Annotated in this window: 97 protein-coding genes, 3 tRNA genes and 1 pseudogene (3 of these 101 running past the window's edge); 53 read left to right on the top strand and 48 right to left on the bottom strand. The window is 55.3% G+C overall.

Annotated elements, in window-relative coordinates; all coding sequences use genetic code 11:
• A protein-coding gene (gene menD / locus J8E65_RS10645) for a 2-succinyl-5-enolpyruvyl-6-hydroxy-3-cyclohexene-1-carboxylic-acid synthase (RefSeq protein ID WP_210375749.1) crosses the window boundary here: on the top strand, nucleotides 1–16 show its final stretch. The gene continues 1742 nt to the left of window position 1, outside the view; 16 of the gene's 1758 nt are visible here — the last part of the coding sequence; the start codon falls outside the window, past its left edge; the stop codon is at nucleotides 14–16.
• Here the strand turns inward: menD and J8E65_RS10640 are convergent.
• Nucleotides 1–891, bottom strand: the 5' portion of a protein-coding gene (locus tag J8E65_RS10640) for an MBL fold metallo-hydrolase (protein ID WP_210375747.1). Its footprint begins 6 nt before the window's first position; the window shows 891 of its 897 coding nt (coding positions 1–891); it begins with the start codon at nucleotides 889–891; its stop codon lies beyond the left edge, outside the window. The genes menD and J8E65_RS10640 overlap by 22 nt on opposite strands.
• A 166-nt stretch (nucleotides 892–1057) precedes the next feature.
• Between J8E65_RS10640 and J8E65_RS10635 the strand changes: the two genes are divergently transcribed.
• Entirely contained in the window at nucleotides 1058–1534 is a 477-nt protein-coding gene (locus J8E65_RS10635) for a (2Fe-2S)-binding protein (RefSeq protein WP_210375746.1), read from the top strand.
• Entirely contained in the window at nucleotides 1531–3738 is a 2208-nt protein-coding gene (locus J8E65_RS10630; RefSeq protein WP_210375744.1) for a xanthine dehydrogenase family protein molybdopterin-binding subunit, read from the top strand. Before J8E65_RS10635 ends, J8E65_RS10630 begins: the two co-directional genes overlap by 4 nt.
• Here the strand turns inward: J8E65_RS10630 and J8E65_RS10625 are convergent.
• Nucleotides 3735–4325 carry a protoglobin domain-containing protein gene (locus tag J8E65_RS10625; RefSeq protein WP_210375743.1) on the bottom strand — a complete coding sequence of 197 codons (591 nt, stop codon included), beginning with the start codon at nucleotides 4323–4325 and terminating at the stop codon, nucleotides 3735–3737. The genes J8E65_RS10630 and J8E65_RS10625 overlap by 4 nt on opposite strands.
• 99 nt (nucleotides 4326–4424) lie before the next feature.
• Here J8E65_RS10625 and cynR point away from each other — a divergent pair, with 99 nt between their 5' ends.
• From cynR to menE, 4 genes are read left to right on the top strand one after another with little or no spacing between them, the layout of a single operon-like run.
• Nucleotides 4425–5336: a transcriptional regulator CynR gene (gene cynR / locus J8E65_RS10620; protein ID WP_210375741.1), complete on the top strand. Its 912-nt coding sequence runs from the start codon at nucleotides 4425–4427 to the stop codon at nucleotides 5334–5336.
• A gap of 33 nt (nucleotides 5337–5369) precedes the next feature.
• Nucleotides 5370–6281, top strand: a complete 912-nt coding sequence (locus tag J8E65_RS10615; RefSeq protein WP_210375739.1) for a 1,4-dihydroxy-2-naphthoate polyprenyltransferase — start codon at nucleotides 5370–5372, stop codon at nucleotides 6279–6281.
• Nucleotides 6266–7345, top strand: a complete 1080-nt coding sequence (menC, locus tag J8E65_RS10610; protein ID WP_210375738.1) for an o-succinylbenzoate synthase — start codon at nucleotides 6266–6268, stop codon at nucleotides 7343–7345. Before J8E65_RS10615 ends, menC begins: the two co-directional genes overlap by 16 nt.
• Nucleotides 7329–8768, top strand: coding sequence for an o-succinylbenzoate--CoA ligase (menE, locus tag J8E65_RS10605; RefSeq protein WP_210375736.1), 1440 nt, complete (start codon nucleotides 7329–7331; stop codon nucleotides 8766–8768). Before menC ends, menE begins: the two co-directional genes overlap by 17 nt.
• Here menE and J8E65_RS10600 read toward each other — a convergent pair.
• Genes J8E65_RS10600 through J8E65_RS10590 form a run of 3 tightly spaced genes read right to left on the bottom strand, consistent with a single transcriptional unit; the run spans nucleotide 8765 to nucleotide 10701 of the window.
• A complete protein-coding gene (locus tag J8E65_RS10600; protein ID WP_210375734.1) occupies nucleotides 8765–9880 on the bottom strand; it encodes a PP2C family protein-serine/threonine phosphatase in 1116 nt (371 codons plus the stop codon). The genes menE and J8E65_RS10600 overlap by 4 nt on opposite strands.
• Nucleotides 9859–10302 (bottom strand): ATP-binding protein, encoded by a 444-nt coding sequence (locus J8E65_RS10595; RefSeq protein ID WP_210375733.1) that lies wholly within the window; start codon nucleotides 10300–10302, stop codon nucleotides 9859–9861. The genes J8E65_RS10600 and J8E65_RS10595 overlap by 22 nt, the downstream gene beginning before the upstream one ends.
• Before the next feature lie 36 nt (nucleotides 10303–10338).
• The gene (locus tag J8E65_RS10590; protein ID WP_237181911.1) at nucleotides 10339–10701 is read right to left on the bottom strand and encodes an STAS domain-containing protein; all 363 of its coding nucleotides are present in this window, start codon (nucleotides 10699–10701) and stop codon (nucleotides 10339–10341) included.
• Nucleotides 10702–10861: 160 nt separating this feature from the next.
• On the opposite strand from J8E65_RS10590, the gene J8E65_RS10585 reads away from it, so the two are divergent.
• Genes J8E65_RS10585 through lptB form a run of 4 tightly spaced genes read left to right on the top strand, consistent with a single transcriptional unit; the run spans nucleotide 10862 to nucleotide 14347 of the window.
• Nucleotides 10862–11560 (top strand): phenylalanine--tRNA ligase beta subunit-related protein, encoded by a 699-nt coding sequence (locus J8E65_RS10585; protein ID WP_210375731.1) that lies wholly within the window; start codon nucleotides 10862–10864, stop codon nucleotides 11558–11560.
• Nucleotides 11557–12114 carry an LPS export ABC transporter periplasmic protein LptC gene (gene lptC, locus J8E65_RS10580; RefSeq protein ID WP_210375730.1) on the top strand — a complete coding sequence of 186 codons (558 nt, stop codon included), beginning with the start codon at nucleotides 11557–11559 and terminating at the stop codon, nucleotides 12112–12114. Before J8E65_RS10585 ends, lptC begins: the two co-directional genes overlap by 4 nt.
• On the top strand, nucleotides 12114–13598 hold the full coding sequence (locus J8E65_RS10575) for an OstA-like protein (RefSeq protein WP_237181909.1): 1485 nt from the start codon (nucleotides 12114–12116) through the stop codon (nucleotides 13596–13598). The genes lptC and J8E65_RS10575 overlap by 1 nt, the downstream gene beginning before the upstream one ends.
• The gene (lptB, locus tag J8E65_RS10570) at nucleotides 13595–14347 is read left to right on the top strand and encodes an LPS export ABC transporter ATP-binding protein (protein WP_210375728.1); all 753 of its coding nucleotides are present in this window, start codon (nucleotides 13595–13597) and stop codon (nucleotides 14345–14347) included. The genes J8E65_RS10575 and lptB overlap by 4 nt, the downstream gene beginning before the upstream one ends.
• A 34-nt stretch (nucleotides 14348–14381) precedes the next feature.
• Here the strand turns inward: lptB and thiI are convergent, their stop codons facing one another.
• Complete coding sequence (gene thiI, locus J8E65_RS10565) at nucleotides 14382–15869, bottom strand: tRNA uracil 4-sulfurtransferase ThiI (protein WP_210375726.1); 1488 nt, start codon at nucleotides 15867–15869, stop codon at nucleotides 14382–14384.
• Nucleotides 15870–16052: 183 nt separating this feature from the next.
• On the opposite strand from thiI, the gene aroF reads away from it, so the two are divergent.
• The 8 genes and pseudogenes from aroF (at nucleotide 16053) to J8E65_RS10525 (ending at nucleotide 24693) form a co-directional block, all read left to right on the top strand.
• Nucleotides 16053–17090, top strand: a complete 1038-nt coding sequence (aroF, locus tag J8E65_RS10560) for a 3-deoxy-7-phosphoheptulonate synthase (RefSeq protein ID WP_210375725.1) — start codon at nucleotides 16053–16055, stop codon at nucleotides 17088–17090.
• 105 nt (nucleotides 17091–17195) lie between these two features.
• Nucleotides 17196–19031, top strand: a complete 1836-nt coding sequence (gene glmS / locus J8E65_RS10555) for a glutamine--fructose-6-phosphate transaminase (isomerizing) (protein WP_210375723.1) — start codon at nucleotides 17196–17198, stop codon at nucleotides 19029–19031.
• A gap of 58 nt (nucleotides 19032–19089) precedes the next feature.
• Nucleotides 19090–20172 (top strand): peptide chain release factor 1, encoded by a 1083-nt coding sequence (prfA, locus tag J8E65_RS10550; RefSeq protein WP_210375722.1) that lies wholly within the window; start codon nucleotides 19090–19092, stop codon nucleotides 20170–20172.
• 123 nt (nucleotides 20173–20295) lie between these two features.
• Complete coding sequence (rpsF, locus tag J8E65_RS10545) at nucleotides 20296–20712, top strand: 30S ribosomal protein S6 (RefSeq protein WP_210375720.1); 417 nt, start codon at nucleotides 20296–20298, stop codon at nucleotides 20710–20712.
• Between the two features lie 22 nt (nucleotides 20713–20734).
• Nucleotides 20735–20926: pseudogene (rpsR, locus tag J8E65_RS10540) on the top strand (30S ribosomal protein S18); the annotation flags it as partial.
• Between the two features lie 27 nt (nucleotides 20927–20953).
• Complete coding sequence (gene rplI, locus J8E65_RS10535; RefSeq protein WP_210375717.1) at nucleotides 20954–21409, top strand: 50S ribosomal protein L9; 456 nt, start codon at nucleotides 20954–20956, stop codon at nucleotides 21407–21409.
• A gap of 85 nt (nucleotides 21410–21494) precedes the next feature.
• Nucleotides 21495–23519 carry a protein-disulfide reductase DsbD family protein gene (locus J8E65_RS10530; RefSeq protein ID WP_237181907.1) on the top strand — a complete coding sequence of 675 codons (2025 nt, stop codon included), beginning with the start codon at nucleotides 21495–21497 and terminating at the stop codon, nucleotides 23517–23519.
• Entirely contained in the window at nucleotides 23512–24693 is a 1182-nt protein-coding gene (locus tag J8E65_RS10525; RefSeq protein ID WP_210375714.1) for an MFS transporter, read from the top strand. The genes J8E65_RS10530 and J8E65_RS10525 overlap by 8 nt, the downstream gene beginning before the upstream one ends.
• Here the strand turns inward: J8E65_RS10525 and J8E65_RS10520 are convergent.
• Nucleotides 24678–25685 (bottom strand): FecCD family ABC transporter permease, encoded by a 1008-nt coding sequence (locus J8E65_RS10520; RefSeq protein ID WP_210375712.1) that lies wholly within the window; start codon nucleotides 25683–25685, stop codon nucleotides 24678–24680. The genes J8E65_RS10525 and J8E65_RS10520 overlap by 16 nt on opposite strands.
• Entirely contained in the window at nucleotides 25682–26593 is a 912-nt protein-coding gene (locus tag J8E65_RS10515; RefSeq protein WP_210375710.1) for an ABC transporter substrate-binding protein, read from the bottom strand. Before J8E65_RS10515 ends, J8E65_RS10520 begins: the two co-directional genes overlap by 4 nt.
• Nucleotides 26594–26887: 294 nt before the next feature.
• On the opposite strand from J8E65_RS10515, the gene J8E65_RS10510 reads away from it, so the two are divergent.
• The 6 genes from J8E65_RS10510 (at nucleotide 26888) to J8E65_RS10485 (ending at nucleotide 32728) form a co-directional block, all read left to right on the top strand.
• A complete protein-coding gene (locus J8E65_RS10510; protein ID WP_210375709.1) occupies nucleotides 26888–28276 on the top strand; it encodes a sigma-54-dependent transcriptional regulator in 1389 nt (462 codons plus the stop codon).
• Nucleotides 28277–28335: 59 nt separating this feature from the next.
• Nucleotides 28336–29280: a calcium/sodium antiporter gene (locus J8E65_RS10505; RefSeq protein ID WP_210375707.1), complete on the top strand. Its 945-nt coding sequence runs from the start codon at nucleotides 28336–28338 to the stop codon at nucleotides 29278–29280.
• A gap of 178 nt (nucleotides 29281–29458) precedes the next feature.
• The gene (locus J8E65_RS10500) at nucleotides 29459–30064 is read left to right on the top strand and encodes a DUF4398 domain-containing protein (RefSeq protein ID WP_210375705.1); all 606 of its coding nucleotides are present in this window, start codon (nucleotides 29459–29461) and stop codon (nucleotides 30062–30064) included.
• A gap of 154 nt (nucleotides 30065–30218) precedes the next feature.
• Nucleotides 30219–31304, top strand: coding sequence for a L,D-transpeptidase family protein (locus J8E65_RS10495; RefSeq protein ID WP_237181905.1), 1086 nt, complete (start codon nucleotides 30219–30221; stop codon nucleotides 31302–31304).
• Nucleotides 31294–31962, top strand: coding sequence for a L,D-transpeptidase (locus J8E65_RS10490; protein WP_237181904.1), 669 nt, complete (start codon nucleotides 31294–31296; stop codon nucleotides 31960–31962). The genes J8E65_RS10495 and J8E65_RS10490 overlap by 11 nt, the downstream gene beginning before the upstream one ends.
• Before the next feature lie 61 nt (nucleotides 31963–32023).
• The gene (locus J8E65_RS10485; RefSeq protein ID WP_237181902.1) at nucleotides 32024–32728 is read left to right on the top strand and encodes a hypothetical protein; all 705 of its coding nucleotides are present in this window, start codon (nucleotides 32024–32026) and stop codon (nucleotides 32726–32728) included.
• On the opposite strand, the gene J8E65_RS10480 is transcribed toward J8E65_RS10485, so the two are convergent.
• From J8E65_RS10480 to J8E65_RS10425, 12 genes are all read right to left on the bottom strand, one after another.
• On the bottom strand, nucleotides 32725–33573 hold the full coding sequence (locus J8E65_RS10480; protein ID WP_237181900.1) for a hypothetical protein: 849 nt from the start codon (nucleotides 33571–33573) through the stop codon (nucleotides 32725–32727). The genes J8E65_RS10485 and J8E65_RS10480 overlap by 4 nt on opposite strands.
• A gap of 125 nt (nucleotides 33574–33698) precedes the next feature.
• Nucleotides 33699–34496, bottom strand: a complete 798-nt coding sequence (locus J8E65_RS10475) for a winged helix-turn-helix transcriptional regulator (protein ID WP_210375700.1) — start codon at nucleotides 34494–34496, stop codon at nucleotides 33699–33701.
• Nucleotides 34486–36174: a ribonuclease Y gene (rny, locus tag J8E65_RS10470; RefSeq protein WP_210375698.1), complete on the bottom strand. Its 1689-nt coding sequence runs from the start codon at nucleotides 36172–36174 to the stop codon at nucleotides 34486–34488. Before rny ends, J8E65_RS10475 begins: the two co-directional genes overlap by 11 nt.
• A gap of 297 nt (nucleotides 36175–36471) precedes the next feature.
• Nucleotides 36472–36813, bottom strand: a complete 342-nt coding sequence (locus J8E65_RS10465) for a cell division protein ZapA (protein WP_237181899.1) — start codon at nucleotides 36811–36813, stop codon at nucleotides 36472–36474.
• A 6-nt stretch (nucleotides 36814–36819) separates the two neighbouring features.
• Nucleotides 36820–37158: a hypothetical protein gene (locus tag J8E65_RS10460; RefSeq protein WP_210375697.1), complete on the bottom strand. Its 339-nt coding sequence runs from the start codon at nucleotides 37156–37158 to the stop codon at nucleotides 36820–36822.
• A gap of 33 nt (nucleotides 37159–37191) precedes the next feature.
• A complete protein-coding gene (gene pheT, locus J8E65_RS10455) occupies nucleotides 37192–39657 on the bottom strand; it encodes a phenylalanine--tRNA ligase subunit beta (RefSeq protein WP_210375695.1) in 2466 nt (821 codons plus the stop codon).
• A 6-nt stretch (nucleotides 39658–39663) separates the two neighbouring features.
• Nucleotides 39664–40674 carry a phenylalanine--tRNA ligase subunit alpha gene (pheS, locus tag J8E65_RS10450; RefSeq protein WP_462933170.1) on the bottom strand — a complete coding sequence of 337 codons (1011 nt, stop codon included), beginning with the start codon at nucleotides 40672–40674 and terminating at the stop codon, nucleotides 39664–39666.
• A gap of 142 nt (nucleotides 40675–40816) precedes the next feature.
• Nucleotides 40817–41167: a 50S ribosomal protein L20 gene (gene rplT, locus J8E65_RS10445; protein ID WP_210375692.1), complete on the bottom strand. Its 351-nt coding sequence runs from the start codon at nucleotides 41165–41167 to the stop codon at nucleotides 40817–40819.
• A gap of 18 nt (nucleotides 41168–41185) precedes the next feature.
• Nucleotides 41186–41392, bottom strand: a complete 207-nt coding sequence (gene rpmI, locus J8E65_RS10440; protein WP_210375690.1) for a 50S ribosomal protein L35 — start codon at nucleotides 41390–41392, stop codon at nucleotides 41186–41188.
• A 110-nt stretch (nucleotides 41393–41502) separates the two neighbouring features.
• Nucleotides 41503–42021: a translation initiation factor IF-3 gene (gene infC, locus J8E65_RS10435; protein WP_210375953.1), complete on the bottom strand. Its 519-nt coding sequence runs from the start codon at nucleotides 42019–42021 to the stop codon at nucleotides 41503–41505.
• Nucleotides 42022–42105: 84 nt separating this feature from the next.
• Complete coding sequence (gene thrS, locus J8E65_RS10430) at nucleotides 42106–44103, bottom strand: threonine--tRNA ligase (protein ID WP_210375688.1); 1998 nt, start codon at nucleotides 44101–44103, stop codon at nucleotides 42106–42108.
• A gap of 77 nt (nucleotides 44104–44180) precedes the next feature.
• Nucleotides 44181–44900, bottom strand: a complete 720-nt coding sequence (locus J8E65_RS10425) for a gamma-glutamyl-gamma-aminobutyrate hydrolase family protein (RefSeq protein WP_210375686.1) — start codon at nucleotides 44898–44900, stop codon at nucleotides 44181–44183.
• A 245-nt stretch (nucleotides 44901–45145) separates the two neighbouring features.
• Here J8E65_RS10425 and J8E65_RS10420 point away from each other — a divergent pair, with 245 nt between their 5' ends.
• A complete protein-coding gene (locus J8E65_RS10420) occupies nucleotides 45146–47638 on the top strand; it encodes a DUF5916 domain-containing protein (RefSeq protein WP_210375685.1) in 2493 nt (830 codons plus the stop codon).
• 5 nt (nucleotides 47639–47643) lie between these two features.
• On the opposite strand, the gene J8E65_RS10415 is transcribed toward J8E65_RS10420, so the two are convergent.
• Nucleotides 47644–47717 (bottom strand) — tRNA-Val (locus tag J8E65_RS10415).
• A gap of 100 nt (nucleotides 47718–47817) precedes the next feature.
• Between J8E65_RS10415 and nfi the strand changes: the two genes are divergently transcribed.
• Entirely contained in the window at nucleotides 47818–48477 is a 660-nt protein-coding gene (gene nfi / locus J8E65_RS10410) for a deoxyribonuclease V (protein WP_210375683.1), read from the top strand.
• Here nfi and J8E65_RS10405 read toward each other — a convergent pair.
• Together J8E65_RS10405 and proS are read right to left on the bottom strand one after the other, a co-directional pair.
• A complete protein-coding gene (locus tag J8E65_RS10405; protein WP_210375682.1) occupies nucleotides 48474–50924 on the bottom strand; it encodes a TonB-dependent receptor in 2451 nt (816 codons plus the stop codon). The two genes, nfi and J8E65_RS10405, sit on opposite strands and share 4 nt — an antisense overlap.
• Nucleotides 50925–51060: 136 nt before the next feature.
• On the bottom strand, nucleotides 51061–52551 hold the full coding sequence (proS, locus tag J8E65_RS10400) for a proline--tRNA ligase (protein ID WP_210375681.1): 1491 nt from the start codon (nucleotides 52549–52551) through the stop codon (nucleotides 51061–51063).
• 225 nt (nucleotides 52552–52776) lie between these two features.
• Here proS and J8E65_RS10395 point away from each other — a divergent pair, with 225 nt between their 5' ends.
• Together J8E65_RS10395 and J8E65_RS10390 are read left to right on the top strand one after the other, a co-directional pair.
• Nucleotides 52777–54018, top strand: coding sequence for a hypothetical protein (locus J8E65_RS10395; RefSeq protein ID WP_210375680.1), 1242 nt, complete (start codon nucleotides 52777–52779; stop codon nucleotides 54016–54018).
• An 83-nt stretch (nucleotides 54019–54101) separates the two neighbouring features.
• Complete coding sequence (locus tag J8E65_RS10390) at nucleotides 54102–55682, top strand: OmpP1/FadL family transporter (RefSeq protein ID WP_210375679.1); 1581 nt, start codon at nucleotides 54102–54104, stop codon at nucleotides 55680–55682.
• Here the strand turns inward: J8E65_RS10390 and mltG are convergent.
• From mltG to tsaD, 3 genes are read right to left on the bottom strand one after another with little or no spacing between them, the layout of a single operon-like run.
• Nucleotides 55657–56691, bottom strand: a complete 1035-nt coding sequence (mltG, locus tag J8E65_RS10385; RefSeq protein WP_210375678.1) for an endolytic transglycosylase MltG — start codon at nucleotides 56689–56691, stop codon at nucleotides 55657–55659. The genes J8E65_RS10390 and mltG overlap by 26 nt on opposite strands.
• Nucleotides 56691–57053 (bottom strand): chorismate mutase, encoded by a 363-nt coding sequence (gene pheA, locus J8E65_RS10380; RefSeq protein ID WP_210375677.1) that lies wholly within the window; start codon nucleotides 57051–57053, stop codon nucleotides 56691–56693. The genes mltG and pheA overlap by 1 nt, the downstream gene beginning before the upstream one ends.
• Nucleotides 57054–57064: 11 nt before the next feature.
• Entirely contained in the window at nucleotides 57065–58075 is a 1011-nt protein-coding gene (gene tsaD, locus J8E65_RS10375) for a tRNA (adenosine(37)-N6)-threonylcarbamoyltransferase complex transferase subunit TsaD (protein WP_210375676.1), read from the bottom strand.
• A gap of 163 nt (nucleotides 58076–58238) precedes the next feature.
• On the opposite strand from tsaD, the gene J8E65_RS10370 reads away from it, so the two are divergent.
• From J8E65_RS10370 to J8E65_RS10350, 5 genes are all read left to right on the top strand, one after another.
• Complete coding sequence (locus tag J8E65_RS10370; protein WP_210375675.1) at nucleotides 58239–58742, top strand: hypothetical protein; 504 nt, start codon at nucleotides 58239–58241, stop codon at nucleotides 58740–58742.
• 74 nt (nucleotides 58743–58816) lie between these two features.
• A complete protein-coding gene (locus J8E65_RS10365) occupies nucleotides 58817–59272 on the top strand; it encodes a LytR C-terminal domain-containing protein (protein WP_210375674.1) in 456 nt (151 codons plus the stop codon).
• Between the two features lie 17 nt (nucleotides 59273–59289).
• Nucleotides 59290–59736 carry a ribosome silencing factor gene (rsfS, locus tag J8E65_RS10360; RefSeq protein ID WP_210375673.1) on the top strand — a complete coding sequence of 149 codons (447 nt, stop codon included), beginning with the start codon at nucleotides 59290–59292 and terminating at the stop codon, nucleotides 59734–59736.
• 7 nt (nucleotides 59737–59743) lie between these two features.
• Nucleotides 59744–60244, top strand: a complete 501-nt coding sequence (locus tag J8E65_RS10355; protein ID WP_279308412.1) for a hypothetical protein — start codon at nucleotides 59744–59746, stop codon at nucleotides 60242–60244.
• A 50-nt stretch (nucleotides 60245–60294) separates the two neighbouring features.
• Nucleotides 60295–60675, top strand: a complete 381-nt coding sequence (locus tag J8E65_RS10350) for a DUF423 domain-containing protein (RefSeq protein ID WP_210375672.1) — start codon at nucleotides 60295–60297, stop codon at nucleotides 60673–60675.
• Here the strand turns inward: J8E65_RS10350 and J8E65_RS10345 are convergent.
• From J8E65_RS10345 to tsaB, 5 genes are all read right to left on the bottom strand, one after another.
• On the bottom strand, nucleotides 60668–61021 hold the full coding sequence (locus J8E65_RS10345) for a hypothetical protein (protein WP_210375671.1): 354 nt from the start codon (nucleotides 61019–61021) through the stop codon (nucleotides 60668–60670). The genes J8E65_RS10350 and J8E65_RS10345 overlap by 8 nt on opposite strands.
• Nucleotides 61022–61053: 32 nt before the next feature.
• Nucleotides 61054–61821, bottom strand: a complete 768-nt coding sequence (lipB, locus tag J8E65_RS10340; protein ID WP_210375670.1) for a lipoyl(octanoyl) transferase LipB — start codon at nucleotides 61819–61821, stop codon at nucleotides 61054–61056.
• 54 nt (nucleotides 61822–61875) lie between these two features.
• Complete coding sequence (gene sov, locus J8E65_RS10335) at nucleotides 61876–69498, bottom strand: T9SS outer membrane translocon Sov/SprA (protein WP_210375669.1); 7623 nt, start codon at nucleotides 69496–69498, stop codon at nucleotides 61876–61878.
• Nucleotides 69499–69634: 136 nt separating this feature from the next.
• Complete coding sequence (gene accD / locus J8E65_RS10330) at nucleotides 69635–70519, bottom strand: acetyl-CoA carboxylase, carboxyltransferase subunit beta (protein ID WP_210375668.1); 885 nt, start codon at nucleotides 70517–70519, stop codon at nucleotides 69635–69637.
• 18 nt (nucleotides 70520–70537) lie between these two features.
• Entirely contained in the window at nucleotides 70538–71263 is a 726-nt protein-coding gene (gene tsaB, locus J8E65_RS10325) for a tRNA (adenosine(37)-N6)-threonylcarbamoyltransferase complex dimerization subunit type 1 TsaB (protein ID WP_210375667.1), read from the bottom strand.
• Between the two features lie 146 nt (nucleotides 71264–71409).
• On the opposite strand from tsaB, the gene J8E65_RS10320 reads away from it, so the two are divergent.
• The gene (locus J8E65_RS10320; RefSeq protein ID WP_210375666.1) at nucleotides 71410–73530 is read left to right on the top strand and encodes an elongation factor G; all 2121 of its coding nucleotides are present in this window, start codon (nucleotides 71410–71412) and stop codon (nucleotides 73528–73530) included.
• Between the two features lie 45 nt (nucleotides 73531–73575).
• Here J8E65_RS10320 and J8E65_RS10315 read toward each other — a convergent pair.
• Nucleotides 73576–73649, bottom strand: a tRNA-Met gene (locus J8E65_RS10315).
• Nucleotides 73650–73774: 125 nt separating this feature from the next.
• Between J8E65_RS10315 and holB the strand changes: the two genes are divergently transcribed.
• The 6 genes from holB (at nucleotide 73775) to J8E65_RS10285 (ending at nucleotide 80170) form a co-directional block, all read left to right on the top strand.
• Complete coding sequence (gene holB, locus J8E65_RS10310) at nucleotides 73775–74950, top strand: DNA polymerase III subunit delta' (protein ID WP_210375665.1); 1176 nt, start codon at nucleotides 73775–73777, stop codon at nucleotides 74948–74950.
• 64 nt (nucleotides 74951–75014) lie between these two features.
• Nucleotides 75015–75950 (top strand): PSP1 domain-containing protein, encoded by a 936-nt coding sequence (locus tag J8E65_RS10305; RefSeq protein ID WP_210375664.1) that lies wholly within the window; start codon nucleotides 75015–75017, stop codon nucleotides 75948–75950.
• Nucleotide 75951: 1 nt separating this feature from the next.
• On the top strand, nucleotides 75952–76725 hold the full coding sequence (locus tag J8E65_RS10300) for a tetratricopeptide repeat protein (protein WP_210375663.1): 774 nt from the start codon (nucleotides 75952–75954) through the stop codon (nucleotides 76723–76725).
• Nucleotides 76726–76784: 59 nt separating this feature from the next.
• Complete coding sequence (locus tag J8E65_RS10295; RefSeq protein ID WP_210375662.1) at nucleotides 76785–77648, top strand: vWA domain-containing protein; 864 nt, start codon at nucleotides 76785–76787, stop codon at nucleotides 77646–77648.
• Between the two features lie 6 nt (nucleotides 77649–77654).
• Nucleotides 77655–78347, top strand: coding sequence for a protein phosphatase 2C domain-containing protein (locus J8E65_RS10290; protein ID WP_210375661.1), 693 nt, complete (start codon nucleotides 77655–77657; stop codon nucleotides 78345–78347).
• 17 nt (nucleotides 78348–78364) lie between these two features.
• Entirely contained in the window at nucleotides 78365–80170 is a 1806-nt protein-coding gene (locus tag J8E65_RS10285; RefSeq protein WP_210375660.1) for a protein kinase family protein, read from the top strand.
• Here J8E65_RS10285 and J8E65_RS10280 read toward each other — a convergent pair.
• Nucleotides 80167–80598 carry a co-chaperone GroES gene (locus tag J8E65_RS10280; protein WP_210375659.1) on the bottom strand — a complete coding sequence of 144 codons (432 nt, stop codon included), beginning with the start codon at nucleotides 80596–80598 and terminating at the stop codon, nucleotides 80167–80169. The genes J8E65_RS10285 and J8E65_RS10280 overlap by 4 nt on opposite strands.
• Before the next feature lie 63 nt (nucleotides 80599–80661).
• Complete coding sequence (locus tag J8E65_RS10275) at nucleotides 80662–82455, bottom strand: sodium:solute symporter family protein (protein WP_210375658.1); 1794 nt, start codon at nucleotides 82453–82455, stop codon at nucleotides 80662–80664.
• Nucleotides 82456–82618: 163 nt separating this feature from the next.
• Between J8E65_RS10275 and J8E65_RS10270 the strand changes: the two genes are divergently transcribed.
• The gene (locus J8E65_RS10270) at nucleotides 82619–84826 is read left to right on the top strand and encodes a methyl-accepting chemotaxis protein (RefSeq protein ID WP_210375657.1); all 2208 of its coding nucleotides are present in this window, start codon (nucleotides 82619–82621) and stop codon (nucleotides 84824–84826) included.
• A 2-nt stretch (nucleotides 84827–84828) separates the two neighbouring features.
• On the opposite strand, the gene J8E65_RS10265 is transcribed toward J8E65_RS10270, so the two are convergent.
• From J8E65_RS10265 to J8E65_RS10210, 12 genes are read right to left on the bottom strand one after another with little or no spacing between them, the layout of a single operon-like run.
• Nucleotides 84829–85236: a response regulator gene (locus J8E65_RS10265; RefSeq protein WP_210375656.1), complete on the bottom strand. Its 408-nt coding sequence runs from the start codon at nucleotides 85234–85236 to the stop codon at nucleotides 84829–84831.
• Complete coding sequence (locus J8E65_RS10260) at nucleotides 85233–86165, bottom strand: HDOD domain-containing protein (RefSeq protein WP_210375655.1); 933 nt, start codon at nucleotides 86163–86165, stop codon at nucleotides 85233–85235. Before J8E65_RS10260 ends, J8E65_RS10265 begins: the two co-directional genes overlap by 4 nt.
• 14 nt (nucleotides 86166–86179) lie before the next feature.
• Nucleotides 86180–86998, bottom strand: coding sequence for a tetratricopeptide repeat protein (locus J8E65_RS10255; RefSeq protein WP_237181897.1), 819 nt, complete (start codon nucleotides 86996–86998; stop codon nucleotides 86180–86182).
• The gene (flgL, locus tag J8E65_RS10250; RefSeq protein ID WP_210375654.1) at nucleotides 86998–87930 is read right to left on the bottom strand and encodes a flagellar hook-associated protein FlgL; all 933 of its coding nucleotides are present in this window, start codon (nucleotides 87928–87930) and stop codon (nucleotides 86998–87000) included. The genes J8E65_RS10255 and flgL overlap by 1 nt, the downstream gene beginning before the upstream one ends.
• Before the next feature lie 10 nt (nucleotides 87931–87940).
• Nucleotides 87941–89335 (bottom strand): flagellar hook-associated protein FlgK, encoded by a 1395-nt coding sequence (gene flgK, locus J8E65_RS10245; protein ID WP_210375653.1) that lies wholly within the window; start codon nucleotides 89333–89335, stop codon nucleotides 87941–87943.
• A gap of 7 nt (nucleotides 89336–89342) precedes the next feature.
• Nucleotides 89343–89885 (bottom strand): flagellar export chaperone FlgN, encoded by a 543-nt coding sequence (flgN, locus tag J8E65_RS10240; RefSeq protein WP_210375652.1) that lies wholly within the window; start codon nucleotides 89883–89885, stop codon nucleotides 89343–89345.
• A complete protein-coding gene (locus J8E65_RS10235; protein ID WP_210375651.1) occupies nucleotides 89882–90232 on the bottom strand; it encodes a peptidoglycan hydrolase in 351 nt (116 codons plus the stop codon). Before J8E65_RS10235 ends, flgN begins: the two co-directional genes overlap by 4 nt.
• A gap of 13 nt (nucleotides 90233–90245) precedes the next feature.
• Nucleotides 90246–91361 carry a flagellar basal body P-ring protein FlgI gene (locus J8E65_RS10230; RefSeq protein ID WP_210375650.1) on the bottom strand — a complete coding sequence of 372 codons (1116 nt, stop codon included), beginning with the start codon at nucleotides 91359–91361 and terminating at the stop codon, nucleotides 90246–90248.
• A 13-nt stretch (nucleotides 91362–91374) separates the two neighbouring features.
• Nucleotides 91375–91959, bottom strand: coding sequence for a flagellar basal body L-ring protein FlgH (locus J8E65_RS10225; protein WP_210375649.1), 585 nt, complete (start codon nucleotides 91957–91959; stop codon nucleotides 91375–91377).
• A 7-nt stretch (nucleotides 91960–91966) separates the two neighbouring features.
• Entirely contained in the window at nucleotides 91967–92689 is a 723-nt protein-coding gene (gene flgA, locus J8E65_RS10220; protein WP_210375648.1) for a flagellar basal body P-ring formation chaperone FlgA, read from the bottom strand.
• A complete protein-coding gene (gene flgG / locus J8E65_RS10215; protein ID WP_210375647.1) occupies nucleotides 92689–93477 on the bottom strand; it encodes a flagellar basal-body rod protein FlgG in 789 nt (262 codons plus the stop codon). The genes flgA and flgG overlap by 1 nt, the downstream gene beginning before the upstream one ends.
• Before the next feature lie 18 nt (nucleotides 93478–93495).
• Nucleotides 93496–94224 carry a flagellar hook-basal body protein gene (locus J8E65_RS10210; protein ID WP_210375646.1) on the bottom strand — a complete coding sequence of 243 codons (729 nt, stop codon included), beginning with the start codon at nucleotides 94222–94224 and terminating at the stop codon, nucleotides 93496–93498.
• A gap of 173 nt (nucleotides 94225–94397) precedes the next feature.
• Between J8E65_RS10210 and J8E65_RS10205 the strand changes: the two genes are divergently transcribed.
• From J8E65_RS10205 to J8E65_RS10180, 6 genes are all read left to right on the top strand, one after another.
• Nucleotides 94398–95270: a zinc-dependent peptidase gene (locus J8E65_RS10205; protein WP_210375645.1), complete on the top strand. Its 873-nt coding sequence runs from the start codon at nucleotides 94398–94400 to the stop codon at nucleotides 95268–95270.
• A gap of 61 nt (nucleotides 95271–95331) precedes the next feature.
• Nucleotides 95332–96534: a tetratricopeptide repeat protein gene (locus tag J8E65_RS10200; RefSeq protein WP_210375644.1), complete on the top strand. Its 1203-nt coding sequence runs from the start codon at nucleotides 95332–95334 to the stop codon at nucleotides 96532–96534.
• Between the two features lie 13 nt (nucleotides 96535–96547).
• Nucleotides 96548–99937 carry a glycosyltransferase gene (locus tag J8E65_RS10195; RefSeq protein WP_210375643.1) on the top strand — a complete coding sequence of 1130 codons (3390 nt, stop codon included), beginning with the start codon at nucleotides 96548–96550 and terminating at the stop codon, nucleotides 99935–99937.
• Nucleotides 99938–100015: 78 nt separating this feature from the next.
• Entirely contained in the window at nucleotides 100016–100195 is a 180-nt protein-coding gene (locus J8E65_RS10190; protein WP_210375642.1) for a hypothetical protein, read from the top strand.
• 205 nt (nucleotides 100196–100400) lie between these two features.
• Nucleotides 100401–102362 carry a PAS domain S-box protein gene (locus tag J8E65_RS10185; RefSeq protein ID WP_210375641.1) on the top strand — a complete coding sequence of 654 codons (1962 nt, stop codon included), beginning with the start codon at nucleotides 100401–100403 and terminating at the stop codon, nucleotides 102360–102362.
• Between the two features lie 3 nt (nucleotides 102363–102365).
• Complete coding sequence (locus J8E65_RS10180; RefSeq protein WP_210375640.1) at nucleotides 102366–103022, top strand: response regulator transcription factor; 657 nt, start codon at nucleotides 102366–102368, stop codon at nucleotides 103020–103022.
• Nucleotides 103023–103052: 30 nt separating this feature from the next.
• Here the strand turns inward: J8E65_RS10180 and J8E65_RS10175 are convergent, their stop codons facing one another.
• Complete coding sequence (locus J8E65_RS10175) at nucleotides 103053–104390, bottom strand: HD domain-containing protein (RefSeq protein ID WP_210375639.1); 1338 nt, start codon at nucleotides 104388–104390, stop codon at nucleotides 103053–103055.
• A 226-nt stretch (nucleotides 104391–104616) separates the two neighbouring features.
• On the opposite strand from J8E65_RS10175, the gene J8E65_RS10170 reads away from it, so the two are divergent.
• The 5 genes from J8E65_RS10170 to J8E65_RS10150 all read left to right on the top strand — a co-directional run bounded on the left by J8E65_RS10170 (nucleotide 104617) and on the right by J8E65_RS10150 (nucleotide 114671).
• Nucleotides 104617–104704 (top strand) — tRNA-Ser (locus J8E65_RS10170).
• Between the two features lie 338 nt (nucleotides 104705–105042).
• Complete coding sequence (locus J8E65_RS10165; RefSeq protein ID WP_210375638.1) at nucleotides 105043–105972, top strand: TerC family protein; 930 nt, start codon at nucleotides 105043–105045, stop codon at nucleotides 105970–105972.
• A 91-nt stretch (nucleotides 105973–106063) separates the two neighbouring features.
• A complete protein-coding gene (locus tag J8E65_RS10160; protein WP_210375637.1) occupies nucleotides 106064–109045 on the top strand; it encodes a UvrD-helicase domain-containing protein in 2982 nt (993 codons plus the stop codon).
• Nucleotides 109033–111819, top strand: coding sequence for a PD-(D/E)XK nuclease family protein (locus J8E65_RS10155; RefSeq protein WP_210375636.1), 2787 nt, complete (start codon nucleotides 109033–109035; stop codon nucleotides 111817–111819). The genes J8E65_RS10160 and J8E65_RS10155 overlap by 13 nt, the downstream gene beginning before the upstream one ends.
• A 2-nt stretch (nucleotides 111820–111821) precedes the next feature.
• Nucleotides 111822–114671, top strand: a complete 2850-nt coding sequence (locus J8E65_RS10150) for a TolB-like translocation protein (protein ID WP_210375635.1) — start codon at nucleotides 111822–111824, stop codon at nucleotides 114669–114671.
• A gap of 2 nt (nucleotides 114672–114673) precedes the next feature.
• Here J8E65_RS10150 and J8E65_RS10145 read toward each other — a convergent pair whose 3' ends face one another.
• A protein-coding gene (locus tag J8E65_RS10145) for an SCO family protein (protein WP_210375634.1) crosses the window boundary here: on the bottom strand, nucleotides 114674–115343 show its 3' portion. The gene runs 167 nt beyond the window's last position; 670 of the gene's 837 nt are visible here — the last part of the coding sequence; the start codon falls outside the window, past its right edge — the gene reads right to left on this strand; its stop codon occupies nucleotides 114674–114676.

Raw genomic sequence — 115343 nt, 5'->3', positions numbered from 1 at the left:
CCCGCCAAGCTCCTGATAAACCGCCTGAATGGCCATCGGAAGAGCTTGAGGCCAGCTGTCTAGGTAATGCTCTGGAAACCCCGGGATCCGATCGGTAGCCGCCAGGGCTTCAACTGACTTGCCGGCACGAATGCCTTCAGCTACGTAGCGCCGCAGCCCTTCCAAAAAGTCGCGCATCACCAGCAGATCGGCACGGCCGCCCGTCACGCCGTACTTCGGATTGCCATGTCCGAAAATGAACAACGTCTCGTCCGTATAGGTCTGGTACAGGCGCTCAAGCGCAGCCATCCAGCCTTCGGTCGTCGCTCCTCCAGGCAGGTCAATGAAGCCAGGCATACGGTTAAAAACCAAATCGCCTACGTGTACAACGTTGGCGTTTTCAAAGTGAATGATCGCATCCCCACCGGTATGGGCTGGACCGTAGTAGACGACGTGCACGCGCTCGTCGCCAGCTTCAAGCGTGAGTGAGGTGTCAAACGTGCGGTCAGCGTATACTTGGGCTTCAAGGGTGCCCTGGCGCTGAGCTGCTTCCCGCTGCAGTTCAGGAACGTTATGGTGTGCAATAATTTGCCGGGTATGGGGTTTAAAGGCCGCATTACCAGCCGTGTGATCTCTGTGGTGATGCGTGTTGATCAAGGCGTCGATGGTGCGTCCGGTGCGCTCGTGCAGTCCTTCCCAGCATTGCGTGGCCGTGTCAGGAAACTGGGCATCGACGACAATCAGCGCATCCGCGGTCGCCAACCAGCCAATCGTACCGCCACGCCCTGTAAAAAGGCCTACATTACGTCGCAATAGGCGAAACGGATTTTCTTGCCAGCTTAAGTGCTTGGGCGAAAGGAGGGGCAACAGCGCTGCGGCCAGGGTCTGCTGGAGAAAAGAGCGGCGGTTCATTGCAGTTCATTACAAGTAGGTGTAGGTTAGAACATTTTGATCGCTACAAGGCTTGCGCAGCAAGGCCCTTTTTTGTAAAAATGTACAAAGAAAAACGAGAAATCGCACTTGACCCCACGGAAAAAATCAAGCGATACTCCCCAAATGGGAAAACCTCAGGGAGATCATGGCGCGCTTTGAGCTCATTGTCAACCATACGCGGCACACGGTCGATGTACCGCCCGATATGCCGCTGCTTTGGGTGCTGCGCGATGTGCTAGGGCTTACGGGCACAAAATACGGATGTGGCAAGGCGCTTTGTGGGGCGTGTACCGTGCATTTGAGCGGCACCCCAGTGCGTTCGTGCGTGTTGCCTGTTTCGGCAGTGGTTGGCCAACCGGTTACGACCATTGAGGGGCTGGACCCGCAAGGAAATCATCCCTTGCAACAGGCCTGGCGCGAGCTGAACGTGCCCCAGTGTGGCTATTGTCAGGCTGGGCAGCTGATGACGGCGGCCGCGTTGCTCCGCCAGAACCCAAACCCCACCGATGAAGAGATTATCGCTGCAATGGGCGGCAATTTGTGCCGTTGCGGTACGTATCACCGCATCCGACAGGCCATTCATCGCGCCGCGGCTCTAATGCGGCAGGAGGGTGCACCATGAGCGGCCATGATCTGCAACCCTTGAAGCTCAGCCGTCGGGACTTTTTAAAGGTTGGGGTGGCGGCTACGGGAGGCTTGCTCATTAGCGGCCTATGGCCTCACCTAGGAGAAGCAGGAAGCGAAGCCGCCGCGGAGCTTAATCCTTATGTGCAGATTGACCCCGACAGCACGGTACGGATCTTCATCCCAATGTCTGAAATGGGCCAGGGAGTGCGCACCTCGCTGGCCATGTTGGTAGCTGAAGAACTCGACATCGACTGGCAGCAGATCCGTGTCGAGCAAGCACCCCTTGATGCACGCTACGGCGTGCAGATTACGGGGGGCAGCTCGAGCGTGCGTACCCGTTGGCGGGTGATGCGCGAAGCAGGCGCAATGGCGCGGGCGCTGCTGGTTGAAGCAGCTGCTCGGCGCTGGGGGGTAGATCCGGCACGTTGTCGTACCGAGCACGGGCAGGTTTATCATCCTAACGGCACCGATGTGCTCCCTTATGGTGCCCTTGCGGCCGAGGCAGCTTCTCTGGAACCGCCCCAGTCGGTGCGCCTCAAAGATCCAGCTAGCTTTCGGCTCATTGGCCGTTCCCAGCCTGGCGTGGATGTGCCCGATATCGTCACCGGACGGGCTACCTACGGGATCGATGTGCGCCTTCCCGGAATGCTTGTGGCCAGCATCGAACACTGCCCCTACATTAACGGAAGACTGCTGCGCTACGACGACACGGCTGCCCGCCAGGTGCCTGGCGTGCGGACAGTCGTGGAAGTGCCAGCTGTGGGGAGTGGGGTGCACCGCGTGCGACCCGGTGTGGCCGTAATCGCCGAGAACACCTGGGCTGCCTTGCGAGGCCGACAGGCGCTGCGCATCGAGTGGGAAGCAGGGGAAACCGCGCAGCACAGCTCGGCAACTTACCAAGAGCACATGTTGGCCCTGGTTGCCGAGCCCGGACGGGTTGTCGGGGAACGGGGATCGGTGGAAGCGGCACTGGCACAAGGGGCGCAGCGGCTAGAGGCGACCTATGTGCTGCCGTTTCTGGCCCATGCCCCTATGGAACCCATAAATGCAACGGCACATGTTGAAGGCGACCGGTGCACAGTATGGGCACCAGTACAGACACCAGGCTGGGCAGCTAACGGAATCGCTCAGGTACTGGGCATTCCAGAGCGCAACGTGCGCGTCCTAGTCACGCTCCTGGGGGGCGGCTTTGGCCGACGGCTCATGGTCGATTATGCGGTGGAAGCCGCGCTGCTCTCGAAGGCTGCAGGCGCACCCGTACAGGTGGTTTGGACACGCGAAGACGACCTGCAGTTCGATTTTTACCGACCTATGGCCGTGCATCGCATTCAAGCTGCACTCGATGCCCAAGGTAAACCGCTTGCCTGGCATCACCGCCTGGTGTCTACCTCAATTCAAGCCTCGCTCGAGGGTCCCGATACGCCCAACCCGCATCGCTCGGAAGTTGGTGGCGCAGATCTGTTGCCATATCGCGTACCCAACTGGCGACTCGAATATCGTCCCTTCCATAGCCCGCTACCGCGTGGTTGGTGGCGGTCGGTCGAACATACACATACAGCCTTTGCTGTCGAAAGCTTTATCGACGAGCTGGCAGCAGCTGCCAAACGCGACCCTCTGGCGTATCGGCTAGAGCTGTTCGATATGGAAGCCCGTAGTCACGAAGGCGGGTGGGCACCCCCTTATGAGCCAGCGCGGCTACGTCGCGTGCTAGAACTGGCTGCCGAAAAGGCTGGCTGGGGACGTTCCCTGCCTGAGGGCCATGGCCTTGGCATCGCCTGCCACTGGGCCTTTGCAAGCTACGCCGCTGAAGTGATCGAAGCTTCAGTAGAAAGCAATGGACAGGTACGCGTACACCGCGTCGTGGCCGTGCTCGACTGCGGTCGCGTGGTCAATCCCAGCGGCGCTGAAGCCCAGGTGGTCAGCGGAGTTCTCGACGGCCTGTGGACAGCCCTGAAAGCCGAAGTTTTGCTGGAAGGCGGCCGGATCGTGTCGTCGAACTTCGATACCTATCCGCTGCTGCGCCAAAGCGAGGTTCCGCCGCAAATTGAGGTCCACTTTGTGGAAAGTGACCGCGATCCAACCGGACTAGGCGAACCGCCTGTACCCCCTGTGGCTCCAGCACTGGCCAACGCCCTGTATGCCGCCACTGGCCGCCGCATCCGGCAGCTTCCCATACGTCCTGAGCAGCTACAAGGCTAAAAATCACCCTCCCGAGCATAAGGATAGCTCCAAAGTACAACCTGGAGCGTAATGGACTTAAACCACGCCTGATGCATCTTTTCAACGTCTTCAGGCGCATGGCCCTTACGGGCTAAAAAATCCCGAATCGTCAATGTAATGGGTACGATAAAGGCAATCATGTAACGTAGCGGAATATGCGGTGGGGCCAAAACGCTATCGGTCTGGTTTTTTTTCGTTCGATGATGACGCAAACCAATCTCCATCTGATAGTTGAGCCAATCCTGATCGTAAGGCCGTTGACAAGTGTCCAAAATCCATTGACCAAAACGGCTGCGTACGCGGGCAAGGTACTCCTGAAGAGGCTGACCCTCTGGCCCCTGAAAGTAATAGATCAGATGGGGATGGCTGCCTACAAAGCCATACCAAAGGTCTAACACATCGTCAATCTGGTCTTTAAGCACCTCACCAGCCATCCGAAGGTAGCGCATATCCTCGTCAGTGAAAAGCACTGTCTGTTTGAGCTGCTCAAATTCCTTTAAAGAAAGCGGCGTGCGCGCTACGCTTGGGGCACCATAAGTATAGCCGGGAATCCCTCGGGTCATCATGGCAACACCTCAATGGTTAAGGATTGACAAAAGCAAGTTAATGCCCGTAGCTTGTATAAGTAAAATTTTTTGTTTTTCTAAATGAGATAAGAAAAAGTTATGGATCTGCGCGCATTACGCTATTTTCTGGCGGTGGCTGAGGAAGGGCATTTTACGAAGGCAGCTGAGCGGTGCTTTGTATCGCAGCCGGCCTTGTCGCAGCAAATCCGTAAGCTGGAGGAGGCTTTGGGAGAGGTGCTGGTGGACCGATCGACAACGCCAGTGCGGCTTACGGCAGCGGGTGAAGTGGTCGCTGCGCATGCCCGGCGTATGCTGGCCGAGCTGGAGGCTATGCGTGTGGCTTTAGATGAGTTGCAGGGCTTGCAGCGCGGAAACCTGGTGATCGGTGCGGTGCAAACCGTGCAAGCCTACCTGATACCCCAAGTGGTCACTTTGTTTGTCCGGCAATACCCGGGCGTGCGGCTGCAAGTGATGGCGTTGCCCGCTGATGAGGTAGAAGCGGGCGTGCTTGAAGGACGCTTTCAGCTTGGGCTGGGTTTTGTGCCGCCAACCCGTGAAGGGCTGGAGGCAAGCCCTCTTTTTGAGGAGGAGTTGGTGCTGATTACACCGCCAACGCATCCCTTGGCTGCGTGCCATAGGGCTTCCTTGCTCGAACTGAAAGCCGTTGAGCTGGTACTGTTGCCCACCACGTACTGCACGCGAAGGCTTTGGGATCGCTGGGCGCGGGCTGCAGGGCTGGAGCCCAAAGTGGCGCTAGAGGTGAATACGATCGAGGGGCTGCTTTACCTGGTGCGGACGTTAGGGTTGGCCACTGTGCTGCCCGAGTGGACGCTGCGCATCGATGCTGCCCAGGGCCTTAAGGCTGTGCGTCTACCTATGCCGCCGCCGCACCGAACGGTGGGTATGCTGCATCGCCAGGGAGCCTATCGTTGCCGGGCTACGCAGGCTTTTGAGGAAATGCTGGCCCTCTGGCTGGCTGCGGCGCGGAACGGGCATGCTGTTCGGGCGTGAAGGCGCCTTGCTGCAACGAGCTTTTTTAGAAGCATGCGTACGCTTAGGGAATCTGCCACTTCACTACCGCGCTGGCGCGTTTGGATACTGGCTGCACGGCCCAAAACGCTAGCGGCTTCTGTCGCACCTGTGCTCATGGGTTCGACCATGGCCTGGACCGATGGAGGATTTCACTTGCCTTCGGCACTGCTGGCGCTGGTTGGAGCCTTGCTGATTCAGATTGGGACAAACTTTGCCAACGACTATGCCGACTTTCTGAAAGGTGCCGACACAGCCATGCGGAAAGGTCCGCTGCGCGTTACCGCTGCAGGATGGGTAACGCCCGAAGCCATGCGGCGTGCTACGGCGCTGACGTTCGCATTAGCTGTGGTGGCTGGCCTTTACCTGATTTGGCGCGGAGGTTGGCCCGTGCTTGCCATCGGTTTACTTTCGATACTGTTCGGCATCCTGTACACCAGTGGCCGCTATGCGTTGGCTTATATAGGACTGGGGGAGCTTTTTGTATTGATTTTTTTTGGGCCTGTAGCCGTTGGCGGTACCTACTATGTGCAGACGCTCTCAATCACCAAGGAGGTGCTGGTTATGGGACTGGCGCCGGGACTGATAGCAACGGGCATTTTGCTGGTGAACAACGTACGAGATCTCGAAGAGGATCGGCATGCTGGAAAGCGCACACCAGTAGTCCGCTTTGGTCGAGCGTTTGGCGTTGGGCTGTATGCTTGTTGTCTTCTCGGAGCACTGGCATTGCCTGTTTTGTGGTTTTGGGCAACGTGGCGACATGGGGGTGCTATGGCTGTGCTCGCGCTGCTGCCTGCCACGGTGCGCGCTGTGCGCACGTTAGCTGAGCACACAGAGGCTGCGGTGCTCAATGCTTTACTGGCAGGAACTGGTCGCTTGCTCCTGGTCTACAGCGTCCTGTTTTCGATAGGATGGGTGCTAACCTAAACAAGGCATGTTGGCACTGGCTTCGCTTTGCCTTGCCGCTTCGTGCGCCGTTGCCTTCTGGCGGGCGCGTGCGCCAAGGAGGGGTGGTCATTGTTGAGGCAGAAGGCATGAGAGGCTGGGGAGAAGTAGCCCCGCTTCCAGGTTTGAGTCTGGAAACGCTTGAAGAAGCCGAGCAAGCGCTTAAGGCTTGCATCTGCCGGTTGCCAAACCAGTTGCCTGAGCATCCGGAGTTGCTTGCTGCAGTGCTCAAAGACGTGCTGCGGGCCGTTCCGGCTTCAGTCCGCTGGGGCATTGAGCTTGCCCTGGCGGGATGGATGGCGGCTTGGACTGGAAAGCGGTTAGACGCCTGGCTTGCGCCATCGCCTTTGCCCGTGGTAGCGGTCAATGCCTTGATCGCTTCAGAGGCAGATCCTTCTGCTTTGCTTGCCCTGCGTGAGGCAGGCTATAGCGTGGTCAAGCTGAAAGTTGGACGCCAGTCGCTTGCAGCAGACATCCAAAGGGTGCGACAGGTTCGAGCTGTGCTAGGACCGAAGGTAGAGATTCGGCTAGATGCAAATCGCGCCTGGAAGCTTTCGGAAGCACTGGCCTTTGCTGAGGCCGTTGCTGATCTGCACATTGCTTATCTTGAAGAGCCTGTCAAAAACGTAGAAGACTTGGCTGCATTTGCGCACCGAAGCCCCATCCCTCTAGCCCTTGACGAAACGCTAGCGGCTTTTCCAGAGCAGCCCTTGGCTAACTGGGCTTTTGCACGCGTTGTGGTGCTCAAACCGATGTGTCTTGGTGGCGTGTTTTGCGCGCTTGAACGCGCACGCGAAGCGCAGGCCCTAGGCATGCAAGTCGTTTGGAGCAGTGCCTTTGAAAGTGGCGTTGGTACGCGTGGCGTGCTGGCATTGGCCGCTGCCTCCCAAAGCCATGCTGCGGCCGGACTTGACCCGTACCGGTGGCTTGCGGCCGATACCGTTTGGCCTCCTTTAGCGCTAGGGCCAATCGTGTCGGTCCCCGAAGTGTTGGGTCAAAAGTTAACGTGTAATCAACGCATGCTCATGCATGGCTTCTCCGCGTGAATTCTTGTGTCCCCTGTTTCGCCGCTGGCAGACGCAGCCTGCGCATCCGTTCCTAGTGCACGGTACGAAAATTTGGACGGCTGCGGACCTAGAGTTTCGCGTGCGACAAATAGTAGCCCGGTTGCAGCAGGAAGGCGTGGCTGAAGGAAGACGGATTGGCCTTTGGGTAGAGGATCCTGTGCGTACGGTGACCTTGCTGCTTGCACTATGGCGCCTGCGGGCTGTGGCCTGTTTGCTAAGCACGCGCTTACCCGCCAGCGGCCTTGCTGCTTTTATCCGGCAAGTTGGTCTAGAAGGGTTGGTGGTAGATCGGCCAGTGACGGCAGAGATTCCGGTGTGGCCGGTGGAAGTGCTAGAAGCAGGTGGAAAAACGCTTGAGTGCTGTGCGCCGCTACTTACGCTGGACCAGCCGGCAGCAGTCTTTTTTACCTCTGGGAGCACCGGCGCACCCAAAGGCGTGCTGCATGCACTGGGCCAGCTGGTTTGGAGTGCGCGTGGAGCGCAGGCTATTTTTTCCCTCAAACCAGGCGACCGATGGTTGCTCGTTTTGCCGCTGTACCATGTTGGCGGGATGGGGGTGGTGATGCGTTGCTTACTTTATGGGGCAACCATCGTGGTTCCTGAACGACAGGAGCCTATAGGAGCGGCCATGGCACGCTATGGGGTGACGCACGCCTCGCTGGTGCATACGCAGCTTTGGAGGCTTTTGCGTGCGCATGACGGCCCACCACCACCGGCGTTGCGGGCTGTGTTGCTGGGTGGAAGCGCCGTGCCCGAAGCTTTGCTTGCGGAAGGCGTCGGGCGCGGATGGCCGTTGCACATGAGCTATGGCCTCACCGAAACCGCCTCGCTCGTGACCGTAACCCCTTCGGGAGCAACGCCCGAGGTGCTGCGCACCGCCGGCCGGGTGCTACCATACCGAGAAGTTCGGTTAGGGCACGATGGAACGATATGGGTTCGAGGAGCGGTCCGCTTTATGGGTTACGTGGAAGCCGGTCGTCTGGTGCAGCCTTTTGATCCAGAAGGATGGTTCGATACCGGGGATTTGGGGGCATGGGATGCCCAAGGATATCTGCAGGTAACGGGTCGCCGAGATAACCAGTTTATCTCTGGGGGAGAAAATATTCAGCCGGAAACCATTGAAGCTGCCTTGCTTCAGCTTAGCGGTATTGCACAGGCTGTAGTGGTGCCTGTTGCAGATGAGGAGTTCGGGCAGCGACCCGCAGCGTTTGTGCAGCTTGCCGAAGGCGCTGCTTGGGCACCAGAGCGTTGGCGTGCGCAGCTGCGCGCCGTGTTGCCGGGTTTTATGATTCCGGTAGCCTTTTGGCCATGGCCAATGCAAACCGCAGAAGGCGTAAAGGTGTCGCGTGCTTGGCTAGAGCGAGAAGCTGCGCACCGCTGGCAGCAAAAAGGGCAGCCTTAGGCCAACCGTTCCATCCAGAAAAAGAGGATATCATCCGCAAACGTGTCGACCTGACAGCAACTTAAAACGCTCGAGAGTAGCGTTTCGACCGGATCTTCGGAGCCAATAAGGTGCGGGGTAAGCTCAACGAGGCCTTTTTCACCAAACATTTCCCCTTGCGCGTTTCGCTGCTCAACAAGGCCATCCGTGTAGAGGAGCAATCCACCACCGCTCGGAATGGTCAACGTGATGTCTTGGAACGTCGCCTGCGCATCTAGCCCTAGAATCAGGTCGCTGTATTCGACCACTTCTGCTGTTTGTGCATCCTTTACCAGGATGGGACGGCAGTGGCCTGCATTGGCATATGTGATTTGGTGGCGTGCAGGATCCCAGCGGGCAATCAAGAGCGAGGCAAACGTTTCCTCCATGACGTTGTCTTGCATGAGCACGTGGTTGACCCGCTTGAGCAGCTCTGCCGGCGACTCAACGGTTTGCAACGTGGCATAGAGCGTGCCTCGAATGTAGCTTAAGAAGCTAAAGGCATAAAACTTGGCCTGGAGTCCTTTGCCCATAACGTCACCAATGGCCAAGTAAAAAGCGCCACTGGGGTGTTGCGTCCAGTCGAAAAAGTCACCACCGCCATACTCCCGAGGGCTGTTGTGGAAATAGAGACGATAGCCCGAAACGGTTGGCAAACGCTTGGGCATGAGTTTTTGGGAAAAGTCCTGGCCAATGCGGGCGTCGAGTTGCGTTTGAAAGTACTTGGTACGCTCAAGTAGGCGCTCAATGCGCGCCATAAGCTGGTCGATATCGAAAGGTTTGGTGATGTAGTCGTCGACACCCATACGCATGCCGCGTAAGCGGCTTTGTTCGTCGGCTTTGGCGGTTAGAAAGATGAACGGAATGGTACGGGTTTCCTTTCGGGCTTGCAGGGCCTGCTGCAAAGCAAACCCGTCCATTTTGGGCATCATGATATCGGAGATGATCAGATCCGGGATTTCTTCTTGGACGAGTTGTAGCGCTTCTTCGCCATCAGGGGCAGAGCGCACCCGATAGTGCTTGCCTAGACGGTACTCCAGAAGCCGTCGCAGCGTATGCTCATCCTCAACCACTAAAATGGAATATCGAGCCATGGATCTTCATCAGTTGAAACCTTAAAAGCCAGCCGGTGGCGTCCGTCTTTCAAGCGTATGTAGGTCAGCTCTTGCGTGCAGGCACGCATAAAGTGCAAACCCATTCCGCGCTCTGGAAAAGCTTCCGTGAGCGAAGGGTGAGATTTCAGCCGTCCGTTAAGATCAAATCCCTCCGAGTTATCGTCAATAAAGCACTCTACTTTACGGCCGTTACTGCGGAGCGTCAGTTGAATCGTAGGGGGCTGAGCAAACCGGGCGTGCTGCACCAGGTTGGCCAGCCATTCGTGAATGACAAGCCGGATGCGATAGCGCAGGTCCGTGTCTGCTGGCAACGGGAGCCCTGCAGCATCTGCCTCAAAAAGGGCATGTATCCGGTCGATGACCTCTTCCAGGTTTTCAAAGCGGTACTGCACTTCTTGCATTGCTGTTTAAAGGGGACTCTAAAAAGGTACCCCATGTCATTCCTGGAGGGCTTCTTTAGCCGCGTCGACCGTGGGAAACTGCCGGAAAACTTTGTACGTTCGCGTAAGCTGAACCACTACCTGAACAGGCCGCGACACGGCGGCAAAGACCACCTGGCCGTTACGTGGGGAAATCTGCCGGTAAAGGGAAAAAATGGCCCCTAGGCCTGTAGAGTCCAGAATGCCTGTTTCCGAAAAGTCTAAAATAAAATTGCGTACGCCCTGCTGGACGTACTCTTGGCATAGGCTCTTAAACTCTGCCGCGTTTCGAAAATCCAGGGCTTTGCCAACGTGCAGGACGACAGTTTCGGCGTTCAGGGGTTCAACTGCAAAACTCATGACTGACGGGTTGGTCATCATACGTTTTTGGGGCTGCTTGGGGGTAATAGGAGTATCGACACACCTGGGCCTTCTTTAAGGCCACAAAGCCAAAACCATAATCCTGGGCTATCAAACTCCATACCACCCAGATGTCCTATACTACAATCTTTTGACAGGAAAGAAAAGCCCTGAAAAAACCATGATAGAAATTGTGCACCAAATTCCCCGCAGCGACGCATTGCTGGGGATTGTACGTGCTGAAAATCTCCAAGCGAGCGTGTTGCCAGAAGCTTTTGAAGCTGCCTTGGCTGCACTCTTGGCTGCCCGTCAGCAGCCGCTTGCTCCAGAAGACGAAGCGCGCCGACAGGCAGTACGCGACCTGTTACGCAACGGCTCTTATAAGCCTACCGGACGCGCCAAGCCTGCCAGTGAATACCTGCTTCGAGCAGTGCAGGAAAACGCCTTTCCGCGCATTAACGCACCGGTGGATGTGGCTAACTTTATCAGCTTACGCGAAATGCTGCCAGTATCGCTTTGGGACCTTGATCGTGCTGCAACGTCGCAGTTTCGCTTTCGCCTAGGACGCAAAGGCGAAACGTATGTTTTCAATAGTGCAGCACAGACAATCGATTTGCACGACCTGATGGTGGGATGCCGCGTGGATGCCAAGACCGCATGCGACGAGCCTATTGTCAATCCCGTCAAAGACAGTCTGATGACCAAAACGCATGCGGGTACAACGCGTGTGGCGGCTTGCATCTACGCGCCTGCTTCGGTCGTTTCTGCAGCACAGTTGCAGGAAATCTGCCGTGAATTTGCCGGTTGGCTTCAGTATTGCGGATCGTCAGTACAAACGGCCTGGACTGTTCTTACGCCAGGCCAGCAGGCGGTAATATGAGATATGTAGTGCTGTTTTTGAGTGGACTCAGTTTGTTTGGAATCACCTGCGCGCGCCCGCCGTCTCCCGAGGTGATTGCAGCTGTGGCTGCTGAACAGGCCGCAGCGCAGGAAAGCCAGCAGGTAGACTATCGCTTATCCGTGGATGGGCAGCCCCGTTTGCAACTGAAGGCCGAGCGGATGCTGCGCTACGAAGCAGGCGACAGTGTGCGTATTGTACTCGAAGGCACGCCCGTTCAGGGATGGCTGTTTACCCCCGAGGGAGATACCAGCGCTCAATTGCAAGCACAACGTGTGATTTACAGCGAGGCTACCCGCAGGTTTGAGGCTGAGGGTAGGGTAGAGGTAACAACTGTGAAAGGCACGCGGCTGTGGACCGATCGGCTGCAATGGTTGGAAGCGCAGCAACGGCTTATAGCTCCAGGCTTTGTGCGCTTGGTATCGCCTACCGAACAGGTGGAAGGTTTTGCACTGGAAGCCGACGAACAGCTTGAGTCTTATCGCCTGCAACGCGTCAGCGGCCGCGTCCTTGTCGAAACCGCGTCTTCTTCCTAATGCGCTTTCGGATTTGCTTACGTGTACTAGGAGTGCTGGGACTCCTCATGGGGTGGAGGCTTCATGCGCAGCCAGCCGATACCAGCCGTCGGCCTGTATGGCTTCAAGCTGATTCCTTGATCGGAGGAGTGGATGCAGCCGGACGCCGCTTTCGATCACTTGTAGGAAATGTTTCCCTCCAGCAAGGCGAAACGCGCCTCTGGGCCCAGCGGGCCATCCAGTGGCCAGATCTTGAGCGCATTCGCTTCGTGGGAAACGTCCGCATCGTGGAGCGTGGCGACTCCCTAGCCGCAGATACCATCGACTACGATAGTCGCCAAAAAATTGGTCGCGCCCTTGGCAACGTGCGCCTTTGGGACGGTAGCGTGACCGTCGAAGCTCCGCTTGGATGGTACTATACCCAGGAAAAACGGGCTAGTTTTGAAGCAGGGGTACGCCTAGCCGACAGCGCGGCTGTTTTGACGAGCCAACGGGGCACCTACTGGTCTAGCGAAAAAAAAGCGGAATTTTATGGCCAAGTGCGCCTTCAGGGCCAAAGACGTTATCTCGAAGCCGATACGGTAATCTACTTCCGCGACACGGAAGTGGCATTGGCAAAGGGCCACGTCTTCATCATCCAGCAGGACACCCTGGATGAAGGCACGCTGAGGCGCACGTTGCTTTTTGGCAGGCAGGCTTTTAACAACGAGCAAACCGGTTATAGCCGTTTAGAAGGGCATCCCCTGTTGATCCTGCTGCGACAAGATTCTGCCCAAGCCCCAATTGATACGCTTTTGGTACGGGCAACGCAGCTCCATTTGAGCCGAGAAGATTCGCTGCGTCGCCTTGTGGCGCATGGCAGCGTGCAGCTTTGGCAACGCCGGTTGGCTGCCCGTGCGGATTCTCTGCGCTACGAACAGGTGCTCCATGAAGGTCGCCTCGTGCGCGAAGTAGTGCAGCTTTTTGGTCAACCGATCGTCTGGTTTGAGCATACCCAAATTACCGGAGATACCCTGCGCCTAAGCGGCGATGGCCACGCACGCGACACGCTGTGGGTTGCGCCCAACCCCTTTGTGGTGCAACAAGACACCGTCCTACAGCGGTTGCAGCAGCTTCGAGGAAGGCGGCTTGTAGGATACCTCGAACAGGATTCCCTCCGCCAGCTGGTTGTTGGACCTAACGCTGAGGCGATCTACTTTCTGCGCGACCGCAACGACTCGCTTCGAGGCGCTGTACGCATCTCCGGGGACGAAATCACGCTCTGGTTTGAACGCGAAAGCGTGCGCCGCGTACGCGTACAAGGCGGCGTGCAGGGCACGCAATATAGCCCTGACCAGATTCCGGAGCCTTTTAGGCTAGAGGGCTTCCGATGGCATCCGGAACTTCGGCCCAGTCCAGCTGATTTGCTCGAAGAAAACTGGATCCAGCATCGGCTGCAAGCAGAACCAACGCGCTTGCTAACCGGTCCTTTGGCACTGCCGGCTGTTGATCCCCGACGCTTATGAACAACATCCCCGACGCTGTAGAACTGCGCGCAGAAAACCTCTCTAAACGCTACCGTAAGCGCTATGTGGTGCAGGACGTCAGCTTGCGGGTGCGCCAAGGAGAAATCGTAGGGCTGCTCGGTCCTAATGGAGCGGGGAAAACGACCACCTTCTACATGATTGTGGGTATGGTGCGGCCCAATGCAGGCAAAATCTTTTTGGGCGACCGCGATATCACGCACCTACCCATGTATCAACGGGCTCGCCTAGGATTAGGATACCTAGCCCAAGAAGCTTCCATCTTTCGGCAGCTTACCGTAGAAGAAAACCTCCATGCTGTGCTCGAATTTCAGCCCCTAAAGCCCGCTGAGCGGCAGGCGCGTGTAGAGCAGCTTTTAAACGAGTTTGGCTTAGTGCGCGTGCGGCACCAAAAAGGCTACATGCTTTCGGGCGGTGAGCGGCGACGTACCGAAATTGCCCGTGCCTTGGCTATTCAGCCGCGTTTTCTGCTCCTAGACGAACCATTTGCAGGGATAGACCCGATCGCTGTGGAAGAGCTCATGGCCTTGGTCGCCGAGCTGCGCGCACGGGGTATTGGAGTGCTCATCACCGATCACAACGTGCACGAAACCCTGGCCATTACCGACCGGGCTTATCTGCTCTACGAAGGACGCATTTTCCAACATGGCACGGCCGAAGCGCTAGCTGCCGATCCTGAGGTGCGTCGCCGCTACCTAGGTGAAAAATTCACGCTCGAACGCTATCGATAATTGCGCGTGCCTTGCCGCCCAGCTTGAGCCCCCTTTAAAACGCCGAAACGTCGATCCCTCGCGCGCGAGCATAGGCCTGAAGCGCGGAAACACCCCCCTTGAAGGAGTAGGCTTCGTAGCCTTCGCGCTGCATAACTTCGGCCACATAGGCCGATTGAAGGCCGCGCGCGCAATAGAGCACGTAGAGGCGGTTGGGATCCAGCTGTCGGAATTGCTGCAAAAGAAGCCATGGATCCATGTGGCGGGCGCCTGGATAGTGCCAGTGCGCATAAAGCGCCTCGCTTTGGCAATCGATCACTTCAGCTCCCTCGGGTATGGTTTCAATAAACAGGTAGGGCGTGACCAGTTCTGAGGCGGAAAGCGAACGCAGATCGTATACCTCAGCTGCAGCCACAGCCGTTTCTAGCACCGAAGGGTCCAGCTTGGCCATTTCAGCATCCACTGTCTCCGGACGCGCAGCAGTTACGGGGCGATCAGGCGTCAGCGCGCAATACTCGCGTACGCGCTCCGAAAGCGTAGCGGTCCCCAGCTCGCGTGCCAAGCGGATGATCTCCTCTTTGTCGTAGGTCAGCAATGGCCGCAATACTGGAAGCGGGCAGGAGGATTCAATAGCCCTGAGATTCTTGAGCGTTTGCGAGGAAACCTGTCCGATAGATTCACCCGTGACCAGCGCCAGGGCACCACACCTTGGTGCCAGAAGTGCGCCGGCTTGATACATAAGCCGCTTGAGCACGACCTGCCAGTAAGCTGGGCGAACCTGCTGCCGCATGGCGTCGACCACTGGTCCAAAATCGACCGAAAAAAACCGGGGCTGCGTGCCAAAACTCCAGCTGTCGGCCAGCACTTTGGCCACCTGAAGTACGGCCCGCTCGTAGGCTTTGCCCCCTAAGTTGCAAAACAGGTAGTCGACAGCCACGCCTCGCCGCAGCATCAGCCAAGCAGCCACGGCTGAATCAAATCCTCCCGAAATGAGCACCAGCGCCTGGTCCTGACTGCCGATGGGAAGTCCACCTAGACCACGAATAGCATCGGTGTAAAAGTACGCTATGTCCTCCTGAACCTCAACGTGGACGGTAACCTCGGGCTGCGTTAGGTCTACACGTTCAGCAAAAGGAAGCAATGCCGCCCCTAAGGCCACTTCTACATCCCGAGAGCGGAAGGCATGGGTGCCGCGCCGCCGAGCTCTTACCGCAAAACGTCGCCCACGCACCTTTTCTGCAAAAGTGGCTGCGCCGTGTTGTACGATCTCGTCTAGGTCGGCCCGGGTGGTAAGCTCTATAGGAAGGATGGGCCCGATGCCTGGCACGTGGCGCAGCGCTTCAATGGTTTGCGCCGGCGCTGTTGTTTCAACCAAAAAAAAGCTCCAAAAGTCCTGCAATCGAAAGGGGATCTGCTGGCTGCGCAGTGCATCTTTGAGGTTGCGCACCAGCAATTGCTGAAATCGACGCCGCGTGCGGTTTGATTTGAGCGTCAACTCTGGGGCCGGTCGGATTAACAAGCGGGTAGGGACAGCGTTTGTCATGGGGCGTATGTGTCTATTTTGTGAAGAAATAGCTGGAAACCGCTTAGCCTAAAGAAAAGGGCAGAGTGCCACCTTTGATACAATCGGAACTCTTCGTATCTTTACACTCCTCTAAAGAACCACAGTCCATCGGCTTAGGATGCCGAGGATTGGCCGAAAAACATAGAAAGATTAAAGCTGGGTATGGTTGTCGTCATGCAGCCTGGGGCCACGGAGGCCCAGATTCAGGCCGTTATTGAACGGCTCAACGGCTATGGGTTTGACGTGCATCGCTCGACAGGAGTCAATCAAACTGTTTTAGGCGCCATTGGGGTCAAGCCGGACTTCGACGTGCGGCACATTAAGGTTATGGATGGGGTGGCGGAAGTCTATCGCGTCACAGAGCCCTATAAGTTTGCCAGCCGGACTTGGAAAAAAGAAGATACCAAGATCGAGGTCAACGGAGTTACTATCGGTGGACCGGAGGTGGTGGTGATGGCCGGTCCCTGTTCGGTGGAAAGCGAAGCGCAGATTCAGGCTACGGCTGCCCATGTAGCAGCCCAAGGGGCTACGTTCTTGCGTGGCGGGGCATTTAAGCCGCGCACCTCGCCTTATGCCTTTCAGGGACTGGGTGAGGTGGGACTAAAACTGTTGCGTGAGGCTGCCGATCAGCACGGGTTGCGCGTGATCACTGAGGTGATGGAAGTCAGCCAAATCGAGCTGATTTATCCTTATACCGACGTGTTTCAAGTAGGCGCGCGCAATATGCAAAACTTTGCACTGCTTAAAGAACTCGGCAAGGTCGATAAGCCGGTTTTTCTGAAACGTGGTCCAGCAGCCACGATCGAAGAATGGCTGATGAGCGCCGAGTACGTGATTGTCCATGGCAACCCACAGGTCATTTTGTGCGAGCGGGGCATCCGTACCTTTGAAACGCAAACGCGTAACACGCTGGACCTGTCGGCCATTCCGGTGGTTAAGCAAAAAAGCCACCTGCCTATTGTGGCTGACCCCAGCCACGGCACAGGGTTGCGCGACAAAGTGCTTCCTATGGCCCGAGCGGCTGTTGCAGCTGGTGCAGATGGTATCATGGTGGAAGTGCACCCCGACCCACCTGCAGCCAAAAGCGATGGCCCCCAGTCACTCTATTTTGAACAGTTTACAGAGCTGATGCGACAGATTCGGCTGATTGCGGCAGCCATCGGGCGCACGGTACGTGAACCGATTTCGGAAACTGTCTGAGTCGCTGTTCGTTGCGTACCCCGCACGGATCTGAGGGAAGCCGGCAAGTCTTTTGCAGGCCTGCAGTGCAAAGCCTGCTTTCTTTGAACGCTAAAATGGACATTTATGTGTGGCATTGTCGGTTATATCGGCACCCGACAGGCTGCCGAGTTGCTGCTTAACGGACTCAAGCGTCTGGAATATCGCGGCTACGATTCGGCAGGAATTGCCGTGGTGGGTCAGGGGCGCTTGCACGTCTACAAGCAAAAAGGTAAAGTCGGCGAGCTAGAAACCGCATTGCGCGCGCGGCTTCCAGAAGGCACGCTGGGCATTGGCCACACCCGCTGGGCAACCCACGGCGAGCCGAACGACATCAACGCCCACCCGCATGTCAGCAGCGATGGCGACTTTGCACTGGTGCACAACGGTATTATTGAAAACTATGCTGCGCTTCGAACGCGTTTGCAACAGAAAGGCTACGTGTTTCGGAGTGAAACCGACACTGAGGCCTTGGTGCATCTGATTGACGATGTGCGCCGGGCTACAGGCTTGCCCTTACCCGAAGCCGTACGCCAGGCACTTACCCAAGTGGTGGGGACCTATGGGCTGGCGATCGTTTCAGTTTCAGACCCCGATCTGCTGATTGCCGCTCGCAAGGGCAGCCCACTCATTTTAGGCATTGGCGAGGGGGAATATTTTTTAGCCTCGGATGCTGCACCCATTGTCGAACACACCCGTCAGGTGGTCTACTTGAACGATGGGGAAGTCGTTGTTGTGCGCCGCAGCGGCTATGAGGTGCGCACCATCGACAACGTGCTGCTCGAAAAAGAAGTCCACGAGCTGGAGTGGGACCTGGAGCAGATCGAAAAAGGCGGCTATGCGCACTTCATGCTCAAAGAAATCATGGAGCAGCCAGAAGCCTTGGAGAACTGCATGCGCGGCCGGGTCGACCTGGCGCACAACACGATCAAGCTCGGTGGGCTATTGGATGTCATGGACCGCATCCGAGCAGCCGATCGCATCATTATCTGCGCCTGTGGCACTTCGTGGCATGCCGGACTGGTGGGGGAATACCTGATCGAAGAATTTGCCCGCATTCCGGTTGAAGTCGAATACGCCAGCGAGTTTCGCTACCGCAACCCGGTTTTGCGCCCTACCGATGTGGTTATCGCCATTTCACAAAGTGGGGAAACGGCCGACACACTTGCCGCTGTTCGCGAAGCCAAGCGGCGGGGTGTGCTTACGCTCGGGATCTGCAATGTAGTGGGATCGACCATAGCCCGTGAAACCGACGCCGGCGTGTATCTGCACGTAGGTCCCGAAATCGGCGTAGCCTCCACCAAAGCGTTCACGGCACAGGTCACTGTGCTCGCCATGCTGGCGCTTAAGCTGGCTGAAGGTCGCACGCTCTCCGAGGCCGAAATGGCCCAAGCCTTGCGTGCACTGTCCGACATTCCGACAAAGGTGCGCCAGGTACTGGCCCTTGACGAAGAAATCCGCCGCATTGCCTACGTCTACCGCTACGCTTCGAACTTTTTGTACTTAGGGCGCGGCTACAACTTCCCTGTAGCGCTCGAAGGAGCCCTGAAGCTCAAAGAAATCTCTTACATTCATGCCGAGGGCTATCCAGCTGCCGAGATGAAACACGGGCCCATTGCTTTGATTGACCGTTTTATGCCCGTGGTGTTTATCGCGATGAAAGACCGCACCTACGACAAGGTGGTCTCCAATATCGAAGAAGTCGTGGCCCGGCAAGGATCGGTGATTGCCATCACCAACGAAGGCAATGGCGAGCTCGATAGGCTGTGTGAGTACGTGATCCGCATCCCCCCTACAGCGGAGTTTCTGACCCCACTGCTAACCGTAGTACCGTTGCAACTGCTGGCCTATCACATTGCAGTCATGCGGGGCTGCAACGTCGATCAGCCGCGCAACCTGGCCAAAAGCGTCACGGTGGAATAAGCGGCACCTGTCGTCTGCCTTGAGCGTTAGGAACGAGGGAAAGCACCAGCTGTCAGCGATGATTCCGAAGGCACCGTTGCAGGAAATCAAGCGTCGCTTTGAAGAAGTGACGCAAGCCCTGGCCAATCCCAACGTAGCAACCGATGCCCGGCGCCTGGCCGAGCTGGGGCGCGAACATGCCAGCCTGCGTGAGCTGGTAGAAGACATCGAAGCCTACGAGCGGCTACTGGCCGAACAAGAAAGCCTGCGTGAGCTCATTCGTACCGAGGAAGATCCAGAGCTGGTACGTCTTGCCCGAAATGAGCTGGAAGCACTAGAAGCACGCCTGCCAGCCATCGAAGAAGCCTTAAGGCTGCGACTTATTCCCAAAGAAGCTGTAGACCGTCGTAACGCCATCGTGGAAATTCGCGCAGGTACTGGGGGGGACGAAGCCGCCCTGTTTGCCGGAGACCTCTTCCGCATGTACAGCCGCTTTGCAGAACGCAAAGGCTGGGAAGTCGAAGTGCTCGATACCTCGCCTGGTGCAGTGGGAGGCTTTAAAGAGATCATTTTTCATGTTAAGGGGTCCGAAGTCTACGGCACGCTTAAATACGAAAGCGGCGTGCACCGCGTGCAGCGCGTACCTGCCACCGAATCTCAGGGGCGGATTCATACCTCGGCAGCCAGCGTGGTCGTGCTACCTGAGGCCGAAGAGGTAGATATCGAAATCCGACCCGAAGACCTACGCATCGACGTCTTCCGGGCCAGCGGTCCAGGCGGCCAGCACGTCAACCGGACCGAGTCGGCCGTGCGCATCACGCACATCCCAAGCGGCATCGTGGTTTCGTGCCAGGACGAAAAAAGCCAGCACCAAAACCGAGAAAAAGCGCTGCGGATCTTGCGTGCGCGGCTCTACGAAATCGAGCAAGAACGCCAACGAGCAGCGCGAGACGCCCTGCGCCGCGCTTCAATTCAGACCGGAGACCGCTCCGCCAAAATCCGCACCTATAACTTCCCACAAGACCGCGTGACCGATCACCGCCTAGAAGGAGAACAAAAAAACTGGCCCCTGCACCGCATTCTAGAAGGTGAGCTGGACGATTTGCTTCAGGCCCTCCAGACAGCAGAGCACGCCGAACGCTTGGCGCAGCTCAAGGCCTAATTTTTGGCAAAGAAGAACCCGCACGTGGCATCTACCGTTAAAACACCGTACTTTCATAAACCCCTGCTCTCACCTCTATGATGAGGGCATGATTTTCCAGAAAATCATTCCGGAGGGGAGCCTATGTCAGAAATTAAAAATTTCTACGAACTCACCTACATCATTAATGCCGCGCTGAGCGACGAGCAAATTAAAGAGGTGGTGCGCCGCGTCAACCAGTATATCGAAGAACACGGGGGAGAGATCGTTGAAGTGGATGAATGGGGCACGCGACGCTTAGCCTATCCGATTAACAAGCGGCGTAACGGCTACTACGTTAATTTGTACTTCCGAGCCCCTGCAGCGCTCATTGCTGCCCTGGAGCGGTTTTTAGAGATCGATGAACAGATCTTGCGTTACCTAACGCTCCGTATGGATGCCAAGATGCTGCGCCACTACGAGCGCCGCAAGCAACAGGCTGCGCAGCAAGCAAGCACCCTTGCCCTGGAAGTGGAAGAGGACGTAGAGGTCGAAGAAGAGGAAGAGGAAGAAGAAGAATAAACCCCGCACACGTACTATGGCACGTAAGCTGGATCTGGAATACGTCGATTATAAAGACGTAGAGTTTTTGAAGCGGTTTATCAATGAACAGGGCAAAATTCTGCCTCGCCGCATTACGGGGGTTTCGGCCAAAACGCAACGGCAGATTACCCGCGCCATTAAACGGGCGCGCCATTTGGCTCTGCTGCCGTTTGTGGTCGATGCCGTAAAATAAGCTTTTTTGCCTAGCCCGAATGTTGCTATGAAAGTATTGCTGCTGCAAGACGTAGAAAAGCTGGGTCACGAAGGAGAAGTGGTTACCGTACGGGATGGATACGGACGTAATTACCTTATCCCCAAGGGACTAGCTATTCAAGCAACGCCCAGCGTGCTCAAAGACCTGGCCGAGCGGCAACGCCAACAGGCGCGTAAGCGGGCGCGCTTGCGCGAAGAGGCCGACCGTATGGCGGCAGAGTTGGCCAAGACCGAGGTCGTGATCCGTGCCAAAGTGGGCGAAGAAAACCGCATCTTCGGTACAGTAACAGCCGCCCAAGTGGCCGAACACCTGTCGCGCCAAGGCTTTGAGATCGACCGCCGGCGTATCGAAATGCCCGAGGATATTCGTATGCTGGGCGTCTACACGGCCCGTATCCGGCTGCATCCGGAAGTGACAGCTACCGTTAAAATTCGCGTTGAACCCGAAGCCTCCGAGGGCTGACACCAGCTGCTAAGGTGGCAACAATTCGCAAAGGCGTTCGTTTTTCGGTAAAACGAACGCCTTTTTTATTTCTATGCGCATAACCATGAAGCTGCATTGGCTTCTTTACTTGCTGCTAAGCCTAGTGGGGATTGAGCCGCTACAAGCTCAGCGAGCAACCGACCTGGTGCAGTGGAAGGCAACCGTGCGGCCTGAGACGGTCGCTGTGGGCGATACGCTGGTCTTCTGGCTGGAAGCGACGATGGCCGAGGGATGGAAAATGTATGCCCTCGACTCGCCCCCGCCTAGCCGAGGCGTTCGACTGCGCTTTGGCACGTTGCCTGCAGGACTGGAGCAGGCAGGCGATGTGCGGCAAAGCCCACCAAAAGAAGGATACGACCCCAACTTTCGCGTCACCGTTCGCTACTTTGAACACCAGGCGGCAATTATAGCACCACTGCGCGTTGCGGATGCTGCTGAGCCTGGCGTGCGTACTGTGCAAGCTGAGGTCGAGTTCATGATCTGTAACGATCGGGTATGCCTACCGCCAACGCGGGTGCCCGTAGAAGCTGCCGTGCATGTTGTGGCACAAAAGGAAGGGATTGCAGCAGCTCCCAGCGCTCCTGTACCCCGTTTTGATCCGGTTATTCCGCCTATCGAGCCAGAAGCTACAGTGCCGCCTGGCCCCCAGGCTGCTGTCACTGCGGAAGAAGATGTGGCTGCGGCTCGGGCCAGTGGCTTATGGGGATTTTTACTGCTAGCCATTGGGGCCGGCTTGGCCGCTCTGCTCACGCCGTGCGTATTTCCCATGATTCCCTTGACGGTCTCGTTTTTCACGCACCATAGTGCTCGTCGGGATGTAGCCTTTCGCATGGCGCTGGCCTACGGACTTTCTATTGTGGTGTTGTTTACAGGACTGGGCGTGCTTATGGCGTTGCTGGTCGGCGCAGCCGGTGCCCAAACCATCGCAGCAAACCCCTGGATTAACCTGTTTATCGGATTGATTTTTATTCTCTTCGGCCTCTCTCTTTTGGGATTGTATGAACTGCGGCTACCTAGCGGTTTGGTGAATTTCTTTAACCGCCAAAGTCAGCAGCATGGTGGTTACTTGGGCGCCGTATTCATGGGACTTACGCTTACGCTGGTGTCGTTTTCCTGCACTGCGCCTTTTGTAGGGGGACTGCTGGCGGCTACAGCGTTAGGTGAATGGAGCTATCCCATTGTGGGCATGGTGGCTTTTAGCCTGACGTTTGCGCTCCCCTTTGTGCTGTTTGCACTGTTCCCACAGGCGCTTCAGGCGCTGCCGCGGTCGGGGTCCTGGATGAACACCACCAAGGTCGTTTTGGGCTTTGTGGAATTGGCTGCAGCGCTCAAGTTTTTGTCCAATGCCGACCTGGTCTGGGGCTGGGGACTATTGTCTCGCCCGCTAGTGATTGCTTTCGTTTCGGTATTGTTTTTCTTAACCGGCCTTTATTTGCTCGGCAAATTACGCTTGCCCCACGAAGCGCCCGTAGAAACCGTTGGTGTAGGTCGACTGCTGACGTCGGTACTGTTTTTTGGACTGTCGCTCTATCTGCTACCGGGCTTGCTGGGTGCGCCGCTAGGACGGCTTGATGCCTACCTGCCCCCTCGAAAAGCGAACGATGTTGGACTCGCGGCTCTCTTTCAGGCAGGCGGCATGGCCCCGGTAGCTGACCTGTTCGACTGGCATGAAGCCATTGAACCCGCATTTGCCGAAGCAAAGGCAAGTGGTAAGCCGGTTTTTGTGGATTTTACGGGCTACACCTGCACCAACTGCCGAGAGATGGAGGCCAACGTTTTTCCCCATCCTGAGGTAGCTCGGCGGCTTCGAGAACAGTTTGTACGCCTACGGCTCTATACCGACGATGTTACAGAAGGGCCGGCCTGGCAGCGCTATCAGCTCCAGCTAACCGCCACCGTGGCCCTGCCTACGTACGCCATCGTCTCTCCTGAAGGGCAACTGCTAGCACGGCACGTGGGCATGGCCTCGGCAGAAGAGTTTGTGGCTTTTCTCGATCGTGGACGGGCAATGTTTGAGCAGCGCATGGCCCAAAGGGCCATGACGCCTGCTTCCCGGTCTGCGACAGCCGCACTGCGCGACGATGCCTAAGGAGGTTTCCCCTGAAATTCTAACGCGACAAGCCTGGCGGCTGGTTGTGCTGTTGGGCGTGGTGAGCTTGCTGGCCGACCTCACCTACGAAGGCGCGCGGAGTCTGATTGGACCCTACTTAGGATGGCTGGGCGCTTCGGCTGTAGCTGTAGGTGTTGTTGCCGGCGCAGGGGAGTTGGTGGGCTACAGCCTACGGCTGTTAAGCGGCTACCTCAGCGACCGCACACGCCGCTATTGGACATTCACCCTACTGGGTTATGGCATCAACTTGCTGGCCGTTCCTGCACTGGCCCTGGCCGGGCGTTGGGAGGTGGCTGCGGCTTTGATTGTGGCTGAGCGGGTAGGCAAGGCATTGCGTACGCCAGCACGGGATGCCCTGTTGGCTTATGCTACAGCGCACGTAGGACACGGCCGAGGATTTGGGTTGCACGAAGCACTGGATCAGATCGGCGCCGTTGCTGGACCGCTTTTCCTAAGTGGCCTGCTTCTGACCGGAAGTGGCTATCGCGAGGCCTTCGCCATGCTGCTTTGGCCTGCTTTGCTGGCTTTGGCGGTGCTGGGATGGACTTGCCAACAAGCACCACATTTTCACGACGCGTCCGATACATCGCGCTCTGAACACACCCGGCCTTTGCCACGCCTGTTTTGGCTCTATCTTGCGGGGGCTGCATTACTGGCTGCGGGGTATGCCGATTTTCCGCTGATTGCGTATCACTTCAGACATGCCAACGTGCTGTCAGAAGCGCATATTCCACTTGCCTACGCTTGGGCTATGGCGGTCGATGCCCTGGCTGCCGTAGGCTTAGGAGCGCTATTTGATCGCAAAGGAATATTGGTTCTTGCCATTGCGATAGCCTCCGGAGCTGCTGCTGCGCCATTGGTTTTCTTGGGGGGTAAGGGGGCTGCTTGGGTAGGTATGGCCCTCTGGGGCGTAGGCATGGGCGCACAAGAGTCTATTTTGCGGGCTTCCTTGGCCCAGATGATTACGCCAGCACATCGCGGAAAAGCTTTTGGTGTTTTTCACGCTGTTTTTGGTCTGTTTTGGTTTATTGGAAGTGCTGTGCTGGGCCTGCTCTACACCACATCGCGCGGGGCCCTGGTCGCTGTAGCGACTGGCCTCCAGCTTGTTTCAGCCATTGTGTTTGGCTGGCTTGCCCTTCAGCCAAAGCGATAAGGGCTGCGGCGCAATAGAACAAGGAAAAACGGCACGCCACACAGGGCTGTAACTACGCCGACAGGCAGCTCAGTCCCGGACAAAAGCAGGCGGGCAACTAAATCAGCCCATAGTAAAAAGAGGGCCCCCAGCAGAAAACTGAGCGGCACAACGCGGCGATGGGGTACGCCCACCAAGGCACGTACGGCATGCGGCACAATTAGCCCCACAAACCCAATGATACCTGAAAAAGCCACCAGCGTGCCGGTTACCAACGCTGCCAGCACGATCAACAGCCGCTTGGTCCATTCCACCGATAATCCAAGCTGTGCAGCGGACTCTTCGCCCAGGAGCAACAAGTCCAGTGGACGTGCCAGCAGGATCAGCGCCAGTAAGCCAAGCATGGCGGCCAAGACTGGAAAAGGCAGTATCGACCAGCGGGCCCCACTGAAAGACCCTAAAAGCCAGAAAAGGACTGCACGCAGTTTGTCAGGATCGGGTGAAGCAAAAGTCACAAACGAAGTTACCGACGCCATAAGTGCCGAAATGGCCACGCCTCCGAGCAGCAAGCGCGGAATCGACAGGATACCGTTTTGCCGAGCAACCAAGTAAACCAAGGTGAGGGTAAGCAGAGCGCCAAGAAAGGCGGCCAAGGGCATCGACAGCATGCGTGAAAGCAAAGGCGGCAACAAACCAAGATAAAAGAGCGAAGCGCCAGCGCTAGCACCACTCGACAGGCCTAAGATGTACGGTTCAGCCAGGGGGTTGCGTACCAGGGCCTGCATGGCTACGCCGACAATGGCCAGTCCCCCACCCGTTACCGAAGCCAACAGCACGCGAGGCAAGCGCAGTTGCCAGACAATCCGCTCGGCGATTGGATCCCCCCGACCCAGCAAAGCCTGGAGAACCTCGGCCGGTGCGAGCAGAACACTACCGAGTGCAACGCCCGCTACGATCGAGAGGCTTAGGAGCAAAAGTAAACCCAAACCCAAAACAGAAGGCCGCAGCCTCATGGCACTGTAACAAGATCTGGGTGTAAGCAATGGGCTAGCGCCTCTAGCCCAGCAATCAGTCGCGGCCCCGGGCGTAAGATCCAAGAGGGCTCAAGGCCACAAATGCGCCCCTGGCTAACCGCCGGCACCACATCCCAACTTGGATGACGCTGCAGCAAACGCGACGGCTCATAGTCAGTCCCCATCGTCACTACAATTACTTCAGGTTTGGCTTGGAGTACAAACTCATCGCTGAGTACGGGTCCAGCTACAGGTAGTGTAGCTGTCAGACTTTGCCCGCCAGCGCGCGCAATAAGATCGTGCACGTAGCTGCCTTGCCCAAAAGCATAAAGTGTTTCGTCACTGATAAGCAGTAAAACCGAAGGCCGTCTTGGCAAGGGATCTAAGGCGGCTTGCAAATGCAACAAGCGTGCACGTAGCGAGTCGACGGTGCGTTTGGCCGCTGCTTCTGTGCCGAGCATTCGGCCTGTCGTCAGGATTGCTTCAAGTACGTCCTCGAGTGTAGCGTAGGAAAAAAAGTAAACCGGAAGGCCCAGTGTCGCAAAGGTGGCGGTATCGCGCGGGTTATTGACTTGGTCGGTGGCCAGCACCAAGTCGGGTTTGAGAGCTACGATAGCCTCAAAGTTGACTGGAAGGGCGCTGAAGCGGGGCAGCGTGTCAACCGCAGGCGGATAGTCGTCCGCCGTGGTGACCCCGACGAGCAGGTGTCCAGCACCAGCGGCAAAGACAATCTCGGTTAGGCTGGGAGCTAACGTGACGACGCGACGCGGCCAGTGTGGAAGTGTCACTGTCCGTCCTAAATCATCGGTATAGTGGAACGCCGTTTCCGAAGAACGCTCTGAAGGGGTGCAGGCCCACAGCCCAAGCAGCAGCAGTCCCAATATCCAGCCAAGATCGCGGAAAGACATGCCCAGATTATTTGTACATCGATGCTGAAGGTTTGCAAAATAGCACACCGACGGATGAAAAAAAGCAAAACTTCCCGTGGAGTTTCGTAAGGTACCTGGGCAAGGTGTTGTATTGCAGGCCAAATGCAAAGGGGTTACAAAATGAAGGGGGTAAGCGCGTAACACGCCCCTTTGGCTATAGGCATATTTTCTGATCGAAACCCCTTCAGTTCAAAGTTACTTCTGCCGATACTCTACTGTGTACGCGGCGATGTTTGGTCGACCAACCCATTACCAATCTACACCCCCTGACCGATGGCGAAGGCATGTGTGTTTGTCGTGGATGATGAGCCCAAACTGGGCGAACTGTTTGCAAGTGTACTGCGAAGGGATGGCTATGAGGTGCGCGCATTTGTGCATCCTCAGGTGATGTTGGAAGCCATTGAGGCTGGTGAGCAGCCCGACGTCGTACTGGCCGATTTGATGATGCCGGAAATCAACGGCATCGAACTGCTTGAGGTTTTTCGGAAACGGCGGCTTAACGTGCCCGTCATCATTATGACGGCCCACTCCTCCATTCAGACGGCCGTCGAAGCGATGCGCCTAGGAGCCTTTCACTACCTGCAAAAGCCGATCAATCTTGAGGAAATGCGCATGCTGCTCAAAAAAGCGCTCAACCTCTACGAGCGCGATCCCGTGCGGGAGCAGCAACGCCTAGCTGAACAGCAAGCCTATCCCATCTCAGGTATTCTGGGGGAAAGCGAAGCTATCCGCCAAGTGCGCCAAACCATCGAAATGCTTCGGGATGTACCCAACACGATTGTCCTCATTCGTGGCGAAACCGGTACAGGCAAAAACTTGGTTGCCCGCACCATTCATCACAACTCCACCTACAACGCAGGCCGTTTTGTAGAGATCAACTGTGCAGCGCTGCCGGACAACTTGCTCGAGGCTGAGCTGTTTGGCTACGAGAAAGGCGCGTTTACCGATGCCCGAGCTTCTAAGCCAGGCTTGCTTGAAGTAGCCGATGGGGGCACCGTGTTTTTGGATGAGATCGACTCCATGAGCCTGGCGTTGCAGGCTAAGTTACTTTCTTTTCTTGAAAGCCGGACGTTTCGTCGATTGGGTGGCATCGAAGATATCCGGGTGACCACCCGCATCTTGTGCGCTACAAACGTCAATCTAGAGCAACTTGTGGCAGAACGTAGGTTTCGTCAAGACCTGTTTTACCGCATTAACGTGGTGAATTTATACCTACCGCCCTTGCGCGAAATGGGGCGTGATATTTTGCTAATCGCTCAAGCTTTTGTGCGCCAGTTTAATGAAGAGCTGGGACGCAGTGTCAAAGGGTTTACACCTGAAGCCGAACAAAAGCTACTAAAGCATTCCTGGCCCGGTAATGTGCGGGAATTGCGCAATGTGCTCGAGCGGGCAATGATCTTTACCAAAAAGACCTGGATCGATGCTGACGATCTGCCTCTCCAACCTGCTAGCGTGCCTTTAGCATTGCCGGTATCCAACGGGATCTTTTACTTCCCCAGCGGAAGTACTTTGGAAGAACTGGAAAAGGCTTATATCCTCCATACCCTGAAGCACTACAAAGCCAGCTACGCGGAAGTGGCCCAAATACTTGGAATATCCAAAAAAACGCTTTGGGAAAAGCGCAAGCGCTATAATCTCGATAAAGAGATTGCCCATCTATAGGCACGGAATCTAGCCTGCTTTCCAAAGCGTAGGAAGCCCCTCAACCATAAGATGTAGCAATGGGGAGCTCCTTCTTATTTTTAGCCTTAGGGTTAAGCGGGTTGTACCTTGGTGCTGAAGGACTGGTGCGTGGCAGTGCAGCATTGGCGCTTCGACTGGGAATTGCCCCGCTGATTATCGGTTTGACGATTGTTTCTTGGGGCACCAGTAGTCCGGAAGTCGCTCTGAGCGTGCAGGCTGCCTTGCAGGGAAAAGGAGATGTGGCTGCGGGCAATGTCATTGGATCGAACATTTGTAACATTGCGCTCATTCTGGGCCTGGCGGCCCTTTGGCAACCCCTTCAGGTGCAGGCGCGACTGGTACGGCTCGATGTCCCCTTGCTTGTTGGCATTTCGCTTTTAGCTGGGGCAATGTTGCTTGACAAGCATTTAGGACGAGGCGAAGGGCTGGTTTTGTTGACACTCATGCTCGCTTATGTCACGCTAAACGTATGGATGAGCCGAAGAGAACTGCCAGACTTGCTGGAAGAAGGGAAAGATCTTTTGCCCAAACGACTGCAACATCCCCTGTTCGAAGGTGCTCTGGTCGTGGTTGGGTTGGGCCTGCTAATCCTTGGGGGAAGATGGTTCTTAGCAGGGGCAGTAAGCCTTGCCCGCACAGCTGGACTTTCAGAGGCGTTTATTGGCCTAACGGTCGTTGCTGTAGGTACCAGTCTGCCTGAGCTGGCCACCTCTATCGTGGCTGCGGTGCGTCGCGAGGCTGATATTGCCGTAGGCAACGTCGTGGGATCTAACCTGTTTAACCTTCTCACGATTTTAGGTTTGGCCGCTGTTGTTCGTCCCCTACAGACCTACGGCTTGCAACAGGTGGATTTGTTGGTGATGAATGGGCTAACGTGGCTGCTGCTGCCGATTATGTGGAGCGGCCATCGCATCCGCAAAGCAGAAGGAGTGGTGCTCATAGGGCTATATATAGGCTATCTGCTGTTTCGAGCAGGTGTTTAATTTGCAACAGTTAAGTTACTTTTAATCATAAGGCCTGATTTTTTAATTTGTCTTATAGAGAAATGCGCCTGTTTTGTCGTAAAAAAAGCTTCTGAAAACGCTGATGATTGTGCATAAGATCATCGGCGCAGGCTCACCCAAGTTAACCTAAAACAAAACAGACCCAGGAGGTAGCGTTATGCGAGGTGCTTTATGGATAGCGGGGCTGGTGCTGGCCGGTGGACTGATTGCTGGCTGTGCCAGTGCCCCTACGCAGCAGCTTGAGGCTGCACAGCAGGCCTTGCAGGCGGCCGACAGTGCAGAGGCCGACGTGTATGTGTCTGACTTGTATCGTGCAGCCCAGGACTCATTGGCCGCTGCTCAGGTTGAAATTGAAGCGCAGAATGCCCGCTTTGCGCTAACGCGTAACTATGAGCGGGCCGAACGGTTGCTCCAGTTTGTGGCGGAAACCGCACGACAGGCCACGGAGCAGGTAGCCCAGAAGAAGGAAGAAATGCGGGTTGAGGCCGACACGCTCCTGGCCGAGGCGCGCCGGGCACTGGAGCAGACCAATGAGCTGCTGAAGCGGGCGCCGCGAGGCAAGGAAGGCGCTGTAGCGCTGGTGTCGATCCGCGAGGATGCGAGCAGCGTGGAAGGCCAGATTAATGAGGCCGCTGCCGCGTTGCAGAGCGGGGATATCTTCCGTGCCCATCAGCTGGCACAGCAGGCCCGTGACAAGGCTGTGGGGTTGGTTGAGGAGCTGAATGCGGCTATTGCCAAGACGCGGCCCGGACAGGGTAGCTAACTTGCACATGCTCCGTAAAAAGACGCGTAAAGCCCCTGGTTTTCGAGGCGTTTCCTTTTGGAGCGCACAGAGACCAGGGGCTTTTGGTCTTCTTAGGTCTCGGAAGCGGCGTTGGTGGTGGCGTTTAGGGGTACTGAGCTTAACCTTAATGCCCATGGGGGGGGCGCTTTACGGCTGGATCAAGCTGCGTCAAAGCCCCTATGTCGCTTTTGAGGCTGCTCGAGAGGCTCTAGCGCAGGCACGTGCAGCACAAGCTGAGCGTTATGCCGCTTCGTTATGGGAGCAAGCGCAGCGCTCCTGGAAACAAGCGCTGATGCAGTGGCAAGAAGCCAATCAGCGCTGGTGGGCCTGGCAGCAGTATGCGCAAGCGCAAGCCGTAGCGCGACAGGCCGAACAGCAAGCCTGGGCAGCTGCACGACGAGCGGAACAGGTGCGCGACTCGCTCTACCATCAAAGCCACCAGATGCTGCGTCAGCTGGCGCCCCTGCTGGATTCCCTGGCACAATGGCTGGAAACTTTACCCTATCGATCGGCATGGAGCCAGCAGTTTCAGGAGGCCCAAACGCATTACCATACCGCACATAAAGCTCTAGAAAGCGGAGACCTGTGGGTTGCCTCCGAGCAGGCAGCAGCAGCGCAGCATCGCCTCCAGGTGCTCGAAGAACAACTACGAGACTACGTCAGCCACTACCTAGCGCAACTGCCCACTTGGCGGCAATGGGTTGAAGAAGCACGTCAGGAAGCCCGCCGTCGTGGAAGCCTGTTGCTTGTGGTCGATAAAATGGCTCGCCGGTGCTACGTTTATCGCGGCACGCAGCACCTCGCTACTTTTACGGTAGAGCTTGGGCCGAACTGGATGGGGCCTAAGCTTTATGCAGGCGATCGCGCAACGCCGGAAGGCAAGTACCGCGTTATTCGAAAATTGGGACCAGGAGAAACGCGTTACTATCGGGCTCTGCTGCTAGATTATCCAAACGAGGTCGATCGGGCACGCTTTATCCGAGCGCGACGAGAGGGTAGGTTGCCCCCGAATGCCCAAATTGGCGGACTCATTGAAATACATGGCGAGGGGGGACGGGGTGTAGATTGGACAGAAGGCTGCGTGGCATTACGTAACGAAGAAATGCGCCAGCTTTTTGAATTGGTTCCTGTAGGCACCCCTGTGGTTATTGTGGGAGCCCTGGAATCTTGGCCAATCTTGCGCCTAATGCGCAATCCGACAGCAAACTATGGACGTTAAGCAGAAAGCCCAACGTTTGGGCATGGGCACCGGACTGCTGCTCATGATCATGGCGGCAAGTCTGGCGCCTAAGGTACGTGAAATGGCTTTGGGGGTAATGGCCTGGATGGCACAGCCCCCGCTGCCTGAGACCGCTTGGGCCGCTGCAGAAGAAGATAAGCAGCGCCTGGAGCGGGAAGTGGCGCGCCTAGAGCGACGACTCCTGAGGCGGCGTCCACGCGATGCCTACTTAGTGGTCAGTACAACGGAAAATCATTTCTGGCTTTACAAAAATGGAAAACTGATTCGTGAAGGGCGTTGCTCTACAGGAAGCTATGTCTACCTCAAGGGTAGTGGGGGTAAAAGCTGGCTGTTTCAAACCCCACGCGGACAGTTTTTTATCCAATCCAAGATCGTCAATCCCGTTTGGCATAAGCCCGACTGGGCCTTTGTGGAAGAGGGCAAACCGATCCCTCCACCGGGCTCCCCAGAACGTTATGAATATGGAGTGCTGGGGCGCTACGCTTTGGCTATTGGGAATGGGTACTTGATCCACGGCACCCTTTACCAGCGCCTATTGGGCATGCCCGTAACGCATGGATGCGTGCGTTTAGGCGATGACGACCTAGAGGCTGTTTACCGGACGCTGCCGGTGGGCGCACCGGTGTTTATTTACTGAAAAAATGAAGCTGCGTTTTACGGCATTCCTACAAAAGTTGCGCACCCAGCCTTACAAGGCTATGGTGCGCCATAAAGCGTTTTGGCTTTGGGCGGTAGGGCCTTCGTTGGGGGTGTTACTGCTTTTGAGCCTTTTGCCATTGCTCTTTAGCCCACGCACTGCGCCGCTAAAGCCACTGCCGCCATCGCTGGACTCTCTGCAGGTGTTGCGCCAGGTACTTGAGCAGCGTTTAGAGATGGCTGCAACGCGCCAGGTAGGGCTTGTAGTAGACCTGGTGGAAGCGCGTTTGGCTTTGGAAATTGGCGGTCTGCCGGTGCGGGAAGTGGCGGTTAGCGTGCAGAAGCGACCTTTGCGCGCACTGCTCAGTACCCAGGAGAAGCCTTATATTTTGCAGGCCTATCGAGCCTCTATTCCTAAGATCCCGATCACCGAGGTAGAAGCGCCGCGCGACACCCTAGAGGCGCAGAGCCGTCCACCCATTTTGCCGCCACCGGAGGATTCTGGAGGGGTGTGGGTGTACTTGCAGTTTGATCAGGGTATTGAGCTTTGGCTCTTGTCGCCACCTGCCACGCTCAGCGAGCAGGTAGCTCGCTGGGCCTTTATGTTGAGTACCCACTTATGGCGTGAAGGACGACTGCTTGCCAGCCTGCTGCGGCGACAACCGATGCCTGTTCCGTTATCCATCATGCTCGAGATGCCGGCTGCTGACGTACGTGCTGTATTTCGAGCGTTGCCCGACAGCGCGCGTCTAGCGCTTCGCTACTAAGAGGGCTCAGAAGCGCCTGTAGGAGGACGCACAGGCGCGGCACGTCGTATCCGCAGGCGCCGTCCCCAAGCCGAAGCAGTACGTCGCACCTGCTCCAAGCGGGGTAGGGGAATAGGCAAGGGTACAGGATGGAGCAAAAACCAGCCCATGCGGAAAAGCCAAAGCGGCCAAAGCACCAGATAGTTTAACAAGCCAAACACCTGTAGAAAAGCTAGCCGTGTTGCCGCGCCTAAGGCAATGGCCGCCATTGCGGGCCCCAGAACCAGCCCCATCTGAGCTAGGCTAGTAGGCCATACGGGCAAGCGGTGGCCCAGCAAGCTGACTACAAAGATCCATAGACCTACGCCCGCCATTTCTAGCCATCCTCGGGGGATGCGTTCCATGAGCACCTGCAGCCACCCGGCCCATCCTCCAGCTAAAAAGGCCAGCGTGCCAGAAGCTTCTGGGCTGGCATCGCGCCATAGATTGGTTTCATAGTCTGCTTGCCAGAAGCTGAGGATGGCGGTTAGCGCAAAGCCCAATTGGGCAATTCCCCCGGTCCAGTGTACAATAGGCGTATCTAAGGTCTGCAATCGTTGCTGCACGGCAGGAATTAAGGCCAACCCCAGCAGACCCATGATTGCCAGCAGGTAGTCGACAAGCACGTGGAGCCAAAAGGGGACTACCGATACCTCGGCTGGCGGTAGGAAGGTGGTAAGCAGGAGCGCAGCAAAGAATAATGCAGCCATAAGCAGCGCACTGTAGCCCCCCCACCGCTCCATACGCGCAGCATACACCATAGCGCTATAACGCCTCCTATAGCAGTAAGCCTCTTTCCCGATCGGCTGCCCTTTCGTCCGAGACATGCTCGGACTCCGCACGATGCCGCCCGGCGTGCCTACAAGGCCAGGGTCAGTCTATCGGGAGCCTGCGGCATACAAGCACCAATGAAACGCAGCACGCGCGCCAAAGTTGGGCCCTGCAAGGGAAGTTATGACTTTTTTTCTTCTGCTATGGGTAAATCTAGGCGATACCCATAGCCCCGAATGGTACGGATAATGTTTTTTAACCCATACGCTTCCAGCTTGCGTCGCAGAAAATGCATGTAAACGTCGACCATATTGGTTCCTGTATCGAAATTTAAGCCCCAGACGTGGGCCAAGATTTCCTGGCGCGAGCAGGCGATATTCGCACGAGACAGCAGAAAATCCAGTAGAGCAAATTCGCGTGGGGTGACCTCAACTTCCTGGTTATCTACAAAAAAGCGATGGGCGGCACGATCCAACCGCAGGCGCCCAACTTGTTGGACGAGGGGAGCATTGGGCGTAGCGATAGCAGCGCGCACGTCGCGCACCAGGCGTCGGTAGGCTATCTGGTGCGCTTGAATCAATGCGGGCTGCAAAGGAAGCGTTAACGCAGCATCCGCACCGGCAACCAGTGCGGCAATCTGGGCGTCAGGACCGCTGCGGTATAGGGCAATGAGCGGAGCTACGCCTTGTTGTCGCAAATAAAACCCTAAGGTGTTAATAAGAGGGGCCATTGCAAGCTGCCAGTCGACAAGCACCGCGCTCGCTTCACAAGCGGCTTGCAGCAGGGCATGACCCTGCTCCGAAAGGGTACGGTTGGGGTTGCTTAGGGCTTTTAGGCTAAATACCTGCACGGTGTGCGGTGGAGGGCAACTGAGTTGAACTGCCGTTACGAGCAAGGGATCGTCAGTGATTAAAAAAAGCCGTAACGGCTCCGAGGCAGTTGCCGTCGGTAAAGGACTGGCTATGGTATTACTTGGCATACGAGACCGAGCGTACTTCGCGGATGACAGTCACTTTAATCTGGCCCGGATACTGCATTTCACTTTGGATTTTCTTTGCAATGTCAATGGCCAGTTGCTCGGCTTGGGCATCCGAAACCAGACTGTGGTTCACAATGACACGCACTTCACGGCCGGCTTGAATGGCATAAACGCGTTCTACACCCGCGAATGAACTGGCTAGCGCTTCTAGTTTTTCCAGTCGTTTGATGTAAGCTTCAAGTGCTTCGCGCCGGGCGCCTGGCCGTGCACCTGAGATCGCATCGGCCGCTTGCACAATAGGCGCAATCAGCGTCGTCATCTCAATCTCATCGTGATGTGCACCTACGGCATTGCACACCTCAGGGTCTTCTTTGTACTTGCGGCACAGCTCCATGCCCACCAGTGCATGTGGCTGGTCGATGTCTTCCTCAACCACCTTGCCAATGTCGTGTAGCAAACCTGCACGACGGGCTTTTGCTGCATCAAGCCCTAGCTCAGCTGCAATCAAGGAAGCAATCCGCGCTGTCTCAATAGAGTGCGCTAGCAGGTTCTGCCCGTAGCTGGTGCGATAGCGCATGCGGCCAATAAGCCGGATGAGCTCAGGGTGCATACCGTGTAGGTTGAGCTCGATCACGGTGCGCTCGCCCGTCTCGAGAATCTCCTCCTCGATTTCGGCCGTAGCTTTTTCAACCACCTCTTCAATGCGGGCCGGATGGATGCGGCCATCCTGGATCAGTTTGGTTAGTGCCAGGCGAGCAATCTCTCGCCGGATTGGATTAAAGCCAGAAAGAATTACAGCCTCAGGCGTGTCGTCGACAATGACTTCGATGCCAGTAGCCGCCTCAAAAGCACGGATATTACGACCTTCGCGCCCAATGATGCGGCCCTTCATTTCGTCCGACTGGATGTTGACCACCGAGACGGTATTTTCGATAGCATGGCTGGCGGCTGTACGCTGGATGGCCGTTAGAATGATTTTTCGGGCTTCGCGATTGGCTTTCATGCGGGCCTCATCGCGGATTTCTTTGATCATGGAGGCTGCTTCGAGCTTGGCCTCTTCCACCATTTGAGCCAAGAGGACTTCACGGGCCTCCTGCCGCGTCATACTAGCCAGTTGTTCAAGCTTGCAAAGCTGCTCTTCCTGCAGGCGCTTTAGCTCTTCCTGCTTTTGGGTCAGCGCTTGCTGTAGGTCGCTTAGCTCGCGTGTGCGTTGCTCCAGCATAGCCTGTTGGCGCTGGAGGGTTTCCCAGAGGGTTTGCACCTGCTGGTGCAGTGCCTCAGCCTGGCGCACCTGAGCATCTGCTTCGCGGCGTAGCGCTTCGATGGCTTCGGCTGCCTTAGCGAGCGTTTTTTCACGTTCATTAACCCGAAGTGTACGCCGGTTAAGCGCTTCCTGACGTTCGATAAGGCGTTCCTGGGCTTGCTGAAGCGCTTTCCGGGCTTCTGCTTGTTCTTGTTCAAAGGCCTCTCGTTGCTGCTGCAACGCCATTTCGGCCTGTTCCAGGTGCTCCCGGCGGTAGTTATGGGCCTCAGCTTCCGCTTGGGCTAGGATCTGCTGGGCACGCATGCGGGCAGCCTTGAGCACGTTTTCACCGATGCGCGTCAGCAATAATCTATCTAGCACAATGCCGGCGCTTACAGCCAGTACCATCAAGCCGGCGATCAGCATGAGTTCCATAGGAGGTCTCGCTTTTCGTTAGGTGCTTTTTAAAAAAAGATACCCCGGTAGGTTAGGCAACCCTACCGGGGTAGGAAGCGAAAGGCTACAAGCCTGCAGCCCGGGTTCAAGGAACCCCCAATTCGACACAGTGGGTGCCGCTCCAGCCGTTCCGACTTCCTCGGCCCCTTCCGTGAAGGAAGGAGATCCCGACGTGGTCAGGACTGAGGCCTGTCGTCCGGGCCGGAAGGAAGGCTCCCTTGCGCAAAGGTGTTAGGTCCCTTTATTACGCATGGCGCAGGCTTGCGAGCCGCCGCTTTATATCGCGTCGTGGTCGGGCTGTTCCGATTCCGGCAAGGTTGCAATGCGTTCGGGATGCTCAAGCCAGTCTAAAAGTTCCTTAAAGGTGTCGTATAGTTCCGCATCCAGGGCGCGCAGCGCCGTTTGGGTTTCATGCAGCGCCTCGGCTAGCGAAAGGGCCACAATGACTGCAGCCGTTAGCTCCGGCTGATCGGGATGAGCAGCCCGGAAGGCACGCATTTTTTCATCAATAGAAGCTGCCAATTGGCGCATGAGCTCTTCGTCTTCAGGGCGGATGCGTAAGGGGTAGTCGCGCCCCATAATGGTGACCCGAATGGATTTTTCCATGCGTGTATCCATCGCGCCTTAGGCAGCAGGCGGTGGAGAAGCTCCCAAGTCTTGGGACAAGTAATGATCGACGGCTTCAATAAAGGTTTGCACTTTTTGCTGCAAAGCCTCTGGGTCTTCAGGAAAGACGACGCGCGTGCCAGCACCCGTCGATGGCAAGTTAGGTGTAGCATTGGCCAGCGCGGCAAGCTGCTCTCGGAGCATCAATTGCTCGGCACGCAATCGCGCTAGCTCACGTGCCGTTTCGGCTACGCGGTCGCGAAGCTGTTCTAGCGCCTCCAAGCTGCGCAGGTGTACTGGCCCACTGCGATGTGGGCGGCGACTCCGCCGTGACTTACGGTTACGCCGGTTTCCCATGTGCCACCTCCAAACGTTTTATCTCTCAATATACTACTGTCGAAGCTGGGCCCCAAAGCGTTGGGTAAGGACGTTCAAGATGGCAGCCACTTGGGCGTCGACCTCAGCATCGGTCAACGTCCGATCGGCGCCAAAGCGTAGCGCCACGGCCACGCTTTTTTGGCCTACGGGAATGCGCTCGCCCTCGTACAGGTCAAAAACTTCTGCTTGCCGCAGCAAGGGAGCGCCAGCTTCGCGGATGGCTTCTAGAAGCGGACCTACCGGTTGGGTTCGCGCAACGAGTATGGCTAGGTCTCGGTCCACTTCTGGGAAACGACTAAATGGTCGGTAGCGGCGACGCGCTGCGCTATGGGCAATCTCAGCAAAAGCCTCCCAGTGCAGCTCGGCATAGTAAAGCGGCGTCCGTAGTTCGTAGGTTTCGGCCAGCACATCCGATAAGCGGGCCACATGGCCCAAAAGGCGTGTCCCGGCCATAATATTTAACTGATATGCTGCGGTTGCTCGCGGCGTGTCGGTGGGCAGTAAATGCACCTGATCGCGCAAATGAAGGGCCTCAAAAAGCGTTTCGAGAAGTCCCTTGAGATCGAAAAAATCAACCATTCGCGCTGGCGTATCCCACCCCTTTGGGGCCTGGGGGCCACTGAGACCGATGATTAAGGCTTCGTGCTCAGCAAAGCCAGGTACCAACGTATCGGTGCGTTCCGTGCGGGAAAAAACGCGCCCAAACTCAAAAAAGCGCAGCACCTGCTGCCCTCGATTTTGGTTGTAAACTATGGTTTGCAGCAGGCCTGGCAGTAGCGATGGCCGCAGTACAGCCATCTCTGCCGAAATCGGGTTGAGCGTTTCAACGAGACCGTAGCTGTGGGTTGCGGCCTCGGAAGCAAAACGATAAGCGACTTCCCGTGGCAGCAGGCTGTTCGTATAGATTTCTCGAAGACCCATACTGGAGAGCAGGGTGCGGACGCGCCGCCGCAGCCTCTGGGCCGGTGGTTCTTCTATGACCCGGGCCGGCACAACAAATGTGGAAGGCTCTGCCAGTCGATCATAGCCATATACCCGGGCCACCTCTTCAATAAGATCGATTTCTTCGGCTACATCAGGACGGTATGTGGGGACGGTGCACTGCAGCACGTCGCCTACAACTTTGGGGGCAAAGCCCAAGCGATCAAGAATGCGGGCTGCCTCGCTGGCCGGTATGGCTGTGCCTAGCACCTGCTGCATGCGCGCAATCCGAAGCTGAAGGGTATGTGTTTGGGGCTGCCCAAAGTGCACCTCGACCATGCCCGGCACAAGCTCACCTCCGGCAACCTCAACAATGAGCTGGGCTGCACGGGCAGCCGCCCAGCACTGCAGGCTTCGGTCGACTCCCCGCTCGAAGCGGTAGGAAGAATCTGTTTGTAGGCCCAGGGCACGTGCTGTGCGGCGAATCGTAGCCGGATCAAAATAGGCGCTTTCGATCAAGATGTTGGTCGTGCTATCGGTAACTTCAGAATTTTGGCCGCCCATGATGCCGGCTAAAGCTACAGGCCGTTCGGCATCACAAATGAGCAAAGCCCCTTCTGGAAGCTGGCGGGTTTTCCCGTCCAGCGTAGTCAGCGCTTCACCAGCATGGGCTAAGCGAACATGAATCTTTCCACCACAAAGCCGGTCGAAATCAAAAGCGTGTAGCGGCTGACCGCATTCGTGTAAGACAAAGTTCGTGACGTCGACTACGTTGTTGATAGAACGTAAGCCAATCGCCGCCAGCCGCTGCCGTAGCCATAAGGGCGAAGGACCAATGCGCACATTGCGTACCAGCAAGGCCACATATCGCGGGCAGGCCTCTGGTGCGTCGACGATCACCTGCACATAGCGAGCTGCTTCGCCACCGGGTTCAGGAACAGTGACCTTAGGTAGACGCAGTGGACGATCAGTAAGGGCCGAGAGGTCGCGTGCAATACCGATATGACTGGTGGCATCAGCCCGGTTGGGCGTCAGGCTAATTTCCAGCCGATAGTCGGGCAACACCAGTCCCTGGCGGCGGAGGTATTCGGCGAAGGAAAGCCCCACAGGAGTCTGTTCAGGAAGAATCAGAATGCCCGAATGGTCATCCGAAAGCCCCAGTTCGTCCTCAGCACAAATCATCCCTTCGGAAAGCTCCCCGCGGATTTTGGTTTTACGGAGCGTGACAGCTTGGCGCTGTCCTTCGCGATCAGTAAGTAACAAGGTTGCTCCCGGTGTTGCTACGACAACTTTTTGACCCGCGGCTACGTTGGGAGCTCCACAAACAATAGACAGCGGCTTGTCGCTGCCTACGTCGACTTGGCAGAGCGTCAGGCGATCGGCATTGGGATGCGGTTGTACGCTGAGCACGCGCCCGATAACCACGCCTTCTAAGGCTGTACCCAGCGGCTCTACCGCTTCGACTTCCAGACCCAGCCCAATCAACGCCTCGGCTAGTGCCTGAGGCGTAAGCTCCAAGTCGATATATTCGGTCAACCAGCGATAGGAAAGCTTCATGGTGCGTTAAAACTGCTCCAGAAAACGCACGTCGTTTTCGTAAAATAAACGAATGTCGTCGATACCATAGCGAAGCATAGCGATGCGTTCGACGCCCATTCCAAACGCATAGCCCGTGTAGCGTTCGGGGTCGATCCCTACAGCGCGAAATACGTTAGGGTGCACCATACCGCAGCCAAGAATCTCCATCCAGCGTCCGCCTTCAGGATGGTCGGGCAGTGGCCACCAGATGTCTACTTCGGCGCTGGGTTCGGTGAAGGGAAAATAGCTGGGACGAAAGCGCATGCGCACATCTTTTCCAAAAAGCGCTTGGGCAAACAAGTGCAGCGTTTGCTTGAGGTCGCCCATAGAGACGTTTTGGTCGACGTAGAGGCCCTCGACCTGGTGGAACAGGCAAAACGATTTGTAGGAGACGGCTTCGTTGCGATAGACGCGGCCCGGGGCAATGATGCGAATAGGCGGTTGCATACGTTCCATGACGCGGATCTGCACTGGTGAGGTGTGCGTGCGCAGCACAACAGCTTCCGCGTAGCTGGCACCCTGATGCAGGAAGAAAGTGTCCTGCATATCCCGAGCCGGATGGTCGGGTGGAAAATTGAGCGCTGAGAAATTATGCCAGTCGTCTTCGATTTCGGGGCCTTCGACTACAGCAAAGCCGAGCTGTTCGAAGACGCGCACGATGGCTTCGAGCGTTTGCGTCAGTGGATGAAGCGACCCAGTGAACATGCGACGACCCGGTAGGGTCAAATCGGGGATTTCAGCACTCCCCGTCGGGGTTGGGCGTAGGCGCAGGCGGGCTTCCTCCAGACGCTGCTCGGCCAGGCGTTTGAGCGCATTGAGCTGCCCACCCAGTAGTGGGCGCTCCTCGGGCGGAAGCTCACGTAGGCGCTTAAAAAGATGCGTGAGCTGCCCGCTACGCTGTCCTAAAAAGCGAATGCGAAACGCCTCAGCAGCTGCTTCGGAGTCGATAGGCGTTTGTGTGATTTCCTGACGCAGGGCTTCAAGGGCTTCGTGCAGCGAAACTGTTGCCATAGCCTCATAGGAAATACAAAAGCCCGCCGGCCTGTAGCAGGGGCGGGCTGTGGACAATTTTCCGCGCAGCGCCCTGCTTACAGGCTAGCGGCGCAGGCGGTAAAAAATCGGATGGAGGTTTGCGGCTTCATGCAGCCGTAACGACCCGGACGATTTGGGCAAACGCGTTGGGATCATGCACGGCCAAGTCGGCCAGCGCTTTGCGGTTGAGCTGAACATCCGCTTTGCGCACTGCACCCATAAAGCGAGAGTAGGTCGAGCCGTTGAGGCGGGCTGCTGCGTTAATACGGATAATCCAGAGCCGCCGGAATTGCCGCTTGCGTTGCCGTCGATCCCGGTAGGCGTATTGCAGCGCCTTATGAACGGCATGCTTGGCAATCGTGTAAATCTTGCTACGCCGGCCCCAGTAACCCTTTGCCATGTTCAAAATTTTCTTCCGCCGCCGGCGTGCAGCAACTTTATTGGTAGCCCGTGGCATAGTCTTTCCCCAAAAGTGTTATCCTTTCACTCCAATGCACAGTAGGCGCCGAATGCGACCCACATCGGTGGTATCAACCAAGGCACTTTGGCGCAGGCGGCGCTTGCGCTTAGAAGACTTCTTGGTCAGTAGGTGATTGTGAAACGCTCGTTGCCGCTTAATCTTCCCTGTAGCGGTCACCTTAAAGCGTTTCTTGGCCCCACTATTTGTTTTGAGCTTCGGCATGGCTTATTTCTATCTGCCAAAAGGGGTGCTTATGATACGCATGTACGGGTTTTACGAGCAATTTGGATACGGTAGCGTTTGCGAAAGTCGCAGAAATTTCGCATGGCTGATTACTTTTTCTTCGCTGGCGCTAAGATCAAGGTCATTCGACGCCCTTCCATGTGCGGTGGTTGGTCGACTTTAGCAACATCCTGCAGCGCATTGATAAGCCGCTGCAGCACCTCGAGGCCCGCTTCTTGGTAAATGATGTCACGGCCGCGAAACTGCACCCACGCCTTGACCTTGTTGCCGTCCTCCAGAAACTGACGGGCGTGTTTGGCCTTAAACTCAAAATCGTGGGTATCGGTGTGCGGCCGGAACCGAATCTCCTTAATTTGCTGCGCTTGCTGCTTACGGCGCGCCTCTTTTTCCTTTTTTTGCTGCTCGTAGCGGAATTTCCCGTAGTCTACAATCTTACATACCGGAGGGTCGGCGTGCGGGGCAATTTCTACTAGGTCTAGCCCTCGTTGGCGCGCCATTTCGAGAGCGGTTTTGAGGTCATAAATCCCATGCTGACCCTCGGGGTCAACGACACGTACACGGGGCGCGCGGATTTCTTCGTTGACCCGGAATTTGTCTGGCTTAACGATAGCTCGTTTCGGGTTTAGGTTTACAGGTTCAGCTTACTTGGGGCTCACTCACGCCAATGGCGCCTTTGAGTTCCGCATTAGATCTTAGATTGTGGTGGAAGCTGCAGTGCGGTGCATCGTTGCTTCGATCTCGGCGCGCAATTGGGCGATGAAGTCACTCAGGGAGCAGCTTCCTTGGTCACCAGCACCATGCTTGCGTACAGCTACTGTGCCTTGTTCACGCTCGCGGCGACCTACAACGAGCATGTACGGAATTTTTTGGGTTTCTGCTTGACGAATCTTGTAGCCGATGGTTTCGCTGCGCGTATCAACTTCAACCCGAAAGCCCGCTTCCTGAAGCTGGCGACCCACCGATGCCGCATAGGCGTTCAGCTCATCGCTTAGGGGTAACACGGCAATCTGAACAGGCGCCAGCCAAAGGGGAAAGTTGCCTGCGCAGTGTTCGATGAGTACCCCAATAAAGCGCTCCAGCGAGCCAAAAGGCGCGCGGTGAATCATGACAGGCCGATGTTTTTGGTTATCGGCGCCGATGTAGTACAAATCGAAGCGCTCTGGCAGGATATAATCAAGCTGTACGGTTCCCAGCTGCCAGCGGCGGCCTAGCGCATCGCGCACCATGAAGTCGAGCTTGGGGCCGTAGAACGCGGCCTCGCCTAGCTCTTCGGTGGCCTCGAGGCCCATTTCTGCCGCTGCTTCACGAATGGCTTGCTCGGCCTGTGCCCAGAGCACATCGTCGCCTACGTACTTTTCCCGGTTATTGGGATCGCGCAGCGAAATTTGCGCTTCAAATTCCTCAAAGCCAAGCGCCCGAAAGACGTAAAGCGTCAGATCGATGACGTTTTTGAACTCTTCTTTGACTTGATCAGGACGGCAGAAGATGTGCGCGTCATCGATCGTAAAGCCCCGCACGCGGGTTAAGCCGCTGAGTTCACCGGTTTGCTCATACCGATAAACCTGCCCAAACTCGGCCAATCGGATAGGCAGCTCGCGATAGGAGCGGGGCCGGTCGGCATAGATCATAATGTGGTGTGGGCAGTTCATCGGTTTCAGCAAGTAGCCTTCGCCTGTCTCCGGATCTTCGAGCATGGGGGGAAACTGGCTATCTTTGTAATACGGATAGTGCCCGCTTGTTTTGTAGAGCTCCAGACGACCGATGTGGGGGGTGGCAACAGGCAAGTAGCCACGCCGAATTTGCTCCTCCCGCAAAAAGCCAATAAGCGTCTCCCGAAGTGTGGCACCGCGCGGTAGCCAAAGCGGCAAACCAGGCCCTACCTTTGGACTAAACGTGAACAGCTCCAGCTCCCGTCCCAGCTTGCGATGGTCGCGTTTGCGGGCTTCTTCGAGCTGATGCAAATAGCGCTCCAGTTCCTGCTTTTTGGGGAAACTGATCCCATAAATACGCGTGAGCTGCGGCCGATGCTCGTCACCGCGCCAGTAAGCCCCAGCTACGTTCAACAACTTAAAGTGCTTGATGTAACCCGTTGAGGGCAGGTGAGGGCCGCGACACAAATCCGTAAAATTCCCCTGACGGTAAAAGGTTATCGTTCCGTCTTCAAGCTCCTCAATCAGCTCGACTTTATAAGGATCGCCCTTTTGCTTGAAGTATGCTAGCGCCTCCTCCTTGGACACCGGAATGCGCTCATAAGGTACATCGCGCTGCGCTAGCTCTCGCATTTTTTCTTCGATACGCTCAAGATCTTCGGCGGAAAGCTTGCGCTCGCCCAAATCGACATCGTAGTAAAACCCTTGCTCAATGGGCGGTCCAATACCAAACTTGACACCGGGATAAAGGGCTTCGAGCGCTTCGGCCATCAAGTGGGCCGTTGAATGCCAGTAGACAGCTTTGCCTTCAGGGTTTTCCCAAGTTAACAGGCGTATGCGGGCATCTTCTTCAATGGGACGGCTTAGATCGCGCACCTCGCCATTAACCTCGATGGCCAACGCTTCGCGGGCCAGGCGAGGAGAAAGGCGTTCGGCCAGCTCTCGGCCTGTAATCCCCCGGCGAAAAACCTGCACCGATCCGTCGGGTAGTGTAAGGCGGATGACCTCTTTCTCTGTAACCGTTTGCAGCGGATCTGCCATTGTCCTATGACACCTCGGTTTGTGTTGGCCTTTCTACCCGTAATCGCAGGACGATGCTCCCAAAACGGGCTGCGGCCTTAGAGGCCTAAACGGCAGGCTTCCACAAAAGCGGCAAAAAGCTGGTGCATATCGGGCCGAGTTGGTGCCAATTCCTCGGGATGCCACTGAACGCCCAGCACAAAGCGGCAGGTGGGCACCTCCACGGCTTCGATGAGGCCATCGTCGGCATGGGCCGTAGCAACCAGTGTGGGAGCCAACTGATCGATGGCCTGGTGGTGCAGGCTGTTGACCGCTAGGCGCTGCTGCTTAAGCAGTGCGGCAAGGCGTGAGTTGGGTTGGACGGTGACTTCGTGTAGCAGCGCCGTACGCGGCTGGCCAAGGGCTTCGCCATCGTGCGGAAGCGCATGGGGACATTGCGAAGGAATGTCCTGGATCAGCGTACCCCCAAGAGCCACGTTAAGCACTTGCAAGCCTCGGCAAAGCCCCAGCAGTGGTTTGTCTGCTGTAACGGCCCAGCGAACCAGTGCCAGCTCAGTGCGATCCCGATCCGGGTCAATGCCATAGGTAGCCGGGTGTGGCACCTGCCCATAATGGACAGGATCAACGTCGGCCCCTCCTGTTAAAAGCACACCATCAACCTGCTCGAATAGTGTGCGCAGGTCTTCCAGCGATAACGTTACCGGTACAACTACGGGCAGACCTCCAGCCGCAATAATGCAGTCGAGATAAGCACGCCGCAAGCGAAAATGCAGCTTTTCCTCGGTGAGTGCAATGGGGACAAAAATGCGAGGCTTCATACCAAGACGTACGTCAGACTTGCCTTGTAATGCACAGCGACCCTCAGAGGTTGCTTCAAAAGCAGATCGATTGTTTCGAATAAAAGCTGAGGCTTTGTATACGCGTTTGATGGTGGGACCGCTTTCTTTTTTGCCACACCTAGAATCGGACTGTAACCTGCTTTTGGGTATTGCGTAGACGCATGCCGGCCTACCTGAATTGAGAAGCGGTCTCGACGCTTGCCCTCCTTAACCTACCTGTGCGTATGAAAAACCTGTGTATCCTTTGGGCTAGTCTTTGGATTATTGGTACTGCAGCAGCTGTAGCGCAGCCCCAAGTACCGCCTACCCTTCAAGCAGTGCGACTAACCGAAACGCTGGACTTAGACGGACGGGTTGAAGAGTCCATCTGGCAACGCGCGCCCGTAGCTGCGGACTTCTGGCAACGTGAACCACACGACGGCCAGCCTGCAACCGAGCGTACCGAGGTACGCGTGCTCTATGACGACCATGCGCTCTATATTGCATTTGTATGCTTCGATCGTGATCCCGCACAGATTGTGCATCGCTTGGCCCGACGTGACCGTATGGTGCCGGCCGACTGGGCAGGTGTGTTTATCGACAGCTACCACGATCGCAAAACAGCTTTTGCATTTCTGGTAAATGCGGCCGGGACTAAAGCCGATTTTCTGATCGCTAACGATGGTAATGCCCCAGAAGATTTTAACTGGGATGCGTTATGGGAAGCTCATGCGGCAATGCGCCCTGATGGCTGGAGTGCTGAGTTTCGCATTCCGTTTTCAACCCTGCGCTTTAGCCGCAGCGACACCCTGCGCTGGGGGATTAACTTTGGCCGCATCATTGGCCGTAAAAATGAACAGGTTTTTTGGGCCTATATACCTAAAGCCTCGGGAGGGTTTGTCTCACGATTTGGCACCCTCGAGGGTTTAGAAGGCATCCACCCTCCTCGTATGTTTCAGCTGATCCCTTATGCGGTTACAGGTGTCACGCGGTGGAGTACCCATCTTGAGCCGCGCTACCTGCACCCGCTATCGCCTACGTTGCGTCTGGGCGGAGACTTGCAGTACGGCCTTTCGAGCAGCACCGTGGTAAACGTGACGATCAATCCAGATTTTGGGCAGGTAGAGCTCGACGAGGTCGTGCTGAATTTGACCGCCTTTGAAACGTTTTATCCTGAAAAAAGACCTTTTTTTCTCGAAGGTACTGCTATTTTCCAGACCGTAGGGGCAGGGGGAGATGAGGCTTTACAGACGTACCTGTTCTATTCACGCCGGATCGGTAGACAGCCGCAAGGCTATGATAGCCAGCCGGATACGGGTGCGTTGGATCACTGGCGCCTTGTGGATAATCCAGTAGCAGTGCCTATACTCGCAGCGGCAAAGCTCAGCGGTAAGACCGCAGGCGGCTGGGCGTTTGGCATGCTCGACGCCCTTACGCAGCGCACGTATTCCACGTGGGAGCACGTTAACGGCGTGCGCCAGCGTATGCGGACCGAACCGCTGACCAACTATACCGTAGGTCGGCTGCAACGTGAACTGGCGGCTCCAGCCTCTTATGTTGGACTCCTTGGCACTGCAACCTGGCGTGAAGCAGGTCCAGTGCAGCAGGCCTACACGGGGGGCCTCGACTGGCGTTGGAATCCCTGGGACTATGGCTTAGCTACCGAAGGGTTGGTTTCTTTCAGCCGAAGAGTACGGCTAGAAGGGCCCACGCAGGTTGGCTATCAAGCGCAGGCACGCTTAGGGTCATTCCGACATCCACATGTTGTGGGCGTGATAGGAGCCAATATGGCTACAGCAGACTATGACCCGAACGATGTAGGCTTTCACACAATGACCAATTTTACAGCCATGTATGCGTGGCTGCAGCTTCGCCAGCTGCAACCCTGGGGACCGTTCCTGCAGGTGCGCTTGAACCAAAACTACTGGTGGATCTACCGGCTCGATCCTTGGCTATATCTACGCTGGGGGATAAGCCCAAACATAAATGTGCAATGGCGTAATTTCTGGCGCACCAACCTAGGACTCAATGTGGAATCCGAAGGCTGGGATCCCTATGAATCTCGGGGTGCAGGGCTATTTCGAAGCCCTCAGCGCTGGAATGTCTGGGCTGGTATCAGAACAGACGAGCGCCAGCCCGTGGTGTTGTCTCTGAATGGCAGCTACCAGGCAGATCGCCTTGGCGGGCGCGCTTGGAATGGGGGGATTGGTGTTATCCTTCGCGTCAGTGAGCGCACCGACATCTATCTCAATCCAGGCTTCAGCTTTCGGCGTCGTGAGGTTGCCTGGGCGCAGAATGTCGAAGGGCTCGAAGCACCCCATCTGACAACCAGCGTTTTTGGCCAGCGTGATGTTGACCGTTTCAGCTTTACGCTACGCGGTGCACACACCTTTACGCGCAATCTCACACTCCAGGGCTATTTGCAGTGGTTTGGGGCACGCGGTCACTACCGGAATTTTCAACAGCTCAGCTCCTCAGGACGCCTGGAGCCTTTACCCGTGCCCTATGACCGGGAGCGCTATGGGGATCCCGATTTCCGGCGAGCTACGGTAAACGCCAACCTCATTTTGCGCTACGAATACCGGCCCGGATCAACCCTGTTTGTTGTTTGGACGTGGGGACAGCAGCTCTGGGAAGCAATGGGTACGGGTAACCTATGGCACTTTGCCTGGCGTACGCTGCACCGCTCGCCCACTAGCGTGCTGCTGGTCAAATGGACGTATACCTGGAATGCCTGAAAGGGTGGGTCCTAGTGGATTCGAACCACTGACCTCCACGATGTCAACGTGGCGCTCTAACCAACTGAGCTAAGGACCCGCGGGGTGAAATATATCTTTTCGAACGCGGACATTTCAAGCCGCTTCCCTAGTACAAGTTCCCCAAGCGTGTGCGTTCACGCAAAGCCTAAATACACACCGTGGGCCTTCGAGCGCGTTTAACGCATACTTGGGATTTAACGCCGCCTGAAGCGCAGGCGCTGCAGTGTTGGCTTGCGCAACGGGTACAGCTAACGCCACTGAGCGCTGTCAAAACGGTGGCGGGTTTGGACGTCAGCGTTCGCGCAGGAAAAGGGCGGGCCGCGGCTGTTGTGTGGCACCTTACTGCACAATGCGTTGTTGAAACCGCCTTTTTTGAGGGGCCAGTAGCCTTTCCTTACATTCCAGGACTACTCAGCTTTCGCGAGGTGCCGCTGCTGCTCGCTGTGCTGGAGCGCCTTAAGGGTACACCCGACGTGCTTATGGTTGATGCCCAAGGCATAGCGCACCCTCGGCGCTGTGGGCTGGCTACGCATCTGGGCGTCTTACTTGACCACCCAGCTTTGGGTGTGGCAAAATCGCGCCTCATAGGGCACCATGAAGAACCGGCTTTGGAAAAAGGCAGCTGGACGCCACTCTACGATCATGGTGAAGTGATTGGGGCTGTTGTGCGTACGCGTGCCGGCGTTAGGCCCGTTTATGTGAGTGCTGGGCATCGCATTACGCTTGAGGATGCCATAGCCCTGACGCTGCGTTGCACCACACGCTTTAGGCTTCCAGAGCCAACCCGCTTGGCCGACCAATTAAGCCGAAAAGCCTAAAATTGCACGCGTAGCCGTACGTTGAACGTACGGGGTGTCAGACGGGTAGGAATACGTTTCCAGATCCCATTTTGTCCGGGAATCCACGTGTAATCTACGGTATTGGTCATGTCAAACACGTTGAGCAGCTCGGCTGTCAGCTCCACGTGCACTGGACGGCCATCTGGAAGCTGGGTGAGCTCCAGCGTCTTGGTGGCTCCTAGGTCTACGCGTTGATACTCTGGATAGCGAGCCGACATGCGTGGACCTGGAACCTGGGCTACATAGGTACCGACGCGCTGGCCGGGGACTGGTGGGGTGTAGGGTAGTCCGCTGCCGAACAGGATGCGCAGGTGGAGCTTCCAGGTGGGATCTCCAGGAACATAGTCTTGCACAAAAAGGGAAAGCGTGTGCCGCTGGTCGGTAGGTCGCGGGCGCCAGCCGCGGTTGTAGCTGTTCTGATAGGCAGGCAAAAAATGCTCGCGGGTAACTAAAAAGCTATAGTTGACCCAGCTTTCGACACCAGGGACAAATTCGCCGCGTACCTGTAGGTCGAGGCCATAAGCATAGCCATAGCTGTCGTTGAGGCCGCTGTATTCGAGGTGGACGTTTTCGACCTCATAAGAGATGAGCTGGTCCAGGTCTTTCCAGTAGACTTCGGTGCGCAGATAAAGCCGTTGGCGCGGTAGGAAGTATTCGGCACCAGCAACCAGCAGATGGGCACGCTGGGCTTTAAGGTTGCGGTTGAGTTGATCACTTAAGGGACGTTCGGGCGTGGGTTGGCCGCGTAGTTCCTGGTAGGAGGGAGGCTGGTAGTAGATGCCCCAAGCTCCGCTTAAGGTAAGCAGCTCAGATGCTTTGTAGCGAAGGGATAGCCGTGGCGAAAGCGTCCATTGATGGTTAAAGGCAAAGTAGTCCAGGCGCAGACCTGCGGTCAAGAACAGACGGTTTTCAGGGAGTAGCTCCACCGCATCTTGCACGTAGCCACCGGCTTGCCAGGTACGCAGGTGTACCTGGGCACGTAAGCTGTCGAGCACAACGCGAAGCAACCCATCGCCGGAAGGATTCGCACCAACGGCTACAGCGCGTTCGTCCAGGCGATCAGTAAAAACCAGCTGACGCACGTAAGCCCCGCCCTCCAGAGCGTGTCCATGCGGATAAAACTGCCAGCGTTGGGTCGCCGTCCACGTTTGCACGCGCACCTGGTTATTGGCAACGTCTCGCTGCCGAGCTGATCCTTCAGGCACATGTTCACCGCTACCTGGGTCGACTTGGTAGAGCACTGCATCGGCTCGCACATCCCGCGCTTCTTCTTCGACAGTTTCGAAATACGCCAACTCCTGGGCTAGGCGAGCGCTGCTGCCTAGCCAGCTCGACCAGCGCATGCCTCCAAAGTAGGTATGAAAACCGGCGCGCTCCTGACCGTCATAGTTCAGCCAGATGGATTCCAGGTTTGAGGGCTTAGTAGGATCAAAGCTAACGGTGCCGAAATAGGTTTTGCGCGTGCCGGGGTCAAGCAAGAAATTGTGCTGGGCTGCAATGCCTAGAAGTTCCAACGTGTGTCGTGCAGATGGCCGCAGCGTCAACGTGCCCTGCACATCGGTATAATCTGGCTGGTAGTTGCCCTTGAGTTCTTGGGTGCTAAAAAAGCGGCGGGCGCGTGCTTTGCGCACGCCCAGCATCCAGCCTAGCTTCCCTTGGCGCACTGAGGATCCCACGGCCATACCGGCATCGAGCAGCGACAGCGTAGCTGAACCTTTGAGCGGCTCTTGGTAGGGACGACGATAGGTCACTTCCAATGCAGAAGCAAGCTTACCGCCATAACGCGCTGGGAAGCCGCCAGCGTAAAGGGCAACGCGCTCCGCAAGGGCTAAATTCAGCAAGCCTAAACCTTCCTGTTCGCCTTTCTGGGCGCGAAACGGAAGGTAAACTTCAAAGCCATCGATGAAAACTAGGTTTTCATTGTAGCCTCCACCGCGAACAGAATACTGGTAGGAAAGCTCGTTGTTGGAAACCACACCAGGCAGCACCTTTAAGGCTTGAAAGCCACTTTGCAGCGGGGTGGGGATGCGTTGCGCTGTTTCTGGATCTAGGCGAAACACACCAGCTTCGGCCTCTACGGCACGCGCTTCGACAGTAACATCTTCTAAGCGAACCACCTCGACCCGCAACGCTACGTCGAGCAACGTGGTCTGGTCGCGCACCACCACTGCCGAGTCGCGTTGCGTGGCATATCCTACTGCCGAAAAGCGCAGCACGTAGCGACCGGCAGGCAGCCGAAACTGATACCTTCCAGCTTCATCGGTCGCTGTGCCGTAGTTTGTGCCGTCAACCAGCACCGTTACGGAGGGTAACGGTGCACCGGTTTCGGCATCGGTGACGCGTCCAGCTACCCGTCCCCACCCCTGAGCCTGTAGCGCAGGAACGATGCCCCACCCGCTGAGTAGCAGCAAAACCCAACGAGCCATAGCCCACCCGCTCCGGGTTTTAAGTTCGATCTCCAAAAACGTAGTAGCAGTTGCCTTGCCGGAATAGCGGGTGCGTTAGGTTACCAAATTGTGTTTGACCCTACCCAAGAACAATATCGTCTGTTCCTCAAGGCTTTCAATACGCTCGGGCAAAGAGTACGCGCTCTTTGGAAGGTTTACCAGTGAGCATATCGCGCCCTGCTTCACGCGTACCCAATTGCTCCGCATCGCGGTCAAGCGGAATGCAACGAATCGTCGCTTTGGTTTCTTCTTTGATGCGTGCTTCTGTTTCTGGCGTACCATCCCAGGGAGCTAGGATAAAGCCGCCTTTTTCTTCGAGCACAGCCTTGAATTCCTCGTAGGTATCTACCCGTGTGGTCATTTCATCGCGGAAGGCACGAGCGCGGGCCAGTAGGTTTTGCTGGATGGCTTCCAACGTTTCGCGTACGCGCGTCGACAGGCCCGCTTGAGGCACGGTTTCTTTGGTGCGCGTGTCACGGCGGGCCAGTTCAACGGTACCCTGTTCGGCATCTCGTGGCCCAATCGCTAAGCGTACCGGCACGCCCTGAACTTCATATTCGTTGAACTTCCAGCCGGGCCGGTACGTCTCACGTGCATCGAGCTTTACAGTAAAGCCAGCATCTTTGAGCTCTCGCTCAAGACGGATGGCCTGCTCCAAGACAGCCGATTTTTCTGTATCGTTACGAAAGATCGGGACAATGACCACCTGCGTAGGAGCCAACCGTGGAGGCAAAACTAACCCTTGGTCATCGGAGTGTGTCATGACCAAGGCTCCAATAAGCCGTGTTGAAACGCCCCATGAGGTAGCCCAAACGTATTCCAGCTCGTTATTTTGGTTTTGGAAGACGCAGTTGAAGGCTTTAGCAAAGTTTTGTCCCAGAAAATGACTGGTTCCAGCCTGCAGGGCTTTGCCATCCTGCATGAGCGCTTCAATGCAATACGTCTCTACAGCGCCGGCGAAGCGTTCACTAGGCGTTTTGACGCCCTGGATGACCGGCATGGCCATATACTCCTCGGCGAACGTGGTATAGATATCCAGAATGCGCAGCGCCTCCTCGATGGCTTCTTCACGTGTTGCATGGGCTGTGTGGCCTTCTTGCCAGAGAAATTCCATAGTACGCAGAAACAGCCGCGTGCGCATCTCCCAGCGTACCACGTTAGCCCATTGGTTGATCAAAATAGGCAAGTCGCGCCAAGATTGGATCCAACGGCTAAAGGCATCCCAAATGATCGTCTCGCTGGTGGGGCGAACGATGAGATTTTCTTCCAGGCGAGACTCCGGGTCCGGCACCAGCCGACCATGTTCATCGAGCTTAAGCCGGGAATGCGTGACTACGGCGCACTCTTTGGCAAAGCCTTCAACGTGCTCGGCTTCTTTGGCTAGAAACGATTCCGGAATAAACAAAGGAAAGTAGGCGTTCTCGTGACCGGTTTCTTTGAACATGCGGTCGAGTACGGCCCGCATGTTTTCCCAAAGCGCGTAGCCATTGGGACGAATAATCATGCAGCCGCGTACGGGGGAATAGTCGGCCAGCTTGGCTGCCCGAACCACGTCAACGTACCATTGAGCGTAATCTACCGAGCGCGGTGTAATGACGTCAGCCATAGTGTACAATGATTGGCAGTAAAACAGGACATCAAGGCCACTGAAGCCCCTTTAACGCCTGAGGATATCGAAATATCAAGTGTGGTCTATAATTTGGTTCTTTTTTTACGGGCACGCGCCGAATATAGGCTTGGCTATGGCCGAGTGCAACTAGGCAAACCTTTTAGGTCAGCGTGACGTTAACTCTTTGAGACAATCCTCGCAACCCTATTTCGGGCCCAAGCCATGACTCGCCTACGAAACGTTGTCCCTTTGGGCTTTGCCCGCCAGCGCTTGGGGACCCTGCTGCTTCTTGGCCTGATGGCGTTTGGACTGACCGGTTGCTACACGCAACTGGCGGTCACCGAGCGTAACTATACCCCGCGGCCGGATCGCGTCGTCGTTGAACGCTACGATGGGGACAGCACGGTGGTCCGGGAATACTACTACGAACGCGGGCCATACTACTACCGGCGCTATTTTGCACGTTTTTATGGAGATCCGTTCTTCTACTACGACTGTTTTGATCCGTGGTATTACGATCCATTCTACTGCGACCCGTTCTACTATCCAAGTTTTCGCTTTCGGCTAAGCTTTTACTGGGGCGATCCGTTCTTTTTCCCGTATCACGGATACGCGTACTGGTTCTACGGATTTGGTTACTATAGCCCCTACTATTGGGCGTATTATCCGGTCTATTATGGGTACGTGCCTCCTGGGCGACGGGTCGTGTGGAACTATGCGCCGCGAGGGAGTGCGCTTGGGCGTGATGCTTGGGTTGGGCGCAGCCCGCGCACTAGCGGTCGTAATCGCTACGATGGTCGGGACGATACCGAGACGCGATCGGTTGTGCGCACAACACCAGGCGCGGTGATCACACCGCGTGGATCGTCAACTGGGATCGAGGGTCGAACTCCCCAGAGCGTTCCAGCGTCACGGTCGGTTTCTCGCGAGCAGCCTGTGGACGTGCATCGTTCCAATACGCCAAGAGCGACCACTGGGCGATCGGTGATTTCGCGTGAAGCTGGGCGTGAAGCTGAAGGGCGTGCTGCGCCACCCGCAGAGCGGCCTGCCGTAACCCGGCAGCCTGCCGATCGCTATGCCCCACAAGCGCAGCCGCCATCTGCACCGCAGCGTGAGGAACGGCCGCGGGCGGTACCACCTTCCGAAGGATCAAGATCATCAGGAACCCGGCAATCCGGCAACCGAGAGGGAACGCGTGACCATCGCTCCTACCAGCGACAGGATAGCGGTTCTCGCTTATGGGCACCGACCGCGCAGCCAGCGCACCCAGAGCGTTCTAGCACGACGGTACGGCCAGCACCAACGCCTCCCCGCGTGCATCAAGCTCCAGCGCGGCCCAGTAGCCCACCCCCTCGGGTGCAGTCGGCGCCCCCTGCACGAACTTCAGCCCCGGCCGTACGGTCTTCAGGCAGCAGCCGAAGTTCAGAATCGTCAGCTCGGGGAGGTGCACGCCGTGGCGGCTAAGGCTTAAAGCGTACCGGCGAAAGGCTCATCTGCAGTAAAGGGAGGGGAGTGTCTCCTAATGCACCAATGCGTATGCAACGGTTATGAAGCAGGTAATTTTTTGCTGGAGTCTTTGTTTGCTTGGTGTGCTGCATGCTCAGGCCCAAAGTGTAGATGATGCCTGGCGTTTTTCGCAGCGTCTTCCTGCCGTAGGGGCTCGCTTGACTGCGCTATCGGGTACCAGTGCAGCTGGACTGGCCGACTATGGCGTGCTTTATAGCAATCCAGCGGGGCTAGGCTACTATACGCACTCAGAGATTGCCGGCGGGCTGAGCTGGCTTAATGCTCGTGATGCAGCCATCTACCATACGCCTACCCGTTTCGATTGGGAAAGCGAACTGCGTGCAACCGACTTAGACCATTTGGCTGCCGTCTATAAAGCGCCTACTGTACGTGGTTCGCTGGTTCTTGGCTTAGCGTATGCCCGCACAGCTGACTTCACGCGCCGCCTTTACTTCCAGGGTGAAAACAACACCAGTTCGATCACCGATTCCTACTTGCCCTATCCCGGAGAGTACGAGGTGACCTCAGAAGGTCAACTGGTCTTTCATCACGACATCCCATTTATGGCTTACCAGGCAGGTGCTATTGAGTTTTTGCCTGATGAATACCAGGCTGGGCGCTATCCATTCTATCAGGCTGTCGCACCTGGTACAACGATCCGGCAAATCGGTGAAGTCACCGAAGAAGGTGGCCTCAATGAACTTAGCTTGGGTGCAGCCATCGAGGCAGCCCGGAACCTGTTTTTGGGCTTTTCCCTTGGGTTTACCAGCGGTCGCTATCGGTTTGAACGGCGTTTTGAAGAAGAAGACTTCCGGAACGAGAACACGGAAGCACTCTATGCAGTCATATTGAATGAAAACCGCGTGCTGGCCGGGTTTGACTTTTTGCAAGTCCGTGAATACTTCACTTCAAGACTGGAGGGCTTTAGCATGCGGGGTGGCCTTTCGGCTCGGCTTTCGCCGCAGTGGCGTTTTGGCGTTAGCATAGAAACCCCTGTGTTTTTCCGAGTGCGCGAGGACTATGGCAGCGTGCTAGAGACTTTCTTCGACACAGGGGGGTCGCTGGCCTACGGCGGACAGTCGGGCGATGCGGGTACAGGCACGTTCCGCTATGAGATCCGCACTCCCTGGCGGTTGCGTACGGGCATTGCTTACCAGACCAGCCGTTTGCACGTGAGCCTGGATCTGGAGGCCATCGATTGGTCGCAGCTCCGCTTTGACGCTGCCAGCAATCAGGCATTCATACAGGACTTAAACCGCCGCGTGCGCGAGGAGCTCGAGCCCGTACTCAACGCCCGATTAGGCTTAGCCTATCAATTGGGAAGCACAACGCTTTATGGAGGGCTAGCGGTTTTTCCCGATCCTCATACCTCGGAGATTCAACGCTCCGAGGCAGATCGGCAGCGCGTTTGGGGTTCCTTAGGAATTTCCCTGCAATTGGCCGAGTCGTTTCGGCTGGATTTAGGCTGGACGCAGGAGCAGTTTGACGACTACTATCAGCCCTATGCCGACGTCGAGCGGCCGCCTTTTGTACGGGAAACGGTGCGGCGCAGCCGCTTTGTGGTGGGGTTGAGCTATACGCTAGGTTCAGCACAGCCTATGGGGCGTCCACGCCGTCGGTAAGCATACGGCGTCGCTCCACAAGACGTCGGTAGCGACGGGCAGCCTCGACGTGTTCTTGAAACGTCCGGCTGAAGACGTGCCCGCCTTCGCCATCGGCTACAAAGTACAGATAGTCGTGCTGCTCGGCATTCAACACCGCCTCTAAGGCATTTCGGGATGGGTTCGTAATTGGGCCTGGAGGTAGACCACGATACCGGTAGGTGTTATAGGGGTGGTCGATGCGATAGTCAGAAAATAGCAAGCGACGCTTCTGGCCTTCTTGTTGAAGAATAACGTATTGTACTGTAGGGTCGGCCTGGAGCGGCATACCACGCCGCAGGCGGTTCAGATATACACCAGCCACGCGGCGGCGCTCTTTGGGGCTTGCTTCCCATTCGACGATAGAGGCCAGCGTCACGACTTCATCAATCGTTAGGCCCAGGCTGTCGGCAAGGGCACGCCGCTCAGGGGTAAAGAAGTCCAAAAATGCCGCATGTACGCGCCGCACCACGTCGCGCGGCGCGGTAAGCCAAAAAAAGTAATACGTGTCTGGCAGCAGGCGACCAAACAGATGGAGCGTATCGGTGCCCAGCTCAGCCGCCAGTGCAGAATCGCGGAGGGCACTTAGGAGCGAATCGGGGCTGCAGGCCAGCACGCGGCAGACGAAGGCTGCAACGATTTCGGGCCGAGAGCCTGGTGGAATCAAGACATGCACTGGGGATTGCAGCCCGCGTCGTAAGACGTTGAGCATGCGATAGGTTGAAGTGCCTGTAGCAAACGTATAGTAGCCAGCTTTGATTTGGCGATGCCATCCGGTAAGCCGCGCCAGCCAGACAAATGGTCTGCGGTGCTGCAACACACCTGCGGCCTGCAAGGAATCGGCCACTTGCTCAAGCGAAGCTCCGGGAGGGATCTTGACGCCGCGACGGCCTTCGAAAGTAGGCGTGTTGGAGGCGACAACTAACCAGAGTATCGCAGCCCCGCAGACCAAGCCCAGCGTAAGTCCTACAAGCAGCAATACACGTCGCATTAGCTGTTTGGCGTTGGGTCTTGGTACTTCTGCCGTTCTAGTGAACGCGTTTCATCGATGATGCGCTCAAAAAGGCGCCGAACCGCGTCATTGGATAGGGGGCCTTCGTTTGCAGTCAATACATTGCGCAACACCTCTTCTTCACGTTCGGGCACGTAGATAGGCAAGCCCAGCTTTTTTTTGATGTAGCCAATATAATTCGCACAGCGGGCGCGTTCGTTGAGCAGGCGCAGGATCACCAGGTCGATGGCGTCGATGCGCTGACGCCAAGGAATCATATCAGCTTCGGTCGGCGATTCTGGGAGCTCTGGGCGATGGTTTTGGACGCGATCCAGCGCGTGCTGTAAGCATTCCAGCGACATAGCACACATTTTTAGGCAGCGAGCGTGGGCTTGGCCGATAATGTCAGCGGACTTGTGAGTCCTGCCTGGGCTTTAAAGTAGCCGGTAATGGCAATCATAGCTGCATTGTCCATGCAGTAAGCCATAGGTGGAATATACAGCCGAAAATCCAGGGCTTGGCTCAAGGCTTCGGCTGCGGCACGAAGTCCCGAGTTGGCCGAAACCCCGCCCACGATAGCCACGTGCCGAATGCCGGTGGCTTCGACAGCGCGTCGCAAGGCATCGATGAGCACGTCAACTACAGCTTGCTGAAATGCTGCGCAAAGGTCGGCAAGATGATGCCTAAGGAGACGGTCGCGTTCTGTCTCGGAAAACTGGTTCAGATAATACAGCACGGCTGTTTTTAGCCCACTAAATGAAAAGTCGTAGCCCTCTAGGCGTGGCTGCGGAAAGCGGATAAAAGCAGGATCGCCTTTCTGGGCTAGCCGGTCAATTTCAGGCCCTCCAGGATAGCCCAGGCCAAGAAGGCGGGCGACCTTATCGAAAGCTTCGCCTGCCGCATCATCTCGGGTGCGTCCGAGCACTTCGTGCTGAAAACCCGCTTCTACGCGCACCAGTTGCGTGTGTCCTCCAGAGACCACTAAGCACAAGTAGGGAAAAGGAGGCGAGGGAGCCGTGAGAAAGACCGAATACATGTGGCCTTCCAAATGGTTGACGCCAATAAGCGGTCGCCCAAGGCCTAAGGCAAAGGCTTTCGCAAAGCTAAGCCCCACCAACAGCGATCCGATCAGTCCTGGACCATAAGTGACGGCTACAGCATCGACATCGGCGGGCTGAAGCTGGGCTTCCTGAAGGGCCTGCCGCACAACGGGCACAATTTGGCGTTGATGGTCGCGTGAGGCCAGTTCAGGCACTACCCCTCCATAACGGTTATGCAGCGCTTGTTGTGAGGCGACCACACTCGAGCGCAGTTGCCCTTCGACAACAACAGCCGCCGCTGTGTCGTCGCATGAAGTTTCAATTCCTAGAATAACCTTTGGCACGATTTAGGCCAAAAGATGACTTCTCAGTTGGCGAAAAAGCATGCCTAAGGGAGGGAAAGGTTTCCAGCGCAGGCAACAATTAAGACGATTGGCCGTTCTTGACAATAAACCAGCGAAAGCTTACTCTTACAACAACCTGCGGGGCTAAAAAAATAGCAATGCCATGCGCAAGACGCTCTTACTGGTTGGCTTGATGGTGATGTTAGGTCTAGCCGCTCCAGCTCAGGCCCAGCTTCGTGAAAATGTGCCTGCTGCGGTGCAACGCGCTCCTATGCGGCTTTACAGCATGGGATCGGGATTCTCGCTCAACGATTTGTTCAGCGCGGAGCACTTTCGCATGCAACACACCTATGAGATGAGCATGGGAACGATTGGGGGCTACAGCTATTCGCTGGGGGTTTACACCAACTCTATGCTGTGGCAGTTTAGCGATAAGCTGGCTGCACGGGTTGACATTGGGGTGGCGCATTCACCTTTTGGTGGCAGTCTAGGACTAGAGCGTCGGCCGCAGATTTTCCTGCGCAATGCTGAAGTAGCTTACCGCCCACGCGAAAATATGCTGCTTCAGTTTTCCGTACGTCAGAGTCCCTACGGCTATTACCTTTATCCTTACGGATACTATCCATTTCGGCCATACGGTGCCTCGCTATTCTGGAACGATCCGTGATGCACGTTGTGGGAAATACCCAAGCCAACGCGGCATACCGCGCGGTGTGTCGCGTTTTTTATCCTAGTTGACCTATGCGGCGTAAGCGGACGCAGCGTCCAAAACGATGGGAAGGTTTACTGCTTGTGGTGCTCTTGGCGGGCGTCGGTTTGCTGCTGTATGCATTAGGTGTGCGCTTGTTGGCCCCCCGAGTTGACCCCGCACGCGAGAAAAATCCCGCGCAGCTTATTGGGAAAATTATTCAGGTAGAAGTGCGAAATGCTTGTGGTGTAGAGGGCGTGGCCGCCCGCACAACGCACTATTTGCGCCAGCGCGGTTTTGATGTAGTGGAGGTCGGCAACTATACGCGCATAGAACCACATTCCCTGGTGATTGATCGCGTAGGTGATCTGGAAGCAGCCCGTAAAGTGGCTGCGGCACTGGGCATCCCTGAAGAGCGCGTCCAGCAGCAAATTCGTCCGGATCTGTTTCTGGATGCCTCAGTGATTGTAGGACAAGACTATGCTTCGCTGGCGCCGTTTCAAGAATAACCGTTGAAAGACTGCCTATGCGACAAGTAATGGCAAAAACACGTGCGCGACGCCGGACATTGCTTCCAGCTCACGTATTGGCGCAGCATGCCGTGGACGCAGCTTTAGATAAAAAAGCCCGCGACCTGGTGGTGATGGACATGCGTCAGGTTAGCGGCGTGGCCGATTTCTTTGTGTTGTGCACCGGTGAATCGGACCTACAAATTCGGGCAATTGCCGATGCGGTGGAAGAGCGCATTGCTCAGCAATGCCAAGAGCGGCCATGGCATATCGAGGGACGGGACCATTTGCAGTGGGTGCTGCTTGACTATGTCAACATGGTCGTGCACATTTTTACTCCAGAAAAACGAGCGTTTTACAACCTAGAACGACTCTGGGGTGATGCCCCTCAGGAATCAGTCCCGGAAACTGGATCGGGGGCTACCGTGCGTCTGCTTCAGGCGGTGGCCGCTCAGATGGGCTGAGCCAGGTGTGCGCTGGGTACCTAGCTTGTTTTTAATCATTACGTTGATGGGGAGTTGTGCCTCTGCACCTCGGCTTGTCTCTCCCGATGATCGCTTTGGACATCGCTACGTAGGCCACGCCCCGGATGAACGTCTGACCTTAGACTTAACGCCTCCTAAAGTAGACCAGCAATACCTGCGCTATCTTGTCCCTATCGATACCGTGCATGTACGCATAGCCCCACTCGACGACCAGCCTACCGGAGAGCAGAAGGTAGAGCTTTTGATTAAAGGCAGTCTTCCAGAGGCTTGTGCTGCGCTGGATACCGTAGCGCAAGAGCGGGCTGGAAACCTGCTGCGTGTGCAGCTCTGGATGCACCGCCCAGCCAGAAAACGCTGCCGCCCTGTGCGACAACCGTTTCGGTTTTACCTGCCACTAGAGGGCAGCTGGAAGCCAGGGAGTTACACCCTGAAGCTTAACGATCGCATCTTTCCATTTGAAATTCGATATCCGGCCGCACCCCGCTAGGGCTTTGTGTTGTTCTTTTGTGAGGAGCAACTTGGTTAGCGGTTACGTGTATGGCTCGGTGTTTTCTCGTTTTGGGTGCTCTAACAGCGGGTATGGCTGTAGCCTTAGGCGCATTTGCGGCCCATGGGTTGGCGCCGCACGTTACGCCGGAACGGTTGCAGACGTTTGAGACTGGCGTGCGCTACCAGATGTACCATGCCCTGGCACTTTTGATGACAGGCTGGATGCTTTTCTCCCGACCCTCAATAAGGCTCAAATACGCTGGATGGGCTTTCGTCGGAGGCATTGGGCTATTTTCCGGAAGCCTCTACGTCCTGGTACTGGCCAACGCACCCCACTGGGGCGCGGTTGCTCCCTTGGGAGGAACGCTCTGGATTATAGGTTGGGGACTGCTAGCCTGGGAACTGTGGAAAGGTGTGCTGCCTAACTGACCTCGTCTTCTTCAAAAAGGAGTGTGATGCTCGGCAGCAAGTTATGCTCACGTGCTAAGGCTAGCAGTGCTTCGGCCGCTGCTTCGGGCGTATCGTAGGCTGCATACTCACGTGAATCTACCGCCAAAGCATACCCAACCTCTTCGTCGATTTCGCCTTTTTCCCAGTCGGTAGCCTCTTCGATGCTGAAGGTACCTTCTTCAGGAACGTAGGAAGCGATAAACCGCTCTTTGCCCTCGCGTGGATCGATCAGGCTCAGGTTGCCCAGGGCGCCGTATTCTTCGTCATAGAAAAGAGCCTCAGCAATGAGGCGGCGCGTAAACTGGTCGAGGTCGAAAGCGGCCATACCCAATAATGGCAGATTCTAAAAAAGGATGCTCACTTAACCGAAGCAGGGGAAACGGGTTCCCGTGGGTTTAGATAAGCGTTGAGAAAATGGAACGCTGCATCCCCGTCATACAAAGTCAGCTCGGCGTTGAAGCAGTTGGCAAAGTGATGCAATAGGCGCGCTTGCACAGCAGCTTCATCGACGGGGTGACCCAGCTCAGCTGCTAAGGAAGTAACGCCTCGGTCTGCGATGCCGCAGGGGATAATGAACGAAAAATAGCGCAAATCGGTATTGAGATTGAAGGCAAAGCCATGCATGGTTACCCAGCGGCTGCAGCGAATGCCCATGGCGCAGATTTTACGCTCTGGCCCTCGGCTGTCGGGACCGATCCACACACCAGTGCGTCCGGCAATGCGCGTAGCGCGTAAACCATAGTCTGCACAAGTGCGGATGATGGTTTCTTCAAGCTCACGCAGATAGCGATGAATGTCGGTAAAGAAGCGGTCGAGGTCTAAGATCGGATAGCCGACCAGCTGACCAGGGCCGTGAAATGTGATATCTCCCCCGCGATCGATATGGAAAAACTCGGCTCCGCGGGCCCGTAGGGCTTCTTCGGAGAGAAGCAAGTGCTCCAACCGACCGTTTTTACCGAGCGTATACACCGGGGGATGTTCTACCAGCAAAAAAACATGAGGAAGGGGCTCGGGCGGCTCGCGACGTTTAGCGGCTACCAGCCGGGCTTGCAGGCGCTTTTGCAACGCCCAGGCTGGCCCATACGCCATACGCCCCAGCCGACAAACAACGACAGCTTCAGCCATGGTGCACCTTAGCTTTGTGCAAGATTTTACGCCACAGGTTCTCCAGCGTGCCCTTTAGTTGGAGATGCTCACGCGCACGTTAAAGCCACCTTGCATGGTGGTCGAAGAGGGAACGCGGCTGTCGGCGCTTTCGAAGCGTTCGTAACGGAGCTGAAAGGCGGCCGATACGCGGTTACTGAACTGATAGGAGATCTGGGGTGCAATGGTTGTACGTGTCCAGGACGTTAACCGTGGGGCAAAGTCGGGACTGAGGGCATTGTGGGGGTCGAAGGCTTCGGGATTGTCAGCTGCTGCCTGTAGGGCGCGAAACAGCGAGTAGCGACGCTCATCGGTCGTAGCCCGTGAAAGGCTTAGGCTTATCCCAACGCGGTTTTGGAGGCGTTTGATTGGTAAAAACGGGATGCGTAGACCTTGAACCTGGTAGTTCAGGTTCAGCGTGAGCTCTCCGGTTTTGCTGGCGTTAATTTCGTTGTTGGTCGAGAGCGAATAGCTGCGGCTTTGAGACCAGGAGAGGTTGGTCTGAAGCCGATTTTTCCAGGTAATGTCTAAGCCTAGGAGGGGTTGGTAGCGCTCGTTAATGCGCACGGCGCTGACTTCATAACGCGAGAAGCGATAGCGAATGCGGCGATTGCCTAAGCTAAACGTGCCAAAGGCAACGCTGGGATCGTCGGAGAGGGCGTTTAGGTTGGTGCGATAGTCACTACTGTAGTCGGCACTGTAGCCGTGGCGCAGCGTGACGCCTTGGGCCAGGCTGCGGAACAAGGGCCAGTTAGACAGCCCTGTATAGTTGATCTGCCAGCTTGGTAGGGGGATAGGGGTGTGCGTGCCAAGCCGACCCAAGCTGTGCGTGAAGGCGCTTCGGAAGTCGGCGACTACAGTGGCATTGGTCAGCGCCACGCGCCCGTCCCCGTTTTCGTCGCCAAAGAGGGCAGGATTAGAAGCTTGGGCTAAATCTTTTCGATAGGTATCCAGCTGGCGACGGAAAAGGTCGAGGTAAGAAGCGCCAAAGGCCCAAACTGAAGCGCGGCTGCTTCCTCTATTGCTCATGGTGGTGTCTACAAGACCGTTGGGGTTGGGACGGTAGGAATAGTCCGTGCGCGTGTTCCAATTAACGTTCCAGTTGAGCGTCACCTGAAGCGTTGGACTCAGCCGCAGCGAGGTCGAAGCCCGAAGTTCATAGTCGTTCGATAACTGGTCGGCCACCTGGAGACTAGGGTCGAGTACGCGATTGGATAAATCGATGCGGCGGTCTAGGCCAAAGCGATAACCGACCGAAGGTCCACGCCCGTGCAAGGCATCCCAAAGGCTATAGGCGACGCGTACGCTGTCGATAGGCCCTCGGCCCACGTTGCTTGAAGCGCTGCTCCAGTTGGCGCGACCAGAAAGCTGCAGGTTTTCGATGCCAGTCACAGCCAAAAAGAGCCGGCGGAGCAGGACAATGGGGTTGGGTGGACGAATCAGCGGCCGAGGTTTGTCTTCGTCTTGTTGCGTCTGAGGCTGACGGCGGCGCTGTTCGGCTTGACGCTCTTGCTCTTCCAGCTTGCGGTAGAAAGCAAACTTGCGCCAGAGCTCCCGGGGTTGTAGTGTAAGACCGCTGCTCAGCGACGCCTGGTTAGAAACGCTGGCTCCTGTGTTACGCTGAATGGAGCCGTTTTGCCAGGCAAACTGTGCTGTGTAGCTCACGTCTTGCAAGCGCAGCCAGTTTAGGCGACGGCCTAAGTCGGGGCGCAAATTTGCGGTGAACCGTTGCTGGTAGCGATCGGTGCGCAAACCTTCGGCACCTTCAAGTGTGCGCCGCAAGACGCGGTGGAAGGGAACCGGCTGGAGACGGTATTGCTCGAAAGCCCGCACGCCTGCATCTTCCGGTGCGATTAAGCCGCGAGCAATCGCCTCTTCCATACGCAGGCCGCGATAAACCGTGTCGCGCGTGACCACCTGATAGACGGTGTCAACGCTCAGCGCATTGAGGCTCTGCTGCGTGTTGGTGTCGAAGCTGAGGTTGAAGAACGTGAAGGGGTTGTACTGTAGGCTGAAATTTCGGCTGTGTGCCAGGCTATGCTGCTCCCGAATAGGGCTGATGACCAGATCTGGCAACGTAGGATTGCGCTGGCCAGGCAGCACAGGTCCACGATCTTGGTTGGCGGAAAAGTTGCGGTTGGCGCTGCCCGACCAAGAAAGGCTTTGGGGAAGGTAATTAAACTGCAGCCCAGCCAGCAGGCCTACCAAAGGCACGTCGTCTAAGAAAGCGAAAGGACGTACTGTGCGGGGACGACGGACGTTAAGCCGGTAGCTTAAAGAAGTCGTCCAGCGCCAGGACGTATTAAAGCGCTGCGTTGGACTGCGTCCTTCGGTTGCCGCAAAGGCATAGCTGAAATTGAGCCCATCAACCAACGTGCGCATGAGCCAAGACTTAGAGCCCTGTTTTTGGACCCGGAAGCTGTAGGAGCGCGTCATGTTGTGCGTCTGTACGCGCTCGAGCACCTCTTGGCGGGCCTGGGCCTGCTCACTGCGGGAGCGCGTGCTGTCGAGACTGATCTGGTTTAGCACTTCCTGGAGGCGCACGTCGCCCCGTGCCGGATCGAAGCGAGGTGTGGTGGTGCTGGACTGAAGCTGCAGCGAGAACGGGATAGACCAACCGTAGCGGCGCGGCAGCAGCCGGTCTAGGTTAATGTCGGTGGCAATACTCCAGCTCTGTTGATTGTTTTGCTCACGTTCCCCTAAAGTGCTGGAGAGCGCACCGAAGCCGTCGGTTTGCATGCGGAAGTTCGCCCGCACGCGGCCAAGGTCGGCCAGCTTAAGGTTGAGGTTAGCCAAACCCGCATAGCCATTTTTTTCGTCGTATCCCGAAACACGCAGCTCGTTGAGCCACACAACGACTTCTTCGAGACGATCGCGCGGATCGGCACTGTTTTCAGCAGCCGGATTGCGCACGCCGATGATGATCATCGTGATGCGACTGAGCGATGGATTGCCTTTGACCGCCAGTCGGCTGCCGGGTGGGGCAAAAGCATCGGCATCGGGGACGCCTGGCGCCGTAGGCTGACCGTTGATTTTGTTCCAGAAAACGCTGTCGGCCGGGAAGCCTGCTGCATCACGGGCGATTTTAAGTTCGTTGAAGGCCCCCAGCAGGATATTGACCGAGTTGAGGTCAATCACCCGGTCGCCCCATCGTTGAAAGGTCTGCCATAGCTCATCGCTGCTGCCCGAGGTAACGGAGCTGGGCATCAGGGGCTGTTCGTATTCGTAGTAGTCGTTATTGGCGTTGGCACCCAGGCGCACAAAAAGCCGTACTTTCTGGCGAGCGCCTTCAGGGTCTTGTTGCGCCAGAGCTTCTAGGGGAGTGCCATCGGCTAAAGTGCCGTGCAGGTGGACGAACATGCGCAGGTTGGAATACTTGAGTAAATCCAGCCCTTGGGTAAACGTTTTGTAGATGCCGCGCTGGTGGCCGGGATAAAGGTTTTCGACGCGAAGGACAAGGGCTTGCTCGCGGGCGTTGCGGACAACGCCTGTGGTAGTGCGCACTTGGCTGATAATGGCTCCGCTGGGCGTACGGTAAATATCTGGATTTTTTTCGTTGCTGACGCTGGAGATGCTCACCCGGGTGTTGGTAAACAGCGTATCCGAAGGTGTGCGCTCTTCAACAGCCACTTCTTCAGCTTTACGCCACTGGCTGCCTACCAGCTCAAAGGTAGCAAAACGCAACGTGATCGGAACACGGTGGCCCGTCGTCCACACCCGAATGGTCTGAATGAGCGAAAAATCCTGGATATTGCCCACTTTACGTGTGTAATTGCGGACAGGGATGCGGACCTGGTACCAGGTCTCCCCCCGGCTATTGGTAATGGCACCAACCACGTAGTCGTCTTCACGCCCGGGTTGGGCTAACGAATCGAGCGCTGCTTTGCTGAGCGGAATTTCATACTGAAAGTAGCTGTTTTCGGTATCCAGGGAGCCGTTAAAATTCAGGTCTTCGGTATCGGGAATGCGGGAATTGCCCCGCCGAATGCCGCCGCGAGCGAGTTGGTTCTGGGTTTCATAGGCATTGAGTTCCAGGCCAGGAAAATAAAACGCAAACCGCTGCTGTAGGGGAACCCCATTCGGGTAAAGCTCGGAAGGGAAAAGTTCAGGGTCATTGAAAAAGGCATCGTTATCAAAGGGCTGGTAGTCGTCTCCCGAAGGGTCGCGCAATGCCCGCGCTACTTCTGCGCGGTAGCGCAGGTCCCCATGGTTGGGATCAAGGCTTTCCAAAAACTTTCGGAAGTGAAACTGTTCGGTATACACTTCAGGATAAGCCGAAGGGTCGTAGGAGGCTAAGCCATCGAGGCCTAGGTCTTCGGTGCGGCGTGTGCTGAGGTCTAAGTCAACCGAGTTGTTCTGAATGCCTGTAGGATAGCGGCTCCACTGGTCCCCTCGAAAGCCACTGCTTGGATCGGTCATCGAGAGCCCGTCTTCGGCGTTGAGCTTGCCGTTAGGAATCACGTCCTCAGAGATCGCACCTAGGTCAATGTAGAGTTTAGCCTCTGAGCCCGCATCCCGCTCAGGATTTTCGGGGAAAGGACGGAAAATAAATTCCACAAACTCGATATTCCTTAAGTTGAAATCGGTGTAGCCTTGAGGGATTGGCTGCATCATGCCGCCCCACACTTCTTCCGGATGAGCCAGAAAGTCTTCGAGGTCGGTGCTATAGTTGTAAGGCCCGCGCATGTACGGGTTGAAATAGATATCGAGCGTTGGTAGCGTTTGGGTCAGCTCGCCGCGAACGTCTCGGTTGGGGAAGACGTCGGTGATGAGTACGGGGCGGACAGCTTCGGGGTCATACACTGGAGCGCGGCGGGCTAAGTCGGACACCAGGATCTCGCTAAGTTGATACCAGGCGAAAACGCCGCGCCAGGTAGTGCGGAGCGAATCGTAAAGCGTACCTACAAAGCCAGCGGGATAGCGAGCGGTCGAATCGGGGGGAGAGGCCAAGCGCCAGCTGCCAGGTTGTTTGAGCGAGAAGGTATTTTCAAAGCCTTCAAAATCGTCGATATAGGAAATGCCGCGCAGCTCATCGATGTTAAAGTCCCGATGCGCGTTGCGCAGCTCACGGCGCGTGCGCTCAAAAGCCAGCGTCTGGCCATGGCCAGGCCGAAGTTGAGCAAATTCGCCTGAGAAGGACAGTTCGCTAGGCTCTCGGGTTTGCAGGAGCGGCAGGGCGTCGAGTGCGCGGGTAAGCCACTCAGACTGGGCGGTAAACGAACCATCAATGCCCCAGATCAGGTTGGCAATGGGCTCTTCTCCCAGGCGAAATTTGTCGACGGGCGATTTCTGACTCAACCGCATCATCGTAGCCCCCAAGGCCAGCTTTTCTCCCAGCGTGTAATCGGCCCGCATGCCCAAGAGCGTTTTCTTTTGCAGGTTGAAAAGCGCGTTTTGCTCGTAGGTGATTTGAATTTCACGGCCAGGAGTGAGATAGGCTGGATTGGTGATGCGCACAGTGCCGCCTTGGTAATCGACCACGAAGTCTACCCCTTCCTGAAGGGGTGTACCCCCTGAAGTAACACGGACAGAACCCTGGACCAGCCCAGCATAGGCACGTAAGTCGTAGAAATCCTGCACGGCGCTTTTGTAGGAACCCTCAATCGTGTACACGTTGTGTTGCGTGTTGCGCCGGGCATTTTCTTTTTTCTGCACGTAGAGGTCCTGAAAGACGTATTGGTTGCGCAGTGCGGCTTTTTGATCGTTGGGCAAGCTGGTCTGCTCGATGAGTTGGGCTAAGCGTTTGCCGAAGGGTTCTAGAAATGGAAAAATGAGCAGGCCGTTGCCAGGATTGATCGTAAAGTTCACCAGAAAATCGAACCGGTTGTCTGGGATAGGAGCTTGGTCTTGGTTGAGTCGGTCAAGTCCTAAGAGTTGCAACAAGGTGCGCTGCGCGCCTAGCTCAGACAGATATTTTTGGGCTGTTTTCCCAGGTGGCCGGTAAAAAATATCCAGTTCAAAGTTTTCGGGATTGATGCTGCGTCCGGGTAGGCGGTAGATGTTGCGCAGTTCAAGGTACCAGACTGCTGGATTGTAGCCTGTCGCTGGAGCAGGTTGGCGAAGCTGACCGGGACGGAGCAGCTTCAGGACTAGGCGGTTTTCATCTTGTCCTCCACTGGCCCCCCCGGTTTCCGAAGAAAAATCCCCCACCTGGTAGATGCGTCCACCGGCTCGGTAGCGAAATGCAACGGCTAGTGCTTCGTTTTCTTGCAGTCTTTGGTTAAGGGAAAGGTAACCCAGCACCTCGTCAAACGTGTAGTCCCTGCCGGGTTCGAGTCGTTTAAATCGGCCGGTTTGAAAGTCATCTTCGGTGAGACCCCGTTGCTCTTTCAAGTAAGCTGCGGCATTGGCCTGCCCATTACGCAAAAAGGCATCGACCTCACCTCCAGGGGTATCATCATAGCGGTCGTTACGGTTATCCGGTAGCGCTCCGACATCTGCCCGGGTGTAGCCGTCGGCTAAGGTAAGGAGCTCGGCTGGTTCGCCCAAGTCGACAATAGCTACAACCTGGCGGACGTTTTCATCATCGCGAACAGGATAGACGAGCTTCCAGACTTCAATTTCGGTAATGCGTTCAAAGCCGTTGGCGATGCGGATGTTAGGGGGATCGGCTAGGGCATCTTCCCAGCGGTTGCGGAAGTAGTAGGCCAGGAAAAAGTGCGTCCCCTCGTCGTAGTCGGTCGGTTGCAGAGTAAAGGTGGTGGTTTGTGAACCGCCGCTAATGCTTAGGGCGTTCGCTTGACCTTCCTCTTGGCTGGCAACGGTAGTGAGCCGTAGGCCGCCGAGCTGAAATTGTGCTTTGATCCCAAACAGGCTTTGCCCCCCACGGATAAGCTGGGAGGGGGTTTGGAGCATCACGTTTCCAGCTTCAATGCGCTGAATGATTTCATCTTCATAGCCGGTGTACTCTAGCTTGAGCTGATTTTGGTAGTCGAACTGGTTGTTGGTGTCCCAGTTGACGTTAACGCGGAGTTTGTCGCCAATGGTGCCCGTAATCCCTAGGCGCAGATCTTGTTTGAAGTCTGGATCGATCTGGGCCGAGCGGCCAAAGAAGGCGACCTGTTGGTCGCTTTTTCGGTAATTGAAACCAGCATTGATGTCGGCTTGGCCGTTAACGCGCAGGTCGACTTCAGGTCGCCCAAAAATCGTAGTAAAGGCGCTTTGCCGGCCACCTGGGATAGCAATGCTAAGGCCTAGGCCGCTGCGGCGTTGTTGACTGGCTTGGCGTTGCCGTTGCGTTTGGACCGTTTGCCAGTTTTGGCGCAAGGCTTGGTGCAGACGTAGCTTTCGGTAGCTTTTTAGGTCGAGCGTTACAGGTATGCGCACGTCGGTGCGGCCTAGACGCTCGTAGATATGGTAGACCAGGTGGGTTGAATCTAGTACAACCGCACGCTGCCACGTTCCAGGAACGAGCGTAGTAAGTGAACGGCTGCGGGGATGCAGGCGGGCATAGGGGAGGTCGCGTTGTCGGTGGGGCAAAAGCCGATCGGCCCGTGGTGTAGGCAGCGTATCGGCGCCTGTGGTGTCTTGCCGCAGGCTATCTGGAGGCCAGAGAAAAAGCAGGGCACCATTAGGCGCCGGCCTGCCCAATCCTACCAGGCAAAGCCCTCCGATGAGCAGAACCCCACCCCATGTAGCAGCACGCAGCACGGTACGCATCGAACGCTTGGCAAAACAAACTACACGCCAGCCTTTTTGCCTTTGGTGAGGCAGCAAGGCTATAAAAACCGGTCTCCAATACACCTCGTAGCGATTGCTGCGATATGCGTCCGATGCGCTTGGTTCAGAAGCTAAGCTACGACGTAGAGGTGTCCTTCGGCAAGGGCAAGCCTGCAGGCTCGCACAGCAAGTCGAGCAGATGTATCAAATAGCGCCGCAACTGACGCCGGTCAACCACATCGTCAATAAAGCCATGCTCTCGCAGAAATTCAGCGCTTTGAAAGCCAGGCGGTAGGTCCTGCCCGATGGTTTGCCGAATGACACGTGGTCCCGCAAAGCCGATCAGCGCTCCAGGCTCAGCTAGGTTAATATCGCCCAACATGGCAAATGAAGCCGTTACACCTCCGGTTGTCGGGTTGCTCATCAATGAGATGTAGGGCACGCGGGCTTCATCCAATCGGGTGAGCAAGGCAGCGGTCTTGGCCATCTGCATCAGGCTTAGAATGCCTTCCATCATGCGCGCTCCCCCGCTTTGCGAGATGATTAGTAGCGGGATGCGTTCGGTGTAAGCCGTCTGAATAGCGCGGGCCACAATCTCTCCTACAACCGATCCCATCGAGCCGCCGATAAAGCGAAAGTCAAGCGCCGCAGCCGATACGGCGTATCCCCCGATGGTACCGGTTGCCCGCTGAGCAGCTTCGTTAAGCCCAGTCTGCTTTCGGGCTTCTTCAATCCGAACCGTGTACGGCTTGCGGTCTACAAAGCCTAGCGGGTCGGCCGACGTTAAGTGTTGATCGTGTAGTACAAACCGCCCTTCGTCGAACAGCAGGCGGAAGTACTCTAAGCTGGTCATCGGGAAGTGATAGCCGCACTTGGGACAAACCTTTGCGTGGTCATCCAGCGCTCTCCGATGCAGGATGTGGCCACACGTGGGGCATTTGGCCCACTGGCCTTCGGGAAAGTCGTTCTGCTCATCGCGTGCGGTAAGAATGCCTTGGGTTTTGCGTTTAAACCAGGCCATACTTCAGCTTTATGTTCGTTAGGAGGTTAGGGATGCCTGCGGCGTAGCGCGGTTTACGACAAAATCCTTCAGGTACAAGGGTTCAAACGACGCTACGTCTGCAATCTGTCCTTGCTGGTAGCGCCTCCATCCTAAGCGGCCCACCCAAAAGGCGCGCATCAAGTGCGTATGAGGGTCCAGCAAGCGGAGCCCCGGTTGCTTCGGTAGGTAGGGAGCTACGCGTGTTGTACCTTCGCCGACCAGGTGTAGTCGGCCGTTAAGGCCTAATGCCTCAAGCCAGCTGGCCAGCTCTGCGGCCTCATAGGCCACAGCTTTGGCCAGAGGGTGCAATGTGTTTTCTGGGCCAATCCGATAGGCTGCAGCATACACTTCGCTACGCCGAGAGTTCAGCAGCGGAATAATGACATCTTCGGGCTCAGCATACGGCATAACCGAGGCAGCCAAGGCCTCAAGCGTGGGTACGCCTATAAGCGCTGCGTTTGTGGCTTCGCAAAGCCCTTTTGCCGTACTGACACCTACGCGGAGCCCGGTGTACGATCCTGGACCCATCGACACCGCCACAGCCTGCAGCTCAGCTGCTTGAACGCCGCTATGTTCGAGTGCGGTAGCAATCAAAGGAGCCAGTCTTTCGGCGTGGATCCGCCCTTGCTGTAGCGTAGCCTCAAAGTACAAGCTGTCACCGTTGAGCAGCGCCACGCTGCACACCTCCGTGGCTGTTTCTAGCGCTAAAAGCAGCGATTTCATTTCCGTGAGGCTTGACTATTTAGGCTACGCGCGTATCTTAAACAAGCCACTCCCAGAGCGGTTCTTTGGGGGCAGCAAGCCGGACAACGTGCTTGCCTGGGCTAGCCGGAAGCGCTTTGTCCGCCTAAAAACTTAGGAGGTAGCCTATGAAAGTCTATGAGGCCAAGCATATCCGAAACGTCGCTTTGGTAGGCCATCAAGGTAGTGGCAAAACCATGCTGGCCGAAGCTATGCTTTTTACAGCCGGTGTGCTGTCGCGCATGGGTTCGATTGAAGAAGGCAACACGGCCAGTGATTATCATCCCAGTGAAAAAGAGCGCGGCATGTCGGTGTTTACCTCCCTGCTGCATGTGCCTTGGCAGGAGCATAAAATCAATGTGCTCGACACACCCGGCTATCTGGATTTTGCAGGTGAAGTACTGGCGGCACTGCGCGTGGCCGACCTGGCTATTTACGTGATGAATGCCGTCGAAGGGGTGCAAGTAGGTACTGAGTTGGCTTGGACCTACGGCTTGCAGCGCAGCATCCCTTCGATGTTTGTGCTGAACCATATCGATCATGCGGAATCCGATTTTCGGACACTTGTGGCGCAGATTAAAGAGCGCTTTGGCCGAGGAGCAACGGTGCTGCAGATTCCGGCTGGCACGGGCTCAAGGGCCATTATCGATGTACTGCTCATGAAACAGCTAATTTACCCCAAAGGCGGGCCTCCAGTCGAAACCGAAATTGATCCGGCTTTCCGTGAAGAAGCCGAAGCCCTACATATGGCGCTTATTGAAGACATTGCAGAAAACGATGAAAGGTTAATGGAGCTGTACTTTGAAAAAGGTACGCTCACCGAAGATGAGATGCGGCTAGGGTTGCGGACGGCCGTGCTGCACCGGCAGCTCTTTCCGATTTTTGTGACCAGTGCTACAGAGCAGATTGGAATCCCTCGACTGCTGAGCTTCTTGGTGAATGTGGCACCTTCACCTGCCGACATGCCACCTGCGCCCTTAGAAAATGGGGGTACTTTGAAGGCGGATCCTTCAGGGCCGCCGGTAGCTTTTGTCTTTCGCACCATGGCGGAGCCGCATGTGGGCGACTTTTCCTACCTTCGGGTCTACTCGGGCACGCTGGAGCAGGGCATGGACCTAGAAAATGCCCAGACAGGTGCACTAGAACGCCTGGCTACGCTCTACGTCATGAACGGTCACCATCGCGAAGGGGTCCCCCGAATGGTGGCTGGCGACTTGGGCGCTACGGTCAAGCTGCGTGACACGCACACCAACAACACGCTACGGCCCAAAGGAACTGCGTTTGTGCTCCCGAAAATTCATTTTCCAGAGCCGCGCTACGCCGTGGCCGTACGTCCCTTGCGTGAAGGCGATGAAGACAAGATGATGCAAGGAATGCACCAACTTGTGGAAGAGGATCCTTCGCTGCAGATCATCCAAGATCCGCTCTTGCGACAAATCGTGCTGGCGGGACAAGGGGAGATGCACTTGGAAATTGCCCGCTTTCGGCTTAAAAATCGCTTTGGAGTCGAAATCGAGTTTGTTAAGCCCAAAGTGGCCTATCGAGAGACCATTCAGACCAGTGCGCGCACGGCTTACCGCCATAAAAAACAAACCGGTGGCGCCGGGCAGTTTGCCGACATCTCGGTGCACGTTGAGCCGCTTACAGAGCCTTTTGTGCCGCCTTCGGATATCACGGTGCGTGGCGAGGTAACAGCCGAAACGCCCTGGGGGGCACGGGTGCATTTTGTTGATGCCATTGTAGGTGGCGTGATCGACATGAAACGCTTTTTTGGAGCTATCCAAAAAGGCGTCTTAGAAGCAATGCAAAACGGCCCGATTGCAGGCTATCCGGTAGGCGACGTGCGTGTGATTATTTACCACGGCGGTATGCACCCGGTCGATTCCAACGAGGCCGCCTTTCGCACGGCTGCCCGAATGGCTTTTCGCGAGGCTTTCAAAAAAGCACAACCCGTACTCCTAGAACCCATCGATGAGGTCGAAGTGATGGTGCCCGAAGCTTTTACTGGGGACGTAATGGGGGACCTCAACACGCGTCGGGCACGCATTCAAGGCATTGAGACCGAAGGCGTCTTCCAAAAAATCAGAGCTTTGGTCCCAGAGGCCGAGCTGTACCGCTATGCCACAACACTGCGCTCCCTAACCCAAGGACGAGGGATCCATCGGGCGCGCTTTAGTCACTACGAGCCTATGCCTCGTCACGTGCAGGATAAGGTGGTGGCCGAGGCGGAAGCCATGCAAGAAGCCTAACCCTCAATCAAAAAGCGCCTCAGCACGGTCTGAGGCGCTTTTTTGTGGCGCGGGAGGGAGTCGAACCCTCGACCTCCGGGTTATGAATCCGACGCTCTAACCGACTGAGCTACCGCGCCACTAAAGCAACAGAAAATTACAGGCACTTTCCCAGGGTTTGCAAGGACCACTGGCCAAATGCTGCGTGCTGGCACTTTGTTTCCGCCATGCCCGTTAATAGCGTGCAAAACCTACAAAAGTGCTCATGGCTTGGGAGCAGATTCTGGGACAAGCACGTGTAGTTGAAGCGCTGCGCCGGGCATTGGAAAGCCATCGCATCGCCCATGCTTACCTATTTTACGGTCCTTATGGAACAGGAAAGCGGGCGGTAGCCCTAAAGTTGGCGCAGGCGCTGGAATGTGAGCAAAACGGTAGTGCCCCCTGTGGCCAATGCGTTAGCTGCACCAAGGTGCAGCGCTTGATTCACCCCGACGTGCAGGTGCTGCTGCCCTATCCTAGCGATGCTGATCCGGAGGATCTGCACGAACGTTTGGCCCGCTTGGCCGTTGAGCCCTATGCTACGGTAGACTACATGCGCCGGCCTGTACTCGACGATCCTACCAAGACGCCTAGCAAACAGGCTTTCTACACTGTGGCCCGTATTAACGAAGCATTGCGGCGCACTATGGGGTTCAAGCCGCTTGAAGGGCGCTACAAAGTAGCCATTTTGGTCGACGCCGATCGCATGCGCGTTGAGGCCGCAAATGCCTTTTTGAAATTACTCGAGGAGCCGACACCCCAAACGGTTTTTGTGCTCACTACAGAACGGCCGGAGCTGCTGCTGCCAACGATTCGTTCCCGCTGCCAAGCCTTACGTTTTGATCCTTTGCCCGCCGACGTGATTGCCCAAGCGTTGGTTTTGCACCAGGGGGTGCCCGAGCAGCAGGCACAGGTGCTGGCCCGCATGGCCGATGGCTCCTACAGCCGTGCGCTGGATCTGCTGGCCAACGAAGTGCTTCAGGCCGATCGTCAACAGGCCCTGGATTTCTTCCGGCAAGCTTATCGTTTTCACAGTGAAGCGCTGATCGAACAGCTCGAGGCACTAGCTGAACTGGGCAGGGAACGGCTCAAAGGCCTTTTGCGGCTTATGCTAAGCTGGGTACGTGACTTGGTCTTTTATCGCACACTTGGGGAAAACGCACCGCTAATCAACATTGATCAACGCGAAGCCATTGCGCGCTTTTGTCAAAACTTACCTCAAGCCGATTTAGAAGGTATGGTGCGTCTTCTTGAGGAAGCCATAGTGCTCATTGAGCGCAATGTCCAACCGCTGCTGGTGCTTAGCGTCTTAGCCGCTGGCCTCCAAGAGGCCATGCGTGGAAAAGCCCCAGAGCGGCTTCTCATGGCGCTGGATGACCCTTGGGTGCTCGGATTGGCCTAGGCCGGAACTTTGTGCCTATGGCCGATCTTTCAACAAAGCTGTTTCGTCTGAGCTGGATTATCCTATGGCCTGCAGCAGCGGATGCACTTCACGCGGTTGTGGCGGAGATTGCCCGTCGCTACACGTATTCGACTGGCTAGGCCATCTCTACGGCCCACAGCCTACCTACGACATTGTGGAAGTACGCTTTAAAGGTAGGCGTAAAGGGCTCTACCGGAATGCCGATCGACTAGAACTGCAAGCAGGGGACTATGTGATCGTGGAAGCCGATCGCGGCTTGCACTTTGGCATCGTGCACCTGACCGGCGAGCTGGTTCGGCTTCGCGTGCGTGCACAGGGACTGGATGAGGAAGCTGAATTTCCCCGTATCGTTCGCCTGGCTACACTGGAAGACATTGAACGCTGGGAGGCCAATAAACAGCAGGAAATTGAGGCCTTCTATGTGGCCCGCGAGGCGATAGAACGCCTTGAGCTGCCCATGAAGCTCGTTGATGCCGAATGGCAGTTTGATCATAAAAAGATCACCTTTTACTTCACCGCCGATCACCGGGTTGATTTTCGACAGCTGGTGCGCGATCTAGCACGAACGTTTCGCACCCGCGTAGAGCTGCGTCAAATCGGCGCCCGCGACGAAGCAGCCCGCGTCGGGGGTATTGGCTCTTGCGGTCGTGAGCTCTGCTGCGCTACCTGGCTGCATACGTTTAAACCAGTAGCCACCCAGGCAGCTAAAGTGCAAAACCTCCCCTTGAACCCTTCGCGTTTAAGCGGCCAATGTGGCCGGCTGAAGTGCTGCCTTAACTACGAGCTCGAACAGTACATGGAAGCGCTGCGGGATTATCCTCCTGTAGATACCCCGGTGGAAACAGAACGTGGACGCGGCACTGTCCAAAAACTGGATATTTTCAAACGCCGCGTTTGGATTCAATACGAAGATGGGACCTGGGAAGACCTGTCGCTGGAGGAGGTGCAGCCTTATCTCCGACCGCCAATGCAGGCGTAACGTGAACGCAGCAGCCCTAGGCCAGCTGCTCGTTGGACTGGCCGTTGCGATCGTGAGCGCTGTAGCCTCGTTAGGTCAATCTGCCTCTTCCTCGATTAGGCTGTACCAAGCCGATAGCTTGTGGCAGGCTGGGGCATTTGCCAAAGCCCTTGAAGTGGTGGAAGCTGGGCTGCAGTATGAGCATGATCGCGCTGAGTGGCTCTGGCGCCGATCCCGTCTGCGCGTTGAGCAGGGCCTTCGAGCTTCAGAGAAAGCGCAACAGCGCCAATGGTACCAAGCTGCCCTGGCTGATGCACAAGCAGCGATTGCGCTTGACTCGCTCAACAGCCGTGCCTATGTGGCTGCGGCAATTGCTGCCGGTCGGCTGGCTTTGGTTTCCCATCCCCAGGCCAAAGTCGAGCACGCTCGCCAAATCAAAGCCTATATCGATCGCGCTCTGTTCCTGGACCCCCAAAACGACATTGCATACCACCTGCGTGGCCGCTGGTATTACGAGGTGGCTACACTGAGTGCCCTGGAACGTGCAATCGTTAAAGTGGTCTATGGAGGGCTACCGCGGGCTTCGCTAGAGCAGGCGGCTGCAGACTTTCGGCAAGCACTGACACTCAAACCACGCGTGGTACACTATCTAGAGCTGGGACGTACGCTGCTCCGCTTGAAGCAGCCTGAAGCAGCACGGCGCGCGCTAGAGCGCGCGCTTGCCTTGTCTCCTAGCGAGCCGAACGATTCCCTCTACCAAGCTGAGGCCCAAGCGCTTTTGCGCCGCCTCCGCTGAACCCCTTCTACCCCCGCTTCGTTCTATCCCTGCCTTAAACGAGCATCCTACAACCTGCCATGGCCTATTCTGCAGAGATCAGCCGCAGCACGCCGGCTGCGATCTTGTTTTTGCTGGATCAATCGGCTTCGATGCAAGAACCCTTTGGGGGCGCTGAGCAGCGAGGCGATGCTGCACCAAGCAAGGCACGCGTACTAGCGGATGTGGTCAATCGGCTACTTCAAAACCTGATCCTGCGCTGCGCCAAAGAAGACGGCGTGCGCGACTATTTCTACGTAGGGGTGGTGGGCTATGGCGAACGCGTGCAGCCGCTCATTCGACCCGCGGAAGACTATCGGATCGTCGGTGACTGGGTGCCTCTCAGCCATCTGGCTGAGCGCCCCCTCCGCTTAGAGGAACGATTAAAAAAAGTGCCCGATGGCCAAGGGGGGTGGACGGAGCGGCGCGTTAAGTTTCCTGTCTGGTTCGATCCTTACGCCAAAAACGGTACGCCCATGTGCCAAGCGCTTGACCTGGCTGCTCAAATGGTACGCACCTGGATCGACGTGCACCCCAGTAGCTTTCCGCCTATCGTGATCAACATCACCGATGGCGAAGCAACCGATGGCGATCCGTTGCGCTACGCACAGCAGCTGCGCAGCTTTGCCACCGACGATGGGGAGACGCTACTTTTTAACGTGCACCTTTCTTCTTCTGAAGAACCGCCCTTGATGCTCCCCGATAGCGTCGATGCCTTGCCGCGCGATACCTATGCCCTTCAGCTTTTCCAAATGTCCAGCACGCTGCCCTTTACCATGCGCGCTGCAGCTGAGCAAGAGGGCTACCGGGTGACCATGGACACGCGAGGATTCGTGTTTAATGCCGATCCGGTGGCCCTAGTGCATTTTCTGGAGATTGGTACGCGTCCCAGCACCTTGCGCTGAAGCGTTATGTTCCCTCTGGTTTGGACGTTCTGGATGCCGCGCACCGAAGCTGAAAGCTCGGCTTACGAAGATGCGTTTGCCGTGCGTCCAGGATGGCCTTTTGCCGCTGCGGTGTCGGATGGTGCAACCGAGACGGCATTTGCCGGAAGCTGGGCGCGTTATCTTGCGCAAAGCTTCTGTCAAGAGTTACCCTTGACGCTCGAGGATTTGAATACCTGTCTTCCTAAGTGGCGTGCTGGCTGGGAGAAAAACTTGCCCATTGCCCCACTTCCCTGGTACTTGGCGGCCAAGCTAGATGAAGGCGCGTGTGCAGCACTACTGGGCTTGGGGCTCCAAGCTAATGGTAACTGGCAGGCCGTAGCTGTTGGCGATGCGGTTTTGTTCCATTTGCGGCAAGAACAGTTGCTCCAAGCTTGGCCGCTAAGCCACCCCGATCAGTTTAGCCAGCGCCCAGCCCTGATTAGTAGTCAGGCAAACGTCGATGCAGCTGCAGTTGTCCTCAAAGGACGCTGGAGGCCAGGCGATGCGTTTATTTTAGCAACGGATGCTTTGGCTGCTTGGCTGCTGCGCTTTGATCCAACATTGCCGCTCAGGTTGACTTCGGTTGAATTGGCAGCCCAGTTGCGAACGGCTCGCCAGCATCGGACGCTGCGTAACGACGATGTGACAGCGGTAGTGATTTTTTGTCTAGAATCCTAGGAAGCGTGCAGGCTGTCATGCCGTGCTATCCTACCCCAAGCCAATATCGTGAGGCGGTACAATGGCCGCAGGCCGCCTTTTTAGACCCCGAGCTGCAGCAAGCCACGCCTGAAGTGGACGCGCTGGGACTACCTCGGGTCATAAGCGGTGCCTTTGCCACGGTTTTTGTGCTCCGTGCGCGTACCCAACGGTGGGCCGTGCGATGCTTCCATGCACCAGTAGCCGATCTAGAAGTCCGCTACCGAGCCCTAGCCCAGCAGCTCAAACACCACCCAACATTGCCCTTTGTCCCGTTTACGTTTCTGCCCGAAGGCATACAGCTAGAAGGACAGCGCTATCCCGTGCTTAAGATGGCGTGGGTAGAAGGCGTGCCGCTCAACCGGTTTGTCGCTGAGCACCTGGCTGAGCCCACAGTGCTTGAACAGCTTGCTCAGGCTTGGGTAGCGCTCCTTCAGCAGCTCGAAACAGCCGAAGTGGCGCATGGAGACCTGCAGCATGGAAATGTGCTGGTTAGCCTGGAAGCCGGGCAGCCTCGCTTAACGCTAATTGACTACGATGCTGTTTACGTACCAGCACTGCACAGGCGCAGAAGCCCCGAGCTAGGACACCGTAACTATCAGCATCCGGATCGGAGTGAAACAGATTACGGTCCCTGGATTGACCGTTTTCCTGCGTTGGTTATCTTTACAGCCCTTCAAGCGCTGCGCTATCGGCCTGATCTTTGGGAACGCTACGGCGGTGAAGAAGCGCTGTTGTTTCGGGCTCATGATTTTTATGCCCCAGATCGCTCACCCCTTTTTCAGGAGCTCCTAACGCTGGAACCTGTGCGACCTTTAGCCGCTGCACTCCGTCACGCATGCCACCTGGAACCCAGGCAAGTGCCTTCACTGCAGCAGGTGCAGCACGGGGCCCCTGTAGTTCGACTTTCACGTCAGCGAAAGCATCGGCCAAGCGCTACTACAGCCGCACGCGTTGGGGTTGAACGTGCGTTTTTACCAGCGCTTTTAGGTTGGAGTGCCTTGTCTGGAGCGGTTGGTTTTGGCATAAGACTATGGCTTGGTGTAAGCTTTTGGGGTGTTGGCGTGCTTGGGGGGTTGGGACTGGCAGCCTATCGCTACCAACGTAACGCCGTGGTGCGACGCCGGCGCCGCCTTCAACGCGAACAAGCCTTTTTTGTACGTCTGCTGAGCGATCTAGAACGCCAGCTTACCCGTCTTGACCAGGAGCGAAAGGCGTTTCTGGCCCAGCAACAGCAGCTGCAGCAAGCCCGCTTACGCGAGTTGCAAGAAGCAGCACTTCGGGATCGCTTGAAGTATCATTTTATTGACGAAGCAGCCAGCTTTGAAGGCCTTTCGCACAAGGTGGTCATTCGCCTCAAAGCAGCTGGTATTCGGAATGCCTATCAGGCTACGCCAGAGCGTGTGGCCAAAGCCCGCCAGCTGAGCGATGAAACGCGGGCACGGGTAAACCTGTGGCGTGCAGCCCTGGTAGCACGCTATCAAGAGGAATTGCCCGATCAGTTGTCGCCCGCCGAAGCGCTCCGTCTAGCGCACTACGTGCAGCACCGGTTAGCGCGCTTTGAGGAAGAAATGCAGCGCATTCGCGAAAAAATGCAGGCCCAACAAACCGAACTAGATCAACTGCGCAAGCGTTTGGCCGCATTGCCAAACGTGAGTTTCAGAAAATATCTGGCCTATCTACTGCGTTTGCGTTCGCTGCCACGTTTAGAAGGGGCTCCTGCGCCTACGCCAATGCCTGTAGGTCCAAATAACCGGCCACTACCTGCTGTTGAGGATACCCATCGCTGGTGGCAACAGCTTTAAGCATTGCCGAGCAGATCTTCCAGGTCATCTAAATCGTCCAGCTTTTCGAGCTTTTCCAGAAGGTCTTCCGCACTGGGGCGTACCAGGGCTAGAATAGCATTATGAGGGACGATGACGTAGTTGCGGTTTTCGTAAGTCAGCTCAATGGCATCTTTCTTGAGGAAGAAAGCATAGTCACCGGGCTGGGCTTGAAGTGGTAGGTAGCGAACCGCTTCCCGATTAGGGGCCCAGGGTTCGCTTTCAGAGTACTCAGGATTGGGCATCAGATAGCCCGGTCCTACTTTGATGACACGCCCCGTCCCTACGCGTTCGTGCTCTACTACCGTGGCAGGAAGGTATAGACCGGTTTTGGTCTGGCGCTCGCCTTCTTCAGGTTCAATTAGCACCCGGTCACCTACAATAATGAGCTCACCTCGAAAGGTATGCATAAATGCTACTTACCTGCTTTAAATCAGCAATAATACGCAAGCAAGCCTTAGGACGTTTCGGCCTCAAGCAGTGGGCAAGCGGCGCAGGCGGCGCCAAAGCAGCATGCCTGTGGCGCAGGCTAGCATAAGAAGGCTCAAGCCAAGTAGCTGAGATCCTAAGAGGACCTGGCCTATGCCGAACAAAATGCTGTAGACAAGCACCACGCCAGCCAGCCAGTCGAGGGCTAAGGTCTTTAGCATGGTTTCTGGCTGAATGTCGGGATGTCGAACAGCGACCGGCTTCCAACCCGGTCCTACAGGGCGTACCCGGCGATAAAAGGCATCGAGCGTTGCCGCATCGGTAGGGGGCGTAAACACGGTAGCGGTCACCCAAGCCAGCGTAGTATAGGCAACCACGGCAAATAGGTTCGTAGGAAAAGGATCCAGCAGTCCTGGAACGGGGATGCCTAAAAAGGCCAGTCCAGCCAGCACTAAAGGAACCAGTGTGGCGGTAAGTTCACTCCAGGCATTGATACGCCACCAGTACCAACGCAAAATCAACACTAGCCCTAGTCCCCCAGAGGCGGTAAGAATAAGGCTCCAGGCACCGCTGATCGACTGAAGTTGGCTGGTTACCAGTACGCTAATGACAGCCAGCACAAACGTTAGCACACGTGCTACACGCACGTAATGTTTTTCGTTGGCATTAGGCCGGACAAAACGCCGCCAAAAGTCGTTGACCAAGTACGATACGCCCCAGTTCAGCTGCGTCGAGACGGTACTCATGAAAGCTGCCAGAAACGCTGCAACCAGTAATCCCAGCAGGCCTGATGGCAATGTGTCGCGCATCACGAGCACGTAGGCATTCCGCGGATTTTCTCCTGGAAACAGCACCAGCGCCACCAGCGCCGTAAGGATCCAGGGCCAGGGACGTATGCAATAGTGTGCAATGTTGAACCAAAGGGCTGAAAACAACGCGTGGCGCTCGTCTTTAGCGCTCATCATCCGTTGTGCAATATAGCCACCGCCACCAGGTTCGGCACCGGGATACCAGCTTGCCCACCACTGCACGCCGATATAAGCCGCAAAGGCCGCAATCGAAAGTGCCAGAACGCCTACCCCTTGTACAGCTTCCCCTACGGTAGGAAGCATGTGAAACGTTGTTTCAGGAAGCCGGGCCTTAAGGCCAGCAATACCCCCCACCTCAGGCAAGTTCAGCGCAAAAATGGCCAGCAGCGTTGTGCCGCCCATAGCCAGCACAAATTGGAACACGTCGGTGACAGCGACCCCCCACAGCCCTGAAAGCAGCGAGTACCCGCCCACAAGAAGCACCAATAGGCCAACCAGCACAAGCGAAGCGCTCATCTCGATGCCCAGTACCACAAACGACGTGCGGCCAAAAAGCGTTAGTCCGGGGAATAAAATGTCAATGACCGTTTGCATGGCCAGCGACACCCACCCCAGAATGATCACATTCATGAACAGTCCAAAGTAAACGGCCTTGAGGCCACGTAGCCAAGCAGCTGCTTGGCCACTGTAGCGCAGTTCGACAAACTCCACATCGGTCAACACACCGCTTCGACGCCACAGGCGGGCAAAGAAAAACACCGTCAGCACACCCCCTAAAGCAAAGTTCCACCAAAGCCAATTTCCTGCAATGCCGTTGTAGGCTACCAGCTCTGATACCGCCAAAGGCGTGTCGGCTGCAAACGTAGTGGCTACCATGCTTGTGCCAGCCAGCCACCAAGGCATATTCCGACCTGAAAGGAAGAACTCTGCGGTATTCTGTCCAGCGCGGCGATAGTAGTACAGGGCAATCCCTATGGAAAACAAAAAGTAAGCGACAATGAGCGCGCCGTCGAGCCACGTGAGATGCATAGGCAAAAAGAAATCATTGATGATTGCCTGCCAAATCTACGGCAGCGTGCGCGGAAAAGGTAGCCGCAGGTGCGTTTTGGAAGCGGTATCCGCGCGCTTTAACGGCCAAACGTGGCGCCGATACTTGGGTAGGAATTCTTTTACCCCAAACCAGTGCGCGCCTATGCAGGTTCTTTTTCGAATCATCCGTACTTTTTCGTTACGGCGACAGTTTGTGATTGCTACTATTGGTATTACGCTGCTGCCTTTCATTGCTTTTTCTTTCGTTGTTTTATGGCGTGTGGTGCATTTGGCTGAAGCGTTGACTTTAGAGAAGCTTCGGCTTGTGGCTGAGGTCAAAGACAATGCTGCGGAGCAGTATTACCGTCAGCTGTTGCAAGATGCTGCTGCACTGGCTGGTCATCCCGCAGTGATAGCGTATCTCAGAAATCCTTCTGAAGCACGAAGTAAAGAAGCGGCCGAGCAGGTGTTACGTCAGATCCAAGAAGCGAAGTGGGGCGCCTATCATCACGTCTTTCTGAGCGATGTAGAAGGAACTGTTCGGTTAAGTCCGCCCCATGGCAATGCAACCAATACCCATGAAGGGCAATCAATTCGTGGGTTATCTTATTTTGTACAAGCCCTGCAGCAGCCTTTACTGACCGACTTTTTTGGCTTTGAAGAGCGCGACCATTATCACCAGCTCGTTTTGCATCCGGTACGTACCGAAGATGGGCAGGCGGTAGGACTAGTTGTAATTGAGGTGGTGATACAGCACCTTTTGTCGTGGATGAACGCCGAGCATGCCCAGCTTCCTGAGGGATCGCGTTTGTTTTTAAGTACACTAGAGGGGAGGGAAATTGTGCATAGCAAAGAAGATCCAGAAGTATGGCATCGCAGTGGTGTCATGAGGGCGGTAGGTGAGGCAGATGGGGAGGCATTTGGTACTTTTCAGGACCCCAATCGACCAGCTTATATTGGCTACTATCGACGCGCCCAGAGTGGCCCGTTTGTGCTAGGGCTAGAAGTCCCTGCAGCAACTGCTTTGGGCAAGGCGCGAGCTCAGGCTTGGTGGATTGGGGGGTTTAGCTTGCTTGCAATAGGCTTTTTGGCCTTGGCTGCCCATTGGGGAGGAAAGCAATTAAGCCATCGTATTGAGCGGGTCGCTGCCGTCGCCCAAGAGCTCCAACAAGGAAATTTAGCTGCACGCGTGCTCGGGGAGGATAGCAAAGATGAAGTTGCCCAAATTGGTCATGTGCTAAACCAGCTCGCTGACTCTGTAGCGCAAACCATTCAAAGTCTGGAAGCCGAAAAGGCGCAGCAGGCAGTACGCATCCAAGAAGCTATTGCACATATCGAAGCCCAAAAAGCTTCCTTGGAAGCTAATGTGGCCTATATCCTTGAGCAAATGCGGGATTTTGCAGAGGGAGATCTTTCGGTGCGGTTAGAAAAACTGTCCGATGCGGAAACATACAAAATAGCGTTTCAGCAACTTTTTGAAGGATTTAATCAGGCGGTGGCGAACCTAGAGCAGATGATCCATCAGGTGCACCTGCTGACCAAGATGGTGCGTAGCGATACTGAAGAAATTCGACAGGCTACGGATGTGTTGGCTTATCAAGTTATGCAGCAGACGCAGCAAGCCAACGATGTGGCCGCTGCTATTGAAGAAATGGCGCGTACGGCCGAATCCAATGCGCAGAGCGCTAAGCATACAGCACAGGTAGCCCAACTAAGCAAAAAGACAGCTCAAGAAAGCGAACTAACCTTGCAGCAAACGATGGAAAGCATCCACCGTTTGGCACAAACTGTTCGGGAATCGGTTTCCTATGTGCGCAAGTTGGGTCAATCGGGTGAACAAATTGGTGCGATTGTGTCGGTGATTGAAGAAATCGCTACGCAGACCAATCTCTTAGCTCTGAATGCGGCTATTGAGGCTGCGCGGGCTGGCGATTCGGGACGGGGGTTTGCCGTGGTGGCCGATGAGGTGCGGCGATTGGCGGAGCGGACAGCGCAAGCTACGCGGGAGATTGCCGAGATGATTCAGCGCGTGCAGCAAGAAACGGAAGAAGCTGTACGCATGATGGAGCAGGGCTATACAGAGCTTGAAGCTGGGCTGATGCAGGCCGAAGCCATGCGTATGCAATTTAACACGCTGCTCCGTAATGCCGAAGAAACCATGGACATGGTCACGCAGATTGCTTCAGCTAGCCAGCAGCAGGCAGCTACTAGCGAAGAAATGGCAAAGAGCGTGGTGATGATTACGGAGGCTATTCATGCCATTTCCCAAGGAGCCCAGCAAATTCGGGAGCGCTTCGATGGACTCCATCAGAGCATAACTGAGCTAGAACGCCATATTGTCCGTTTCCGCTTGCAAGAACAAGTGGTGTAGTGCTATGCTGCGCGCACAATATGCAGCTGCTTACGATAGGCTTTATGGCTGCGGCGCAGCGTTTCGCGCACGCGGGCAAGCAGGTAGGCATCCTCAAATGGCACCACAATGATGCCGCTTACATTGAGTTCGGCCACTTCTAGCACGTGTTCGTCGGTAGGGGTTTCGAGAAAGATGAGCGTAGCGGTGTGTTGATGCCCCTCAAGCTGGCGTAGCTGGCGTAGAAGCTCCGGCCCAGGGGGATCGGTTACGTAGGGGCCAATAAGTACCAAGTCTACCGACTGCTGTTTGAGCATACGCAGGGCTTCTTGACCGCTAGTGACTTCCTGCAGGTCCTCTATGCCGCCCAAGCGTAGGATATTGCCAATGCGACAGCGCAGCTGTGAGGGTTCAACCAGTAGGAGTTTCATGGCCGGGTACGTGTAGGAGGGTTGGGGAGGCTGAGCGATTGTACATGTTGGCCTAGGTATTCCTGCTGTTGCATGCAGTGCGTGAGCAGACTTTCTGGAGTCCACTCGACGGCCTGGTATTGGTCGAGCAGCAGCGCCCATGCAGGGTGGTTTAGGGCTTCATCGGGGTGTAAGGGGTGGGTAAAGGCATATCCCATTGTGCGGGCGATGCGATCGGCCACAGCAATGGCCGGGGTAAGCCAGTAGGCCTCGCGGGAAGGTGGCGTTTGGTCAGGTGCATGATGAAAGCGAATGGTATCGATGAGCACGTCTGGAAAATTTAGCTTATGCGCTACGTATTCGCCGGCTTCGGTGTGATCAAAGCCAAAAAGCAGCCGTTCCAGCTCCTGTTCGTCCCGTGCTTGGACGGTCTGCGTCAGGCGTTGCTGATCGTAGAAGGCGACTGCTTCATCTGGGAAGTTATACACCAGAATAATTTTGCCGAAGTCGTGCAGTAGACCAGCTGTAAAGCCGATGCTGAGCTGGTTGCTAGCGCGTGGATGCATCAGTCCCAAAAGATGACGGGCTAGGAAAGCCGTAGCCAGGCTATGCTGCGAAAGGCGATGAAAACAAGCCAGCGTTTGGCTAGGAAGTGCAGCGCGCAACCGCAACATCTGCATCCCGATAATGATCCCAGCCACACTGACCGGTCCAAGCAGTACAACGGCCCGTTCGACACTGCTGACGGTGCGACGCAGCCCGTAATAAGCCGAGTTGACGATTTGCAATAGACGGGCGACGACCACAGGGTCCCGCTCGACCAAGCGCGTCACCGCTCGCACTTCCAGCTGGTCGGGCTGGTTTAAAAGCCCCACAGCTTCCGTGAGCGTCTGTGGAAGCGGCGGACAGCGCAGCTCCAATCGGCTTAGCGTGGGTCGGGCCGTAGACATGGAAGGTCGGTAACTTATCCTTCTACGGTTAGCACACCTTGGCATGCTAACCGGCGTGCTTCTTCAATGGCGCCGGTTTGTAGACAGAGGGCCACCAGGCGGCGGCGTAGGCGCTCACTTTCTGGATAGCGGTAGTAGGCTTCACGGTATAGGGCACAAGCTTCAGCTTTCCAGCCGCGTTGCACTAAGGTTTCAAGCAGCACATCGATCGCTTGGTCGTTGGGTTGCTGCGTAAGCAAGTGGGCTGCGACGCGACTGGCTTCGTCTGGGCGGTTGCGGTAAAGGGCCAGGCGCAGCAAATCGGCCTGTAGGGCTGGGGGCATCGTTGCAAGGCCTTCAGGAAAGGCCTGGGCCACGTGCCAGGCTACAGCTTCCCAATCCCGCAAGTGCCAGGCCAGCGCGGCCATGCCTAGATGCCAGTCCGAAGCAGGTAGCGGTTCATCCCATGCTGCCCCGGAAGGCAGATTGACCAGCTCCGAAAGGTGAGCTTGCGCTTCAGCAAAACGTCGTTCGCGTTCGTAGCAGGTAACCAGTAGACGCCGGGCAAGCCACTGGTGTGGTAAAGCAGCCAGCGACAAACGCAGCATACGCTTGGCGCCTTCGTACTGGCGCAGTTGCAGGCGGGCTGCGCCTAAAGCACTAAGCACTGCTGCACGCAGCTCGGCACTTTCTAATGCTGGATGCTCGAGCAACTGCGGCGCTTGCGTAAGCACCAAGTGCGGCTGGTGGTGCCGGAGCGCTTCCCAAAGTGGACGCAGGAGGGAGGGCAAACGCTCTGTCCGGTCGAATGCTGGGACAGGAAGGCGATAACTGTTCAAAAACGCGTCACTCATCACCATTGCAAATAGTTTAGAAGGCTAGTTTGCAAAACGCGTGAAGTTACCTGCAAAGCTGCTTCTAGGCCTAACTGGTGCCGCTGCATCTGGGTTGCCAGTTGGGCCACATCGGCATCTTCCAGGTCGCTGCGCTGCGTCTCGAGCTGCAGCTGCAGGTCTTGCATTTGGGTTTCTGCCAGCTGAATTCTGCGGGACATTTCGCCGACCTCAGCGGTGCGCGCAATCAGGTGGTCGCGGGCTTTTTCGAGCCGAGCCATGGCTGTACGAATTTGGGCGGTGTCGTCAGCCCTTAAAGCGTCGATGAGGTCTTGCCAGGCCTCGGTGAGGGTAAAGTCTGGAGTACCATCACTGTTTTCGTCCACTTCCCAAAGTTGGTTGCCGGTGAGGCTAGTTGCAACCGTCAGCCCTGGTGCGATTTCTTGAAGTCGCTGCTGGTTGTTGCCGGTATAAACAATGACCGTGCCGCTACGCTGAAAAGGTGCGGCATTGGTGCGCGTGCCAGCAAACAGGTATGCTCCATTGTGGCGAGCGTTGAGCTGGTCGAGCACGGTTTCAAGCCGCTGTTCTAAAAGGGCAGCTGTCGTGGCCCGGTCATCAGCAGCAGCGGAATCGGTAGCCATGCGCAGCCCTTCTTCATAGGCGCTGTTAAATAGCTCAGTGAGGGTGTTCAGGGCATTCTCGGTGGCCGTTAGCCATGCTTTACTGGTAGTCAAGGTGCGTGCATGTTGCTCGTAGCGTTGCGTGAGGAGCTGGATTGCACGACTCTGGCTATAGGCTGCGGGGTCATCAGATGGACGGTTGACGCGCCGTCCGGTGGCCAGTTGTTCCTGCAGTCGGGCCAATTCCAGTCGGCGTTCCTGAATTTGCCGCTCGGCCTGGAGCTGATAGAGACTCTGTTGGCGGCTAAAGGCAATGTGCAGCGGCTTCATTGGTACTTACTTAAAGGCTCAGTAGGGTATCCATCATTTGGCGCGCAGTGTCCAGTACGCGTGCTGTGGCCGCGTAGGCTTGTTGAAAGCGAATTAGGTTGGCCAGCTCTTCGTCGAGCGAGACGCCCATTACGCCCTGTTGCAGGACGTCTAAATGGTCAACCACTGCGCGGTTGCGCGTAAGGCGGTCATTTGCATCGCGGGCTGCGCTCCCGATCCGTCCTGCCAGGTTAAGGGCAAAGGTTTCGGTCGTCTCGCTACCCCCTGCCAGCAGGAGGGTATCCCGAAGGGCGGCAATCTGGCGGGCAGTGCTATTGTCGCCCGGTGCCGTTGGATCGCCTGAGGCTGCGATAGCTCGGCGATCGGCCTGCACGTCGGTTGAGAGCGCAATGGTGGCAGCTGTTGTAGCTGCCGGATCAAAGAACGGTCTGCCGGTGAGTCCATCTAAGCCATAGCCAGCAGTATGCAGCGTGTTGACGCTGCTTACGAGGGTAGCAGCCAGTGTATCGAGATCTTGGCGAACCTCAGGTAGGGTTTGGGTTAGCAGGCGCATTTGCGCGCCAATTTTCCCATCTTGGCCTTGGGGCGCGCGGAAAGGAATTCCGGTTGTGCCAAACGTAAGCGAAGGAACCGAACCACTAAGACTCAGCGTGAGCGGCAGAACCTGGTCGCCCTGAACCACGGCCATGCCGCTTACGATAAGGTGGTACGTTCCGTCCTCTTGCGCCTGCACCTGAATGGGCAGGTGTTCGGCAAGTTGCTTAACGAGCGCGTCGCGACGGTCTTCGGCAACCAGATCGGGGTTTCCGCGCAGTCGGGCTTCACGAATGGCTACGTTCAGCTCGGCCAATGCTTTAAACAAGGTGTTGACCTTGTCAACATTTTCTTGCAGCGCCGTCAGCGTTTGTCCCTGAAGGGTCTCCAAGTCGCGTGCTAGGCGATGGAACGTATCGACAAGCGTTTGGGCTTGGCCGTAGAGGGCTTCGCGCACGCCGGTGTCCATGGGATGGTCGGCCAGGTCTGCCCATCGGTTCCAGAATTCGTTAAGCAGCGCCGGCAGACCGGTTTTGTCGTTGCTGGCTAAGAGGCTTTCGAGCACCTGAAAAATGCGCGATTCTTCGTCGGCAGCACCTAGACTGGCTTGGCTGTTCCATAGGGCCACGTCAAGCAGATGGTCGCGCAACCGCTCGTAAGTAGCTACAGAAACCCCTAACCCGGTAGCCGAACGAGGAGGTAAAGCCATATGGATGCCTACGTCGCGTAGGTTGACCGCTTCGAGCGTTACACGACGGCGCGCGTAGCCTTCTGTGTTCGCATTGGCTACGTTCTGTCCAGCAGTGTTGATGGCAGCCTGGATCGTTTGAAACGATCGGCGCGTCAGGCTAAACAGTTGATGGATACTCATGCCCGCTTTACCCTACTTGGTTAACCACTGAGCGCTGGGGTGAGGCTGGGGTCGTGCGGCCTGTGGGGGTGTAGACGCGGGCAGTGGCTGGCTGCTCGAGCTCCTGTAGGAATTCTAGGAGCTCTTGTCCTATATGTATCGCGTATTGTAATGCAAACTCAAGCGTTTCACACTGGCGACGCGTGCGTTCTTGCTGGGTCTGCAAGGCTTGCTGAAGTTGGCGTAAGGTTTGCGTTGCGGAAGCCCCTTCAGGGAGGGCTGCTAGAGCAGTTAAGAGTTGTTCTCCAGAAGCTGAGGGCTCTAGTTTTAAAATGCGTCGCAGCAGTCGCCCTTGGCGTAGGCGTGTTTGCTCAAGCCGTTCCAGACGGGTAAGTCGGTTACTGGTGGCCATTGCAGCCTCTTCTAAGGCTTCCACGTTGTGCTGGCGCAGCGCGTCAAGCTGCGTCTCCAGGCATTGCTCCAGCTCGGCAAATAAGGCAAGCTCCTGGTGCAACGTACCGATGAGCTGCTGCACTAGGCTGGCAGGGCTGTTGACCTGGGAAGGATTCATAGCGCTTGTTTAACCTTTTGGGTAGATTCCGCATCGATAAACCCGGCACGCTGCCACTGGCGTAGCAATAGCTCAGCAATCCCTAGTCGATCTTGCGCTGCTAGGTGGCGTGCCAGTACATCAGCCAATACGTCGCGTTGCGTATCTCGGTAGCTTTCCATCCAGCCAGGCGCTTCCTCTCCGTCGAGTGAACTGCGAAACAGGTTGCGCGTCATGGTATGGACAAACTGGCGCAGCAAGATTTCTTCAAACTGTTGCGCTGCCTCTTCTGGTGTGCGGGGTTGACGCAGCCCTAGCAGGGCTCGCGTGCCGCTACCGCTTGTGGCCGCAGTAATTTCTGTAGGCATGGCGGGTCGTGTTTTAGAGAATGACCAGTTCCCCCTGAAGGGCACCGGCACGATCGATAGCCTGAAAGATGGCAATGATGTCGCGGGCAGTTAGCCCCAGCTCGTTAAGTGCGGCAGCCAGTTGGGCTACATCCGCGTTAGGACCTAGCACGACCGAGCGCGTAACCTCTTCCTGGACTTCAACGGTGGCGCGGGCTCCGGTGACCGTTTCGCCTCGGCTAAAAGGTAGGGGTTGAGACACAAAGGGATCCGCTTGCGTTGCGATGACCAAACTGCCGTAGGTGATCATGACTTCGCTAATGCGCACGTTACCGCCTGCGACAATGGTTCCCGTGCGTTCGTTGATCACTACCCGGGCTGGAATGTCAACGGCTACGCTCAACCCCTCCAGTTCGGCCAAAAGTTGGGCTGGGTTGTCGATGCCATTGGGAACGCTTAGGCGAACCAGTCCAGCATGCACCACTTCAGCTGCGTTCGGATAGCGGGCATTAATGGCCTCTGCAATGCGTGTGGCATTGGTGAAGTCGGGCCGTTTGAGTACCAGCCCTAATTGGGAGCCGTTAAGCTGCACCGGCAGGGGGTGTGTGACCAGACCGCCGCCCGGCACGCGGCCGGTGTTGGTGTGATTAATTTGTACGGAAGATCCGAAACTGGAAGCCAACACTGCTCCAGTTGAGACAGGTCCCTGCGCCACAGCGTACACTTGGCCGCTTGCAGGATCGAGCAGAGGCGTTTGCAGGAGCACACCACCCGAAAGCGAACGCGCATCGCCCAGAGCCGAAACCGTTACGTCTATACGAGAACCAGGACCAGCAAACGGGTCCAGCGTCGCTGTTACCATGACGGCAGCAGCATTGCGCGCTTGAAGCAGTGCAGGATCTACTGTGATGCCAAAACGCCGTAGCATGTTGGCGATGCTTTGCACGGTGTAGGGTGAGCCGCGTTGGCCCCTTGCCAAGTCGCCTGTGCGGTTCAGCCCCACTACAAGCCCATAGCCGACAAGCTGCACAGGTGCAGCACCTTCAAGCATGATGAGATCTTTTAGACGCGCTTGGCCTGCTTGCTGACCAGCCGCACGAAGCGGCCAGAAGAACGCGATCAGTCCAAGCCAAATAAAACAGCGACGCATGGCCTTTCCCTGTTTATTGTGTACCCCAAGCAATTGCTGCGCCAAGGAGTACCAGTGCGCCTAGGCGTGTAAAGAAGCCCGGTCGGAAAAACTTGCGCGTGAGGCCGTCGCTCTGGTGGTATTCGATCCGTGCCTGCGCAATCTGGTAGGAAAACACCGTGTTGTCGTAGCGCACGTCAAGTGGACGCACCAGTCCGGAAATACGCATCAAGTGTGTGACTCCGTTGACATTGAGCCGCCGTTCGCCTTCGATAAGCAAATTCCCCGTTGTGTCGACGCCCACAACGATTGCAGTTACTGTGCCGGTGAGCAGGTCGCGCTGGAGGGTTTCGTTGCGCGATTTGCCTTCGTGGACGAACGTGGCATCGAGACCAAAGCGCCCACCTAAGCTACCGCTTACAGCCGCAGCGCCACCCAGCTTGGTGTTAGCGGCTTGCTCGTAATTGCTTTCGCGTTGTGCCGCGGTACGCTCGGCCAGAATAATGGTAAGCAGATCCCCCTGGCGAAAAGCGCGGGGGTCTGCATACAAGGAGTTTTGGGCTACAGCCGGTAGAGCGCCCAGCGTTAGCCAAGTGAATATGAACAAAACCCTACGCATAGGCACATTATCGAGAAGCTTGGAGGGTTGCGATCCATTCAGCCCATCCGGGTGCTGTCAGGCGGGCCCGGTAAGTAGCTTGTGTTTGTGGGGCATAGAGTTCGATCTCGTCGCCTACGTAGCCGGGCATGCGGGCTTGGCAGCGCAGCAGCAGTTCTAGAGCTCCACGTCGGTAGCGCATCCAGACCGTTTCGCCAGTAGCAGCTGCCCGTGGAGGTTTGAGGTCGTCTGCGCGAAGCACTTCTCCTGCTGTAATGCGCCGCATGGCCTCGAGCGGCCCTTGCATTTGGAGCTGGCGTAGTTGCTGCGGTGATAGGGGGGGTGTACGTAGCCGCGTGGTTTCCTGCCAGACGATGGCCAGGTCAGCTCCCGATACGTTATCCCCGCGCTGGAACGTACGTCGCGCAACAACAACCGAATCGTAGCGAGCCACAAAAAAGAGCGCCCAGCCGACTTTGCGCCAGAGCTGCTGAGCATCGGCGACCCATACATCGACCTGCAGGTGTCCTATGGGATCTTTGGTGGTGGGTGGTAACCGAAGCTGCAAGGGCCCACTGGCCGTCACCTGATACCGCATTAGGCTGGCCTTGAGGTGACCGTGCAGCGTTGGAAAAGCCGCTGCAAGCAGCGAGTCGGCGGCAACCAAAAGCCGCGTGTCGATGGGGTCGGAGGCAATGGCCGGCCCCATCAGGGTCCAGAGAGCGACACTTATGGGAAGAGCCCGTTTCATTACCGTTTCATTTGGCTAGCCGTTTGGAGCATTTCCTCGCTGGTGGTGACCATTTTGGAGTTGATCTCGTAGGCCCGCTGCGCGGTGATCAGATTAACCATTTCTTGTACGATGTCTACATTAGCAGCCTCCAGGAAGCCTTGCCGAACGGTGCCAAACCCGGCCTCACCCGGTGGACCTAGGATAGGGAAGCCACTAGCTTCGGTCTGCTCGTAAAGGTTACCTCCAATGGCCCGTAGTCCAGCTGGGTTAGGGAAGCGTGCGAGTTCGAGTTGGCCGATTTCCACGCTTTCTGTTGCGCCCTGGAGCCTTACCGAGACTGCCCCGTCCTGGCTGATGTGGATTTCGATGGTGTCGGGCGGGACGTTTAATTCTGGTTCCAACGGTAGGCCCGTTTGCGTGACCAGGGTACCGTTGGCATTGAGCGTGAAGGTCCCGTCGCGGGTGTAGACAATCGATCCATCGGGCCGACGGATTTGGAAAAAGCCGTCACCGTTGATGGCAAGGTCCAGTGCGTTACCGGTTTCGATAAGGCTTCCCTGGGTAAATTGACGTACAGTGGCCACAATGGCCACCCCGCTGCCTAGCTGAATCGAGGCTGGCGGTGTGATGCCCTGGGCTTCTTCTTGGCCAGGTGTTTGGATGGTCTGGTAGAGCAGGTCTTGAAAGACCACCCGGGCCTGTTTAAAGCCGGTCGTATTAGCGTTCGCCAGGTTGTGGGCAATGGTATCGACACCGGTTTGCTGGGCGTTCATGCCCAGGGCAGCAGTTCGGAGCGCACGTAGCATAAGCGCACGCTGGTTGGTTTAGAATTTGCCAAGGTCACGGGTAATTTGTCCCAGCAGTTGGTCGGTCGTTTGAATGACTTTTTGCTGGGTTTCAAATCGATGAAAGTGCTCGATCATTTCGGTCATGGCGAGCACAGGGTTGACGTTGCTGCCTTCGAGAAATCCAGGACGTAGGCGTGGATTTTCGAGGGGTTCTGGTGTTTGGCCGGCAGCCTCGAAGCGAGCCCCTGTCACGCGGAATAGGGCTTCGGGGTGGGCAAAGCGTACAAGCTGCAGGCGGTCGATTTCGCGCTCTCCGGCACGAACCACTCCGTCTTGACTGATGGAAAGGGGCTGGCGCTGCTCAAGGGGTGAAAGGCGGATAGGGCCGTTTTGACCTTCAACCAATAGGCCATCGATAGTTCTCAGCACCCCTTCAGTGTCGAGCATAAATTGTCCAGAGCGGGTGTAGAAGGTGGCCCCGGTTGTTTCGTCGGTGACCACAAAAAACCCTTCGCCTTCGATGGCGACGTCGAGCGGGTTGCCGGTAGGTTCTAAGGGACCTTGCGTGAGCTCATTCCATTGAGCAAGACGGCGGTCGCTGCGGGGTGCCCGTTCCAGGTCCAGTTGTTCATTTAGGGCTTCCACAAAAAAGCGTTCTTGTTTGTAGCCAACCGTGTTGACGTTGGCCAAATTGTTGGCCAACCGTTCTTGCTGGCGCAAGGCCTCGGTCATCGAAGCAGCAGCGTTTTGGAGACGAAGCAGCATGGTGGGCCGTAGAAGGTTAGCTGCGCACGTGAAATGCCGACGGCAAAGACGCTGCCAAGCTGCTTGAGGCTTTAAAATGACGCCTTAGCCTGTGCAGACAGGCCATGTAGGGCATAATTTTCCCGGGAGAGAGGGCAACTTTTCCTTATGGAATAGGCCAAACGGTCGATATCATGCAAATTGTCCGTCGTGCTGTAGTTGGGGTTTACGGGGTGTTGGCTTTTGTGCTGGGAGGAATGGTTAGCTGGATAGGAGTGCGGATGGGTATAGGAATGTGGGTAGGTGCGCTGATAGCCTTTGGGGTCTTTGCATGGGGAATGTGGCCTTCGTGGCGGCGCTGGCGGGTGGCGCGACAACCGTTTCCCGCGGCGTGGCGCCTATGGTTGGAAGCGCATGTGCCGTTCTATCGAGGCCTAGACGCAGTAGGACGGCGACGCTTTGAGCGCGACGTGCAGTTCTTTTTGGACGAGCAGCGGTTTGAAGGCGTAGGGGTTGAAGTCACGGAAACGCTACGCTTGGCGGTAGCTGCAGGGGCTGCGCTACTGCTTCATGGCCGTCCTAACTGGGAGCTGCCTGCACGTCGGACATTTCTCTTTTACGCGGGTCGGTTTAACGAAGACTACGATGAAGATGCCTTGGGAGACTATGAGGGCATGGCACATGCACAAGGACCCGTGATCCTGTCGGCAAAGGCTGTAGAGATGGGATGGGCAGTCCCTCATGACGGAGATAATGTGGTGCTGCACGAGCTGGCGCATTTGTTTGATTTTGAGAATCTAGACGCGGACGGGATTCCAACCTTGCTTAATCCAGCTTCGGCTGAGGCTTGGCGGCGACTGATGCGGGCAGAAATGGTCAAAGTGCGTCAGGGACGGTCCGTGCTGCGCCGATATGCAGCCACCAGTGCGGCCGAATTTTTTGCCGTAGCAGTGGAAAACTTTTTCGAGCGGCCAGAGCTATTGGCCCATCGCCACCCCGAGCTTTTTGAGGCACTTTGCGCGTTTTTTAATCTGGATCCACGCAGCTCAGGGCAAACTCAAGGCTGATTGGCAGCCGATTTGTTAAAAATATGGGCGTGTTCCCAGTTTCAAAAATCGCTTTGGTTCGATGCAGGATAACCTAAAGGCCCTATTGCTTCAAGGGGAAGATCATTTTCTACAAGGATCTTATGTGCAAGCGTTGCATCTTTTCGAGAGGGTATTACGCGAGGATCCGGATAATACCTATGCCTTAAACGATGCCGGACTGGCCTATGCTGAGCTCGGGCAGATAGAAAAAGCCGTTGAGTGTTTCGAGTACGCTTTGCATTGTGATCCTACGCATGAGCGTGCGTTTTATAATTTGCTTGACGTGTTAATGAAGTACGATTTTTGGGATTTAGCTCAAGAGGCATATCATCAATATAAATCGAACATTTTAGATGGAGAAGAAAGAATAAAGTATAAGTCTATTTTTGAAGATCAGAAAGCTTTGGTAGAGGAATCTTCTCAAGTAGTAATCATCTTGGGAATGCATCGTAGTGGGACGTCTACGATATCTAGAATATTAAATCTGTTAGGAGTTTATCTAGGTGAAGCAGAAGATTTTTTGAAACCAGCACCGGACAATCCAAAAGGTTTCTGGGAGAATAAATTCTTTGTCGAAGTGAATGATGAAATACTAAGGAGATTAGGTAGTCCAGCTGACAAAGAATATACCTGGAGTGAGCCTCCGATTTTTTATGAGGGTTGGGAAAGGTCGAATAAATTTAGGGATTTAAAATTTAGAGTTATAGAATTTATAAACAAAAACATGTCTAAGTATAAAATATGGGGATGGAAAGATCCAAGGACATGTCTTACACTTCCTTTTTGGAAGGATGTTATACCTAATGATAAAATAAAATATGTAGTATGCCTGCGAAATCCTCTGAGTGTTGCCAAATCTCTACAAAAAAGAAACAATTTTCCTTTAGAAAAAGGCCTAAAACTTTGGTTTAAGTATAATATGCTGATATTAAAAAATATAAGATCAAGTCCCAAAATTATCGTAAATTATGAAGATGTGCTAAACGATAAACACAGAAACATACAGATAGAAAAAATCAAGAAGTTTATAGGAATAAAACATAAAATAAATCTAGAAAATATTAACAGTTTTGTTGAAGAAAATATGAGTCACTATCATCACAACATGCAAGAACTTCTACATTTAAACAATGTTAATCCCATGATAAAGTTCTTGTATTTCTCTCTCTATGTTGTGTCAAAGCATGAAAGTGCCTACGTAGATTTTATCTTCGATATTATTTCGGAATTCAATATTAACTAAAATAAATATAGATATGAACAGGAATGTTTTAATCGGAGAAGAATTCTTTGTGAGGGGGGAATATGGAGAAGCTTTGCGATTTTTTAAATCTGTATTGGATGTAGATCCTCAAAACACTCGGGCACTCAACGATGCAGGGTTGGTTTATGCTGAGCTGGGTGAAGTAGAAAAAGCCGTAGAGTATTTTGAAAAAGCTTTGCAATATGATCCTTCATTTGCGAAAGCCTTTTTTAATCTTTTGGATACGTTAATTAAATATAATCACCTAGACTTGGCAGCTGAAGTTTATTTAAAATACCATGTAAATATTGATGATGAAGAGAAAGTAAAATATGAAAAAATATTGGGGAATGTAATATATGAAATACTGTCCATTAAATTGAAATTGGAAGAAACAGTTGACCTAGGTAAACCTAAAACTGCAGAAAATCCTATTAAAGTTGCTTTTATTTGTGGATCTAATACCAGTTTTATCATTGATTTAGAAATTGCATTTTCGGCAAGATATCATGTCAGGGCCTATCACTTCTCAGAAAAGGTAGACTTTCGATTAATTCAAGACGCTCTAGATTGGGCAGATGTTGTATGGTTCGAGTGGGCCGATGCCATTTTAGCACAGGCCAGCAATACGTTAAGAAAAACCGCAGCCGTGATTTGCAGAGTGCATAGATATGAAGTTTTTACCAATTGGTTTGAAAACATAAACTGGAATTTTGTAGATCATCTGATTGTTACAAGCAAACATGTCTACGATTTAATCAAGGAAAAAGTAGATTTAAGCAAATTTGATTTTTTAGACGTTTCTATAATTCCAAGTATAATTAATATTGATAAATTTGACTTTCATGTCAAAGAAAAAGGATATAACATAGCTTATTTGGGATATCTAAATTATAGGAAAAACCCATCCTTGCTTATTCAATGTATTAAAGCACTTGTTGAGCTAGACAAAAAATATAAATTGTATATTGGAGGCATAAAGCAAAATGAAGAAATTGATCAATACCTAACAAATATTATTGATAAATTAGATCTGAAGGATAATGTGATATGGTGTGGATGGATAGAAAATGTATCTGACTGGTTGAAGGATAAACACTATTTGATACTTCCAAGCATTCATGAAGGAAATCCTTATTGTGTTTTGGAAGCAGCAGCATGTGGTGTTAAACCATTAGTCCATTATTTCCCTGGCTCTGATGAACTTTACCCTAATTCGTGGTTATTTAAAACAGTAAATGAATTTGTTGATAAGGTCATAAATGATACTTATGACTCTTTTGCATATAGAAGATATGCTGAAGAAAAATATTCTTTTGATATATATGCAGAAAAGCTCTTTTCAATTATAGAAACGTTATCCAAAAGGTGGAACGAATTTAAGTCTAGCTTGGATATTAAAAGAATAAATAGTAAAAGCGTTTGTATTGTGGCTTCAGATTTTGTGGGCATAGTAAAAAATGGAGGTATAGGTACTGCATATACAGAGCTGGCAGAATTATTGGCCCAAAATGATTGGCAAGTGACTGTTTTATATGTAGGACATCGTGTAGATAATTCTACTTATAAATGGATAGAGTACTATCGCAAAAACAATATTCAAGTTATACCACTTTCTGCATTGCTAAATAATTGTAGTTTAAAAAGCTCATCTTTGTCTAGGGCTTTATCTTTTGAAATTTATCAATGGCTAAAAAAATATCAAGAATGTTTTGATGTTATTCATTTTCATGAATGGCAGGGATTGGCATTTTATTCAATGCTTGCAAAAGAACAAGGGTTGGCTTTTAAAAACTGTAAAATTGTTGTTGGTGTACATAGTCCTCACTTATGGACCTTACACTATAACCTAAAATTTCCTGGTATTAGAGATTTAGAAATTGATTTTATGGAGAAAGAAAGTGTCAAGAGAGCGGATTATGTTTGGTTTATTAATAACTATATGAAGAATTGGATTGAAAAGCAATGGAATATTCATGTTTCCAATTATATCATTAAACCTTATCCATTATTTCTTGATGCGATTGGTGTAGATACAGAGCAAAAGAACAAGTGTAATAAGCTGAATCTGATTTTTTTTGGGAGATTAGAGTTTAGAAAAGGCTTGGATATATTTTGCCAAGCTTTAAATCTTATAAAAAATACTGAGGTAGCTCATTGTATCGATCAAATCTTCTTTTTAGGAAAAGATGTAAAAATTGAAGGTAAAAATAGTAAAAAATATATACAGGAAAAATCTAAAGGTTGGCCTTGGAAAAACAATATTTTATCCAATTTTGATAGGAATGAAGCCTTGGAGTTTATTAAAAACTGTAATAATGCTATTATTGTTATGCCATATCGTATGGATAATTCTCCTCTATCGGTTTATGAATGCTTAGCTCTTAAAAAGAGGTTTCTTGTAACTAATGTTGGAGGTATCCCCGAGCTTATTCATCCTGATGACCATGCATACTGCTTATTTGAGCCTAATGCCGCTGCGCTTGCTCATGCGCTCAGTGAAGCTTTGACTAAGCTTCCTCCTATACCTAGACCTGCAATTGATCAAAAAGAAAATAGAAAATCTTGGGTTGCGTGGCATAATGCATTGGTCAGAGCAGAAAGGCGTGCTCCGAATCTAAAAAACCTTGAAGATCGTAATCCTTTAGTTAGCGTATGCTTAGTGCACTACAATAGACCACATTTTCTTGAACAAGCCATTAATTCTTTGTTAAACCAGACTTATCACAAGTATGAGGTTATTTTAGTTGATGATGGAAGCGACAAACCTGAGGCGCTTCAGTTTTTGGAAGATATAAAAGACTTGTTTGAAGAAAGGAAATGGAAAATTTTAAAACAAAAAAATAAATACGTTAGTGCTGCAAGAAATTGGGGGGCAAAACATGCTGCAGGAGAATATGTTATGTTTATGGATGATGATAATTTGGCAAAAGATTTTGAAATAGAGACATTTGTCACTGCAGCTCTTAACTCTAATGCTGATATATTAACTTGTGTCGCTGATAATTTTAAAACAGAAGAAGATTTTGTTCTTAATTTACCTGTTGCTAGATATATACCTTTGGGCGGATTTTTAGAGCTTGGATGTATTGAAAATGTGTTTGGAGATGCTAATATGCTTGTTAAATTGAAGGTTTTTCATGAGCTTGGAGGATTTAATGAATTAAGAAATTTTGCTTTTCAGGATTGGGAATTCTTAATTCGAGCTTGTTTAAATGGGTATAAAATTAGTGTTGTCCCTGAACCTTTATTTTGGTATAGAATTCATGGTGAAAATATATCAAGAGGTTATAATAATTATAACAATCACCTACTGAAGCTAGAACCATATTTACAAAAGCCGATCTTGGATGTCTATAAAAAACTTTTTTTTGTATTAAATAGCATTCATAACGTAGATTAGGACAATTTCTGTTTGCTTTCTTCTTTAAATTCTTTATTTTTAAGACGTGCTAGTGTGAAAACCAAAGTCCTAAATACAATGGGGCGCGAGATTACTCCTGCTTGGCTTTGGATAGCGCTAGTGCTCACTTTTTTGCTGATGGTGGCGTTTTTTGTTTTTCTGGCTTATGTGCTTGGGCCTGCAGCGCGGCTAGATACCAGTGCTGACGTGCTATCTTTGCAGCGTTTTAGCCTTGGGCTGCCTCAGGCTGTTACCTGAGTGCTTTGCTGAAGCGCTGTTGGACGTGGGTATGTGGTGGCTAGCGCTGATGCCTTTACGGCTGGTAGTTGGGGGTGGCCTCTAGTCTTGACGTTCGTCCTGGCGGGCGCGGGCAGAGGTGCCCTTTATAGGCTGAACAAGTCTTCCTCTGAGGCATTTCGCGTTTATATTAAAGCACTGGTTGCCATTAGCCCTAAAGCCCTTTATGGATTCGCTTGCCGTCTGGATTGTTGGAACGCCGCGCAGTTTAGGACTGCGCTTAGCGCAGTTTTTTAAAGCATTGGGGGCTGAAGTGACGCTTGTTGGTGCTGGCGATACGCTGTTGGTAGAAACCTTGCCAGCATTGATTCTGCTGTTTGGGTATCCAGACGGACTACGCAGTCAGCTCGAAGCTTTGCGTGCGGCACCTAATGGCGAACAGGTGGTCATTGTTGCGGTTCCGGCCGATCCTACAACGCCGGGTTCACTTGAAAGCTTATTGGCAGCTGGTATTGACGATGTGCTGGACGTTAGGGAGCCGTCGGCCTTGCTTGAGGCCCGGCTTCGGCTTTTGCTGCGCCGCGCACGGGCGCGGCAGCGCCGCTGGGAAATTGAGCGTGAACTGCACGTGCGTGCAGGTCAGCAGGCTGTGGTGGCCGAGCTTGGGCGCCGTGCCTTGGCTGGGCTACCGCTACCGCTCTTGCTGCATCACGCAACCGAGCGTGCAGCAGCAGCATTAGGCGTTGAGCTGGCTAAGGTGCTTCAGCTGCTTCCCGGTGGTCAAGAACTGCTGCTGATAGCTGGACATGGTTGGCAAGACGGGTTGGTCGGTACCTTTCGCATTCCGGCCGACACCCGTTCGCAAGCCGGCTACACGCTACGCGTTGGAGGTCCAGTAATCGTTGAAGATTTCTCCCGTGAAGAACGCTTTTCTTGTCCGGAGCTGCTCAGCCGTCATGGCGCCCGGGCTGGACTGAGTGTACCGATCTTTGTGGATGGACGCGCTTGGGGTGTGCTGGGGGCTCATACCTGTAGACCTCGTCACTTTTCTGCAGACGACGTGCATTTTTTGCAGGCTGTAGCCCACGTGCTTGCTGCCGCTATTGAACGCCAGCGGCATGAGGAGGCTCTGCGTGCCAGTGAAGCTCGCTACCGTGCCATTGTGGATACAGCAGCTGATGCCATCATCACTATCGACGAAAACGGGCATATCTTGCTTTTTAATCCAGCTGCTGAAAAAATTTTTGGCTATCGGGCTGAAGAAGTGCTCGGTCAAAACGTATCCGTACTCATGCCTTCTCCTTATCGGGAGCAGCACGACCGATACATCCGTAACTATCTCGAAACCGGTCGCCGGCGCATCATTGGACGTGGCCGTGAGGTTACCGGTTTGCGCAAAGACGGCAGCACGTTTCCCATGTACCTGGCCGTCAGTGAAGTGCGCCTCCCGGATCGAAGGCTGTTTACCGGTATCGTGCGTGATCTTTCCGAAACGCGGCGTTTGGAGCGCGAAATCCTCCGCATCAGCGATGAAGAGCGTCGGCGTATCGGGCAAGATCTGCACGACGGTCTTGGGCAAATGCTGACTGGTATGGCGCTTATCAGCCAGAGCCTAGCGCGACGGCTAGCCGCTCAGGGGCGGCCTGAGGCCAGCGAACTCGAAGAACTCACGGACCTAATCCGACAGGCCGATCAACAGGCCCGAACGCTGGCCCGCAGTCTTATTCCGGTAGAGCTTGAAGCCAATGGGCTTGAAGCAGCACTGAAACGCTTGGCCAGCCAAGCCGAGCAGCTTTTTGGCGTGCCGTGCAGGCTCAAAGCAGATCGCAAGGCTCACTTGTCGGACAACGTAGCGGCCACACACCTCTATCGCATTGCCCAAGAAGCAATCAATAATGCCGTGCGTCACGGCAAGGCCAAACACCTAGAGATTCGCCTAGCAGCAGATCGTGAAGCCTTGCATCTATGGATCCGTGATGATGGCATAGGCATCCCTGCCGAACTACCCGAAACCTCCGGAATGGGCTTGCGGATTATGCACTACCGCGCTCGCCTTTTAGGGGGCCATTTGGAAGTGCGGCGTCGGCGCAAGGGAGGAACTGAAGTGCATGTGGCCATTCCCCGCAGCGGACGGGTATTGCCTGCCGATGCATCCCAAGTACTTCCTACAAGCGATCTAATTCCCTAAAGCATGAAGAAACGCATTCTGATCGTCGACGACCACCCTCTGGTACGCAAAGGACTAGCTTTGACGCTTGAAGCTGAGCCAGACCTGGAGGTTTGTGCGCAAGCCGCCTCAGCTGAGGAAGCGCTGGGCTTGCTCGATAAGGTTCAGCCTGATTTGGCTATCGTGGACATCTCGCTGCCTGGCATGAGCGGTCTAGAGCTGATAAAGCATTTGCAGGCTTGGAAACAGCATTTACCGGTGCTGGTCATTTCGCGTCACGATGAAGCCCTCTATGCGGAACGGGCTATCCGGGCTGGGGCAAGGGGCTATGTGATGAAAGTCGAGGCCGTGGAAGTAATTGTCAAAGCAGTGCGACGCGTGCTGGCCGGGGGGCTTTACGTTAGCGAGGAGCTCAGTGAGCGCTTGCTCTTAAGTATGACGGGCCACCGGCGGGCTCTTGAAACGCGCTCGCCCGTCGAATTGCTGAGCGATCGGGAATTGGAGGTCTTTGAGCTGACCGGTCGTGGCTTAACAACCCGCGAAATCGCTGAGCGGCTGCACCTTTCGGTCAAAACCGTTGAATCCTATCGCGCCCGCATCAAAGCTAAGCTCGGGTTGCGCACCGCAGCTGAACTGATGCAACATGCGGTGCAGTGGGTAGAAAATGAGGGCTCGGCTTAAACATGCACGCTGCCGCAGAGTCGTAGGCCTTTAGGGCAGTTCAAAAGGCAGCTCTTTGGGCAGGCAAAGGTAAGGCTTACGTACAAAGCGAGCTATGGCATCGATCGCTGGGGCATCGGTCGTGCGCGATAGCTCGCGGATTTGGTTGTCGCGGTCAAGCACTGGGATAGGATCAGCCACAGGTTCATAGGCAGTATGCTGGGAGGCATCGGCCGTGAGGTAATAGGTGGCGGCTTCCTCTGCTTGCGTTTTGGGGACAATACCCTGCTGTACCAGCCATTGGGCGATGCGCCCACGCCACTGAGCAAGTTGCTCGGGCGATGGTGTCTGGGGCAGAAACGTGGTGCGAAAAAAGCGGCGATGGAGAAAGCGGCGGCTTAAGTCAGCCAGTACCGCATCCCTCGCTTGACTCCATTGCTTAATGCTATAGAGTACATCCACATCATCAAGCTGGCAGAAGGCTTCGATAACTTCGTCACGCCCCAAGGCTTCAGGTGCCTTGAGGGGGTGCTCGAGAAAGAAGCGAAGTGCCGGTGCACAATATGTGGCCGCTTGCGCATCCCCAGCTTGAATCAAGCTGCGGGCGCGTCGAATGACAGAACGCAGCAGTGCGTCGGCGGCTAGCACTGTTTTGTGCAGGTACACCTGCCAGTACATCAGTCGCCGCGCAATGAGAAAGTTTTCTACGGCATAGATGCCCTTAGATTCAATGACAATGCGGCTGTCTGGTCCACCCTCAATAGGGTGCACCTGAAGCGTTTTAATGATGCGCTCGACCCCCACTTTGCCTTCAACGACGCCGGTGTAAAAGGAATCGCGGCGCAGATAATCGAGCCGGTCCATATCGAGCTGGCTAGAGACGAGCTGATGAAAGAAAGGACGTGGGTAAAGGTCATCGAAGATCTGAATAGTCAGCTCCAGGGCGCCATGGAAACGTTCGTTAAGCCGCAAAAGGAGCTGTCGGCTCATGGCTTCGTGGGTGAAGCCCTCGATAAGCTGATGCTCGAGCGTGTGCGAAAACGGTCCATGGCCTATGTCGTGCAGGAGCGCTGCTGCACATGCAGCCAGGTGTTCTTCGGCCGATATGGGCGTTCCTTTCTCTGAAAGATGCGCGAGCGCTTCTTGCATGAGCGCCATGGCGCCCAGGGCATGGTTAAAGCGGGTGTGTTCGGCTCCTGGAAAAACCAAATGACCCAGCCCAAGCTGCCGGATGCGTCGCAGTCGCTGCACCTCGGGTGTTTCGATGAGGTCCAGCAGCAGGTTTTGGGGCACTGAAATAAAGCCATGGACGGGATCAGAGAAGATCTTAAAGCGGCTTTGCTTCACGGTACCGTTGCAGCGATACGTTATAGCAAACGTAAAATACATTGCAGCGCCTTGAAAAATCTGCGGAAATAGCTCCTATTATCGCAGCAAAAAATTTTTCCCTTCCTAGGCAGAAGACTAGCGCACTTTCGTTGGGAAAAAGCATCGCAAAAACTTTGGGGTAGCCTTTAATAAGGCAAAACCGCATTGGATTGACTAGCGCGGTTTTGGTGGTTCTTTGCAGATTGCTCGTAGAACCCAGCTATGCGGCGTGAGTATATTGGCGGCTGGAGGGGTGCCGGAGCGGTCGAACGGGGCGGTCTCGAAAACCGTTGTGCCCATTGCGGGCACCGAGGGTTCGAATCCCTCCCCCTCCGCCTAGCCATAGATTTTGTGTTTGTGTGCGCGGGATTGCGCCAAAAAAGACTTTGCACGGGGAAGCTGTTTTGTTAACTTTTAGGACATCCGAAGGGGAGTAGCAGCCGGGCGGCGACGTCCGGGGGCGGAATCGTCAGCACGAGGCGCTTGTCACCTCCGGTTCCGCCCGCCCATGCTTCAGGTTTTTGCGAGACCTTCGGCCGATGTGCCACCGCAGGCCATGCCAGGCGGGCGGTTCGTCGGTTGAAGGTTTTTTTGTGCCACTTCAACGCGACGAGCCGTGACCTTTCTGGAAGGCTGCGCAGCAAGTTTAAACCTAGCCTAGGGAGGTTATGCTATGGAATTCCCCTTATGGATCTGGATTTTCTTCCACGTAGTGGTTGTGGTCATGCTAGCCATAGACCTCGGGGTGTTTCACCGAAGTGCCCATGAGGTGAAGTTTAAAGAAGCTGTTACTTGGAGTATTGTCTGGATTGTTGTGGCGCTGGCTTTTAATGTGCTGATCTTGGTGCTCTGGGGTGTAGTGCCCGCGTTGCATTTCTTTACTGCTTATCTTGTAGAAAAGTCGCTCAGCGCAGATAATATCTTTGTGTTTGCGGTGATTTTTTCCTATTTCGCGGTGCCGCCGGCCTATCAGCACCGGGTACTGTTTTGGGGCATCATAGGTGCAGTGCTTATGCGGGCGCTGTTTATTTTTGCCGGTATTCAACTGTTAGAAATGTTTCATTGGATGATTTACGTCTTTGGGGCTTTTCTGGTGTATACAGGCATTCGATTGGCTCGGCGCAATGCAGAGCAAGTGCATCCGGAGCACAACCCAGTTTTGCGCTTAGCGCAGCGTGTATTTCCGGTAACGCCTACCTATCATGGCCAGCATTTTTTTGTACGTGAGAACAACCAGTGGAAAGCAACGCCGCTTTTTCTGGCGTTACTTGTGGTGGAAAGTACCGACGTGATGTTTGCGGTTGATTCGGTACCTGCCGTGCTGGCCATTACGCCGGAGCCGTTTATTGCGTACACGTCGAATATCTTTGCCATTTTAGGGCTTCGGGCACTGTATTTTGTGCTGGCGGGCCTAATTCAGCGCTTTCGGTATCTGCACGTTGGCTTGGCTGTTATTCTGGCATACATCGGCTGCAAGATGCTGGTGTCAGATCTGTTTAAGATTCCGGCCGTGGTCTCGTTGGGGGTTGTAGCGCTGGTTTTGCTTATAAGCGGATGGGCTTCGCTGCGGGCCGAGCGGCGCGAGCGCGTGGCGCATTCTTAAATGCTCACTTTGGACTTGAACGTATGAGCGGCTTGGGCTAAGCTTAGCCCAAGCCGCTTTTTGATGTGTCCAGCCCGTGCAGCGCATACACATGTCGGAGTCTCCACCCTTTGAGTTGATTACGGCCTCGGCCGGATCAGGAAAAACGCACCAGCTTACGCTACGCTTACTTCGGAGGCTGGATGCGTTAGCGGATGCCCTACCCCGCTTACTGGCGCTGACGTTTACGAACAACGCGGCCCGCGAAATGCGTCGTCGCGTGTTTAGGTATCTAAAGCAGGCAGCCTTAGGTGATCCCGAAACGCTAAACTTACTGCAGGAAGCCTTGGGCCGCGATGCTGATGCGGTTGCGGACTGGGCACGGGAGGCCATAGCGCTGTTGCTGACCCAGTATAGGGCATTCCAAGTGATGACGATCGATCGCTTTGTTGGACGTCTGTTGCGCAGCGTTGCCCATGAACTGGGTTGGTTATCTTCTTTTGAGCTTGTGCTCGACAGCCAGGTGCTTTTTGAAGAAGCCTTTGCACAGATAGCTGCCGAGGAAGCTGCGCTGCTGGCAGAGCTAAGCGATTTACTGGAGAAGGGGGATTACCTTTGGGATCCGTACACCAGGCTGCGCGCAGAGGTCCACCGGCTCTACGAGCTACTGCTGCACTGGCCTTTGGATCCTCCTGCAACTTGTATCGATCCTCAGGAATCTAACGACCTACGCGTTGAGCTCGAGCGTGTAGCCTGTGCAATGAAGCAGCGCATGGCGCCGTTTTTGGCGCAGGGGTTAGAGCTACGTAGCCACTTTCAGCGTCTGCTGGAAGATGCGCAAGCAGGCAACTTAGATAAGTTGGTCGGCCGCAGTCTAGATCAGGAAGCTTTCAAAAAACACAAAAATAAATCCCAAGGGGAAGCAGCGCTCGAGCCGTTACGAGCGCTGCTCAGCCAAATCGTGCAGCGCTATGTCTACTGGCTGGCACGGTCGCGCCCAGCCCCTTATATGCAGCTCTACCATCGAATTCGGCCGCGTTTGCGCCAGCATCAGCAAGAGACGGGGCAGGTATTGCTCGGGGAAGGTACGCGCAACCTGCTAGAATTACTGTTCAAAGGAGTTGAGCTTCTCGAACAACGATGGGGTTATTTGCCCGAGCATCTGCTACTGGACGAGTTTCAGGATACGTCGCCTGCGCAATGGGCTGTACTTGAGCAGCTAGCTAGGCGAGCTTTGCAAAACAACGGTAGCCTGTTTATCGTTGGGGATACCAAGCAGGCAATCTATGGCTTCCGAGGGGGTGATTGGCAGATTATGGCGGGCTTGCAGCAATGCCCGTGTTTTCATGGCACGCCTATCACCGTGAAGACCTTGGAGACAAATTACCGAAGCGATGGGCAAATCGTCCAGTTTGTTGAACAGCTGTTTCGAGAGCGGGCCCCTGCCTTATTCCAAGGAGACATCGAAAGGCAGTACTTTGTTGCCAGTGGGCTTAATCGGGTGGGGCAGCAGGTGCGTCCTGGTCGGGAGGAAGCCGGCTACGTGACGTACAGGCGTCTGGAGGCTGACGATGCACGAGAAAACCTATTGCAGTTGTTAGAAGAGATCAAGCAGCGGGGTTATCGGTGGCAGGATGTAGCAGTGCTGGTGCCGCGTAACCGTGATGCAGTGCAGGTAAGCACCTGGCTGACCGCAAAGAATATTGCGGTGCTGTCGCACAGCAGTCTAGATGTGCGGCGGCAGCCGGTAATCGATGGTGTGCGGGCACTGTTGCGGTTTTTAGATGTGCCGATCGACGACTTAGCGTTTGGGTCGGTGCTTTTGAGTCCGTTATTGCAAAATATTTTAGACACTGCACAAATCCACGATTTTTTACTAAAATATCGCGATAAGGAGCCGCGCTACACCGCTTTTCGCGAGGCTTTTCCTGAAATTTGGGCGCAATACTTTGAGCCGCTCTTTACCCGTGTAGGCTATCTGCCTGTGTATGACCTGACGGTAGAGCTCTACCGCATCTGGCAACTTTTTGAACGTTTCCCGGAAGAAGAAGCAGCCTTGGCCAAATGGCTGGAGGTGGTGCATGTCTTTGAGGCTTCTGGACAAGGTGGGTTGCGCGAGCTGCTTGCCAAGGTTGCGGCGTCTTTGGAAGACGACGACTGGGATTTACCGGTGGCTGAAGGACAAGATGCGGTTACAGTGATGACCGTCCATAAGGCCAAGGGGCTCCAGTTTCCCGTAGTGGTGGTGCTCTGGTTTCTTTCTCGTCCTTCCAGAGAGGCTTTTACGCTGATAGGCGATGAGCAAGGGCGGCCACAGCTATGGGCATTGCTTCAGGATTATGAAAAGCACAACTCGGATTTGGCCGCGCTACGTCGGCGCACCCAGGCGATGGGCCTCATCGATGAGCTTTGCCGCGTCTACGTGGCTCTCACGCGCGCTGAGCACGAGCTGCACGTGCGTGTTGTGGTAAACAGCGAAAAGGGCGCGCAGTTGGCAGCTTTCTGGCCAACCGAGGCTGGCACCTGGGGAAAGCCTACACCTGCAAACGTGCATTCGTCGGAGCTTAAGCCTTCCGTTGTTTTGCGCCAAGGCGTGGCGGTTTGGGATCCCAAAGCACTAGCCCCCCCAGCCTGGGATTCCCATGCACTGCGGCTTGGCGAATTATGCCATGCGGTGCTGGCGCGGCTGCACACCCTTGAGGCAGACCTAGAAAACCAGCTGGTCCGGGCTTTACAGGATGCACTGGCACAGCATCCTGAATGGGTCAAGCTGCAAAAAGAAGCCCACGACTTGCTTCTAGCATGTTTACGGCGTGCGGAGATTCGGGAATTATTTACGCCCCGCGATGGGCAAACCGTACACACAGAGTGGGAGGTGGTCGATGCTACCGGCGCCTTGCGGCGCATTGATCGCTTGCTGCTGAGCGCTGATGAAGTTGTGGTGGTGGACTTTAAAACCGGAGCGCCCAATCAGGAGCATCACGTGCAGCTTCAGGATTATGCGCGGCTTGTGTCGGCACTGTGGCCCGAGCGACAGGTCAGGTCCTGCTTGGTTTATGTCCATCCGAGCCCAAACGTGGTATGGAACGCGTAAAGGTTTTTCCTACGGGGAAGGCGCTGATTCCCATTGTTTTGGAGCATCTGCAAGCAGAAGGGGCCGATTGGCATCGTAATTTAGTCATTTTTCCAGGCCGCAGGCCGGCACATTTTTTACGTAAGGCGTTGGCTGAGCGCTTCGGTGGACCTTACATCGGACCCAGCATCTGGTCCATTGAAGATTGGGTTGATCACCTGGCGCGTGATGTGCTTGCTTTTGGGGGGCGATGGCTAGAGCCCTTGGATGCCTGTGCCGTGCTCTTCGAGGTGCACCGCTCGCTCACACATCGCTATGGCGGTGATCACTTTCTTGGAGCAAGTCGTTTTTTGCCTTTGGGGCTCCGGCTGCTGGATACGTTGGAGCTGTTGCATGCTGGAGCAGTTGCCCCGGAGCAATTGGCTGAGGTGGGCTTAAACGAACCTTTGGTTGACTACTATAGGGCATTTTATGATCATTTAGAGCGCCAAAACTACTGGACACGCGCACGTCGCTTTCGAAAGGTTGCCGAGCGTCTAGCTGAGGTAGATTTATCGCACTACAACCGGATTATACTGGCGGGTTGGTGTGCACTTTTGGCAGTAGAAGTCCGGCTGGCGCGTCAGCTACTCAACTTGCCTCAGGCTGTAGGGCTTTTTTTAGCTGGTCCTGGTCTGGAAGCAATGTTGCAGCGTTTAGGGGTGGCTTGTTTTTCTGCGGAAAAGACACCAGCATCGCTGCCTGCGGTGCACATTTACCAAGCTCCAGACCGGCATGGGCAGGTATTCGCGTTGGCAGAAAAGCTTGCTAAGCAGCGAGAAATAACCCAGCGGCCGCTTGACGAGCGCACCGTGGTTGTGCTGCCTGCTGCTGATCTGTTGTTTGCTGTGCTACATCATGCCGTGAGTGTACTGCCTAAGGGTGAGCCTTATAACGTGTCGCTAGGCTATCCGCTTGGGCGCACGCCTGTAATGGCGTTTGTGCGGGCGCTTGTGGCCTTGGCTGAAGGATGCACCGGGAAGGATTGCTACGATGCCCAAGCCTATCTGCGTTTTATACATCATCCGTACACGAAAAACATTCGCTTTGGGCAGCGCACCGATGTCACGCGTATCTTAATGCACGCGTTGGAGGCACATGTCATCCAAAACGGCAAAAGCAGCGTTGCCCTGGATCAACTTGAGGCCGAAACGTCGCTTTTTGAAGCGGCAGCCCAACAGGCCGCTATCCTTGATGCGGCGGCAACCCCAGAAGCTCTGCAGGCGCACTTACGTGCGTTGCATGACCGTACGCTTCGCCGCCTGCCCCAAAAGGCTGCTACGCTGGCTGATTGGGCTCAGCGCACAATTGAGGTGCTCACCTACATGGCAACGTACAGTACCGCTCGGTTGCATCCCTACTTCGATCGTTTTTTTGAGCAGCTTATCGAAGCCCTCGAAGCTATAGAGCGATCGCTGCTTGGCAACGCAGAGCTAGAGCGGCCAAGCGACTATTTGCGTTTGCTGGAAAGCCTAGGGGCTATGCAGCGTGTGCCTTTTGAGGGGACACCGGTTGCTGGTTTGCAGGTGCTGGGGTTTCTGGAAAGCCGGGGCCTAAACTTTGAAACGGTCTATGTACTGGATGCCAATGAAGACGTGCTGCCTGCTGCAGAAGACCCAGATCCTTTTTTGCCCGATGCTCTACGCAGGCGCCTTGGTCTGCCCACAGTGGAAGATTGGCAGCGCCTCGTTCAGTACTACATGGAAAACCTCATCTATGGCGCGCGTGACGTCCATCTGTTTTACATGGAAAATCCGCGTCGTGGTGAGCGTAGTCGTTTTGTCGAACAGCTCATCTGGCAGCTGGAGCAGCAGCAGGGAAGCGCTCGAGCAGCAGAGCCAGTGCAGTTGGTGTCCTATAAGCTGCGGTTACACGCCAAGCACCCAGCTCCCATCCCCAAGACGGAGGCCATGCTGAACGTGCTGCGCACGCTTCCGTACAGTGCTTCGCTACTGGACACGTACCTAACGTGTCCGTTACGTTTTTACTACCGAGCCGTACTTAACCTGAGGGAACCAGAAACGATTGCAGATGAGCCCGATGCACGCACTACAGGGGAACTGGTACATCAGGCTTTACGGTGCTTTTTCGCTCCCCTGGTCGGTCGGCCTCTGAGGGCCGATGCACTGAAGGTTGAACGCCTACGCAGGGTGATTGAGGCATGCTTTGACCAACGGTATGGGCAGCCGCTTGCTCCAGCCCTTGCTTTGCTACGTCGGCAGATAACGCGGCGTTTGGAAGCCTACCTTGCCTGGCAAAGCGAGCAGTTGGCAACCCAAGAGATCACGATCTTAGCCCTGGAGCAGTCGCTGGAAGTCTCCTGGAGAGGCTTTACGCTCAAGGGCTTCGTCGACCGCATCGACCAGCGGGGTGACCAGATTTTTCTTTTGGATTACAAGACAGGGGGTTATCGGACGGTATCGGCTAGTCAATTAAATCCCGACGATCGTTCAAGCTGGGCAAAGACGATCGGATCGTTTCAGCTTCCTCTCTACCGGCTGCTCTACGCCCAAGCCCGAAATCAGCTGCCCGAGGTGATCGCTACGCGGTACGTCCGGCTAGGCCAGGGCGATTTTGCAGAAGTTGATTCGGGTGTTGAAGACACTGAAGCTTATAAGCGCGTTTTGGTGGTTTTAGAGCAGCTGCTGCAGGAAATGGTCGATCCAGAGATTCCCTTCAAGCCGGCTGAGGCTTTGGAAAAAGCTTGTCCGTCTTGTCCATATCGGTCGTTTTGCGGTACACAATGGGTGCAGTAGCCATGCAGCTTGCGGTTCGATATAGCGTAGTGATTGGCGTGTTGCTGTGGAGCATCGTGCACAAGGCTACAGCGCAGTGGTATGAGGTTACCTACCGACCTTCTGGGGTGCGCTACCAAGTGCTGCAGCACGGACCTTTTGAAGTCATCTTTCAAGAAGGCCGCCTGCTGGAAGCCCAGCGGCTAGCCGTCCTACTGGAAATGCATTACGACAGCGTTCGGGCGCAGGTAGGCGTGCAGCGTGCGTTTCGCGTGCCTGTAATTCTCAACGATTATCGGGATCGCGGCAACGGGTGGGTTTCCCCCCTGCCGTATCGCCAAGAGATCGATGCGGCTCGGTTGCGAGGGTTGACGCTAGCGCCGACGGCTCGTTCATGGCTGGATGCGGTTGGGCCGCATGAGCTGGTACATGCGGCCCATGCAGAAATCAACGCTGGAATGGGCATAGGTGGCCTGCTGCGGTGGATCGGGCCGGACTGGAGTCGGCTGCTCAACCTTAGCACGCCTCCAGGCTTTGCAGAAGGCATCGCGGTGCATTACGAAAGCCAGTTCGAAGGAGGGGCAGGGCGGTTGCACTTTCCGTTCTTTGCCATGGAGTTTCGGGCTGCTATGGCTTCTAGGCAACCTTGGCGGTTGGCTCAGCTTTTAGAAGCTCCGGCGTATACTTGGCCCTTTGATCGGCACTACAAAGGAGGCGGGCATCTGTATGCTTATCTCCAGGAAAATGGGCACGCCGATTTTTTTGGGCGCAGTGCGCGTTGGTTCCACCGAATGCCGCTCACCGGTTTTGGCGTGGCCTTTTGGTATGGTACGCGAACGTTTCCAGCTACGCTGGGACGGCAGTTTCGTGAAAGGACACGCGCGCAGCTCCAAGCCGAATTGAAGGCGCGTGGGCCGTTCACCGCTGTGGAGATCATTCGCTCAGCGCCCGGGCTGATTTTACGTCGGCCTTATTGGCTGGATGCGCGCACGTTGGTCGTTTATGCTCAGGGTTACCGAACACGCCCGGGCTATTATCAAATCGATGTTGAAACAGGCCAGATGGTGCGTCTTCGGGCTTTTACTGCTACCGAAGACTATCGGTATGCCTTGGTGCCCGACCGTAAAGCTTTGCTCGTAGCTCGCTACGTACCCGATGTCTTACTCTCTGGACGCCTAACTGCTGAAGTGTACCGGCTTGCGCTGGACGGCCACATTGAGCAGCTGACACGGGGCGGACGTGTTTATGCCCCTGTTCCAGCACCAGACGGTTCGATTTGGGCCTTGCAGAACGTAGGAAGTCACAACCAGTGGGTACGGATCAAGCCCGATGGCCGTGTTGAGCCGCTTTTAGCGTTTGACGCCGTGTTCTTTCTACAGCTTGCCCCGTCGCCTACTGGTGATCGTGTGGCAGTGCTACTGCACCAGCAAGGTCGGCAAGGTCTCTTTGAGGCCCGTATAGGCGCCGGAGGTCGGTTTCTACTCCGTCCTTGGCTAGCTTTTCGCCAGGGGGCCATTTACGACGTGAGTTGGAGCGAGGACGGTCGTTGGCTGCTGTTTACGGCTGATCCCGATAGCGTGCCGAACCTGTACGCGCTCGAAATCGCTACGGGTCGCGTGTTGCGGCTAACCAATGTGCCCTTTGGTGCTCTAGAGCCGACCCTCTCTCCCGATGGCAGATGGCTGGCTTTTATCCACTACCAGCACGAGCGCTATGAGCTTGTGCGCATTCCGTTTGCGCCTGAGGGTGCCTTGGAGGTGCCATCGGCATGGCTAGAGCCCTTTGCACTGGTCGACGCTCGGTTGGAGGGCACTGTGAGTCCTCATTTGGCGTCTGAAATTCGACCTTATCGCTCTTGGCGCTACCTGATGCGTCCACGTCTTGCTTATCCGATCTTTGCCCTAGCCCAAAAAGATGCAGAAGGTTATGGTAGAGGATTGGGTTGGGGTGGGGGACTAGGGCTTGCGGGTACCGATCCCTTAAAGCGCTGGGCTTACCAGGTGCAAGGCTTTTACCGGCAAGACCGGCTTTGGGGAGATTTTTGGCTAGCTTATGGAGGGTTGCCTTTTCGGCCTGGGCTTTACCTCTACGATTTGCCGTCAACCGCGTTGGTGCGTCGGCCTGATGGGTCGCTTTGGCGCGTTGGGCGAGAGCGGCGTGGAGCAGCGCTGGTGGCTAATTTGCCTGTGCTTTTTGAGTCTAACGTCTATAACAGCTGGGCGCTTTTGACCCTGCTGGGGCGGTACGAGTACGAGCGGCTTTTTGCGCACACGCAGCCGAGGAGCCCTGCTTTGCTGACCGATACGCGGTGGATGCTGGAGCCAATCGTTACCCTCAGCTTTCGCCTGCAGCAAAACTGGCGCGACCTCATGCCTAACCAAGGCATGAGCTGGACTACGCGGGCGCTGTGGGATCTTAAGCGCAGCAGGTTGCCGGTCCGCCAAGCCTACATGTCGCGTCTTTACCTGTATGTGCCATGGTTTGCGTGGGCGAACGTAAGTCTGCGTTTGGATGTCGGCCTGCTTTGGCAAAACCGTGGGGGAATTTATACCCTGACTACGTTTTTGCCGCGTGGGGAAGAAGATGCCTATCTAGAGCGCGGCCTGTTTGGCCGCGCCGGGCTGCTGAGCACGATGCCGCTATGGTTTGTAGATAATGGCTTGGTGTTGCTGCCGATCTACCTTGAGGCGCTTTACCTGTATGGCTTTGCCGAAACCCTACAGCCACTCCGTGGCCCTTCCAGTGAGCCGATGTTTAGCCTAGGGGGCGGTATAGGGGTGCAAAGCCGTTTGTTTTCTTATGTGCGGGTGGATTTGCGGTGGGGGGCCGCTTATCGGGTACGAGAGGGCCGCTGGCAGACGGTGTGGCGCTGAGTTTACTCTGATTGGAGCACTTCTGCGAGGGTTTGCAATACGTCTTCAGGTTTCCAGCGATTGCCTCGCCAGATGCGTGCAATGCGGCCATCGGGTGTAATGAGTGCCGTCGAAAGGTTGTGTACGATTTCAACCCCTTCGTCCTGGTAGTGCACGCCAAACTGCGTGGCTAGCTGACGAATGGTTGTGGTGTCGCCGGTGGCAAACGTCCAGCTTTGCGTGTCGGTCGTATAGCGTTGCGCGTAGCGGCGCAACACTGCAGGGGTATCGTGGGCTGGATCGAAACTGATGGTCAGCAGGCGTGCGCGTCCTGGGAAGTGTTGTTGTACGAGGGTTTGGAGTTTTTGAAAGTTTTCAGACATGCGGGGACAAAAGTCTGGCACTGGGCATCGGGTATAAATAAAAGTTAGTACTACGGCCTGGCCTTTCAAATCGGTTGTACGTAGCGTGGTGCTGTCCTGGGTAAGGAGTGTAACCCCAGGGAGCGGGTCACCTTCTTCTAATAGCGGAAGCCCATGGAGCGTAGGTCGCTCGCCCTCGGCCAAAGTAAGCGAAGTGCCTGGGGGAAGGCGCCGGATGTTGGTGATCCACGAGCTGTCGCGTGTTACATGAAAAGTGAACTGAACGGCATCGCCCAGCGATAGGCTTTGGAGCGCAGTGGTATCGACCGTA

Source organism: Rhodothermus bifroesti (assembly GCF_017908595.1).
Lineage (GTDB): Bacteria > Bacteroidota > Rhodothermia > Rhodothermales > Rhodothermaceae > Rhodothermus > Rhodothermus bifroesti.
The sequence above is the reverse complement of the archived record's forward strand: the minus strand, read 5'-3'. Positions and strand labels throughout refer to the sequence as shown.

Bases quoted from the DNA above. Each gene is read 5' to 3' on its own strand.
- J8E65_RS10465 (WP_237181899.1), bottom strand. From the start codon at position 36,813: ATGGATACACGCATGGAAAAATCCATTCGGGTCACCATTATGGGGCGC.
- menC (WP_210375738.1), top strand. From the start codon at position 6,266: ATGGGTGCTAACCTAAACAAGGCATGTTGGCACTGGCTTCGCTTTGCC.
- J8E65_RS10390 (WP_210375679.1), top strand. From the start codon at position 54,102: ATGAAGCAGGTAATTTTTTGCTGGAGTCTTTGTTTGCTTGGTGTGCTG.
- proS (WP_210375681.1), bottom strand. From the start codon at position 52,551: ATGGCTGACGTCATTACACCGCGCTCGGTAGATTACGCTCAATGGTAC.
- J8E65_RS10190 (WP_210375642.1), top strand. From the start codon at position 100,016: ATGGGGCGCGAGATTACTCCTGCTTGGCTTTGGATAGCGCTAGTGCTC.
- J8E65_RS10295 (WP_210375662.1), top strand. From the start codon at position 76,785: ATGGCCTATTCTGCAGAGATCAGCCGCAGCACGCCGGCTGCGATCTTG.
- J8E65_RS10370 (WP_210375675.1), top strand. From the start codon at position 58,239: ATGCGCAAGACGCTCTTACTGGTTGGCTTGATGGTGATGTTAGGTCTA.
- J8E65_RS10345 (WP_210375671.1), bottom strand. From the start codon at position 61,021: ATGGCCGCTTTCGACCTCGACCAGTTTACGCGCCGCCTCATTGCTGAG.
- aroF (WP_210375725.1), top strand. From the start codon at position 16,053: ATGGTTGTCGTCATGCAGCCTGGGGCCACGGAGGCCCAGATTCAGGCC.
- J8E65_RS10180 (WP_210375640.1), top strand. From the start codon at position 102,366: ATGAAGAAACGCATTCTGATCGTCGACGACCACCCTCTGGTACGCAAA.
- J8E65_RS10595 (WP_210375733.1), bottom strand. From the start codon at position 10,302: ATGCAAGAAGTGCAGTACCGCTTTGAAAACCTGGAAGAGGTCATCGAC.
- J8E65_RS10525 (WP_210375714.1), top strand. From the start codon at position 23,512: ATGCCTAAGGAGGTTTCCCCTGAAATTCTAACGCGACAAGCCTGGCGG.
- J8E65_RS10260 (WP_210375655.1), bottom strand. From the start codon at position 86,165: ATGTCTACGGCCCGACCCACGCTAAGCCGATTGGAGCTGCGCTGTCCG.
- J8E65_RS10255 (WP_237181897.1), bottom strand. From the start codon at position 86,998: ATGAGTGACGCGTTTTTGAACAGTTATCGCCTTCCTGTCCCAGCATTC.
- flgK (WP_210375653.1), bottom strand. From the start codon at position 89,335: ATGAGTATCCATCAACTGTTTAGCCTGACGCGCCGATCGTTTCAAACG.
- J8E65_RS10210 (WP_210375646.1), bottom strand. From the start codon at position 94,224: ATGCTGCTTCGTCTCCAAAACGCTGCTGCTTCGATGACCGAGGCCTTG.
- rplT (WP_210375692.1), bottom strand. From the start codon at position 41,167: ATGCCACGGGCTACCAATAAAGTTGCTGCACGCCGGCGGCGGAAGAAA.
- J8E65_RS10575 (WP_237181909.1), top strand. From the start codon at position 12,114: ATGCGCTTTCGGATTTGCTTACGTGTACTAGGAGTGCTGGGACTCCTC.
- rsfS (WP_210375673.1), top strand. From the start codon at position 59,290: ATGCGACAAGTAATGGCAAAAACACGTGCGCGACGCCGGACATTGCTT.
- J8E65_RS10625 (WP_210375743.1), bottom strand. From the start codon at position 4,325: ATGATGACCCGAGGGATTCCCGGCTATACTTATGGTGCCCCAAGCGTA.
- glmS (WP_210375723.1), top strand. From the start codon at position 17,196: ATGTGTGGCATTGTCGGTTATATCGGCACCCGACAGGCTGCCGAGTTG.
- menE (WP_210375736.1), top strand. From the start codon at position 7,329: ATGGCTTCTCCGCGTGAATTCTTGTGTCCCCTGTTTCGCCGCTGGCAG.
- J8E65_RS10495 (WP_237181905.1), top strand. From the start codon at position 30,219: ATGGGGGGGGCGCTTTACGGCTGGATCAAGCTGCGTCAAAGCCCCTAT.
- flgN (WP_210375652.1), bottom strand. From the start codon at position 89,885: ATGAATCCTTCCCAGGTCAACAGCCCTGCCAGCCTAGTGCAGCAGCTC.
- J8E65_RS10275 (WP_210375658.1), bottom strand. From the start codon at position 82,455: ATGCATCTCACGTGGCTCGACGGCGCGCTCATTGTCGCTTACTTTTTG.
- thrS (WP_210375688.1), bottom strand. From the start codon at position 44,103: ATGGCAGATCCGCTGCAAACGGTTACAGAGAAAGAGGTCATCCGCCTT.
- J8E65_RS10475 (WP_210375700.1), bottom strand. From the start codon at position 34,496: ATGCCAAGTAATACCATAGCCAGTCCTTTACCGACGGCAACTGCCTCG.
- J8E65_RS10155 (WP_210375636.1), top strand. From the start codon at position 109,033: ATGGAACGCGTAAAGGTTTTTCCTACGGGGAAGGCGCTGATTCCCATT.
- cynR (WP_210375741.1), top strand. From the start codon at position 4,425: ATGGATCTGCGCGCATTACGCTATTTTCTGGCGGTGGCTGAGGAAGGG.
- flgL (WP_210375654.1), bottom strand. From the start codon at position 87,930: ATGAAGCCGCTGCACATTGCCTTTAGCCGCCAACAGAGTCTCTATCAG.
- J8E65_RS10420 (WP_210375685.1), top strand. From the start codon at position 45,146: ATGAAAAACCTGTGTATCCTTTGGGCTAGTCTTTGGATTATTGGTACT.
- J8E65_RS10485 (WP_237181902.1), top strand. From the start codon at position 32,024: ATGGTGCGCCATAAAGCGTTTTGGCTTTGGGCGGTAGGGCCTTCGTTG.
- J8E65_RS10230 (WP_210375650.1), bottom strand. From the start codon at position 91,361: ATGCGTCGCTGTTTTATTTGGCTTGGACTGATCGCGTTCTTCTGGCCG.
- J8E65_RS10160 (WP_210375637.1), top strand. From the start codon at position 106,064: ATGTCGGAGTCTCCACCCTTTGAGTTGATTACGGCCTCGGCCGGATCA.
- J8E65_RS10405 (WP_210375682.1), bottom strand. From the start codon at position 50,924: ATGGCTCGTTGGGTTTTGCTGCTACTCAGCGGGTGGGGCATCGTTCCT.
- J8E65_RS10600 (WP_210375734.1), bottom strand. From the start codon at position 9,880: ATGGCTCGATATTCCATTTTAGTGGTTGAGGATGAGCATACGCTGCGA.
- J8E65_RS10290 (WP_210375661.1), top strand. From the start codon at position 77,655: ATGTTCCCTCTGGTTTGGACGTTCTGGATGCCGCGCACCGAAGCTGAA.
- pheA (WP_210375677.1), bottom strand. From the start codon at position 57,053: ATGTCGCTGGAATGCTTACAGCACGCGCTGGATCGCGTCCAAAACCAT.
- J8E65_RS10285 (WP_210375660.1), top strand. From the start codon at position 78,365: ATGCCGTGCTATCCTACCCCAAGCCAATATCGTGAGGCGGTACAATGG.
- prfA (WP_210375722.1), top strand. From the start codon at position 19,090: ATGATTCCGAAGGCACCGTTGCAGGAAATCAAGCGTCGCTTTGAAGAA.
- J8E65_RS10200 (WP_210375644.1), top strand. From the start codon at position 95,332: ATGCAGGATAACCTAAAGGCCCTATTGCTTCAAGGGGAAGATCATTTT.
- J8E65_RS10615 (WP_210375739.1), top strand. From the start codon at position 5,370: ATGCGTACGCTTAGGGAATCTGCCACTTCACTACCGCGCTGGCGCGTT.
- sov (WP_210375669.1), bottom strand. From the start codon at position 69,498: ATGCGTACCGTGCTGCGTGCTGCTACATGGGGTGGGGTTCTGCTCATC.
- flgA (WP_210375648.1), bottom strand. From the start codon at position 92,689: ATGAAACGGGCTCTTCCCATAAGTGTCGCTCTCTGGACCCTGATGGGG.
- J8E65_RS10635 (WP_210375746.1), top strand. From the start codon at position 1,058: ATGGCGCGCTTTGAGCTCATTGTCAACCATACGCGGCACACGGTCGAT.
- J8E65_RS10195 (WP_210375643.1), top strand. From the start codon at position 96,548: ATGAACAGGAATGTTTTAATCGGAGAAGAATTCTTTGTGAGGGGGGAA.
- J8E65_RS10530 (WP_237181907.1), top strand. From the start codon at position 21,495: ATGAAGCTGCATTGGCTTCTTTACTTGCTGCTAAGCCTAGTGGGGATT.
- J8E65_RS10365 (WP_210375674.1), top strand. From the start codon at position 58,817: ATGCGGCGTAAGCGGACGCAGCGTCCAAAACGATGGGAAGGTTTACTG.
- J8E65_RS10185 (WP_210375641.1), top strand. From the start codon at position 100,401: ATGGATTCGCTTGCCGTCTGGATTGTTGGAACGCCGCGCAGTTTAGGA.
- J8E65_RS10500 (WP_210375705.1), top strand. From the start codon at position 29,459: ATGCGAGGTGCTTTATGGATAGCGGGGCTGGTGCTGGCCGGTGGACTG.
- J8E65_RS10350 (WP_210375672.1), top strand. From the start codon at position 60,295: ATGGCTCGGTGTTTTCTCGTTTTGGGTGCTCTAACAGCGGGTATGGCT.
- mltG (WP_210375678.1), bottom strand. From the start codon at position 56,691: ATGCGACGTGTATTGCTGCTTGTAGGACTTACGCTGGGCTTGGTCTGC.
- thiI (WP_210375726.1), bottom strand. From the start codon at position 15,869: ATGACAAACGCTGTCCCTACCCGCTTGTTAATCCGACCGGCCCCAGAG.
- J8E65_RS10175 (WP_210375639.1), bottom strand. From the start codon at position 104,390: ATGTATTTTACGTTTGCTATAACGTATCGCTGCAACGGTACCGTGAAG.
- J8E65_RS10235 (WP_210375651.1), bottom strand. From the start codon at position 90,232: ATGCCTACAGAAATTACTGCGGCCACAAGCGGTAGCGGCACGCGAGCC.
- J8E65_RS10515 (WP_210375710.1), bottom strand. From the start codon at position 26,593: ATGTCTTTCCGCGATCTTGGCTGGATATTGGGACTGCTGCTGCTTGGG.
- J8E65_RS10590 (WP_237181911.1), bottom strand. From the start codon at position 10,701: ATGATGACCAACCCGTCAGTCATGAGTTTTGCAGTTGAACCCCTGAAC.
- tsaB (WP_210375667.1), bottom strand. From the start codon at position 71,263: ATGAAATCGCTGCTTTTAGCGCTAGAAACAGCCACGGAGGTGTGCAGC.
- J8E65_RS10480 (WP_237181900.1), bottom strand. From the start codon at position 33,573: ATGTCTCGGACGAAAGGGCAGCCGATCGGGAAAGAGGCTTACTGCTAT.
- J8E65_RS10510 (WP_210375709.1), top strand. From the start codon at position 26,888: ATGGCGAAGGCATGTGTGTTTGTCGTGGATGATGAGCCCAAACTGGGC.
- rpmI (WP_210375690.1), bottom strand. From the start codon at position 41,392: ATGCCGAAGCTCAAAACAAATAGTGGGGCCAAGAAACGCTTTAAGGTG.
- J8E65_RS10205 (WP_210375645.1), top strand. From the start codon at position 94,398: ATGCAAATTGTCCGTCGTGCTGTAGTTGGGGTTTACGGGGTGTTGGCT.
- lipB (WP_210375670.1), bottom strand. From the start codon at position 61,821: ATGGCTGAAGCTGTCGTTGTTTGTCGGCTGGGGCGTATGGCGTATGGG.
- J8E65_RS10395 (WP_210375680.1), top strand. From the start codon at position 52,777: ATGACTCGCCTACGAAACGTTGTCCCTTTGGGCTTTGCCCGCCAGCGC.
- J8E65_RS10490 (WP_237181904.1), top strand. From the start codon at position 31,294: ATGGACGTTAAGCAGAAAGCCCAACGTTTGGGCATGGGCACCGGACTG.
- J8E65_RS10460 (WP_210375697.1), bottom strand. From the start codon at position 37,158: ATGGGAAACCGGCGTAACCGTAAGTCACGGCGGAGTCGCCGCCCACAT.
- rny (WP_210375698.1), bottom strand. From the start codon at position 36,174: ATGGAACTCATGCTGATCGCCGGCTTGATGGTACTGGCTGTAAGCGCC.
- J8E65_RS10505 (WP_210375707.1), top strand. From the start codon at position 28,336: ATGGGGAGCTCCTTCTTATTTTTAGCCTTAGGGTTAAGCGGGTTGTAC.
- J8E65_RS10630 (WP_210375744.1), top strand. From the start codon at position 1,531: ATGAGCGGCCATGATCTGCAACCCTTGAAGCTCAGCCGTCGGGACTTT.
- rpsF (WP_210375720.1), top strand. From the start codon at position 20,296: ATGTCAGAAATTAAAAATTTCTACGAACTCACCTACATCATTAATGCC.
- accD (WP_210375668.1), bottom strand. From the start codon at position 70,519: ATGGCCTGGTTTAAACGCAAAACCCAAGGCATTCTTACCGCACGCGAT.
- J8E65_RS10265 (WP_210375656.1), bottom strand. From the start codon at position 85,236: ATGAAACTCCTACTGGTTGAACCCTCACAGCTGCGCTGTCGCATTGGC.
- J8E65_RS10585 (WP_210375731.1), top strand. From the start codon at position 10,862: ATGATAGAAATTGTGCACCAAATTCCCCGCAGCGACGCATTGCTGGGG.
- flgG (WP_210375647.1), bottom strand. From the start codon at position 93,477: ATGCTACGTGCGCTCCGAACTGCTGCCCTGGGCATGAACGCCCAGCAA.
- J8E65_RS10425 (WP_210375686.1), bottom strand. From the start codon at position 44,900: ATGAAGCCTCGCATTTTTGTCCCCATTGCACTCACCGAGGAAAAGCTG.
- lptC (WP_210375730.1), top strand. From the start codon at position 11,557: ATGAGATATGTAGTGCTGTTTTTGAGTGGACTCAGTTTGTTTGGAATC.
- J8E65_RS10150 (WP_210375635.1), top strand. From the start codon at position 111,822: ATGCAGCTTGCGGTTCGATATAGCGTAGTGATTGGCGTGTTGCTGTGG.
- pheT (WP_210375695.1), bottom strand. From the start codon at position 39,657: ATGAAGCTTTCCTATCGCTGGTTGACCGAATATATCGACTTGGAGCTT.
- J8E65_RS10280 (WP_210375659.1), bottom strand. From the start codon at position 80,598: ATGCATACCTTTCGAGGTGAGCTCATTATTGTAGGTGACCGGGTGCTA.
- J8E65_RS10270 (WP_210375657.1), top strand. From the start codon at position 82,619: ATGCAGGTTCTTTTTCGAATCATCCGTACTTTTTCGTTACGGCGACAG.
- J8E65_RS10520 (WP_210375712.1), bottom strand. From the start codon at position 25,685: ATGAGGCTGCGGCCTTCTGTTTTGGGTTTGGGTTTACTTTTGCTCCTA.
- holB (WP_210375665.1), top strand. From the start codon at position 73,775: ATGGCTTGGGAGCAGATTCTGGGACAAGCACGTGTAGTTGAAGCGCTG.
- J8E65_RS10320 (WP_210375666.1), top strand. From the start codon at position 71,410: ATGAAAGTCTATGAGGCCAAGCATATCCGAAACGTCGCTTTGGTAGGC.
- J8E65_RS10165 (WP_210375638.1), top strand. From the start codon at position 105,043: ATGGAATTCCCCTTATGGATCTGGATTTTCTTCCACGTAGTGGTTGTG.
- rplI (WP_210375717.1), top strand. From the start codon at position 20,954: ATGAAAGTATTGCTGCTGCAAGACGTAGAAAAGCTGGGTCACGAAGGA.
- J8E65_RS10225 (WP_210375649.1), bottom strand. From the start codon at position 91,959: ATGCGTAGGGTTTTGTTCATATTCACTTGGCTAACGCTGGGCGCTCTA.
- lptB (WP_210375728.1), top strand. From the start codon at position 13,595: ATGAACAACATCCCCGACGCTGTAGAACTGCGCGCAGAAAACCTCTCT.
- J8E65_RS10305 (WP_210375664.1), top strand. From the start codon at position 75,015: ATGGCCTGCAGCAGCGGATGCACTTCACGCGGTTGTGGCGGAGATTGC.